Below are 115343 nucleotides of genomic sequence, written 5' to 3' on the forward strand. Positions count from 1 at the left end.
CTGCATAAGTTAATTCTAAAACTTCGTTACTTTTCGTCGGTTTACTCTTCTGATATTTGAACCATCCAAATACAGCCAAACCTAAAAAAACCGAAAAATTAATCAGTAATACAAATAGTAATTCTAAGAAATAATGAATTACTGAGGTATTACTTTGGGCATGACTGTGAAAATTTAATAAATACGTAATAGAAACCCACTGATGACTTGCATTCCAATGGAGCACTGGCAATGCCATTATAAAAATAACTAAGCTTGCCAAATAAAAATGCATACTTTGAAACAATTGTCTGTTTTTTGAAAACAAAACATAGACTAACAGCCCAATAATACTCACAACGGCAGTATATTTCGATAAAATCATTGCTCCTGTAAAAACCGCACTCAGATAAAGATCTAAAATACGTTTTAATGAAACATAACGCGCAAAATAATAAAAAGAAAGAATAGTGAACAAATTTAAGGGAGCATCATATAAAACACGAACAAAAATACTTTCAATCGTAGTGGGTAAAACAATCCAAATCAGTGTACTAATTAATCCTACTCTCTGATCCAGCAAGAGACAGCCTATTTTATATATATAACAAGCACTTACAAATAAACAAAAAAAACCAACAATGTTAACCGAAAAAAAGGTGTTACCAAAAAGTGCATTAGAAATAGAGAACAAATAAGCAATCATAGGTGGCCCATCAAAATAGGACCAAGCTAAATGTTTGCCCCAAGCATAATAATAAAAGCTGGTGATTGTAGGAGTTAAGAAAAAAGTGGCAACAAACAAAAAACTTATATAAAAAATCAGGAATGGTTTTGTTCCTTTTTCATTCCACATAAAAAACTCCCTTTTCCCTACATTTAAATAATGAGCTCCAAGCAATGATTTTTAGCTTTTGCCAATAAAAATAAGTGAAGCAAAATCAGTGTTAACTATGAACCGAGGCCCTTTCACAAATCAAAATAGTATCATAAACATTCATGACATACTTAGAATGGTATGAATATTTTTAGTGATTACTCAATTAATTAGGATGCACCTGCTCTTGCCCTGGATTAGGTAAAATCTCGATAACATGGGCAAGCCATTTTTTGTTATCTGCTCTAATAATGGTATTTGTTCTGCCATAAACAGGATGATTTAGAGGACAAGAAATTAATGTTGCTAGGGCTTTATTACAGCTTACTTTAAAATAATTTCGATCTTGAGTCAGTACTTTTACTTGATACTGAATCAATAACTTACCAAAAGGAATATTAGTATGTAACACATCATTTACAAGTTTCTTTGGTAGCTCATCAAAATTAATTGTAATAAATGCTAATTCAGCAACGATAGCTTCTTTTTTGGTCTGTGCAATATCTGGTTTATTTCGCACTTTATTCCTATCCACCAACATAATAATAGAGCGATGATAAATATTCTTCGATTGCTCCAGGTATGCCCCAATCGTTTTTACAATTGCTGTGCGATCATAATATTTTTCAATTGCTTCAGTCATTAGGGGTTGCGTCAATAAAACGTTATAGGGACTTGGCAACTGAGATAAATTTACCTTTTCCCCAATTTTATCAATTTTTGCAAGTTTATTGACTTCGAGAAGAGTAGTTTCAATTGTAGAAGTACTATTAGCTGTGCTTATTTTGCAAACAAGCAATAAGGTCATTAATGGAAAAATAAAAAAAAGTCTTTTAATCATTTTAAATAACAGCATCCCTTGCTTTGTAATGATATTAGTATAGACATACTCGAGGGAAACTCCACGGTCTAAGCATTAGACCGTGGACTTCATAATTACATGCTCAAAGAATTGCTCTTTTCTTCTTCGTTTTCACTGTCTTCTTCGTTTGCAGCATTCAGAACTTCCATCATTGTTCCTAGCGCAAGCATTGCAAGAATACGCTCATCACCACTTACAATACCCATAACTAATCCATCATCATCTAAACCGATAACATGGAGGTGATCTTTTGCACCTTCTGGGCATGGGAGATAGAGTCTACGACCAAAAAAGCTATTTGCGTTTCTTGCTTGTGTTCTTGGCTGCTCGGTTTGTTCAGAAGCTGTGTTTTTTTCTTCTGTAGATTCTGAGCTTTGAGAGACAGTCTCTTTGGCTTCTTCTGAGCTTTGCTCCACTTTTTGTTCTACAGTTTCTTCAGTACTTTTTTCCAAATTCTCTTCTGAATTAACCTCTATACGCTCGCGCATACAAAATCTCCTTAAAAGTTAAACTAACAAATAAAACAAAATTCAAGATATGAAAAAAGAACATTTAATTAGTAAAATGTTTTTTTCGGGGGCAAGTTTACAATTAACTTACAAAATTTGGTAGAGCAAATAGACAAATTTTGTTTTTTTTATTGCTTTCGAAAATCAAGAAAGTATGATAGTAAGAGAAATAAATAATGTATTTTGCCCAAATAATTCATTATACGAACAATAAAATGAAAAAAAACTCAACTAAACCATCTTATCTTAAAAAAGCATTCCAATTATTTAATGATTATTTTATTCGTTCCGATCAAAAATTAACGGCATGGCTTTTACTGGGAGGCATAATACTCTGCATCCTCGCTCTTGTTGGATTAGCCGCTAGCCTCCCCTGGGGGTTTTTAGGATTTTGGGCCGCGCTTACAGCAAAAGAATTCACTGGATTTCTTTTTTATAGTGGTATAATTGCTTTAACCAGTGCAGCTATTGTTGGAGTAGGTACCTTAATGGATTATTTAACCACAACATTGTCTATTCAATGGCGGTCTTGGTTAACCACAAAGTTTATTAACAAATACCTCTTTGGTAAAAAAAATTATTTAGATTTAGCACGTGTTTCACCTCATATTGATAATCCAGATCAACGTATTCAAGATAATATTGATAACTTTGTGGACCGCACTCTTTCATTAAGTACTGATTTTCTCAGGTCCTCCTTAACCTTAGTCGCTTTTATTGGCACTTTATGGATCCTTGGGAGCTCCCTACCTATAGTAGTATTCGGCGCTACGATTATTATCCCTGGATATTTAGTATGGACGTCGTTGTTTGTTGCATTAATCAATAGTGTCATTACTCACATGTTAGGCAAATCATTAGCAACGATGAATCAAAAAGAAGAGCGTTTAGAAGCAAAATTTAGGAAGGATTTAGAGTTTGTTCAAAACGAATCTGAAAATATTGCTCTTGAAGCTGGAGAGCAATATCACCAAAAAAGATTAGCAAAAGATGTAGAGCAAATCTCTCAAAATGCATTTCAAAAACTGTGGGTTAAACTCAAAGTTTCTGCGTTTCAAACGAGTTATAATTATATTGCCGAAATATTACCCTATTTTTTTACTGCCCCGGCTTACTTCACAGGTGTAATTAATTTTAACCAAATTATGCAAGTTGGGGTTGCTTTTAGTGAAGTCAGCAAAGCCTTAAATTGGTTCGTTGACTCCTATACTTCACTAAAAAAATATCAAACAAGTATCGAGCGAATTATCGAACTTGAAGAGGAACTCGATAATGAAAGCAACAAAGTGAGCCAAAAAGATATTCGCATCCATAAGTCCCACTCAAATGCATTAATCATAAAAAATTTAAATATTGCCTATCCAAGTACTTCCAATCCTGGCTATATTATGCGCGATTTAAATTTAGAGTTTAATCCTGGTGAAAACACCTTAATCAAAGCACCTTCAGGTTTTGGCAAGAGTACCTTTTTCAAAGCAATTCGGAATACATGGGGTCATGGTAAAGGAGAAATTAGTATTCCCCAACAGCAAAAAACGTATTTCCTACCTCAAAGACCATTAATTCCACATGACTCATTAAGGGCCATACTTGCCTACCCTGATCCAGTTAATACCTATACAGAGGAACAATATAAAACAGCTTTACTTGACGTTGGCGGAAAAATGGAACGGTTTATTCCAGAGTTGGATAAAAAAGATACCTGGTCAAAAAGATTATCTCTTGGCCAACAACAACGAATTTCTTTTGCAAGAGCTTTATTAAAGAAACCAGATTGGCTTTTTTTAGACGAAGCTACTGCTTCATTGGATGAGGAAAGCGAAGATCAACTTTATAGTCTTTTAAAAGAAAAACTCCCTAAAACAACTGTAATCAGTATTGCCCATCGCTCTACAGTGATGAAATTTCATCAACGTGTGGTACAGTTTGAAGCACCAATAGAAGAAACACGACAAAATAGCTTAGCGTGTTAATTGTTCCGTTATAGGAAACAAATTATTGGAGGGTTTTAAACATCCAAGGGAGAGAGCCATTAATGAATGCATACCAACAATTAGAACAACATCTTAAAAAATATTATGATTTTGAAAATCTAGCCGCTATCGTTTCTTGGGATGAAGCAGCGATGATGCCGCCCGGTGGAGGACAAGCACGTGCTGAAGCTCTAGCTACTTTAAGTAGAGTGCAACATGGGTGGTTAACCCATAAAAAAGTAGCTGAGTTAATCAAACAAGCAAAAGACATGGACGGGCTGTCATTGTGGCAGCAAAGAAATGTATATTGGATAGAAAAAAAATACCAGCAATCAACCTGCATTCCAGCAAAGTTAATTGAAGAATATACTAATGAATCTTTAACTTGTGCCCAAGCGTGGCGAGAGTTGCGCGCAAAAAATGATTGGCAAACATTTAAACCTTACTTAGAAAAATTATTTAAAAAGGTAAAAACCATTGCTGATATCAAATCACAAATCTTTTATAAATCCTCTTTAGATGTTCTAATTGATGAATATTCGCCTGATTTAGATTGTAAAACGATCACTCCTATTTTTAACACCCTAAAACAAGAAATACCCACGCTTATTTCTAAGATTCTCGAAAAACAAAGTCAGCGCGAAATAAAACCAATCACAGGCCATTTCCCTATTGAACAACAAAAACAACTGGGAATGGAGATCATGACTCGTTTGGGATTTGATTTTAATCATGGTCGATTAGATGTCAGTCATCATCCCTTTTGTGGCGGTATTTCAAGTGATGTGCGCCTCACCACACGGTATAACGAACATGGTTTTTTATCGTCTTTAATGGCAATCACCCATGAAACTGGCCATGCCTTATATGAACAAGGATTGCTACGTGAATGGAGCACTCAACCTGTAGGCCATTCTTTGGGAATGTCAGTCCATGAAAGCCAATCATTGCTTATTGAAATGCAAGTCTGTCGAAGCTTATCATTTATCAATTTTATAACTCCCCTGGCACAAAAATATTTTCCTGAAGCCCAAAATATAACTGCAGAAAATCTGCTCTATCATTATACACAAGTCAAACCCGGATTTATTCGTGTTGATGCAGATGAGGTTACCTATCCTTTGCATGTAATCCTTCGCTATGAAATAGAACAATTACTCTTTACTTCTGAAATTACGATTGATGATTTGCCCTCTGTATGGGATTCCTACATGCAAAAATATTTAGGCTTATCAACTCTAGGTGATGACAAAAATGGAGTCATGCAAGATGTTCATTGGCCCTCAGGAATTTTTGGCTATTTTTCCGCTTATACGTTGGGCGCATTAATCGCTGCGCAGCTGTTTGCTGCCTTAAAAAAATCAATCCCTGATATTAAAGAGCACATACAGGAAGGCAATTTTAAGGCTTTATTAAGTTGGCTCAGAGAAAATCTTCACCAAAAAGGTAGATTATATCCCTATCAAGAGCTCTTGCGTCAGGCAACAGGTGAAGAATTGAACCCACACTATTATTTTGCTCATCTCAAAGAAAGATACTTATAAGTATATTCGAGAAAGCGTGTTACAAGGTGAGATTTTAGAATAAGATTTGTTGCACTTAGACCCTCCGTTTTCGCGGAGGGTGACGAAATCTAAATATTCAAGAACATCCGCTGCATGAATAGTTATGATTGATTAATCCACTAATTTCATGAATTGTTGTAACTCACATACATAACCACCACAAGCAGGAATCAAAACTGGGCTACCATTATAGGTGACTTTTACGGTGTAACCCACGGAATCACTTTCATAGAGTGAGAAATTGAGATTTGAAGCATAAGGTGGTGCTGTCTCTAAAGGAGCCCCCATAAAACTCAAAGCACTTGTAATAGTAGTATCATGAGCAGACAATAAAACATACTTCAAGTTGGATTTTTTCTGACTGCCGCTATAAAGATAATCCGCAATATTTTTCATGAGCTTAGTACTATAAGCATTTGCGACTTGCTTTGGTCTTTCTTGAGCCATAAAAGCCCAGTTACTGGCATTGATAATTGTTTCAACATCATTAGCAGTAAGGCCTTCTGGCAGAGGAATATTATGAGTTTGATGAACATACAACGAATCCCCCAACAATTGCAACTCAGCTAAACTCTGGATTGGGATACCGGTCAGACGACTCCAAAGTGGGTATTTATCTTTTAACTCATCATTCTTTTGTTGCCATTCTTTCGTTGAATAAACATATTGTTCAAAGAGTTTTGTACGCTCTTCAGAACTGACCTGCTGAACAATGACTTCATCATATTTTGCAGGCGCGCTAAAAATGGGGATGGGCTGAAAACCGTGCGGTAAAGCAGGTGAAGAATCTCCGATCTTTGGTCCTGTTCCTAGAGGATATAGCCCCATTAATAATGACTCTGCACTCATCAGAGTCCGATCATATGCAGTAGAACGAACATACATCGTTCCATATTCATAATATTCTGGCAATAAATGGGATTGCTCAATATATTTTTTACGAAACTCCTTACCCATATTATATTCTTGTCGCATACCTTCTGCAGTTAACTGACCAGCTCCTTCTTTCCATTGATAGTGAACAGTAGGTATAGACATGATTGGTGTCCTATCACCATGGCGAATAATATCAATAGCAAAAATTAACGTATCATCAGCAAATAAAAGTGATGGCATACTGATTAAAAATGCGAATCCTAAACTAAATTTGAGGCCCATTACCCTACTCCCTTGAATTAAAAAATTAACTATTTTAAAAACAAGCATACAAAAAATCAAAAAATTATAAGCCAATAAAATGCTTACAATTTACCCATATTTTGAGAATGATAATAATAATCCCGTATTTCTTCTTGAATCGAAGTTGCAGATATCCCTGCCTGGAATTGGGAAATTAATATTTTGGCGCTAATCAGGCGTTGTTGAAGCAAATAGATTAAAGAGTGGGAGTCTTTTCTGGGCTTTATGCTATAAAACTCCGTATTTAAATGAGATTGCAATTCATCTGCTTGTACGGATGAATCTAAAGTGAGCGCAGTATAAGACTCTGTTAATCCTTCCTCCAATAAACAAGGATTTTGAGCCATATTTTTCTCAGCCGTAGTGATTGCCTCACAAAAACCTTTGAGCATCGCTTGGCTAATAGCATCCTTTTCTGACATGTTAAATAAATCAGAAATGATTGTATGAGGTAAAAGAGGAGCGACCACTTGATCAAAAGGTAAAGCATGACCATGCCGGTAATGATCACGATAATATTGTCCAAAAAACTTATAATCGATTTTTTTGGCAGGTGAAAAATTAGGATCATCCATAGCAAGGGTGTCAGCATGTCTCCCTTTATAACTAAGAGTAGCTCCACAACCAAAATCAACGATTGCGGCTTGTTTGATACCTTCTCTGAGGCAATAACCTGAATTAAGCAATTTAGAGTTTAATAGATCCCACAAATTAAAAACCAAAGCCACTGCATATAATTGGCCGATGATCTCAGCTTCTTCTGGAGTAAGAGATAAATCTTCGCGTTTGGGTAAATGTTCTCGATCAAATAGAGATTCTATTTTTATTGCATCCTTTTGCGATAAAAACTCCGAAAAATTATTGATGAATTTGGAGATGACACCAATTGATTTATCTTGATCTACATGCAGGTAGTTTTCAGGAACAATTAAAATTCCTTCAAACATTTTCTTTGCCATACGAGGGATTACTATTTCTAAGAAAGCACCTTCAAGCTGTATTGAGAAAATATGTTTTTGGGGATCAAAATCGGGGTTTTGCAATTGCTCCTCCGAAAGATAGCCTTTAAATACATCATTTACGGTCAATGCATCGGGTTTTTTAATCAAATAATAAGCTCCAAACTGATCCTTTAAGATTCTTTTTTCAGTAATCCCTTTTAATAGAGAAGAAGCAATTTTCTCAGGTAACGTGTTGTTTACTGCTATGAGTTCAACATTATGATGAAGCTTTGGCATGGTTTATCCTCCAGATAAATGAAACATCAAAGACATGAAAATGATTTTAATAACGCGAAACACATGTTATTCCGTAAAGCATGTTACTTGCAAAATCAAAGATGCATCGTATTGATACAGATCAATTCTAAATAAAAGCAAATGCCAAGCAAACCCTGGTGATGCTTCAATAAGACTTAAAATGCAATCAAAGCAAGCAATTTATTGAAAAATAAAGCAAAATTAGATGAGCTGTAGGGAATAAAATACGATTAGTGGCATCAAAGACATTTTTCACCCCTTTGATGCCTATTTCATCTGAATTAATTCAACTTTTGCTTTTGAGATAAATTGTATTCTTGTTCAGGCTCTTTTGAAGAATTAGATTGAGCATTGAATGTGAAAAAATTATACAAACTATACCCTAAACCTGCAATACTTGAAATAACAGTAGTGGCTACTGCCTCTTCTACTAAACTAGGCCCTGGATCATATTGACCTGTTAATATGGCAATTCCCACAAGAGTAACTAATGCAGCCGATGTTCCAACGATTGATGAACCAAGATTTAAAAGGAAGTTATGATTTACGTTCTGGTTTACAGCAGTTGGTTTTTCACTCATTGGCTCCTTATCGTCTACTTTACGTAAATTTTCTAATTCAGAAAGACGTTCAATTAATGCATCAAAAGGCTCATCATCTAAATGTCCTTTAGGACAAGTGGCTCTAACCAATAACGAAGAAACAGGCTTCTTTGACTGGGAAAGAAGTTCACTTCGATCTTTTTTATATTGTGTCTGACTTTGTTCATACTCTTCTAAATCATCTTTTGTCTCATTCGTTTTTAAAAGAAAATAATGACCTACTGAAGCATGAAGCGCTACTTCAAACTTAGGAGAAGTTGTATCTAAGTTACGATATTCATCCACAACGTCAGCAGTGGTACGATCGTAAATGGTCAATGGTTGATTTATAACCTTCATCATTGCCATAATTTCAATATGGGATAATTTCACCTGAGGTTGGGCCATATGTTTACAATAGGATGCATACCCTTCTATATTCCAATAATTTCTAATTGCCTCTTCATCTGAAGATACGTGAGCAAAATATTCTTCAAAAGCTGAATTCTTATCTATCTTTCCTAGTGAGCGATTATAATAATATTCTAAAAATTCTTGATTAGCTTCGTATAAAACACTAAATTCCGACGTATATAACTCTTCCTTGGACATAAATTTTCTGTATTCTTTATAGTTTTTGAAAGCAGTGAATACCCCATGCTCTCCTTCTAACATTTTATTACCTAATTCAGGATGCTTCATTAATTGAGTTGGAAACCACTCTCTAAATAAAAACCCCAAAATCAACGTTTTTTCAAAAAGATAATTTGAAGCATGATCTTTTGATGAGTCTAATAAAGAAATTTGATTCAACGATTTTTGATTAGGAAAATAGCGGGATAATTTTTCTGCCTTGCTCTCTTCCAAAATCGATTTAAAGTTAAATAAATCTTTAGGAAGGGCTTGATGGTTAGTTAATAAATAAAGTGCATAATTATGAAAAAAACAATTATCAAAGCTTCCAGAAACATCAACTGCATTTTTTACTCGAGATTTAATATTTTCATCTTTTTTATTGTACATAAATTCACCAAAACAATTGTAGTTTATATTCAGGCTGGAGGCGAAATTATAAAGAACAATTATTAAGCAAATATTAAAACATCAACAAAGTTTTAATCTGGAACTAAGCTGATTTTTTATAAAATTTCGTTATTGATTATGAAGGTCAGTTAATGTTTCTAATTTTTAAACTATTTTCATCTTGGTAAACTATTTCTCTGCTTATTGATCAGAAACGGTTAACCTAGGACTTTGAAATGCTAAATCTTCGCCAAGCTCTCTTTCTAAACTGGCTTTTGCATTTAAAATTGTTTCAATGGCACTTCGTTCTTGTTGAAGTTGGTCTGTACTGATATTTCCCTGTGCCGTTTTAAATCGTTCACTAATAACTGTAATGCGTTTAATATCAGATTGCCAAATCCCACCAGTGATAAACTCAAGAAATGCGGAACCAAAATCTTTGATAGCGAAGCAAACTTGTCTTAGCAAAGATGCATTGTTCCTATCAATAGCCCCCTGCAATAAAGAAACATGTGCATCTAGAACATTTTTGGGTGTTTTAAGATCGACTGTTTTGACCTGACTCATTGCATCAGCTAAAGCTTTATAGGCACTCGCTAGATATATAAATTTTTCATCATTATCTTGAGAAAAATTTCTCATTCCAACAACATCAGAAATCACACTACGACACACCTCGAGGCGATCCTTATGTTGTCCATCACCTAGAATGTCATTCATTAAGTTTTCAGCTTCTACTTGATGACCTCTATACATTTGCAGTGTAATTTGTTGCATTAATTCAAATACAAACACATCATCTTCTATACTTTCAGATAAAGCTTTACGAATACTGTCTATTTTTTGAGAAATATTTTCTTGAGCAATTAAAGCAGCAACTTGTTGCACTGGTTCATTTAATTGATAGATCTCAATTAATTCTTCGATACTTAACTCTGAATAATCTTCTTCATACCCTTTAGAAACAGAATGCTTTTGAATGGGGCGTTGAGCATAATTAGTGGATTGAATTCCTAGTTCGCCAATAATTTCTCGGACACGTACATTGACCTGGTTAGGAGACAACGACACGCTTACACTGCTAGAACCGTATTCATTATTAAATATCTGCACAATTTCATTAAGATCACGATTATGTTTATGCGCATAATAAAGACAAATATCAAGAACGTTATCATCTGTTGTGACACGCAAAGACTCACCATTTTGAGCACGATCAATAATCCAATCTAACAATATCTCATCAACTGCATTGCATGTAGAACAACTTCTTATTGCTGTTCCTTGAGTCATCATGTTAAGTTGTTGCTCTCGAATGATTTTTCTTCCTGGATTAGCGTCTTGACCTCGATTATCAAGACATCGTGCACCATTGACCAGTGAGTAAGGACCACAAGAAGAACCATCTGGCTGTGTCCAGGTATAAGGATAAACTGCTGATCTCATATTTAACTGACTTGGACCATATGCTTGGCGAAAAAGGCCCTCGATTCTTGCAATTTCTTGTCGCACTAGAGGAGAGTGGTTTGCAAAATTTACATCAGCGTTCAACGAATCGGTATACCCAATATTAACGTTTACTTTATGATTAGCCCCCTGACTTACGTTAATAGCAATTGCTGTCCAATGGTTGCCATTTATATTTAAAGGCAAAAGTATTTTTTTGGGTAAATCATCCCAACGCGGAACATGGTAAGCTTCAAAAGCTGTACTGTCTGAGCCTTCTCCGGAGGAGTATAAAAAAAGTCGTTCTGGACTTTCTCGTTGCCAAGCATTTCCAACATCTACAATTTGGGCAGAGGTATACCAGTAATCTTCTCTTACGCGGCGAGCATCTGTATTAGGCATTGGTTCAATATTTCAAGATATTTAGTCTAATGCAAATCTTACCATATTGCATCATTTATTTCCATAGAGATTATAATAAGAACTTATTGAAAATTAAAATATCATCAAATTATTTGGTTTTTAAATTATAAATTTAAATTAATTAAACTCCAATAATGACTTTTTGTATCTATATAATCAAGAGAAATTAATGGAAAAATGAATTACTTTGAAAAAAATCAACTATAATTATATCAATTAAAGATAAGTTAAGCCTAAAAATGAAAGCAGTTTATCTCTTTGGTCTTTTTATTTTAAGGGGGTTAAAACTCCTAGTATGGTGCTTAATACTCACGATATTTTTGGGGATAGTTGCTCCTTATATCAGCAATTTATCCTCATATTCTTATTTAAAACCTGTAATTCAAACAGACAAAGTACTTAATACTACTATAAAACACTATGTTCCTACTCAAATAGCAAATTGGGATCTTTCCAGACTGATTCCAATAATTGGCTTATTATTTATCTCATCTATTCTTTCTAATTACATACTGTCCCTCCAAAAAATTAAAATGAGAGTCAATTTAAAAGAATTTAAAAATCGCGCAATAACAAAAGAACAACAAACCTTAGTGAAAAAGATGGAAGAAACCATAGACCAACCCGGTAAACTCAAGGAAAAAAGCAGGCAAATGTTATTGAAAGAATTTATCCAACTTAAAAAAGAACTTGAAAAAACAGGAAGAAATCTCTCATTTTTAGCAATCGATGTAGTCGATTCTACTAACATGAAAATTGGCGAAGATCCGGTAATAGTTGAAAATGATTTTAATCAATATCACGATTTCATTGTATGTAAATTTAAGGAGCATGGTTATATTAAAGCAGCCTGGACACCTGATGGAGTAATGAGCTGTTTTAATACAACGGAACAAGCTTTCGAAGCTGCAAAAGATATTCTCTCCAGTCTGCGTGATTTCAATCAGTCAATAAAGATGATGAAACAAGAATTTCATATTCGTTGTGGAATAAATACTGGTTTTGTGTATTATGATTTATCAACTCCGTTAGAGGAATTTAGTGACAGAGTGATTGACATTGCCGGCCACATGCAAAAACATGCTCCCCCTGATACCATTCTTGTAGCTAAAGATCTTGTCAAGCCTATTGAATCTCAAGAGGTATTCATACCCACTAAAAATATAGTTGATGGACTTGAAGCATTTGAATGGAGATCGTCACATTAAAGTTCTTCTTTTAAATTAACGTGGGTATCAGATAAAAAATCTATTGAGAGCCAACCTCCATCTCGAATCGTTCGGGCTAAGGAAGCATTCATGCCGTCTCGAAGCCTTAGTCCAGAACTTGAAAATTCGTATTAAGGCTTCGAGACAGCGCTAGGCGCTTCCTCAGCCCGAACGGCTCAAAGTAAAACCACCTTCTCTTATACGAAACTCACGTTAAATTAATATCAGCTATAGATAAAAGATTGAATTATTACTTCGCTCCGTTCGGGCTTGAGAGAGGCATTATGCCGCTCAAGCCTTAGTATAGAATTTGAAAATTTGTGCCAAAGCTTCGAGAGAGCCCCATGCGCTTCCTCAGCCCGAACGGATCGAAGTAAATCCACGTTCTCTTCTACGAAACGTTGACTTAGAACAAATCACTGAACACGCACATAATGACCATTTTTTAACATATAGCGATGTCCGTTGTGGTAAATAACTTGCTTATTGTGATAGGTACCGACGTTATGATAAGTAGCTGGTTGGCCAGATACAAATCCAACTCCTGTCCCTACTACTTTGCCAACACCATTACCTATAAAGGCACCAGTATCTGCTATATAACCTACCCCAGTACCCACCGCGGTAGCACCATATTTTACACCAGCTCCTACGGTTGAATTGCTATATTGGCTAGCGTCATTCATTGTATTACAACCCATCAAACTTAAGGTCATCAATAAAGCTGACGATGTGATTATATATTTTTTCATCATACTCCTCCTTGAATTCACAAAAATGACTTCTATATGTATATATAGTTCATAAATAGAGCATTTCCAGTAAATCTTTAGAGAAATATATGTTACGGGTGAAATGAGTGCTTACTTTTCCCCTTTATTGATATAATCAATCCTTATGTTTTCAAAATTTGCAATTATTTGTCTTTTTCAAAAATCTTGTTGATAGGGCATTTGGTTATCTTGCTCAAAATTTCTGAAGTTTTGTTCTGCTTCATTTCTTTTTTCAACATTTAAACAATCTTTTCTCTCATCAGGATCTTTTAAATTCTCACAATTATTATTGAAATAAGAATTAGGATTTACTTCATCACTAGCAAACACATTGAATGGAAGTAACACAATAAAGAGAAGAACTAATTTTTTCATAATTGCCCCATTTTTTCTGGTGAGCTAATCATACCTAATTCAGACAATAAAATATATGCAGGCACAGGAATCATCTTCCTGTTTCATAGTATTTGTTATGATACTATAGGCATATATTATTATTTGAACTTATCAATAAGGTTTTAACATGGACATGGAGCAAAAAAAGAGCTCTTCTGAAAGCGAAAAAAACTTTGAGTCTGAAAAAATCTCGTTTCATGAAGAACATCCAACCGATGCCAAAATCAGACGAATAAAAGATTGCCTTCTTTTCTTTATTGTTTTGATCATGATTTTAGGTGTTTTTTGCTATTGTGTTTCCGTATTTTTCGATGTAAGAAGTCTTGATGAAGAGAGGAAATGGGCCACTCTAGTGATTACCGCGATAATCTCTGCCTTACTCGGTTATCTTGTTGGAAAATCGGGCAAATAACTTAGTGAAACTTTTCACATCATCTCCACATATAGCTTACAGCAAAAAAATCAATTTAATTCTATCTTTTACCATGGATACAACATTAAAGGGAGAAAAGAATGATGAATAATGAAAAACAAAAAAAAGAGAAAAAATCAGAAGATGGATGGTTTTATGGGCTTTTTAATGGTCAGACTCATACAGAAACCAATGGACCTTACTGTACCCCAGACCAATGTTTCATGAACAGCCCCCAAACATTTTCCAGTACTAATTTAATACCACCCCCAATATTCCCTCATACTGAGTTTAATAACACGATCAGTGAAGTTGTTAACTCTATTAAGCTATCAGAGCTATTTTCTCCTGAACTCATCCAATTAATTACCGATGCAGCGCGACAAGGCTTTTTGCTATCCGCATTAATCACTTTGGCCAATGAAGGAGTAACTGACTATTTGCAAGGTCTTCATTATCACCCTGATTCTATATATTGGATTAACCAAGCTATTCGAGCGCTTTTACTTATTGCACTCGGTACCTCCCCCATTCCTGCAATTGCAACGCCTATAGCTGGATATGTACTCAATACACATTTGGGTTTCAGTAAAGAAATGTCAAATCATATAACTACAGGGGTTACGCTGGGTATTAATCTGCTAACAACACCAATGAGTTTTATTGAAGCATCGATGAGTATAGGTACTGCTATAGGCACAAGTTTATTAGGAAGTAAGATTACAAAATCGGGTTACAATTTTGTACGCAATACCTTTTTCGAAAGTAAAAAAGTTGCAAGTATTCAAAAAGAGGAATCTCAAAATGTGCTTCAATTATCTTAGCCTATTGATTTTCCTCAATTTTAGTGGGGCAACTACTCCATATAACTAAAAATCAATACGAAAAAATAGTGCACACTTGATCCAGCATCTCGCGTTGCTCTGTTAATTTATCCTTATGAGAGTCCTCAAACATTAATTGTTCCGCTGCTGTCAATGCTGCATAAGGTAATGGTTTAATTACTGCAGCATAAAAAGCATTGTAATTTTCATCACCAAATAAGCTCTCATCTCTTGGGAGTTGCTTTATTTTTTGAACTACTTGGTCCATTTGTTTTTCCAACAGCTTCGTTTGTTCCGTTGCTTGCTCCACAAAATGATAAGCACCATATGCTCCTCCCAATACAAGCCCCAAGCCAATAACAGTAGGGATAAGAGAAAAAATAGAAGCTAAAATCAGCACTGCTCCCGTAGTAACCACCAATAAAGATAATGCGGTATTACAACCACTATCCACTGCGGACAGTAATTGCTGATTAAGCATTGAAACTTGTTGAATAAATGCAATCAAACCTTCTTTTTTTTCTTCAAAATGAATGTGATTGTAAATATTATCGTTATGACTTTGATGCCCCTGTATTGCAACTAGATGGTCGAGCATTTGATCAATAATGTAGGTGAGATCGGAAATTTTCCCTTTACGAATATAAGCCAGAGCAATATTATAAATAGTATTCGACCAATGAGGTTGTGGATTAATAAACTCTCGCGCATAAGCATTGAGTTGCTTGCTAAACTCCACGGGTATTTCCCCAATGTTAAGGCGATTATCTCTCCAAAAGGCCAATCCCCTAGAATACTTAGGTAAGCTATCAGCAAAAGTTTTATTTCTCACTGTCACTGTATTTAACAAAGCAACATACATATAAAATTTACCGAAATGATCAGTATTTTGCTTTTCAATTTGTTCGCATAATAAAGACAATTGATTTGAAGGCATTATATTTCTCTTATTACAAAAATTTGGCAATTATAATATAAAATAATGCAAAAGATAAATTATTCATCATTTGATAAAGGTAATTTCATTAATTGAACCCATAGATAGCAAAAGCACCGTTTCATCTAGAATAAATAGTTTCAATTTTAATTGGGCCAAGAAATGATGAGTATGTAATAATTATAAAATTATCTAAAGCGAGAATGTTCAATGCTCATTAAAAATATTTATGTTTATAACGATGCTGGGGTTAAAGAGTTAAAGCATGTACAGGTTACAGAAAGTGGCTTTAGGATAATTTTCAATCTCGAGGATGACTTATCACATCTTCAAGATAAAAAAATTATTGATTCTAAAGGCTGCTATTTTCTAATGCCCGGAATGTTAGACTCTCATGTACATGGTCAAGGAGGTATTGATTTCTCCGCTTTAGGCGATGAAACAAGTGATGAAAAATTAGAGCACATCGTCAAAACGCTAGGTAAAACAGGGCTTTCTTATGCATTAGCGACCCTGGTCTCTATGCCATTAACAGACTTAAAAAAATCATTAATTAAGATTAATGATTTTATAAAGAAAAAAGAGCAAAACCCTATTCCAGGGTGTACTCAAATCATTGGTGTACATCTAGAAGGTCCATTTATCGCCAAAAAATGTAAAGGTGCTCATGCTGAAGAGGCACTACAAGAACATATTTCAATGGAAAAATTTAGGGATATTATTGATGTCGCCCCTGATATTAAACATTGGAAAATAACAATTGCTCCTGACTTATTAGGTGCAGAAGATTTTATTAAACAGACAAAAGCACTTGAGCAAGAAGGAATCTTTGTCAAAGTATTTATTGGTCACTGTAATCCCGAGGATAAGGAGACCATTAGCCGAGCTATTGCAGCAGGCGCTTGTGGATTTACTCATTTAGGTAATGGTTGTCAAGAGACCTGTAGCAGAGAAACACGACAACTTACTTTAAATGATGCTCAAAGCCATGTAGTACAATGGATACTTGAAAACGCTGAGCAATGTCCCCCTGGTGTAGAACTTATTACTGATGGCGTACACTTATCATCCTCATTTATTTCTCTCATACAAAATACAATTAAAAACAAAATAATTCTTGTAACCGATGCCTTAGGTCCTACAGGTTGTCACGATGGAGTATATAAACTAGGAACTCTGGATATTCGTAAAGAGCAAAATAGTTTCTATTTAACAGATAAAGAAGGCAACTTTTTAATGAAAGAAAGTATATTGCCTTCTGGGGAAAAAGGCTTTGCAAAAACACTTGCAGGAAGTGCAGCATCATTATCTTTTTGTATCCAAAAATATTTTGAATCAATGGAGCAAGAATCTCCAGAAAATCGTATGGATTTTATATATAAGGCAATTATCACTAACCCTAGAATGACCTCTTTATCGATTGACGCGGTACAAAATTTACCGGATGACAAAAATTTTTCTATTTTCAATAATAATGGACAACTTATCTTGAGCTCATGTAATGGCCACGTCATAGAGCATCAGCAATTACAATGGCCTATATCAGGCATGCTTCATTATGGATTTTTATCCAAGCCCCCTACTCTTGAACACAGAGATACTGAGCGCGAAATAAATTACATCTGCAATTAATAACACTGGAAAATTACATCATTGTGACATCAGGTTGTTTTTATTTAACACTGAATATTATATGAATTACGCGCCCCCACTTTCGCCTAGAGAAGATTTTAGCGACATAAAACCTTTTATGTCGCCCTAGGTGCGTTTCAAAATAATGCCGACATTGGATAATAAATCTATAATTAGATCATGTAAAACACGCCCCGATCATTAAAAACAAAAGGATAATTGATTGAGATTTCGAAAAAAGGAATTAAATCATGCCTACAGACAATCATTTGAAAACGTATCAGCAAAAAAGAGACTTTAGTAAAACCAAAGAACCACAAAGCAGATCTACAAAAAAGAAAAAAGAAGATCATATTTTCGTCATTCAAAAACATGATGCCAGTCATTTGCATTATGATTTTCGCTTACAAATGGATGATGTATTGGCTTCTTGGGCTATTCCTAAAGGGCTTTCAACTGCTGCTAATGAGAAAAGACTAGCTATTCGTACTGAAGATCATCCTCTCACTTATGCTAAATTTGAGGGAGTCATTCCTAAAGGAGAGTATGGGGCCGGGGTAGTTATGGTATGGGATTTTGGCCATTATGAACCCATTATTGATGATGAAGAAAATAAAAAATCAATGCAAAAGGCATTAAAAGAAGGCTCTTTAAAATTTCGATTGTATGGAGAAAAAATAAAAGGAGGTTATGCTATGGCTCGTACCAATTTCAAAAAAGATAAGGAGCAATGGGTCATTTTCAAACTTGATGATGATCAAGCTGATGCACGTAAAAACCCAGTCAGCTCCGAACCAAATTCAGTATTAACTGGCCGTTCTTTAGATGAAATTGCTCAAGAAGGGCAAAAAAATGAATAAATTGGGAGTTAATGCTATGAAAATTGCTGGTATTGATATTTCATATGCAGATAAATTACTTTATCCAGATGACAACATTTCAAAAGGAGAGGTCGTAGAATATTTTTATAAAATTTCTGATTACCTTTTACCTTTTGTACAAAAAAGACCCGTAACTCTCAAACGATATCCTGAGGGTATCAACGAAAATGGTTTTTATAACAAGCATCGCCCCAATTATTTTCCTGATTTCATTAAAGAATTTACTGTGCCCACCCTACAAGATAATTCTGAAATGAAAATGGCGGGTATTAGTTCTAAAAAAGCGCTAGTCTATCTGGCAGCACAAGATGTTCTTGAATTACATATTTCATTATCCACAATATCTTCAATTGAAAAACCGGATCAAATTATTTTTGACTTTGATCCTCAAGATGACGACTTTGAAAAAGTTCGTGAAGCAGCATTTACTTTAAAAAAAATATTAGAAGAATATGATCTCACCACTTTTGTCAAAACATCTGGTTCACGTGGTCTTCATGTTCATTTGCCACTAAAAGCGCATTACAAATTTAATAAGATTAAAGCCATATCACGAAAAATAGCAGAAAAACTACATCAAAAATGTCCTAAAATAACTACTTTAGAACAAAGAAAAGATAAACGTGGCAATAAAGTGTTTATTGATTTTCTACGCAATGATTATGCCATGACTGCAATAACACCCTATTCTTTACGAGCTAGAAAAGGGGCACCTATAGCAACACCACTGGAATGGGAAGAATTGAATGATAATTCATTAAATCCTCGCTCTTACCATTTAAAAAATATTTTTCAGCGCTTAGAGAAAACAGAAAATCCCTGGAAAAATTTTAACAAGTATAATCGTAATAGAGACCTACACGATCTATTCGACTGAAGCCTCCCCTTTGGATCTTCAAAAAGTCATTAGATTTTTTGCAAAACGGAAAATTTCACTTCAATTCGTCCATCATCATCACGGATTGATTTCCTCTTAATCTTTAAAAACTCCTTGAGGATTAAGCATTTTATAGATTTCACCAAGGTGCATTTCTTCTTCTTGAATCATTTTTCTTGCAAACTCTTCAACTAGCACTGATTTTTTTTCCGCATGTTGTAATAATTGATGATATAAATTCAAACCCTCTTTTTCATGTTCAAGAGACTCTTCTAAAATATGACCAATATTATGTTCGTGAGTTTCTAATAATTTACCAATTTTAAGTGTTGGGTGATGAGAAAAATGAGTAATAAGCTCACCTATCATATGAGCATGATTAAGACACTCTTGAGCTTGATCACGCATCCATTTACAGATAGGAATACGATTAAAACCAAAGATCATAAAGGAGTAATGGGTATAACGCACTACGCCTGCCATCTCAAGCTCTAATAAGGTATTTAGAATTTTTATAATAGTATCATCAATTGCTTCGCCGCCAGCTCTTCCAGATGTCATATTCATTATCTCCTTTTTACTTATTTTAAAGTATAGAGTAATATTTTTAATTTAATCACTTGAAAAGGAAATTCATATGAAATCATCAAAAAATTTATTCGTAATAGGATTTATGGTAACCTTGGCAAATATTTTTTGGGGTACTAATAGCTTTGCAGCGTCAGCAAATGTCAAAAATGTTGAAAGTACATCCGATGAAATAAACATTTTGGCAGACATTGCTGTTATTGATAAAACTGAAATTATACTGGGAGTTGTTGCATCCAACAAAAAAGTAAGTGCAGATGTAATGGACTTTGCTAAATTTCTCATTGACCATCATGGTAGCAATCTGACTCAAGTCCTTGAAATGGCGCACAATCTTCATCTCAAGTCTCTAAACAGTAATCAGTCAAATAAGCTTGCCACAGAAGGCAATGAAGCAATGATGAAATTGGGAAGCTTACAAGGCAAACAATTTGATAAAGCTTACATTGATGCCATGGTAAAAGGGCATCAGGCTGCTTTAGATTTAATTGATACTCAATTAATGAAACAGGCTAAGACAGAATCCATTAAGAGCTTTCTAAGCAATACTCGTGCGGCAGTAGCACAACATTTAGACATGGCTAAAAAAATACAGCAAAACTTGCAACCTTAATCTTTAAAATATATTGGTGATTTGTAACGACAAAGATAGAAATTTCGTCGCCCTCTGCAAAAGCACTGCCTCTTAGTCACAAGTAAAAATCTTGGGAAAAGTCAGTGCGAAAGCAGAGGGTCTATAAAAAGACATGCTCCAAAGCAAATTTAGGTCAATATTTCACCAAATAGAATAAATAATATACAAATATACAATGCCTCCCCTAGTGTTACACTCTGTTGCAGTATTAGCTTGAGTTTAACACTAAAGAACTTCTTATAGCTTCACCCCGAATTCATATGCCCAGCAATAATCTAAATTAATGAGTATAATTAATTCATATGAACTGCAACAAGGATGTTTTTATGTATGAAGATCTGAGCACCCCCTATCAAGTACCCAAAAGTATTGCTTCCTTACAATTGGGAGGCATTCTTATTGAAGATAAAATATTAAAAAATGCTCCGGTTAATCTCGTACTAAAATCATTTAACCGACATGGCTTAATTGCTGGGGCTACTGGTAGTGGGAAAACAAAAACGATGCAAGTGCTTTCTGAGCAATTGTCTCTGGCTGGAGTCCCTAGTCTGGTGATGGATATTAAAGGAGATATTTCCGGTTTGGCAAAGTCAGGAGTTGCGACTCCAGATATCGAGGCTCGATGCCAATCCCTACAAGTATCATATACTCCACGTGGATACCCCATAGAGTTATTCACTCTAAGTAGTGTTCCAGGAATCCCCTTGCGCGCAACTATTTCTGACTTTGGTGCTCTTTTGTTTTCAAGAATGTTAGGAATTAATGAAACTCAAGCTGGAGTTATCACTATTATTTTTGAATATGCTAAAGACAACTCAATGCCTCTAATTGATCTACAAGATTTTAAAGCCTTATTGCAATACATACAAAGCAAAAAAGGAAATGCAGAAATAGAATCTCAATATGGTAGTGTTGCTACAGCTTCGATAGGTTCTATTATGCGAAAAATAGTCGAATTAGAATCTCAGGGTGGCCAACATTTTTTTGGCGAACCCGCTTTTAAAATTGATGATTTATTACAATATAACGAAAATGGCCAGGGAGTTATCTCCATTGTTCGTTTAATGGACATGCAAGATCGCCCCCAGTTATTCTCAACATTTATGTTAAAATTACTTACCGATATTTATCGCCAATTACCTGAATTAGGCGATCCTGATAAACCAAAATTAGTTTTATTTATTGACGAAGCACACCTAATTTTCAAAAATGCGAGCAAAGCCTTATTAAATACATTAGAAACCATTGTTAAATTAATTCGCTCCAAAGGTGTGGGCTTGATTTTTTGCACTCAAACACCAAACGATATTCCTGAGGCTGTTTTAGGACAGCTCGGATTAAAAATTCAACACGCACTACGCGCATTTACAGCAAAAGATCGACAAGCAATGAAATTAGTAGCTCAAAACTTCCCCCCATCAACCTATTATGATACAGAAAAAATGCTAACTACTTTAAGCATTGGTGAAGCTCTTTTGAGTGCTCTTGACGCTGAAGGAGAACCCACACCATTAATTCATTGTATGATTAGACCGCCAGAATCAAGAATGGGTATATTAACTGATAGTGAAGTACAACAAATGCTTAACGCATCTCATTTGTATCAACGCTATTTTCGTCCGCAAAATCCCTATTCCGCTGCAGAAATGCTTGCTGAAAAAAAGCAAAACACAGCAATGGATACCCCTCAACCCACACATGAGAAAGAGACAACCTCAGAGCCTTCTCTATTGGTAACAATGAGTAAGAATACATTAGTGAGACAACTTGCCCGAGATTTTTTTCATTGGCTATTAAAAAACTTAACGAAGCGTAGACAAAGATAAGCGCCACAATCTATTACATTTATAGCATTTATATACATACTAATTCTGGGCTATACAAATATGTTTATTTTTTATACAAAACCATGTGTCAATAGAGAACAAGCATCATTCTATTAAGAATGATGCGCTAATTGCTCATAGCAAACTGGCATCGACCTCCTCTCTTTCTTCTATTTCGCTTTTTGTCCTTAAGTTATTTCTTTGAGCTGTACTTTGAATTCATTTGTAGTTGTGGAAATAAATGCTTTAGACGCCTATTTATGCTCAAACGTTACCATAGAATAAGTTTCAGCTGTATAGTAGGGCTCTTGATCCACTTTATATTCTTTTGCTAATTCTGCTGCTGTTTTATGATCAACGCATTGAATTCCTAACTCTTTGCATACAGAAACAATCTCGTCCGGCTCAAAAAATGTTTTAAAAGGAGATTTTTTACTGGCAAACTCATCTAAAGTTTTTTCGAGGCATTTTTCTTTGGCGGATGAATCTAATTGCTGTGCCCCTGTTTGCATAAGAGTGTGCATATAATCGAACGTAATAACTAAGTGGCTAAACTGACTTGATAAATCACGTAAAATTCTTAGTACCTCTTCTTTTTCAAGATAAAATGTATTTCCTTCCCATAGAATTAAAGTGGGCTTTGTAAAATCAATATCATTGTTTGTTAATGCGGCAATTAAATTACCTTTCACATAATCGAGAGAGATGTAAGTGGCATTCTTATTAATATATTGTTCTGCATAAATCTGTTCTTTACAGTTTAAAATTTGGGGCTGATCAATTTCAAAAAAACGTACTCCAAATTGTTGCGTATATTTTATTTTGCGTGCGGGCAAAGTATCAAAGCCACTACCTAAAATGATAACCTGCTTTATTTCTTTGTTTTTCACGGCTTCGGATACAGTTTGTCTAAAGAAACGCGTTCTGGTAGCTAATGGCAACCACATTCTTTTATCGAGTCTTTGTTCTGCTTCCTCTTTTATTTGCTCATTAACAAAGTTCTGCATCAGAGGATCTTTAAATAAGTCTTTTTCTCTTGTACCTTGCTTTTGTGTTAGTACAGGCCAATTTTCTTTAGATTTAGCCTCATTCTTCCAATAGTTCGCTAATAATGAAGTCGTAGCAACATTATAATCTTTTAAAATTTTTTCACGCATACAGCAATTCTCTTATTTTAATAATTCATCTACAATCTGCTTGACGCCTGAATAATAGGCAGCATGGTCAGCATCTAAATATATAATATTATCGGTAACTTCTCTACTCATACGCAACTGATCACTTGAAAGTAGAGCCTGATCATAGCGACAAACTAAAGAACGTTTAGGAATACGAGCATATTTTTCACCAATATGAATTGTTTCAGTAAATGGTCGCATAGGCTGCGCCTGTAATTGAGACATCGCTTTTTGAGCATCCTCTCTTCTACAACAGTTAAAAAAAACATTGATTAAATCTGGTGAACACTGAAGGCGAATTTCTTGTAATAGCTCATCGATAATTAAAAAAGGCGTCAGATTATTTGATTCGGATTCTTGGGCTAATGAAAACAAAGACTTCTGATCGTGTGGGACATAGCCTGCGACAAAAATGAGTTCGCGAATGGCATCGGGAATAATTTCTGCAACCTCTGAAATAACTAAACCGGCCATACTATGGCCAACAAGGATCACCTGTTCTTGTTGCTGTTGAATTAATTGAACCACACTGCTCACGTAATCCGCTAAACCTATGGAACTACTACTTCTATGATTTTTTAAGCCATGACCAGGCAAATCAGGCATAAAAACTTTATGCCCTTTTAAGAAAAGCTCTTTTGCAATACGATTCCAGCACCAAGAAGCATGCCAGGCACCATGAATTAAAATAAATGTTTGAGCGTTTTGCATCACACTACACTATACGAATTACAAGAATCAATCATATCCGAATTCAATTTCTTTAGCTTGGTATCTAAGACCTGAAGAGCCAAATTATTTTTCAGCGCTAATTCAGGCCACTAAATAAATATCACTCTTTAGTGATATTTTGATTCTGTTAGACTGTTATAAAAGATAAGAATTATAATTTCATCATTTCAACAGCAAGAATAAGTAATATACATGCTCCAATGATATTGAAAACTGCCGATAATCGTTGTGGAATCTTTTTTGCTATACCCATACCCATTATAGTCGATGCAAATGCCCAACCACCTATAGAAATTAAGTAAGGCCATAATGGTTTATTAGAAACACCCAAACTAACCCCTACGGCAAGAGCATCTAAACTTGTTGCAATTGCAACGCTTAACAATTTGATAAGACCATGAAATTTAACGCCCTGTATCGTACTATTTCTGTTTTTCCATTCAACAAAACCCTCATAAAGCATATGGATAGAAACAGCGAGCAGTAATAAAAATGCAATCCAATGATCGATAGAGCTAAATTGAGAAATCACTTTTTCACCAGTTATAGCACCTATAAATGTAGCAATGAATTCTGCCCCACCCGATAAAAATGCAAATTTAAATGAGTCTCTTAATGTATGGGGTTTAAGTCCCATTGCGATGGCAGCTGAAAATGAATCTGCACTTAACACCAGCCCCAATATTATTGGTTCAAAAAAACTCATTTTTAATACCGATAGAAGTTTTTCAATTGAAAATATATTCTAAACAATCATTCACAAAAATTATATGATTTCAATTAGGTTCATTTGCTATCAAGCATCAAAAAAATATGTATTTCTTTAATCGTCCGATAATTAAAAAAACTAAGGAACGGCCGGTATGATGAAGGCTTTTAGTGAAATAATCCAGAAAATGAGTATCTCCGTATCTCGTTTTTCATTAAGGTTGTTCCCTACGTACTTGTTCACTTTTTAGCTGTTTGCAGAGCTGAAATGATTTGTTTTTTTAGTGTTAAGCTACCGATCGTTCACTAATTGACAAAACATATTCATCATAGCGATTTGCTCTATATTATTGGGTACAGAATCCAACAATGCCGGAGAATACACAATAATAGCCATACATTGTGCTCTTGAGATCGCAACATTAATGCGATTTTTGTCAAAAAGAAAATTTAAACCCCGAGGTGACTCATTAGCACTACTTGCGCACATACTTAAAAATACAATGGGCGCTTCTTGCCCCTGGAATTTGTCAACACTACCTACCCTTGCTTGATCTCCAAGGGCTGCTTTTAGTTTATTAACCTGAAAATTATATGGGGCAACAAAAAGTATATCCTCCCAATCAATTGTTCTTTGTTTACCGTTTTTGTCCCTAAAAGTTCGTCCCAACAATTCATGGGCTAAAGAAAAAATTTGCTCTACTTCTTCATCACTGCCTTGAGTATTACCTTCATGAATCACTGGTACAGCGATTATGCCAGCCTCCTTGTTCAAAATACCCTGATAACCATCTGGGATAGTTATCAATTGCGTATCATTTTCTGGAGCAGTTTCAAGCTTGCCTTCATATATAGCCTCACTAATAAATTGATTGACCGCCGAATGCATACGATAAGTTGTTCCCAAAAATATCCCCATTGAGTCAGGAATAGTCGGAGTTGAATGCAACAGATAATCGAGAATGGACAATCCACTATCTTCTGGATGACTGCCTTGGGAGGGTTGACCCAATTGCATCTGATCCCCCATTAAAATGATGTTAGAGGCAGATCTGCTCATAGCAATCAAGTTTGCAACACTCACTTGTCCTGCCTCATCAATAAAAAGATAATCAAATGCATGCTCCAGATCATCTCTAGCAAAGCCCCAAGCTGTAGTTCCTACGACACATCCTGGTTGCAAAAAGCCAGCGATACTCTTATTTTCCAGCACACTAATCTGCAATTCATCAATGATTGAGTCCGTGTTACGTGTACACGCAAAATGACCAATAACTCCTTCTTTATGACAATACTTGGCTGTATTAATCAATAAATTATTGATGGCTTTATGGCTGTTGGAGGATATCCCTACTTTTTTTCCTTTTTTAATCAGCTCTGCAATCAAATGTTTCCCTGTATATGTCTTGCCAGCACCTGGTGGACCTTGAAGAGTCAGATAACTATTATCCAGATTAATCACTGCCTGAATAATCTCATGCAATCGTTGATCTGGATCATGACTACACGATATTGCTTGACCAGGTATATGCCCCTTAATTCTTGGAATAGATTTACTCAAAAAATCCACGATAGCGGATTGAGCTAACGCTCCTTTTGCAAATGCCTCAGCCTGTTTTGTAATTGCTTGCGGTATTGGATCAGGATTAACATATTCATTTGGAATTAAAGTAACAGGACTATCAGGTTCATTTTTTATTTGCAGTGCAATAATCCCATGCTCCAAATCACTGCCTTCATCATAGCAAGTAGCCTTTATGTTTTTACCATCAGACGTCTCCTTTCCTAACAGATAATATTCTTTTGCATTCGCTTTGAATTCCTGATCCGGATCAAACGAATATTCGTAAACCAAATTTCGTGCTTTTGGAGCAGATTTATAAGGTGGTTTTTCAGTTCGCTGGCAATGGGCTAAGCAATCTATATCCTCAAGTAACTCTTCTTCGCTTAACCCTAATCGATCAAATAACCGCCAAAAGACAGGTTTGGATTCACGTCTATGAAATTCGATTGACCAAGCCATAACAAAATGAATTTTAGATAACTGTTCCTGGCCTTCGCTATGCAATTGTGAGGCTCGTTCAAGCAATCTGTCACGAAGTTTAATACGCTCATTAATTTCTTCTTTAATTTCAGGTTCGATCAATTCTGTTTTGCCAAGAAAACAAATACCACACTCCGCTTGTTTCTCTCTTAACCAAGTAACCAATTCCTGGGTCGAGTTACAATCATCAATATTATAAGAGCGAATATCGTTTAATATTTTTGATGTTTGCCAAGTATCACCATCAGGGTTTTCTCGCCATCGCTCGTAAACAACCACTGAATCGCCACCAGAACCTACTTCTGTATCTCGTTGAGCACGGTACAAATGTTCAACATTTTTGATTGAGTAACGCGGTTCCCCTATTAATAGCGCACCTTTTACGATTTTATATAAATCAACAAATACTTCATTGCGTAACAATTGATCCACTTCATACTCACACACTCCATATTTGCTCATTAACTTCCGGCAAGCAGTAATTTCATAGCTTGCATAATGGTAAATGTGCATAGAAGGATCTTGCTGCCATCTTTTATATACCCATTCAACAAATGATCTAAAACTTTCTTTTTCCTGATCCTTGTTATGGGCCCAAAAATCCATGTATCGACGCTGCTCATTCTCATCAAAATAAGTCACACCCCAAAGATATTCTAATCCTCCATCTTCTAAAGGAAACCCTTCGATATCAAAAAAGATATCATTTTTTGATTTAGGGGGTAGCAGAGCCAATCCCAGTTTTTTTCCATTTTCATGATTAATTAATTGATAAGCAGGAACATCCTTGCCAATGCTCTCTTTTTGAATTTTGGCCTGAGCTTTTAGGTGCTCGAATAATTCAGATTTTATTCCTTTTACAGTTTTATACTCACAATTAGCTAAAGCAGTCATAGTATGGATGCCTGCTTGATTTAATTTTTTGATTTGTCCCGAGGTAATAGTAGCAACCTGAATCAGATGATCTGCTTTTAATAGAAGGTGCTCTGCATGGGTGCTCCATCTTCCCCAACTTTTAGACAAAGCCGGATCTGGGCATTTAAAGGGATCGAATTGTTGATGTACTGACAAAAATTTGTGCTTAAGATTTTGGTAGAAATAAAAATAATCATGAAGCCGGAATCTTTTTTGTTCTTTGTTACCCAGAATGATGGTGATATGCTCTGCTCTTGCTTGTTGCATCTTCTGAAGCATTTCAGCATAACAACATAATTGCATCAAAAAATAGGACTTAACAGACTTAGCTAATTTAGTATCCCAAACTTCATAACAATAATCTCCAAAAATACTTTTACCTTGGACTTTAATCAAAAAATCAGCATATCCTCTAAACGGTAACAATTCCAAATGCGCCTGATAAATTACATCTATTCCATTTTTCATAGCATCTATAGTAGCGTCATATGAATCTGTTCGCTTGCGCAAATTAGTAATCGTTAATCCTCTTGCTTCAAAAGCGGCTAATACTTCTGATTCATGTTGATTTCCCATATCATGCAAGACGCTGAGCAACTCATTATTTTCATCAGCAGGAGGGAGTAACTCAGGATTTGTTATTGCCAGATGATCCATCCACGAAGCAAAAGGGCTATCCATAAACTGAGTCAAATCTGACGGTGAGAATACAATTTGATTGGATTCAAGATACATTAATTTTACCCTCATTTAATTAATGATGAATAGTATTAATAGATTTTTATTGTGAGTAAAGAAATGCGATTCATTAAATCAAATTTGATTTTTCTTAGCTTGATTCATTTTTTCTAAATTTTTCTAGCGCCAGCACTAATATAAAGCTCTGCTTTTTTGTTTATAAGAATGGGAATTTATACTTCTTTGTCGAATGCTCTATTCGTTGGGATACACCTGGCGCAATAAATACTTAAACAAGAGTCAAAGTATTATCTCTTGTCGATAATTCTTGTGTTTCAAATGTTGTACTTCCTTTTGGTTTAGGCAAAGTTGCGTCCTTATCTTTATTAGGAGAATTTTGCATCATTTTTAATTTTTTCTCAACCTCAGGAGGTAAAGCAAGCTCTGGAGGAATTGTTTTGTGGCGAGGAGAGCCTGCATTTAAAGCTCCCATTATCATCCTAGGGGAATTAGAGTGCGGTTGTTCCAAATGAGGATCCAATTTTGCCTCTAACTGTCGAGCTAAAGTTGGATCTAAAATCCACATGGCATCGGCCAGAGCAGGAATACACATATTTGGTTTATTATTTACCCACCAACCTAAATCAATCATAGCTTTGCGTATGTAGTCTGCTTTTTTGTTATTTTTATCCAGTGCAAAGCGTAATATGGTATGCAGCGCTTTAGCAGGTTCTTTATAATTAATAGAAAGTTCTTTATTTGAATTCAAAAATCCAAACCGAGAATTTTCTAATTTTTCATGATATTTTTGTCTGAATTTTTTACACAATTGTTCAGGACTTTGTTCCGCTGGCGCCGAGATTTTATATTTACCTAACGCATTTATATTTTTGTAAAATTCAGACATCAACAAAGCATGCATCGTAGTAGTTGGATGCACATCATCCCAAAACATATGTTTAGAACCTGGAGAGGTTCTCTCCGGAGTCATTGTATAGTCTGCTGAATCTTTATAAGCTTCTTTTAATTTTTTAGGATCAAAATATTGAGCATATTCTGATTGAGGGTTATCTTGAACATCAGTATATATTTTAGTAAAGATAGAATTGATATTGAAAAAATCAATGGAGCAAGAAGGATATTTCTCTTTTAATTTTTTATATTTCTCTTCGAGTTGTGTATTAAAATATTCTGTTACTTCGTGAGCTGTACCTTCTCTTGATGTACCTTGGAAACGTGGAGTTAACGATAAGTCGGGCAAATTACAAAGCACAATATTTTTAAAACCCTGTTGAATTAATTTCTCAATGTTATCTATATTACTTTGTACTGCAAGATTGGCTGCCTCTTTTGTTGGTTCTGAATTAACCGTAATTAAATCATTTGCACCAGAAAATACAGTAACCAATGTCTTTTCTTTATCCTCATAATCCTCTTGTTTCTCAAGATCGGCTAAGAATTGATCCACCTGCTTTGACAAGTTAGATACAATTAAACGGGTAAAAAAAAGCTTTATCGAAGTAAATGGGGCAAGCAGAGAAAGAAAAAGACTCTTCCAGCTGTAATCATAAGATGTTGCGCCACCCTGGCTGTAATTTGCGAAGAAATTTTGCCCATTATATTGAGCAGTACGCCCATCATCGAGCGAATAATATTCTTGAATGTATTTGCTGTAACGAGGATCTGTAATTATCTGATCCGATATGTCATCAGAAGATTCATGAAGAGCGGTACGTTGAGCGTTCGTTTTATGCCGATGTGCGATTGCAGCATCCGCTATATCAGTGCTATCGACTATATGTCTAGGATTTATTAGATCCTCTGGAGTACCTTCTTGCTTTGCTGCAAATAGGTGTCCTTCTTCTCTATCTTCTACGCGTTGCTTACGTTTTACTTCTCTTAATTCAGCTGTAACTTCATCCCAAGTATATCTTTTTCGGAGATAAGGAGACTGATAAAGAACATCATCGCTGATATCCGCATTATTCAGATTATATCTTCCAAAACGATGAGCAGAATCTTTTTTTATTTTGTCGTCATTAAGAAACTTACTGATAAGAGTGGCTCTAAGCGAATCTGCCCATGTATAACCATTGGTAAAGCGCTCATTGGGAGACTTATCTAATCCTAATGCTTTGAGCCATAAACCTTTTACCCATGAACCTAGAAAAGAAAACTTTTCTCCCATGTTTTTACCGTCAGAAAGGCTATCGCCAAATACAACAAAGTGGGTTATATTTTTTTTAGATTCGCGCTTGCTGATTGCCATGCAAAATAAACACTATTTGATCGATTATTGATATTTTATAGGTAAATTATTAAGGATTTATTAATCAAAGTAAGTATGGGGGCAATTTTTTCTTAAGAAATATAAAAAAAGAAAAAGATATCATTTCATTCCCTATATTTGTCATACATTAAAATTACGATCCTCCAGATACTCTATGAGGTAGTATAAATTTCTACATGATCGTTAATTTTTGTATTATAATGTATCAATATCGATCAATTATATCCAATATGGGAAATGCATCATGGCTAAACAACCGAACGCGACTCCAGTGTATAACGCAATATTTCAAGAACACTCTAATCCTGGTAGAGCAATAACCGGGCGAAACAACGGTAATTTTTCATCATATGATAAAGGCATATCCTGCCACGTGTTTGCCATTGCAAGTCCACTCACATGGAAAAAAGCCCAAGAATTAAACTCCGAATACTCGGATATAGGCACCCAAAAAGAGATCGAGCGTGCACAGGCTAGAATCATGCATGAATTCACGGAACAGGATAAAAAAGATGTAGATGAATCTTATGAAATTCAACCGTATCCAGAACCAGAAGAAGAGGTGATCCAGGTAGAACGCTCGGAAAATATGCAAGAAATTCTAGAGCTGAGAAAACAGCAAAAAACCGTATTACCTGTCGAGGATTTATACCTTTGCGGAGGTTTCAGAGAAGGAAAAATGACTCCTGAACATATGTGGATCGAGGACCACACAAACGGCATAACTTATGATACATTCATTAATCGAGGCGGGATTGCTGTTGTAGATGGAGTTGGTAAAGATGGAGAACCGTTTGCACCGGGATGCGAAGGAAGTGATTTCGAAAAAAACGAAATCCATCGAGTTAAAGTGGAGGGGTACACCTGGGGTCAACTTATTGCTATAGCTGCCGGTGCTGAAGATATCGGTTTTCCCAAAGGAATAGAGAACAAGCCACAAGTGTTAGCTGCAAAAATTGCTGTTAACGATGCGAATATTGCCTTGTCAAAAGTTCCAGAAGCAGACCTGACAAAAGAAGAAAGTGAAGTACTAGAAAAAGTCGAGAGAGAACAAAGTCTAAAGACAACACAAAAAGATATAGATAATGTAGTGAAAGGTCTAGGGGAAGAAGAAAAGCTACACTATAACAGTGCACTAACAAAATTAGAACAGGTAGCAAATGAACGAAGAAAAGTTGCACGCGAAGCTGTAGGCACTGGCCCCGAAGCTTTTCTTGAACGAGTAAAGAAACAAACAGCACAAAAAGATAAAGTAGAAGAAGTACAAAAAGATAAAGAAGAAATACAAAATCATAGCCCGCAAAATATTGACAATCCACGTCCAGAACAAACACAATCATCATACGATTCTCTGTGTAGGATAGCCCGTAACTTTGCTATTGGTATTGGTATAACTGCCGTTTTAGCTACCACTGCTTATTTAGCAAGTAGTTCTAAACCATCCAATAATTGAAAAGAATTAGGAGCTTTATAATGAACAATGATGAAGAGAATAAAAAAACTCAAACGCTATTAACTAATCTTGATCCAATAGTAGAAGAAATCAATCGAACGCTTCTTTCTTCAAAGGCTATTCCTAATAAGCGGAAAGAAATCAGTTTGATTTTGATGAAAATAAGTACCTATAAAAATCTAAGGAAAAATCATCAAAACTCAGATAGCGTAGAGGCAGAAATTGAATCTTTAGCATCCATATTTTCAAGTACTGATAATATATTAAAAAATATATCAGAAGAAGAATATATTTCTGAATATCTAGACAATGGTTTATTTCAGAAATTTAATGACATTTCTAGTGAAATTAAAAGACTTGTTGAATAGAGCCAGCTGTTTAAAAAAACAGATGGGTAAAGAGATTTAATCCACATCTGTCAATTTTCAGAAGATTTGTGATTATCTATTTTATATTAAAATTACCCAATTTTTTGCTAGGACTAAAATAAGCTTCTAGTATATTTTAAGTAACTTTTAAATTATGGTTCCAGAATCTAGCGATAGTTTAAAAAGATCCCCATAAGGCCATAAAAGAACGCCAATGATATTTGGATTGGCGTTCCATGCAACAAGCTCAATTAGGGAAAAATGCTGTTCTCAAAAAATTAAAAGATTTTGTATCAAACTTTATTTTCTTTTCCTCTTTCTTAAGTTTTGTACTGCGATCCTTTAAAACGGGAAAAAACAACTAAAAAATGAGTTTTAATTGTTCTTTATTTAAAAATATTAATCAAAATACAATCTCATGTTACTATTTCACTTGTTACTATTTATTCAGGAGAACTTAATGGCAGGCCCTTACAATACGCATCATATAGTTAATGTGTTTCGTTCAATTGTTCAATTAATATCGCAATATCCGGAATTATTAAAGACGCAAGGAATCTTTCGGATCCCTGGATCGAAAGAAGAAATAGAGCGTTTACTCGAACAGCTTATCTGTGATCATTTTAATGTAGAAGCCTTGAGTCACTACATAATGAATGAAAATACAGTTAATAATGAGCACCTCCATAATGTTTTAGGAATGATATCTACAGTGCTTAAAGGGAGCCAACTATTAGCCTCCACAGATGATCTACTTGTATCCTTTTCTAAAAAATTAAAGCCATTATTGGATTCTCCTCAAGAAGAAGATCTTAAAAACACCATAGCAGCTCAATTATTTGATAACTTCATTAATGATCTGCTTCTTTCAAAGAGAATAGATTATCAACGTGCAGGAGAAATTCTTTATCATTATTTTCATTTAATGCATCAAGTAGGTAAATGCCAAGAAATTAATCGCATGACTTATAATAATCTTGCCATTATCATAGCACCTAGCCTTACTCACGAGTTGAGCCTATATACTGGAAATAACTTATTAGATTTGACAAGTTATGTGAGTCAATTAACTCCTGTATTAGAAAATTACATTGCAGACACGAAATGGGGTTTTGATTTTAATAAATACCATGCGGACAAAGTAGAGCATTTAGAAAACACGAGACAATCTTTGCGTGAACAACTAGAGCATATGAAAGAAGCTTCCAGAAAATCAGTTACCATTCCGATGAAAAGCTTCATGTTGCAAGCATCCATGATAAAAGCACAAATTGATGCTATAAAAGAAGAACAACAAGATCATTCCCTTAAAAAGAAAGCGAGGAAAGAGTTAGGTAAGCAACTTGACCCCCTAAAAGAAGAGCAAAGCGATCTTCTTGCGAAAATTTCTGAATTAGCTCCCAAAATTAAGGCAATGAACAGCGGGCAGCAACAAATACAAAAAGAAATCGATATGCTCACTTACTCAGGCCATCGAGTAACACTACGAGAGAATCCATCAAATAATTCTAATCTTGCTCAATTTAGTATTTTTGAGTCAAGTAGTTCTAATGCAAGTACTGTGTTATTTCCTATTCCTGAAGAAAAGGAAGAACTTGAAGACCAAGAAGAGACTATTCATCAAGAACCACAACGTCCACAATAAGCAAGTAGCAACTGTCTTGAAAGCTTATTTCAAGACAGTTGCTACGCTTGCTATTAAGATGGGGTTCTATTTTTTCTCTTATTTAACACTTCATGGTAATTAAAATTTAATTGGCTGAATCATGAAAAATCACTCAAAATTATTGGATGAATAGTCAATAACTTGAAGTTCATGTTCTCGATTTAATAAGCTGTCAGGAATCTTGCCTGTAAATTGATTATGATCAATGCGTAGTACTTGGAGATTAATGATGTTACCAATGTCAACAGGAAGTATGCCAGTTAACGCATTATATTCAACGCGCAATGTTTTCAGAGAATGGAGCTGCGTAATTGTATCTGGAAGGACCCCACTGAATTGATTATGCCCAAGATAAATATGTTGCAACTGTGTTAACTGCCCTATTTTAGTGCTTATGGAACCTGAAATATAGTTATTAAATAAATAAATTTCTTTTAAATTCTTAAGCATATAAAGAGAGTCCGGCAAGACTCCATTCAGTTGATTATCATCAAGCCGTAATATTTCCAGTTGAGGCAAATTTCCAATGGATGAAGGGATAACTCCTGATAATTTATTGACATGTAAATCAAGCCATTTCAAGTGTTCAAGATCACCAATACTATCAGGAATCTCACCGTCTATCTGATTGGATTTAAGCCAAATATTTTCAAGTTTTTTGCATTGACCAATCGTCGTAGGAATACGCCCCCCGATATGATTAAAGCTTAGATATAGGGTTTTTAGTTCTGTTAAATTACATAATGAATCGGGTAATGTTCCTTCTAGCCCATTGTCATAAAGTTGCAGTTCAGTTACATGCCCATTTTTATCACAAATTACTCCGTGCCATTCACAATATGAAATGGAATCAGAAAGCCAATTATCTTGTCTAATCCAATTTGACCCGTTGGTTGCTTTGTAAAAATTCTCAAGCTCTAATCGTTCGTGCGGATAATTTGCGTCTGCAAAAAGAGCGTTTGAAGTTAACGTTGTAACTACTCCCAAAAAGAATACTTGTTTACCAGATGATTTCAGCAATCTATGAATGACATTGAAAAAAGAATGAATCGTTATTGGCATGGAACCCTCTCGCAAATCAGTTGAGACAATATAAATATTAAACAATTTAATGTCAAATAGTAAATCCTGTTTATAAGTGAGTCAGATCTGGGCTTTTTCTCATTTCAGAGTGAGCGAAATTTTGCTTTATCGAGTAGAAGATACCAACCATAAAGATCTTCTTGAGCTTGAGGTATCGAAAACTTTCTTAATTGATCCAAGCGTACCCAATATAAACTTATTTCCAGTCGAATTAAAATTAACTTTTTAAACCTCTTAATAATTCCATAAGAAAATAAATTGTATAATATTTATCCAATTTTGATTACATATATCTTAATGGATTTCAATATTAGGTAATAGGTAGATAAAAAATGTTTAGACGTCATGAAGCGACACTTAAGAATAAGAAAGTACGAGGTGAAAGCGAGGTTTATAGCTTAGAGATAGAAGGTGTTACTCCAAATGATTGTGGAAATGGGCAATATGTAGTTATTCATGGAGACAAAAAACCAATTTATTTAGCTATTGCTTCGAGTAAAAATGGATCTTACCTAAAAATAAGCCAGATTTTAAAAAATGGAGCTAAAAATATTCTTTCTGAAAGTCAGGTTGATTCACATCTTGAAATTGATGTTCCTTGTGGAAATGAATTTAAACCAGTAGGAGAAAAAGTATTGTTGATTTGTGCCGGATCTGCAGAGTCTGTCATGAGAAATCTGTATAATAATTTAACCTCAGAAGGTAAAGATGTTTCAGTTTTTTATTCTGCAAAACGTCTCGAAGATCTTCCCTTTCCCAATTTTGTTGTGAGGCTTAATAACAACAATCAACATTACATAACTCTTACAGAGGAAAAAGCAGATCAATTTAAATCAGGTCGTATCACAGAACATTTAAAAACAAAAGATATTGATCCTAATACATCTGTTTTCGTTTGTGGCCCAGTTGGTTTTGAAAATGACATCGTAAATATATTACTCGATAAATCACATCCAGCACAAAATATTCACATTAGTTATTGGGGCAAAATTCTCCCTGTGGATTCAGATACTCTTGCTGCACGAGGATTTAAAATTAAAGAAAATTCTCTAACAGAAAAGGAGGGTTTCAATGAGTCACCGCAAATAAAATATTGATTGTATCCTGACTTTTCGGAAAGCCTAAGTTTTCAGTGATGATCACATTTTTGACAAACAAAGAAGAACTCTTGATAAATGGTGTATCACCTACGTAGAAAAATTACGTCCTAAATTAATTATAGAGAAATTTTCTACCGATTTGATTGATAAGTTAAAAGAAACAATCCTTCTGAATTCAAGTTTCTTTGGAAAAGTGAAATTGCAAACTCATTATCTAAAACCTGAACTCATCATTAAATACTGAAAGAATGCTATGCTGCTACTATTAAAACTTTAGCAAATAAATAAATTGGATGGTTTATAATATTGAGCGTGCTGTTATGAGTGAGCTCGAACAGAAAACTTTAGGATGGAGTAAGTTCATCAAGTATTAAACACTTTAGCCCAGTTAAAAAATATAATCTCAGAACTAATGATTAACATTTTAGAAAATGACTAGGAGCAGATGATTGGACGCTTCAAATAACTTGAAGAGTTTCTATAATTTTATTATTACGGTGCTTTCACTATGCTAGTAAAACAACCTCTTTCAGATCAATGCATTATTGATTGCCTTCGTGCACATTACAATGTAAAAATTGTTACGCTTACATTGCTTTCCTTGGGTGCAGATATCAATGCATCTGTATATAAAGCAGAGGCACACGATAAATCCTCTTATTTCGTAAAAATAAAACACGGCCACCATCACGATATTGGGGTTATCATCGTGCAACTAGTGCATAAGGTTGGAATTCAGCAGATTATCCCTCCAGTTAAAACCATACATGGCCACCCAACTAAGAGCATTGATGACTTTACACTTATTTTGTATCCATTTATCGAAGGACAGGACGGTTTTACTCATGCTTTAACAGACGAGCAATGGCTAACACTCGGTAAGGCTCTGAGGCAAGTCCATGAAATTAATGTACCCTCATCAATCAAACAGCAAATCAGGCAAGAAACCTATTCATCAAAATGGAGAGAACTTGTTCGGTCTCTTTATACCCATATTGCAGGTAAACCATTCGGTGACAAGATTACCCTGAAACTGTTAGCGTTTATGAAAAAAAAGCTCCTGACTATCCAGCGGCTAGTAGATCGGGCAGAACAGCTAGCCCAAATTATTCAAAAAGAATCGGCCCAATTTGTACTATGTCATTCTGATATTCATGGCGGCAATGTATTGATCGGTAATAATACTATTTACATAGTGGATTGGGATGAGCCTATCATGGCTCCCAAGGAGCGTGACCTTATGTTTATCGGTGGTGGTATTGCGAATGTTTGGAACAAATCACACGAAGAAGCGCTTTTCTATAAAGGCTATGGAAAAACTGAGGTAAATATAACAATGTTAACGTATTACCGGCACGAACGTATTGTGGAAGATATTGCAGAATACGGTCAAAATTTACTTTTAACAACAGCAGGAGGCGAAAACAGGTCAGAAATGTACAAACATTTTACAGACATGTTTCAGCCGAACGGAGTAATAGATATAGCATTCAAAACGGATGAAAGCCTCCGCCAAGCAACTGATTAGAACAGCTAAAACAGCTGCTATGGTTTGTTGGTTAAACAGAGGTGAATCAGGTGCGGATTCAACTTCGTTTAAAAATAATTTAGCGGGCTAATCTTTTGGAACTTTCAGAACAAGCGCAAAGCTCATCCTCTTTAATTGGGTTTGTTGGAGAAAATATGAAAATTAATCGCCTAGACCATTTAGTGCTGACCGTCGCAGATGTTGAAAAAAGTTGTCAGTTTTATGAACGTGCACTTGGAATGACCATTGTGACGTTTGGCGATGATCGTAAGGCCCTTCTTTTCGGACAACAGAAAATTAACCTTCATCAGCTCGGTAAAGAAATTAAACCGAATGCTAAAAATGCTAATACCGGAACAGGTGATTTATGTTTCATTGCAGATACGGATCTTAAAGAGGTGATACAGCATCTGTTGTCGTGCAATGTCCAACTAGAATCCGATATCGTTGAACGTACCGGTGCTATAGGTAAGCTCCGATCAATCTACTTACGTGACCCGGACGATAATCTGATAGAGATTTCAAACTACCTATGAGTAACACTCTTTATCTTTATCATGAGCTAATTAATCGCTGCGGTCTATGAACAATATCGTGATATTCCCAAACTGCTTTGTAAAAAAGTTGGATTTCATCTTCAGTGGGTACATAGGGTAGGTGTTTAAGTGTTAAGTGTTGTGGTGACCTCGATATTAAGATTTTCTCTTACAAATCGGAATACCTCTCGAAGATAATCATAATTAGGATTTTATACCTTAAGCAAACTTGAACCTTTTGTGCCATTTTTTTAGCTGATATTTGCTCTATTGCCCCATATGGCTATAGGGATGGAAGTGGTATTGTTAAGTATAAGGAAGCTAGGATGCAAAAGTATGTAAAAGGCCTCTCACATCCTTTTTTTCAGAAGTCTGAAGGAGAAATAAATGAAAATATTAGTGTCCTTGATAATGCAGCAAAATTGAGAATGTTTACTGATTAGGTAATAGTTATTCAGCGTGTTGGGCGTGTGTAATCTATTAGCCCAGGACCTAAAACTGGACGTTATCGGGGATTTAGACAAAGCATTGTGTATAGTTTCCTACTCTTCGATATTTTTTAGCAAAATATTAATCTACTAGGTGATCATAGAACATCAGCTAATTGTCAAAAGATCGTATAGTCAAAATTGGCTAATTTAATTGATGGAGAGTTTATAGAAATTGGAAGAAGAGCAACCGTTTATAATAAATCAGACCATCCTCTCTTTGAGAAATAACGGGTAATTTTTCATGATTCTTGTCTGTACTTGTAAATAGTAATTTGCGTTCTGATTCGGAGGAATTTTCAATATCGAAGTGTTAATAGGGAGGTCGATTCTAGCTAGAATGCGCCGTATATGGAACATCTCACCAGAATTTTCAAGAGTAAATAAGCAAAATAAAAGCTATACATTTAATTTTTGTATTTGATAATCTCTATCATTTTTTAGCATACTCCAAGTGACTGAAGTTAATTTGAAAATAGAGCATCTAACTCATTGTATTACAGTGGATCATGTTGAAATAAATTGATTTATATGTGCCTAACATAGATTGAGCTATCGCCATGGTGTTATTTAACGCTATAGACTATATTAATTTTATATGGTTAATTTTTTGACAAAAAGCTTAACTATGCCATGGAGGTATGTATGAATAATGATGAAATTTGCTTTTTAAATGCTACAGAGCTCGTGCAATTAATTAAAACCCGCAAAATTTCAGCTTATGAGCTCATGTCCATTTACTTAGAGCAAATTAACCATACTAATCCTCTTGTGAATGCCATTGTTATTTTATTAGATGAAGAACTGTTACTTGAAAAAGCTAAAACTGCAGATAAATTATGGCAAAAAGGAACTTGGTTGGGACCATTGCATGGAATCCCTCTTACTCATAAAGATATGACCCCCACTAAGAATATTCGTACTACTTTTGGCTCACCACTGTTTGCAAATTATATTCCCGATTTTGATGAACTTATTGTTGAACGGACAAATAATGCAGGTGCGATATTAATTGGTAAAACGAATTCGCCTGAATTTGCAGCAGGATCTCATACCTATAACAACGTATTCGGTGTAACGGCAAATCCATGGGATTTAAGTAAAAGTGCAGGCGGGAGCAGTGGCGGGGCAGCTGTTTCACTTGCTTGTGGCATGAATGCCTTGTCTTGCGGAGGCGATATGGGTGGATCTTTACGTAACCCTTCTGCTTGGAATAATGTCGTTGGCTTGCGTCCTTCACCTGGACGAGTGCCTACTGCCCCTACGAAATTACCCTGGTCCACTTTATCTGTTGAAGGACCAATGGCACGCAGTGTTGCCGATATTGCTTTACTGATGAGTGTCATTTCTGGTCATTCTAGTCGCACCGCGATAGCACTTGAGCAATCCGGAAATATTTTTACGCAACCCTTGGCACGCGATTTTAAAGGTACAAAAATCGCTATGTTTAATGATTTATGTAATGAATTACAAGATCCAACGATTAAAAAAATAGTCCAAGCACAAGCGAAAGTTTTTGAAGAGTTAGGGTGTATTGTTGAAGAAGCTGATCCCCTATTTCTTGAGGATTGTGATGATGCATTTCGTTGTGAGCGAGCTTTGATTTATGCCGCCACTTATTATGAGTTTTTACAAGATAAAAGCAAACTTGCTCAGATTAAACCGGAAGTGATTGAAGAATTTGATTTAGCGCAAAGTTACACCTCTACCTATATTGCAAAAATGCAACGCAAAAAAGGGCAAATTTTTGAAAAAATGCGGGAATTTATGCAAAAATATGAATTCTATATTTTACCAACAACAGTAATTTATCCATTTAATATCGAATTAACCTGGCCTAGAGAGATAAATGGTAAAAAATTAACATCTTATCTTGATTGGATGAAAATATGTTGGTGCATTACGATTACTGAACATCCATCATTATCCATCCCATGCGGTTTTGGCACCAATCACATGCCTGTGGGTATGCAGATCGTTGGTAGATGGCATGATGATTTTGGTGTGTTGCAGTTAGGCCATGCTTATGAAGCGCTTACAAATTATGCAAAAAAGCCTCCCACTCTAATCAAAACCTAAGATTAATGGAGAAATCCATTCAAAATGCATTAAGAATGCTTATCTAAATAAGACCTTTATTACAAAGATTGAATATGGCAATTTATCAATTTCTATTGTTCTTTATTAAAACTCATGAATGATAGCTCCTTTATCACCAACAGGAGATGACTGCCATGCAGACTTTTTTATAGCCTTTTGTGCATCGGTATATCCTGAATTCCTATGTGCTTTAATTGCCTGTTCAGAAAAATTATAGTCTTTACTTAATAAATCACTTTTCATTTTTTGATAATGAAAACGAACAATATTGAGTGCTGTAGGATGGCCAGACTGCACAATTCTTTGCATGGCCGTCTCAATATCTTTATCTTTCATTACTTCTTTAGGTAATTCATGGATAGTGTGTTGGAGACAATGTAGCTCCCTAAAATAATCTAAGACTTTATGATGACGGCTTGCGAATACTATCTCCTTTTTGCACGTCAAAACGTCCATAAATGATGAAGGGAGATGTTCAGGATAGGAAAAGAGATTAACAATAAAGCATAATAGTTTTTTAGGCATTTTCTCTTCTAAAAGAATAGCAAATGGAGTATTAGAACTTAGTCCTCCATCCCAATAATACTCATTAGCAATTTTAACTGCAGGAAATCCAGGGGGTAGCGCACAGCTCGCCATAATGTGTTCAGGCCCTATTTCTTGATGAGTATTATCAAAATGAACTAACTTGCCACCCTTTATATTAACCGCCCCTACTGTCAATCGGACTTTTTTTTGATTAATGAACTTAAAATCGATTACTTTTTCTAAAGTTTCACGCAACTGGCTTGTATCATAAATACTAATTTTATCTGGGGTATTTGCTAAAAAAAATATGGGATTTATCAACCATGGCTTAAAAAAATTATCTTGTCCAAAAAAGGCAATCCAATAAGCAGACATATAATTCTGGAACTCTTGGAGTAAAACATTATCATCTACCTCAATAAATATTGGAAATGAAGATGTGATTGAACTCCAAAATTCATTTAATTTTGTAACGCGGTTCTGAGGTTTATTCCCTGCAATAATTGCCGCATTAATCGCTCCAATAGATGTCCCCACTACCCAGTCTGGACTATAATCATGTTCTAGTAACGCCTCACAAACACCTAATTGATATGAGCCTAAAGCACCACCACCTTGTAAAAGATAAACAATTTTATCATATGATTTATTTTTATCGGTCATGATAAATTCCCTTATAGAAAACTTTTATTTATGTTAACTCATAAATATTGTGAATCATTTGTAATAAGCAAAGTATAGACGAGCTACTTTTTAAAAACACTTGGCTAAGCCTGCCATCAATTTGAACAGTTCATTCTTCAACACATATTCGACAGGTGAAATTTTGGTGAGTTAAGAGATCGCATACTTTATTGATTCTACAATGCCGCTAATGTGAATCGAACACACGACCTTTTGATTACGAATTAGTAAATTATGGGTTTTATCCGATTAGACACTTTTTTAAATTCCTTTAATTTCCTTTTATTTACTTGATGTTACAGCACTATTACGTTATAAGTTCTATTAATGAATTTTAAACAATTGTGCGACACAAGTGCGACACAGTTGCGACACAGTTGCGACACATAAAGAACAGAACATAAAAATCGACTATGAAAATAAACAAAACAAACGTAGAAAACCTCCCTCTTCCTCAGGCAACGGAAGAAGGAAAAACGGCACAAAAAAGATATTACGATGACAACCTAAAGGGATTTGGCATACGTGTTACTTCTGGAGGAGCAAAAGCTTTTTTCGTTGAAAAATTCATCAATAAGAAACGCTGTCGAATTACTTTAGGGCATTACCCAGAATTAACCGCTGAAATGGCAAAGAACAAAGCCCTGCATCTTTTAGGGCAAATCGCTATGGGCATTGATCCAGTTGCTGAGAAAAAAGCAGCAGAAATTCAAGATATAACCCTCAATCAAGTCTTTAAAGACTACATTAAAACCAGAAAGAACCTGAGTTTTCGGCAATCGTGCGTGACTAAAGACAGTTCAGTTGTTTAGCTATATCCTCGAAGAATTTAGGAGGCGACTTAATGATAAATGGCACCAATAAACTAGAAACTGTCAAACAAGCATTTAGACACAGGCGAGTTACACGAATAAAACGAGGGCAAATTCCTGATGAGTTATGGGAACAAGTCAAGGGATTATTGGGTGACTATACGCCTTCGAAAATTGGCAGTCATTTAGGGATTTAGTCTAATCCAAATCAGGAAAAAATTATTGCCTGTAGAGAAAACGGACCTGCAGTTTGTTGAGATAAAAGGAAAACCTACGAGGCTTGATTCAGAGTTTCTATCGAATAGCGATGCGCTTTGTAGTGCTGAACTTCATCGTCCCTGTGGCAGTATACTGAAAATCAATGCAGTACCGATGAGTTGGCGAGTCGATTTCGGGGACTGGGACGTCCCGGAATCTTTCACGAGGTAGCGCGACCCTTGCAAAGTAGCAGTTAATTTGTTGAACGCTTACGAATAAATTTGACTAATTCACAATGGTACAGAGTGTAATAAATATTCTGTTTGATTCGCTAAATCTACTTTATCATTGTGTTTTATGTTTGTCTGTTCAATTTTTTCTGGACAACTTAAATATTCATACTCGTCTGCTGTAATGGGAAAGGTGAAATAATCATTATAATTATTGAGTATTACTTTTTCAGCAGTAGTTGGATTATTGTTTGTATCCAATAAAATATTTTCATGCTCTGCTCTGCTTAGTATGGCAAAACCGAGTTTTCTTAAAAGCTCTTGATAATTAGAGTTAGGTATACCTGTGCCAGAGATATCTCCTTTTTCTGTAATCCTATAATTATCATTAACACCAAAGTATTGTTTTAATTTAAGTGTTATATTGCTTGGAATAAGTTGTTGGTTCTTTTTGAAAAAATCAGACAATGCATTAAGAATAGTAGCTTTATCATCATAAAACTCAAAATGTATTTCATCATTTGGATTTGCTAAAGCGATATATTGTAATTGCGCATAAATCAGGGTGATTTTGAGCTCATCGAATAAGTATGATGCATGTGAACCAACCGTTTTATTAGTATATTCATTGGTAGCACATTCAAAAGCAGTTCCCATTTTTAAACCATTGTATATATCAGTCATCCAGAATGGAATAAATTCAGCTCCGATTTCTTTAGCAAAACAAGGAATATTCTCAAAAGCATAACCATTTATATTTTCATCGGCATTATACTGTTCGGTACCAAAAGATTGACGATTGGAACCAATCAAAACGTATGCTTTATCATAATTGCGGTTTTTGTTTATGAGTAATTGCTGCAAATCTTCGTTAATTTGAAGAAAGTCATCCGGATCTATAGCGAAACGGACGGGATTTAAACAGCCATCATAATCGAAGGAATAAACAATTTTAGTCATACTTTTTCCTAATTAATTTATTAATAAAGTTAGTCCAGAGTTTTTAGAGCTATTGCACAACTCTGAGGCGAATATTATTAAATAAAAATTCTTAAGTCTTACTTAATAAGTTATGAAATTTGTAAATAACTCCATATACATTTTGGAATATCATGGTTATAGCGCTAGAGCATAAATGATTTAAATTTGCGCATAAAGATTCATCGCGATATGCAAATTTATAACCATGACGGTTTTGTTTAAATCATATTTATCAAGACGTAACTCCATAGATAACGTGACTTTGCAACAAAAATCATTGATTTTCAGCACAACCTATTGATTTTATTACGACTGCTAGCTAATCTTGCTGCCATTAAGAGGAGCAATGTTGCTAATGACACCAGCAAAAGAATTACCTATTGTCATTGAGAAATCACAGGAAGAAGTTGATCAGATCGTTGCATTAGTGCACTCATCAAACCTACCTGAGTGCACAAAACCGTTTGTCATTGGGTGTATTAACCTGGCTTCTTGGATCCCGAGGGCACTGATCGAGCATAAAATCACTGTATCCAATTTAAAGCGGCTTATCTTTGACAAGACTACTAAACATCACGACAAATCTTTAAAGGTAGAACAAAATAACACTGCCGCAGAAGAACCTGCGCCCAGCCAATCAAATGATGAGAGCAATGAGCCCAAAGAACCCACAGGACATGGACGCCTTCCACATACTGCCTACATCAATGCACAGGAACACACCATTGCCTTAGAGTCCCTAAGTGCTGGACAACTATGCCCACATCACTGTGGTGGCAGGCTTTATTCCATCAATCCTGGCATCCTCATTAATATAAAAGGACAAAATCTAGCATCCGTTAATAAATATTGGATTGAGAAGCTGCGATGTGCTTTATGCAATGAGATATTTTCAGCTAATATTCCGGCTCATGTCCACCAGGAAAAATATCATCCAAGTTTTAAAGCCATGTTAGCCTTACAAAAATACTACATGGCCATGCCTTTTCATCGACAAGAATATTTTCAATCGCTCATTGGCTTTCCCATTCCCTCCTCTACCCAATGGCAACTCATGGAAGAATTAGCTGGATGTGCATTGTTAGTATTCCCTGCTTTAGAGGAACTCGCAGCGAATGGCTCTTTAATTCACAATGACGATACGGTGCTTCGAATTGTAGATACGATTCGGCACAACAGACTAAACCCTGATAAAAAACGAACTGGCATGTACACCACAGGAATATTGGCACAAAACGGCGCCCATAAAATAGCACTCTTTTATAACAGCCAACGTCACTCTGGCGAAAACATGGAGCGCCTTCTTAATAAGCGCCATAAGAATAATGGCAAGGTCATCCAAATGTGTGATGCACTAAGTCATAATATCCCAGTGACCCATGACACCATTGTATGTAACTGCTTGTCTCATGGCTTTCGTAAGTTTGAAGAGTTACAAACATTTTACCCGGAACACTGTTTGCCTATCATGAAATGGCTTTCTATTCCATTTAAGATGGATGAGGAATCAAAACAACTTGGACATGATGAACAACAGCGTCTAGTCTACCACCAGAAGTACAGCAAAACTGCAATGCTTGAAGCCCGAGCGTACATGGAGAAACTGCTGTCATCCAAACAAGTCGAGCCTAATGATTCCTTAGGCAAAGCCATAAAATATATGCTGAAGCATTGGGAGAGACTCACCCGTTTTCTACAAATTCCTGGTGCGCCCATCCACAACAATGACTTGGAGCGAGGGTTAAAAATCCCTATCCGAGGACGTAACACCTGGTTCTTTTATAAAACCGAATACGGCGCTATGGTAGGTGGCGTACTCACCAGCATTATTTATACCTGTGAGTTATCCGGCATTAATCCCTTTGAATACCTGGTTGCACTGCAGGTTTACAAAGACCAAATTGTTAAAGAACCTCAAGCCTGGCTTCCCTGGAATTACGAAAACACGTTGGCTTCATTAGAATCATCACTGGCCGCATAAGCCATAGAACGCCAATCGTCTGGAAGGCTTGCTTTTATGGGATGGCCTTGGGCAAGCAGTATCAATAACTCACTGGAGCGTAATTGAACAGAGGGACCCAATCCACTAGGCCACCAAGCCAGCTTGCCTCGACTGAACCGTTTCTGGCATAGCCAAAAACCACTCGCATCATACACTAATAGTTTCACTGAGGTACGCATGCGATTGGTAAAAACAAATACGGTACCGCTGAATGGGTCATCAAGTAGCTTTTGTCGGCATAAGGCTTTTAAGCCATCGATGCCTTTTCTAAAATCAACGGGTTCAACAGCAAGTAACAACCGATGTTGTGGGGTAATCTGCAGCATCGTTACCCCATAAAATCCAGCATGAGTTTTGATATCCTACTCATCGGTACTGCGTTGATTTTCAGTATACTGCCACAGGGGCGATGAAGTTCAACACTACAAGGCGCATCGCTATTTGATAGAAACTCTGAATCAAGCCTCGTAGGTTTTCCTTTTACCTCAACAAACTGCGGACTAGTATTCTGGACAGGTACTAATTTTTTCCTGATTTGGATTGGACTAATCCCTAAATGACTGCCGATTTTCGAAGGAGTATAATCAACCAATAGTCCCTTGACCTGCTCCCATAACTCATCGGGGATTTGCCCGCGTTTTGTTCTTGTGGATCGCCAGTGTCTAAAGGCTTGTTTGACAGTTTCTAGTTTATTGGTGCCATTTATCATTGAGTCGCCTCCTAAAATCATTGAGGCTATAGGCTAAACAACAACTCTGTCTTTAGTCACGCTCGCTTGCCGAAAACTCAGGAAAGAACTTAAAACCCAGAACGTTAGATAACTACAAACATATATTAGATAAAGCCTTCACCAGCTGGAAAAGCAAACCGATGTTATCCATTACCCGAGATCGCATTGCCAAATATCACGAAAAACTAGGCCAGGAACGTGGTGAAGCCTATGCCAATTTGGCCATGAGAATACTCCGCGCCCTCTTCAATTTTGCTGCGGGACAATATGAAGACAATAGTGGTCATTCTCTTTTCATAGATAATCCAGTAAAACGCCTATCACAAACTCGAGCCTGGTATCGTATTGAACGACGAAAAACTTATATAAAATCTCATGAACTCGCTGCATGGTATGCAGGTCTCCAACAAATCCAAAATGAAACATTACGTGATTATTTGCTGCTCATCTTGCTGACAGGACTACGCCGACAAGAAGCTGCTACCTTAAAATGGTCTGATCTCGACTTAAAAGCGAAAACATTTACTATTAATAAAACCAAAAACAATGAATCCCATACCCTTCCCCTTTCGGATTTTCTTTATGATTTGCTGATCGCTAGAAAGGCAAAAGCAATTAATAACTATGTTTTCCCGGGCCCAGGAGCAGCAGGCCATATTATTGAACCGCGCAAACAAATGGCACATGTGACAAAAAATTCAGGTGTTCATTTCACAGTACATGATTTAAGACGAACTTTTATCACCATTGCAGAAAGTCTGGATATCCCTGCCTATGCTCTAAAGCGTTTAATGAACCATAAGATGAGTAATGATGTGACCGCTGGATACATTATTGTTGATGTTGAGCGGTTAAGAAAACCAATGCAGCTTGTTACTGATTATGTTTTGAAGTGCATGGAAGTGATTAAGTCTGCTGAAGTCATTACGATACAAACTGTAAATAAAGAACAGATATAAATGCCTCTCTAGTTATGGACCGCAATGCGGTCCGAATTGAGAATAAATATTTAATTTGGATCGCAATGAGATCCAAATCATAAGTAAAGTTATAAGATAGATTCGGAACGCACTGCGTTCCATATTTAAATCATATTTAATTTGGACACACCGTGTACCAAATTAAAGAAGCAAAAAAATGATAGATAGTGAAGAAATCTTGGATTTGACAGACAGTGTTTGCCAAATCAAAAAAGCCAAGCATCAGTATGTTCCATTTTGGAACTCACTGCTTAGACTTTCAAAATGAACTCTCCGGGATTTCCGGAAAGTTCAAAATTAAAGAATATAATATTATCCAGCACTATAGTGAATATTAAAATCTAAAGCCTTAACAATCGGTTTAGAATTTTTCCCAATTTTCTTTATTTCAATAATTCCATAGCGTGCCATTGTGCTAAGTGTACGACTCAAATTACCAGGTTCACTTTTACTTAAGTCAGCAAGCTCTTTAATTGACTCAGGCTTTTGTTCTTCAATTATTTTCAATAACCTCATATTGTCTTCATTTAGTACGACACATAGTGATTTTATTGAATTAAACCAAATCTTAGGTTCGTTCTTCTTAGGTTTATAACGTCCAGAAGCAATTTCAATAGTACGACTCTGAAATTTATCTGGTGACATAATTCCTACTTGTAATGTTTTCATTTATTATCTTGTTCCTTTATCATTTATTGATGTTAGGGACTTAGAGTTACCTAATTCAGCAAGCTCCATTTAAACCTTATCAAGATTTAAAAAATAACGAGTCGCTTTAAGCTCGCCAGTTCGTTTGAGAATATTTTTTTTAACCAAGTCATTCAGATCTCTGGTTGTTGTAGCGATTGGTGCACCAGTAATGCTCATATAATTTTTAGCACTTAAACCACCTACAAATCCATCAGGCCCAGCATGAAATAATCTTAATAAAACCTTTTCTTGCCTTGGGTTAATTTTCCCTTCCGCTTCCCTTAAAATAACAGATTTCTTAATAATAAAATCAATATACAAATAAGTGCTTTGTTGCGCTTCTAGAGCGATGTTAGCAAACCAAATCAACCAAGAAGTTAGGTCTAAGGTTTTGCTTGCTAATCCTAATTGTTGATAATATTCCTTTCGCTTTTTTAATAATATTTTTGCCAATACCGTCATCACTGGTTTTGAAAATCCTTGCGATAAGGCTTTTTCTGCTATAGCTCGCCCTATTCTTCCATTTCCATCTTCAAAAGGATGGATACTCTCAAACCACAAATGGGCTATTCCTGCTCGGGTTAATGTGGGTAAAGGAGCGGAACCTGTGAGAGAACTCCGTTCAAACCAATTGAGAAACTGATCCATTTCGTCTGGAACACAGGTTGAGGGAGGCGCTTCAAAATGGATTTTTCGATCATAATCAGGCCCAGAAACAATTTGCATTGCTTCTTCATGCTTACGATATTGACCAATATGTTCCAAATGATGGCTATTACCCATTAAAAATTGATGCCATTCAAATAAAACTTGATGTGTTAGCGGACTAGAAATCGTTTGGTATAAATTAACCATCATTTTAGCGATCCCACGCTCCGCCATGCTCGCTCTAGGAGCTTCTGTAGACAACCCTAGCTCTTTTTTTATAGAAGATTGAACACTATCCCTGTTTAAATGCTCTCCTTCAATTTCAGAACTATCCAAAGCATCAGTACACATTAAATCGATAAATAAATTTTGCTTACCTTCTTGAGAAATATGTTGGGAGGAACCAATAATAATACCTGCGTTCTCAGTAAAAGACTGTTCATACTCAACTAATTTATTAGAGTCCCAAGTAAAATTAGGCCAATTCCCAAGCTGCCAATTCCATTTCATGATTAATAACCTCACATTTTATTAATCAAAATATAGCATAATTATGATTAATAAAATATGATTTTATTAATCAACGTTACTTTAAGTAATAGTAGCTTTCAGTAATATCTAAATGCTAGGATCTAGAATCGAATCCTCTCACAAAGATTTTAAGGGATCCTTTCAATGACAACCAAAGAGACCGAAAGACAAAAACAATCATGCAAAAGAAAAAACTTAAGCCTTATTGTTATGACTAGTTTACCCCTTTCTTTATTTTAAATATTATTTTATAAATATGTTATTTTATTGATTAGATTATTTTTAGCGGCTAATCTTAAGCTATTTCATTGCAAAATTAAGATGTTTATGTTTTCGCACAACACTTTGTTAATTCTAGGCGCAGGTTCAAGTTTAAATTATGGATATCCTACTGGAGCTGAGCTTGTTAAAAAAATAATTGATAATATAGAAACGGACGAAGTATTTTTTCCATTAAAACAAACAGAACCCCCATGTAATTTCAATTTATCTATGTTTGCTGAGAATAATAAATTTTGTCCTAAAATTTCAGATATTCCAGAAAACCAACGAATAAACAATCATCAAATAAATGCGTCACTAAAACGAGAAATGATACAACTTGATAATAAGGGGTATTTCTTTTTAAAAATTAAGCTAAATGAAATAAAAGAGCTTAATGAACTTAAAGAAGCTATTAATCAGTATTCTCCTGTATCGATTGATATCTTTTTACGTGACAACCCAAGCCATGAAAAGGCTGGGAAATTAATGATTGTTTATACTCTTCTTAAATTAGAAAATATAAATGATTTTAATGTTTCATTCTGGGGAAAATCCGAAAAGAACAAATACGATGACCATTGGTATCCCTACCTTTTAAATGACATTTTATATGGCTGTGCCGATAATCCAGCCAATATATTTGATCCAAAATTAAAAATTATTACTTTTAACTATGATATGAGCCTAGATTATTATTTATATAACACATTATCTAACATTGAAATATTAAAAAATACATACCCTGATTTATCATATTTAGAGCAATATAGAATAGAGCACGTGTACGGGAGTCTATATAAAAACATCGAATTTGAGTATGGGAAGTATAATTTTGAAAAGAAAACGGCCAATAAAAATATAAGCAGTACGAAAAGATTCGCCAAGGCTTTTGAATTAAAAGACAATATAGAAACTATGCGTGATAGCACCAGTCATATGCCACATCTTAAATCCCTTATAACAGATGCTAAAGAAATAATCATCATTGGATTTGGTTTTGACCGAACAAACTTAAATATCTTGGGGTTTCCGACTTCTGTTCATTCAAACCCTAGCTATCAGTCATTTTTGGAAGGCAAAATTATTCGTTATCTAAATTATAATGGAGAAATGACTAATATTGATACAGAATTTGAAACTATAGCTAACTTTTCTTTAAGTGCGATAAGGTTAAAGCCTGTAAAGATCATCAAATCGCATGCAACAAAAATTAAGAATGCTTATTTTAGAGATTTTAAACCTTCTTTACTGTTAGATTAAGTTCCTCAAATTTTGCAATGAAAAAATAAAGGGCAAATTGTATTTTAATAATCGCTCTTACCATTCTATATTCTAGAATTTAGAATAACTGATGGGTTAGGTCATTAATTTTGCCAATCTAAGCAAGTAGGAAAAAAAGACTTGCTTACCCAGGCCTCTCTGAGCTAAGTAACGGCTTGCTTTTGTAACTCATCAGCAAAGAGTCACTACAGAAGATCAAGATTCTTACATCGGTTTGGTATTTTACAACTATAAACTCAAATGCTTCCTAATTATTAACTTAAAAATAGGTAAACTTACTCATCAAGATATTTGGTAAATGGACCCCTATTTAAAAATTTAGGAGCAACATCACATTCAGAAAATATGCTTATACAAAAATCAATCATCCGGAAATTCCGGATAGTTCACCAACTGTGACAATCTCGCATGAATAGCTCTTCTTAGTTTTTCTGTTTCACGTCGCGGATCCTCAAACCAATCTGTTGACCAGATACGATAAAGATTCCACCCTAGTCCCTCCAAAACCTCTTGTCTTAAACGATCACGATCTCGGGCGGAGCGAGAAGAGTGATAAGATGCACCATCGCACTCTACTCCCATAATAAAGCCATGAGGCCAATCTGGATGCTTAATACCTATATCAATAGAGTATCCTTTAACACCAACTTGCGGGATTGCCACACAACCAATTGATTTTATTTGTTTAATAACATGCTCTTCAAAATCAGAATCAGGTTCTTTTTCAGTGTATTGCCCAGTCTCCAGAATCCCAGAGCTAGAGTATTCCAACCAACATTTAAGCATATACACACCAGGGTTGGACTCTTCTTCCGCACGAATATCTGCCGCAGTCATAGAGGAAAACGTAACGATTCGCTCTTTAGCTCTAGAAAAAAGAACATTTAACCTTCGTTTTCCAGCTATCCCATTTATCGGTCCAAAACGTTGCATTACGGGAGCCCCTTCTTTTTCTGCTCCATAAACAGTACCAATGAAAATAACATCTCGCTCATCGCCCTGGACATTCTCGAGGTTTTTTATGAAAAATGATTCCAATCCATCATTAGCTACATCCCACCTCTCTATATACTCTCTTGCTTGCGGATGTTGCTCCAAAGCATAGTTCATTTCATCAAGTAATAGATCTCGCTGTTTCTGATTCATAAGAACTACACCTAAAGATTTATCGGTATGTACTCTCATAAAATCGATAATCGCATCTATCATGATCATAGCTTCTTTAGGATTAGTACCCGAGGAATATGTGCCATTAACTTTGATATAAGATATTCCCATATGTGGATGATCTTCCTGCGCGGAAGGGAACACCACTAGATCATTGTTATAAACATGTTTATTAGAAAATGATATTAATCCCGAATGTCTAGACCTATAATGCCAACGAAGCCGTCTTGCAGGTGTAAAAGAAGCGTTGGCCATTTCTAAAATAGATTCCTCAGTTACTTTTTCATCTTCATCTGCACTTTCATCTTCTAGCATCTTGCGGAAAAATCCCGTAGGAGGTAATTGATTAGTATCACCAACGATCATCGCCTGTTTGGCTCGTATCAATGCACCAACTGAATCCTCTGGGGTCATTTGGGATGCTTCATCAATAATTACAAGATCAAATTCAACTCCTCCTCGAGGTAAATATTGAGCTACAGCTAAAGGAGACATCATCCAGCAAGGTTTAATCTCTAACAGCGCTCTCGCTGCTCTTTTTGTAAGATTGCGAATTGGAATATGGCGTTGTTTTTTAGATATTTCATTTTTAAGTAATGCAAGTTCGGTAAATTCACTTTTTCGCCCAAAACCTATTCCAGGTGGTGGACAAGCCTTATTAAAAAGTTCAGCTTGCAAATGTTTGCGAGAAAGCTTTATTACTGCTCTATCAGCTTCCTGCAAACGCTTTCTTAATGTATTCAAATTACTACCATTATATGATGCTAATATTTCACCATGAGATTTATAGATCTCACGAGCCATTTCACGTGTTATTAATGCCTCGATTATTTCGCATAAATTACCATATTTTTCAGACAAGATAATTTCAATATGCTCCATATATCCATCTTGCTTTACATTATTTTTAGCTGAAATAAATCGCGAATATGCAACCAAACCATCTTTATTTTTAGATGCCTGTTCCATCCATTTTGAAAAAGCCAAATAGGTCATATTATCTAGCCATCTTTCTGGCAATGTATTTGTCATGGCAGAAATTTTATCTAAACTAGTTAAGGCCTGAACATCACAATCCATAACGCACGATACTTGTGTTTCCAATTTTTTTATAAAACCTTGCTTTGCACTATACAAAAGTGCCTGTCGCTCATTCTCATTTAACTCTATGAGATTCATAGCCAATATAAAGCATCTTTCTAACTCATGTTCATCAGTGAGTTCAGCTTTGTAAGCTACTCCAAGAATACCTTTGATATCATCATTATGCCTTAAGTGTTCCCTTGTTTTTAATAATTGCTCAAATATTAATGGAAGCTCAATAATTTGCTCTTTTGATATTTTTTCAGGTTCTTTAAATACCTTGATAATTTTTTTAAGCTGTATGAGATCACTCTCACAATCCTTAACTTGATCTTGCAAAACGGTAATTCGTTCGGCTACATTCGCCAAAGTAGTATCTTCTATTTCGTAGAGAGGATGATTTTTTTCGATTATGGGAATTGATTGAATTTTTTCACTTTCCGCAAATTTTAGAAAAATCCTCAAGTCAACATAATCAGATCCTGAAAATTCATGATCAATATTATTAAATAATGATATTACTTCCTCAAAAGGAGAAAAATCTGTCTCTATACCAAAAAAATGCGAGCCAAGAATATTTTTCATGACCACATTTTCACAAAAAACTTTTACGTCTATTTGCCATTGCCCTAATTGGCTAAGTTTTTGAGTAGCATATAATTTATTAAATTTTTTATCTTTAGACACTAATTTATAATATTGCTTTGCTTGCCTATATTTCTTTGAGAAAAAAGAAAAAAAACCTGAGTGACGTAATGTTTCAGCATGATGATTTGTAATCTCACCTTCCTGAAGCATCGATAAAATAAACTCTTCATCAAGTAAAGATCGAGTTTTCTTTAAAGCCTGAGCTTGTGAAGCCTGTTTCTCTATCAATACATGCGTTATCGGATCATCAAAGTCGCTCTTTCTAACTGATAATACCTGCTTTGATATGCCAGAGATAATCTCAAGCATTTTAATAAAATCATGAACTGTTATCTTGGCAAGACTTTCTGAGATATTAATTACCTTATTACAAATTTCCACTGATTGTATGTTGTCTTCAAGAGATTTTTTATATTTTGGGATAATCGAATCTAAAGCCAGTTCGTTGAATGACTCTATTCGGTATTTTAAACATAGTTCTTTGAGAAGATATAATTCTTCTATGACAACCGAATCTAGATCAGTCTTGAATAAATCAATAATGTTGTCTCTTTCATCTCTCCACAGACGGGCTTCATTTAGATAATTTTTTATAAACCCTATAATATCGTTAGAAGTTAGCTTAATGACTATATCAAGATCTTGATTTGAGATCTCTGGAGTATTTTTAATAGAGGTACTAATTTTGCTAAGCCTTTCATTCTCAATTAGAGGGGAAAGTCGAAATTCTATTAATGATTGTCGTTGTTTATCTGCCTCTGCAAAAAGAGCAGAGATATCAAAAGCCAAATCAACTAACTCATCAGCAAGAAAAGGATCAATGTTAGCTATTTGAATAATATTCCAAGAATCTGGATACAGTAATGTAGCTTCCCATGCTTCTTCAACCTGCTTACAACGAGATAAAATATCATTTAATTTATCTGATGTGATAATTTTTGTTTCAGGAATGGTTAGTTTTTTTATTTTTTCGGGTAGATTGTTAATTAAATCTGAAAATTTAATACTTCTCCCTAGAACTTCATAAATAGTAAGATCTGTTTTTCCATAGGTGGAGGATAAAATATCTACATATAATTTTAATTTTTGTCTTGTATCTTTAAATTGTCTAACTGCATGTTCTAACTCTGAAGGATTGGCACATGTCTTCATTTCAAGCCTATTCCTAATTGAGGATATTACTTGTTCTTTTCCGGAACGGTTTGCTTGTAATGGTAATAAAAATTTACCAATTCCATATGCTTCTAATCTTGATCCAACAACTTCGAGTGCCGCTGACTTTTCAGCTACAAAAAGAACTTTCAATCCCAAGGAAAGCGAAGCTGCAATAGTATTTACAATTGTTTGCGATTTTCCTGTTCCTGGTGGTCCCTCAACTGCTAAATTTTTTCCACTAGCTATATCAACTATAGTACTAAATTGCGAAGAATCTACATCAGCAATAATGAAAGGTACTTTGCTTTCAATTTCAGGCTCATCTACATGATACTCCTCTCCAAAAGGCAACGCATCATGTCCCGTGTCTGTACCGCCAAATAAAAGAGAAACAACTTCATTAGACGCGAAATCCCAACCCTCAGGATCAAGATCGTGATACATCGCTAATCTAGCTGAAGGGAAAACACCTATCGTAGCCCATCGCCTAATTCGCCATGTCATATTTTTTGGACGTTGCTCGGCAACCTCTTGAAAGTATTTTTCTAAACCCTGATTTGTATATTCTGGTAGTATAATATTGAACTCTAGGCGCAATTTCTCTGCAAGAATTTTATTCTCATGCACCTCTGTCTCATCACCGATAACCCAAAACTCTTGGCCATTCCTAGTTCGTTTTTTATCGATATAAACAGGAATTAACACTAATGGAGAAAACTGCGTAGAGCTATTATTTCCGTCCTCCCATTCAAGAAACCCAAATGCAACATGTAATACACTAATTCCTGTCTCTTCTTTCCAAGTTTTTTCTTTTGAACACAGTGCATTTAACCGTCTTTCTAATATCTCAGGTAACAGAAGAGTCTGAATATCTTGATCACCGTGCCGTCCATCCTCAGCTTGGTGCCCCTCTAAAAACAATTCGTAATTAGGAGAAACTCCATGATTTTTTGCATGCTGTTGTAAAGATAGATTATTTTTTGTTTGTCTCGTTGGTAAGTTTAATTGCTCTCTAATTCTATCTTTTAATTGACGTTCTGCTTGAGCTAAAAGATTTGGCGCCTCATCACTTTCAGAATCTATTTCATCTAATTTACTTAAGTAAATTTCATCATTGAGCCTAGCATCTGCTAGAGAACTCTGAAATATTGAAGTCTGTTCATCACTAGGATCAGTGCCTAAATCAGGTAATGGCACAATTCGCATTTCACAAGATATAATAGATTTAAGTAATAACTCGGGAACTTCATCTACTATTCTTATCAATGAGTTTGAACGTTCAGAAAATTTCGTAGAAATTAGAGGGTTTCTTCTTGTTAAATCAAGTAATTTTGGCCGTAATGTATTAATACGATCAGCGATCAATTTCGCGCGGTCTTCATTTGCCTCAAGGGTACCAGTCTGATTCATCTCGCTCATTAACTTTTACCCATTTTTTAATTTCTTCCTATCCAAAATATAGATTAATTAAACAACCAGTCAAAATATTATCAGAAGGTCTTTTTTTAATCAATTAAACATATAGAATGGATTATGTTAACGCTTGCAGAAAGAGGCGCTGTTTAATAGAAAAATAAAGCTTTGGTAATTTTTTTGAACAGAACAATCGGACAGCACTACAGATTACTTTATTTACAATACTCTCTAACCTCATCAATAATTAACATACTAGTACCAAACCATCACTAAGAAAAACACTCCATAATTATTATTTTTTCATTCTTTCTCTTTGATATAAATTTTGGCTTAAGTTGTAGAACTCATAGCGTTTTATCCATAGTGTAGTCTACGGTTTAAATTATAAGCTAAAATGATTTTTTGTTCTGCGTCACTGCAAATTCCCAGCAGTGACGCAGCAACATTCACCTTATTTAACTCGCCCACATCAAGCATCAAAACCCCATTTGTCCTGACGCACTAGATAAGATAGGACAAAATATTCTTTTTAATGCTCTTGCTCCCAGATCTGCACTTTGATATTTTTTACATGAAGCATGACTGATGAATCGGTGAAAATCCGATGAAACGCTTAGGCGTCTTATGCTAAGCCACTCTCATTCCCTAACCTTGTGGATGGACGTACAGTCGGGAAACCTTCAGGAACCTTTACTGTTCAGTAAAGGGAGTTCTTTGGAACTCTAAGTCATTTCATTTGACCATGGATTGAGGATAAAGCCCTGCTTTATCGCTTTCATTTACTTTATTTATTGAGGAGAAAAAAACCAGAAAAACCAAGTTGTAATGGCGAGATCGTTTGCCTTATAACGATTGATTTGCCCCCTTCTTCGAGCTTTACGGTTTTTACCGGGTTTCAACAGAGAGTGAACCGCTCGACCAACACTAAACAATACACAGGGCAAATTCTTTTTTTTTACTAATTTTTGCAGATGGGAAGATGCGTACACAATCCTTAAGACAATTCGCTAATCGGTTTATTAAACTGGACAGGCAAGGTAAATACTTGTACCGGAAGCACCGTGCTTATGTCATTCGTAAGATGATTGATGATTTGTTTGTTATCCGACAGGTTCCACCTTCATGGCTGGCTTTGCAGTCTGAGCAGGTTCACAAGCTGGTGCGTTACTGGAAAAAACAAAATGTTAACCCAGTCACCATCATGCGTTATATGACCATCATCCGCCGTTTTTTACAGATGAACGATTGTTCTGTTGCCGATATCGATAATCAATCGCTTGAACTCTCAAGACCTAAAGCAAGAAAAAAGAGGAAGAAAATAATCCCTCCAGATTTTTGGAGGTCACTTAATGACCCTCTAGCAAGGGTCATTATGGGATTACAAACCGAGTTTGGACTCACGTTCAAAGAAGCGATTCTGATTCAACCACGTATCCAAGTCCGTGAGTGTTCTCTCTGGATAACCCGAGACATTGCTTTTAACTCCACCGACCGCACCATACCGATACGAACTGAAAGCCAGAAAGCGGTACTCAATCTTTTTAACTGGCTCACAAAACAATACGGTAATCTGCTCCAATTAAAATCTTATGAAGAAATCCGTATCATCTGGCGCAGTACATTAGCTAAGCACCGTTTATCCAGTAGCAAAAGCTGGCGTTATTTATATGCAAAACAAATGTATGCGTACCTTCTGCCGAAATATGAAAATTACAAGGCGTGTTGGCATATTCGTGATGAGATGGGGATTAAATCGCGTAATACTTTGTGGTTATATCTTAAAAACTAACTGGGACAATTGGGACACGTGGGACAGCGCATAAACACTGAGTTCGAGCCGTCCCAATATGTCCCATAACTTAAAAATAATGGGACAAATTTCTAAAATATTATTCCCCACTCCAGATTTTATCGGTAAACACATAAACCCTGGGTGTTCCTACTCCTTTGACTCTTGGTTTATGGGTTGGCATGCCATCTGTTGCCGGCTTTAACCAACCTTCATTTATTAACACACGAGCAACTGTTCGTGGTTCAAATCCCTGGCATAATTCTTTTTTAAACACTTCCGTTAATACCATATAGACGCGAAAACCCTCATCATCGGTAGAATAAAACCCGGCACGATTTAGAATCCGTTCATTGTTTGGCGTTCTTATATTATCAAACCGACTGGCGCCATGGGACTCAAAAAAGGCTCTAACTTGGGCTAAGATTGCCCTGTCTTCCCGATTACCCTCCATGCCAAAATGTTCCAACCATGCTCGATAACATTTATAGGCTGCGTAAGTAGACTCTCCTTCTTTCCATCCAGTCAATCCATATTGGCTAGCCACTTCACCAGCAACAGCGACCAGTGCAAAACGTCGTGCCACACGGATAATCTGTCCCGTTGAATCCGGTAAAATAACACTATTTACAAATTCTTGTATTCCATCAGTAATGTGTGTTGCAATGCTTTTTTGATTTGAAACCACTTTTTGCAACCATGCCATGCCCACAGCACCATAATATTTGCTGGAATATTCCTTTAAAGATAGAGCCATGCTAGAGGGACTGAGTTGATTATGAATTTTTTCAAAAATCCCTTTGTGCAAACCAGCATCAGCTTCAATATCGGCTAATCTAATTTCCTGTCCTGCATTAGTTTTCTGCCCTGCTCTGGCCATCAGAGACATTAAAGATTCCTCCCCTGCTGAGAGAAAAAATAATGACCATCGAGATGATTGTTTCACTGTTCCATGCCGCGATGCCCGTGTTTTTCCTTGACCATTGGCCAACAAGTAAGCGGCCTCCCCTGCTTCTTTAGGCTCCATCTGACTTAACTCATCCAGAATCAGTAAGCCATCGTTATGTAAAGCCGCGAGCCCCTCAAGGCCATTGGTCGTACTTCGCCACAATCGACAATAAACTTGCGGATTTCCCCAGACCGAAGCCGCTACTTTTAAAGCAGTACTTTTACCGCTTGAAGAAGCACCTCTAAAATGAAACCCACCTGAATCTTCACCAGCAATCTTTGCCAAAGCAGGGGCAAAAGCAGCAGAGATGGCAAAAATTAATCGAGAATTACCCGAGGCAAGACGTCCTATTGATTCTCGCCAATCTTCTACAGTACCCGATATAGACATCGCTGATTCGACCGCATGACTATTTTGAAAAACAATTTTCTCCAATGAATGACCAATGGTTTGTGATGCGGTAACAAAGAGGTTTTCATGCCAACCCAGTTTATCGACACAACGCGCTCGGTCTTCTACTGGAAAGACCTGCAAATAGGTAGTCAGTAAATCTCGGGACATTTTATGGGGTGAGATACTCAAACCAAGACGAGCCAATTCCCTCCTGACTTCAGAAGCATCTCCTTGTAACAAAGCCAGGGGCATTGCCCATTGATGGACAACCCCATCGTCATCCTGCCATTCAAGTAATCGACCCCATTCACCACTTTTGGAATCACGCGTTTTAGCCACCACATACAAAGGAGAACAAATCCAGCGTGGTGCCATTGAGTTACCGTCTTTGTCTTTTCCAAGGAAATACACGCCTTGCTCATTTAATTTAAAACAACCTCCAGAGTATTCACAGATTATAGGCTTATGGTCGTTTTTGTTTTTTAATGTAATAAGTTGATTTTGCAGCATCAATGTTTCTCCAGCAGCATTCAGGGAAGATAGAAACTCTATCCATCCGTGAACAATCTATTTCTATGGTTTATTCGTTAACCAGTGAAAGGAGTTCCCCTTTATCACCAGTAGAGCGATAGATTTTTTGTTGTTGGAGAAAAGACAACACGTCACTTTTGCGATACAAAACCTTACGGCCTATTTTAAGATAGGGAACGCCCTTTCCTTCCCAGCGATTGCGCTCCAAAAGTTGGGTGGAACAGTCTAAAACAGCTGCCAAAGTGTGTTGATTAAACAACGCGGAAGTTGGTGCAGACTCAAATTCATTTAACAGTTGTAAACGAGATGGTTTTTTATTCATATAGATAGAACCTCAAATGATTATTCATTCAGCTTAATGCCGACTGTATGCGTCCTGCTCGATGAATATCAGTTGACTGTCCGGCCGGATAATAGTCGTGATATTTCATTTTTCCATGACTTTTACAGGACCGTGGACCCGTAAAAGTTTACAGCTCGAAAGAAGTATTGCTTGGAATTTAAAAGGGAGTCAAGCGCTTTCAAGGCCTATGATCTCATTGATATTCAATGATATTCTTTGTTACTAAAAAAATTTTCTGGCAGAATTTGCCCCATTTGTCCCAAGTAAATATTTTGTATTGGGACACCTAAAATCCTGTGTTCATACGATTGTCCCCACTGTCCCAATTGTCCCAATTTTTTAGATAAAAATTTACATTTAAATTTCTGCAGACAACTTTGGATATTCAATACATTAAAACTAGAAACCCCAATTTCAGGTATTCTAGGTTTATAGATTAAACTATCTTGTTCGTTTTACTTGTTGTTCATTTTTAATGAACATATTTAAATAATGACCAAGACAGAATGACACCATTATTCTTTACTCCCAAGTGGAAATATAACCAAATATAACTTAAAATAACTATTAAAGAATAATAATAAGGTTTTACGTGTCGTACACATTACTTATTAAGAAACAAGCTAAGAATGCATTACAAAGTGTGCCACAGCCTGATAGAACTAGAGTTACGGAGAAGATTGTATTATTAGGTAAAGATCCAGAAGATCCAATCTTGGATATAAAGAAATTAAAAGGCGAACCTTATTTTCGTCTACGTGTTGGCTCATGGCGAATTATTTTCGACAGAGATGATGAAGTGAGAATTATCTCTATTGAGAAAATTAAACCCCGTGGAGGTGCTTACAAATGAATTTACAAACAATTAAATCTCTTGATGGCAAAGTTGAATATGTTTTATTACCTGTAGCTACTTACAATGCTTTACATCCTCAAATTACCGAGCAATTAAAGCATCAAGACAATGAAGATTACGAGCTCTTCAATCCTGCTGATTATATTGACAATCCAGTAGCACTTACCCGTATTCAGGCAGGATTAACCCAAGAAGAATTAGCCAAGCAAATGGGAGTTACTCAAGCCTACATTAGTAAAATAGAAAATCAGGAGAAAGTTACATTTAAAATGTTGTCGAAAGTAAAGCAAGCATTAGATAATCCTCAAGAGTATCACACTGAATTTTCAGCGATAGGCAAACAATATTCCAAGAGATTGCATTTGGCTAAAAAAGCAATTAAGAAACTAGATCAATTGAATATCTCTATTAAAACCAATGAGTTTGACAAAGAGGATTTACTTTATATTGCTCATTCAAGTCTATGGTCTTCTCTTGAGGGATTTACTAATTTTCTATTAAAAATGCTTGGTTTCAGAAATAATGATTGTGGATTTTATATTTCTAAAGATTTTCCAATTAATATTGCAACTGAATCAACTACAAATGCGGCAATAGTTTTAGATTGCAAATTTAATCTCTATTATTACAATCGAGTTAGTAGCCCTCCTTTGAAAAAGATTATTACTTTAAGTGAAAAACAATATCAACAAATCTCACAGCTATTTTCTTTTGAATTAAATGAAGTTAAAAACACTCAACAAATAAAAGAAAAGCTATCCGATGCTGAATTAAGAAAGATGAAATTAATAACTAATCTGGTACATAAAAGGGTAGAGCGTCAGAATGAAAAATTAGTTTGTATAAAAGAGATTATCAACTCAATTGATGAGAAAAAATTACATAAAAATTTAAACCTAATTCAAACTGAATCTGATGTTGCGGAACATATACCTAGTACATTTTTAAAAGACCGCCATGAGTTAATTAACAGGTTAGAATCTGTTATAAATATAATTTCAGATAAAACAGAACCTCAAGAAAGAAAAATTCGAAATAGCAATACCCATATTAATGTAACCCAAATAGAGGCAAGTGGTAAGTTTAATACACTTAATGAAGCTGAATCTCATGCAAATAATTTTTATTCTTCAGATGAGTTCCAAACATATTATGCTCATGGATTAAATACAGATATCATCAAAAATACCTTTTCAATTTTTGACGGCTTTATCAAACATTGTACGTTGTTTTTTAAAAATCATATAAGCAAGTACGATCTTTTTGTCCAATTTGAAGATAGTGTGTCAATTGATGAGCGCCTTGATCGAATGAGCTTACATAATTTATTAGTGAATACTCCCTATGACCAAGAGCTACTCCTTTCGAGTGGACAAACAAGTTTAATTGATAAACAAAAACGTTAAGCATTGCAAAAATAAAATATCGTTTACGAACAAATATGGGCGAGCCTATGCTTGCTGACATTTCTTGACATGACTGTATTTGATTTATAATATAGCCAAAAATTGACCAACAATAGATCGCAAGCGATTTCTTATCTCATGACTGTACTGTCAATAATAAAATTGTAAACATGGACTTGTTAAAAACAAGGAAATCTCTGTGGGATTAGCATAATTGTTTAATTAAGTGAATAATGTCCATGAAAAAATTTATTGTTACAGTGTTAACACTGCTTTTTTTAGTTAGTTGCAATGAATCTAATACAGTTAAAGAAACGCCAAGATTTCGTGTATATAAAACAGAGAATATCTTTACTACTTTATTACTTGATACTCGGACTGGCCGCTTATGGCAAACCCAATACTCGCTTGATGACAAACATTTCGAAGGGACAACACCTATATCAACTGAATCTCATGCTAGCGCTACAGATCCTAATGGAAGATTTGCCTTAACAAAAACTCATAATATGTGGACTTATATTCTAGCGGATACAAAAACTGGTGCTCTCTGGCATTGTCAATTTTCAATAAAAGATGATGAATCCCGATTTTGTATTCCACTTTCTTCCAGCAAAGAAAGCAGTTTATAAAACATCTTGTTCACTGAGGTTTTCTGTCTTCCCTAGAATTAGAATCTATTAGGAATTCGCAAACAAATAATGATATATCAAGCCATCTCTTGTGAAATTTAAATTGTAAATTTATCCATTAACAATTTTCGATACTTTTTATGATGGGCAGGTGTTAAAGAAGCAAGTGTGATAGAAAACTTTATCTCAGCATGAGCCAAATTATCGATAAGAGGAGAATAATTTAATTCAAAAGCTTGAATCATATTGTCATCATAAATATTCTGTATAGCTATTGATTTACTTTTATAGTCGCAAATGAATTTAAATTTATTTTTTTCTAAGCTACGTATAACTGAAGTACGCGTTTGTTTATCAAGCAGTCTTTCTATAGAAACTGATAATCCATTACCTAGTAGTTTGGCAGTATCAAAGGCAGATGTTTTTACCGTTTTTGAATTATGATCAAAATCCTTACACATAATATGTCGAATAATTACATCACTAGTATTTATATGTGAACTTCGAATTTTGGCTTTAAAATTTCCATAAGACATATAAGATCATCCTTGTTGTATTGCTCCTCATTTTTTAATTTTTCTTGTTCATTTTTATTCATACAGTAATATGAGTAGCCTCCATTTTTAAAACCAATATCTATATAGATCCCTAGCTCTTTATCATCCCAAACAAAATTAATCTCACCACTACTTGAAATCCCAATTATTGGCTCTTGAACATCTTGTTCTTGAATTAATCTGATGAACTTGAAAGCATTATTAATATCTTCCGTGGTTGGGGCACATGCTCCTTCACTATCCCAATCATTTTTAAGTAATGAATAAGATTCTAATGTTGAGGTAAGCGATTGAGCAGAAAAATGATTCATATTACCCGAAATGTTCAAATATTAACCATAACTAGATTATAGTTTATTTTTTGATCTCATAACACAAGTAATTTAGCATTATTAGTTATGCTATATATCTATATTATTAAAATGCGACACAAGTGCGACACAAAAAACTGACTATAACGAGGAAATTACGTAACTTATTGATTTTACTACTGCCGCTGCGCAGAATCGAACTGCGGACCTTCTGATTACGAATCAACTGCTCTACCGACTGAGCTACAGCGGCGTATAGAAAAGTATACTTAAGTTAAGTGGTGATGCAATAGCTTATAATTATTCTTTGTTTTGTCCTTACTTAAACGAATAAGAGTCGTTAAATGATGATTTTTTATTGAAATATAAAATAAAATGAGCATTTTTAATGCGTTCTTGCGAAAACTAATTATGAATGTTCTGACTTTAATTCATAATAATTTTTACCAAATTAGCAAAAAAATATTCAAATAGATAAAAAATGATTTATAATGATGCGTTGAATCATCTTTTGCATTAGTAGAAAAAAAATTTAATGTAATATAAGAAATATTTTTCTGCTTTTTTAATTGAGAATAGTTTTAAATTATTGCAGATGAATATAACATAGCGTCACCTAAAATCATGGCAACCTGTGAGAAATAAACAGCTCGTGAAAAATAGTACAGTGGATACAGAAAAAACCGTTAAAGACAGTGGTTATAGCCGCCGGCTAAAAGACCGCCATGTGCAACTTATTGCATTAGGAGGAATTATTGGCTCAGGCTATTTTTTAGGCACAGGTGAAGTTATAAACCTGGTCGGTCCCTCTGTATTTTTAGCTTATATACTAGGCGGTTTAATCATTTTCTTAACTATGCTGTGTATGGGGGAACTTGCTGTAGCTATTCCAATATCAGGTTCATTTGTTACTTATACCGCTGATTTTATATCTCCATCAGTTGCTTGTGGTGTAGGATGGTCTTATTGGATTAGTTGGGTAGCATATATCCCTGCCGAATGTGTGGCGGGGGGAATAATAATGGAAATGTTTACCGGAGTGAATGGTTATATATGGGCTATTTGTTTTGGTTTATTGATTACTTATATTAACCTTGCAAAAGTAGATACTTTTGGGGAAATTGAGTTTTGGCTTGCTTTAATCAAAATTTTAGCTTTATTAGGCTTTGTTATTTTAGCAATTTTAATTTTCTTTGGCTTAATCCATAGCCCAGAGTCTAATGGCATAATTGGGACTAAATATATCATAGGTGATGGTGGTTTCCTTCCTAATGGAACCATGCCATTGTTAACGGCTATGGTTCTTTTGCTTGTAAATTATCAAGGGTCTGAAATCATTGGCCTTGCTGCTGGAGAATCAGAAAACCCGGCGAGAATGATTCCACATGCCATCAGAAATGTTACTTTAAGAATTCTTTTCATCTACATTATCCCTGTATTTTGCTTGGTGTTAATTTTTCCATGGCAAAAAGCGGGATTATCAAATTCAGTATTTGCTGATGCGCTCAACTTCTACAATCTAAAATGGGCTGGTGCAGTAACCAGCTTTGTGACCCTTAGTGCAACATTATCTTGCGCTAACTCTGGATTTTACGGCACTGTACGCGCCCTGAATGCCTTAGCTCGTGATGGAATGGCACCGCATACCTTTGCAAAATTTAATGAAAACTCCGTACCTCAAAATGCCGTTATTGCTACATTAATAACCATTTGGATCCTTTTAGGCGTAGGTTACTTTTTTGGACAAACAAAACTTTATATAGCCCTACTTCTGGTATCTGGTTTTACTGGCACCCTGGCCTGGATTTCTTTATGTACGTCACAAATTCGCTTTAGAAGTAGATTGTATCAAGCAGGATATACTACAAAAAATCTTCGCTATGTAACTCCTTATTCACCTTATACCGGAATTCTTGCAATTATACTTATGTTTATCGCCTTGTTCTTCCTGGTGCTCAATAAGGATCCTACCTATAAACTCGCTTTTTATATTGGTACGGTGAGCTTTGTGATCCCCATAATAATCTATAAGCTCTTTGATCTCTCGAAGAAAAGGAAAAAAGCATTACATTTAAAAACTAGAGTTAAATTTCAAGATCTATTTCCTCCAGTTTGATGGGTTCTGCTAGAGATACTATAAAGCTCGAAGTAAAAGGGAAATAAGAAAAATATGAAAGGAATTCATAGCAGCAAGATTATGAGGCACAATCGTTTAAAAAATCTTAATAACCGCTGGCCAACCTGGCTTGCTCTTATTATTATTGCTTTGCTTTATGAAGCTTTACCCCAAATATTTTATTGGGGTCCCAGAGGTTTACTCCTTGGCTTGGTAACTTTACTTCTGATCCCATTAATAATCACTCTATGGAATAATAATAATCGTATTAATCACTATCTGATATTGGCAGTTAATATTCTTATCACCCTCTATACAGTCATTTCAGTAAGCCGACTGATTCTTGCTACAATTCATGGACAAATTGGCCCAAACCACTTACTGCTTTCTTCAGTCATCTTATGGACAACTAACATCCTTGTTTTTGCATTATGGTATTGGAGCTTAGATGCTGGGGGCCCGGTGCAACGAGAATTAAAGGAAAGTGCCGGTTCAACTGCATTTTTATTTCCTCAAATACAACTTTCTTTAACACAAACAGCCGGAGTACCCAACTCCCTAAAAAACTGGGCACCCCATTTTGTGGATTATTTATTCCTCGCTTTTAACACTACAACAGCCTTTTCTCCAACAGATACACCTGTATTAACTCGGTGGGCAAAGTGTATGACCATGCTCCAAGCGCTTATCTCATTAACAATTATTTTAATGCTTGCTGCGCGCGCGGTTAATATTCTGAATTCTAGTTCCAGTTATTTCGTATCATAGGATGTAAAGTGTCTCAGAGGCTAATGTAACTTTTGTCCATTAGGTACTTTGGGATCGGCGGTAATCAAGCATATAGCTCCACTCTCATCCGAAAATCCAACTAATAAAAATTGTGAAATAAAGCCTGCGACGTTTTTTTCACCTAAATTAACACATCCTACTACAGAACGTCCTAATAAAGATTCTGGGGTGTAATGTACCGTAACTTGTGCAGAAGTTTGCAATATACCTATGTTTTCACCAAAATCAACCCATATTTTATATGCTGGTTTCTTTGCACGTGGAAACTCTTCAACCTTAACAACAGTACCAGAACGCAACTCTATTTTTGCAAAATCATCATAAGAGACTATCATTCCAAAAACCTCTTTCCCTTAGTATTAAAATTAAGTTACTACTACTTAATAAATAAAATCAATTAAAATACTGTCTCTAGAACAGTTGCATGTAATTCGGGAACTAAACTCTTTAATAAAATAAGTAATTCATCTTCTTGGTTTTCCTTGCAGGCACTATTGAGTAAATGCATTGTTTGCATTAGTTCATTCCAATTCAATTCACGAAATTTTGCTTTGAATAATTTTTCATGCTCTGTTGAATCCAATTGTTCTGATTCATGGAAAAGCTCCTCAAACAATTTTTCTCCTGGACGTAATCCTGTGTATTCAATCATGATATCTTTTCCGGGCTCCTTCCCAGCTAAGCGGATCATTTGCTCGGCCAAGTAGCTAATTTTAACTGGCTCTCCCATGTCCAGCACAAAAATTTCCCCTCCTTGCCCATTAACCATAGCCTGCAAAATTAACTGACATGCTTCGGGTATAGTCATAAAATATCGTTGCATATCAGGATGAGTCACCTTTATTGGACCACCACTTTGTAATTGTTTTTGAAAGAGAGGAACCACACTTCCTGCAGAACCTAAAACATTTCCAAAGCGAACTGTAATGAATTGAGTTTCTACCTTACCATTCAAATTTTGACAAAAAATTTCTGCAACTCTTTTGGTGGTACCCATGATATTAGTTGGATTTACTGCTTTGTCAGTGGAAATCAAAATAAATTTTTCAGTATGGGCCGCCACACTTGCCTTTGCAACTATCTGTGTTCCTAAAATATTATTCAAAACGGCAACGCGTATTTGATTTTCCAGAAGAGGAACATGCTTATAAGCAGCAGCATGAAATACAATTTCAGGAGAATAATCAGTAAATAGATGATTAATCGCTATTTCATCAGTAATACTTACTAATTTAAGTTCTACAGGAATATCAGGAAAACTTTGCTTCAACTCAAGTTCAATTTGATATAAATTAAATTCACTATTTTCAATAATGACCAAACTTTTAGGTTTAAGAGCTAAAATTTGCCGGCATAATTCAGAACCAATTGAGCCCCCTCCTCCAGTTACCAATACTCTTTTTTCAGAAATCTTTGCGATTAATTTATCCCATTGTAAATTAACTTGCTCTCTACCTAACAAATCCTCTATATTTACCGGCCTTAAAGCATTCACTTCAACTCTGCCAGAGGCTAAGTCATTAAGACCCGGCAATGTACTAAAAGGAACTTTGCTGTTTTCGCAATAAGTCACGATACGCCGCATAATTGAAGAGCTTGCTGATGGAATAGCAATAAAAATCAAATCAATCGCATATTCTCGAACTCGCGTGGTAATTTGGCTAGTAGTTCCCAGTACTGGAACTCCGTGTACTTCTAAGCCTTTCTTAGATAGGTTATCATCAATAAAACCAATCGGCTTGTACTGATTGCTCCGTTTTAAATCCCGGACTAATCCCTCCCCGGCCATGCCAGCACCCACTATTAGCACTCGCTTTATTTCAGTCGTCTGATTCCCTCTAGCTCGTCGGTCCCAATAAATTCTCCTCAACAACCTGGCACCGCAAAGAAAAGCAGTTAAGATAACGCAATATAAAGGAAATATTGAACGAGGAAGTGCATGAAGAATCGAAGTTAAATATAAGACAGGAATTGCTATTGTTGTAGCAGTCAAAGATGCTTTTAATATTCGAATTACATCATTTAATGAAAAAAACCGCCATAAGCCTCGATATGTTTTAAAATAGAAATAGCAAGCCACTTGAATGACTGTTAATAAAGCCAAAGCATAAAAAGAATGTGTAGACGTAAGCCGTTCTGGAAAAGGCTGTAGATTGTATCGTAACCAATATGCAGCATACCAAGCTATGGGAATTGCGAGAATATCATTCAGAAGAACAGGTGATTTTAGATACAATCTCTTCAAAAAGATTTTCGCAATTTCGATCATATAATAATCCTTCTGAACTCATTTGTGAGCAAGAGATAGTACATTAGGTTTCTCTTTATAACATCAAAAAATTGCTTTTTATAACGGAAAACTCGAATAAATAATTTATTATTTAATTGGCAAAATATCAGAAGAGTTTGTATATATTTCATAACGATAAATTGAGTCAGGGTTATTGGCCATATAAATTTGACTTAATGTATAATTATTTTGCTTATTTAACAATTTTTTTAAGCAAACATCACTAGGGGTATATATTACTTTCCCTTGCTCAATTAATGAAGTCAAAATAATAACTGCTGGCTTTTTATGCAAAATATTATTGCAAAATAGCTCATACCTGAGTTTTTCAGGGTAATGTGCCATTGATAAGTTATTTAAGCAATATGAATCAATATAATTTAAATGACTCAAATAAGGTATTAAGCCACAATCGGCTAAAACGACTGAAGCCCCCATAGAAATATGACTATTTAACCAATCTACCACCTGTATACGTAATTGCTCTCCTCGAATAGGATTTTGAGAAAAATATCGATAATCTGCCAAGCTCATTTTTGGTATAAAAAAAAGCACTATTGTAAAATAAACTAAATAAAAAAGCGTATTAAAAACGAAGTCTCTTTTTTGCCAAAAGGCATATACTAAAATGCTAATCCCTTGCAATGCTAAAGGAAGGAGTAATCCAAATGCAGGTAAGAAAAGACGATTATCAAAAGCAACTATGGGATCTGAATTTACCAACATTATTAAATAAAAAACACTGGGCACCCATAAAAAATAATGTCGCTTCCCTTCAGACTTATTACAAGCAGGTAAAGCAAGAAGAGCAAATGGCCATATCAATTTTAAGTAATTGCTATCTAAAGTCAAAGTAAAAACATCAGATAATCCTTTACAATATACTGAATTAGGGAAAAGAAATCCAAAATAGGTAAGTCGCCATAAAAAGTAAGGCCCATAAAATAGAACTAAAGTTAAACAAAAAAGAAATACTCCTTGCCCATAATGTTTTATTTCTTTTTGAGGTCTATCCCAGCAAAGCAAGATAAAAAATAAGATCATTAAAGCAGGAGCTTCGGGTCGAGTCATCCCGGCAAGTGCAAGCAATAATCCCGCAAAAACAAAGTATTTGTTTTCTGATTTGCCACGAAAGCCAGGGAATAATTGATATCCCATTCCTCTGAAGCAAAAATATACAGCGCCACAAATAAGTGCTTGGTAAGCCGCTGTTTCCAAACCACTAATTGCCCAGATAATTTGCCCTTTGTAAAATAATAAACCCAAACAAGGTAAGAGTGATTCTCGTTTGGAAAACCAAAATCGACTTATTAAATAGATAAAATAGCAGGTAAAATAAAGTCCTATTAATCCTGCTATTTTTAAGACAATAATGGGATTCCCTTTTAAAAGGATTGTTAAAGCCCCAAGAGCAACAAAAAGAAAATTTGAATAACCTTCTACCGGAGGAGCACCCACATTCCACAATAAACCTGTGCCAGCTGCCCAATGTCTTGCATAACGCAACGAAATGTACATATCATCAATTGTGAATGGCCAAATCGCCTGTATTTGTAAAATCAATAAATAGAGAAATAATAAAATGAAAATACAATCATACCAACGTAATTCAGATTTCATTGTGCTAATGCCATAAAAGTTAACACGATAAAGCACCAAAGATTAATTCGTGATAATTGATCATGTAAAAAAACAATTACAGGATCGTCATTTTCAATATCTTGCATTGCAAGCCAAGCAAAACGCCATAGCGCAATCGCAGCAAAAGGCACAGTCAACATAAAATAAAACGATTGATCTCTTGCATAAATAATATAAAAAACATACGTAAGAAAACTAGCAATACCTATAACAATTATTAACCAATGAAGCATTAAAGGATTATATTTCTTCAATACTTTACGTGTGGTATGTTTTAGACCTAATTGCATTTCCATTCTACGCTTATTTAAAGCAATAAAAAGACTCACTAAGGTTGCTGCAACAGTAAGCCAAACAGAGATACTTAAACCAATACCTGCCGTACCTGCTAAAACTCGCAACATGAATCCCGCAGCGATACAAAGCACATCAATAATAGGAATTAACTTAAAAAGATGGTTATACGCTAGATTTATTACTAAATAAATACAAAGAATAATTGCTAATTTCGTAGAAATTAACCAACCTAAAGCAAGCCCAGCAATTAAAAGCAAAAACAGCATAAAAATTGCCTCAGAAACTGTAATTTTCTCACTTGCCAATGGTCTATGTCGTTTCTGAGGGTGTAAGCTATCTTCCGTTCGATCTTCAATATCATTATAAATATAAACGGCACTAGAAATAAGGCAAAACGCTAAAGTAGCTAGCAATGCGGGAACAAAATATCCCGGGATAGGTGTATAACAAAATCCGAGCATCACAAATGCACCTTTTGTCCAATGCGAGATGCGAAGAAGTTTAAACAAATGTTTAAGCCTTTCCATGAGGCTTACCTTTTGCGTGTTGTTTATCAATTCACTTACCTTCTCTATAAAAAACTTAGTTTGATGAACAATACTATAGTTAATAAATTAAAAGTAACACAATCTAAAAAAAAAGCATCATTTCAATAAGTTAATCTCTAAATAAACTAAAAACCTTCAATTTATTACAACAATTTAGTAAAAAATAATCAAATAACATTGCATTTATACAATTTAGAAGTAAGATAAATAGTTAATGGAACAACACGTACATTACGTACTTTACCACAAGGACGAGGGACATTATGCGCTTTATTCTTGCACCAGGAAATCTTGCCAAATTCGATAACATACGTAAAGCTTATGAAACTGAAAAGCATGTTGATCTCAACGCAAAACCTTCGCTAATCGGCACACCTATTTTTTTTGGCGGAACTGATGTTGTTAGTAGAAACAAACAACTTTTATTTTTAGAAAAAGTGAATGCGATTCTTAAAATTCACTTATTAAGTGAAGAGGAAATTAAAACGCCGCAACAACGTCAAGTTTATCTTATTGCAGCACGATTTTTTCTTGCAGCCTGTCTTTATGTACAATCTCAAATTAGTAGTTCAAAAAGAAACTCTGCCCTATATCGAATCATCGAAGACTATTTAGGAATAACTGCTGAAAATTTCTTAGACGATGAAGATAAAGAAACATGCTGTTTAACAGCAGAGCGACTTATTAAAACTCCTAGTGCTTTTGAGCATTCTAATGCAACATTACAGCAAAAAGGAATAACACCATTTACTGAAAAAGAATGGGAACAATTCTCTACATTTTTAAAAGAAATGTGCCATAAAAAAGAAACCAAAGATCCATCTATAAATTTCCCGATCATCTCACTCACCCAACCTTTATTCGGAGCAGCTTTTTCCTATGTTGGAGCAACTGTTGGTGTCGTATTGGCAGAAGGAGTAAGTAACTCCACTTCAGCAATCAGTCCACGTGTGCAATTAACTGCCCTCGTTGGAAGTACTTTATTAGTTTTCAGTCCCGCAGGAACCACTGGAGTTGCTCTTTTCGCGCCTGTCATTGCGACTAAACTTCTTACCTCTTTTTGTACAATCAGCCTGGCTCATATTATGGGAAAAGCCGCAGGATATTTGGGACAAGGAGTGGGCATAGGAGTGGGACTTCCTTTTGATCTTGCTTATAATCTACTGTGGTCTGTTTGTTCTTTGATTGGTCGTTACTACAGTAAGACACCACAATTTGCAGTTATAGATGGGATACGTATTGTAGATGGTGCTACAATCATTGCTGGAATTCCTATTCAACTTGTTCCTGAAAATGCATTACCCTCTGGTTACACCAAAAAAACTCTTGAAATTACCGAAGAAGGTGAAATACGCATTGAGGGTGAAGAGATACAAAACACGCCCATGCAAATCCCTCCAGAAGTAATCGAGGAACTCAACAAACAAATAGTACTTTATACCTCAAACAAAGGGGGCACGGAAATAAAGCAATCGGGCAGTAAAGAACCCATAATCACTGAACCAGATGAACTTGAAGGCTTATCTCTAATTTAAAATTAAAAAACAGTTAAATCATTATAAACAAAGCGATATAAACAAGACGATGCTCTGAAGATTTAACTGTTTTTAGCCTTAAGTGAATTCCATTACTAAAACCAGGCACTACGTTAAAACGTGCCCAGATTAGACAGTTAAGGTCGATTATCAACTTCTTTACGTTGGCTTGGGAGAAAATCTTTTCTATCGAGACCCATAGCTACCGCCAAAGCCCCTGCCACATAGATGGAAGAATAAGTACCAATAAGAATACCGATTATCAATGCTAAAGAAAATCCATGTATAGCCTCGCCGCCATAAATAAATAAAGCAAGAACGACAAACAGGGTCAACATAGAGGTCATAATAGTTCGTGACAGGGTTTGGTTAATCGAGATATTCATAATTTCAATAGAAGTAGCACGACGAATTTTAACAAAATTTTCACGTACCCTATCAAAAACTACAATCGTATCATTTAATGAATATCCAATTACTGCTAATAATCCAGCTAATGCCTTTAGATCAAATTCGACACCAAAAAGAGCAAAAATTCCCAATATTAAAACAGGATCATGCACAAGTGCAACAGCAGAACTCACCGCAAGCCTATACTCAAACCGCATCGCAATGTATATCATTGTCGCTAATAATGAAACCACAACCGCTAACGCGCCTTTAGTTGCTAGTTCCTGACCTACTTGGGGGCCAACAAATTCAACTCGTTGTTTGCTTGCCCCTGGCAAAGCAGTCATCACTTGATCAACCAAGCGTGCTTGTTCTTTATCTTCTCGTGGCGCAATACTAATTAACACATCTTTAGACGTACCATAACTGACAACCTGTGCTTCTTTAAATCCTGCTTTAGCCAGGTTTTCTCGAATTAAGGGTAAATCAGCAGCAGAAGAATAAGAAACTTCAATTTGAGTTCCACCCGTAAAATCCAGTCCCCATTTCAAACCATGAATGGCCAAAGCACCAATAGAAAGAACAAAAATCAATATAGAGAATGTCGCCGTCCAACGACGAGCTCCCATAAAGTCCACGTTTGAATTTGGATTAAAAAATTCCATCTGCGCCTCGTCTTTAAATACCTATAGATAGTTTTTTTACGGTTCTACCACCATAATACCAATTTACAATGCCACGGGTATAAGTAATCCCTGTGAGCATGGAGGTTAATAATCCTAATGAAAGGGTTACCGCAAATCCACGCACAGGCCCCGTACCTACTGCAAAAAGAATAATTGCCACAATTAAGGTAGTTATGTTCGCGTCAAGAATGGTTGCAAAAGCACGTTCATATCCAGCATAAATTGCTGCTTGCGGTGACAAACCATGTCGCAATTCCTCACGGATACGTTCATAAATCAACACATTCGCATCTACAGCCATACCTACCGTCAATACAATTCCAGCAATACCTGGAAGAGTAAGGGTTGCATCAATTACAGATAATAAGGCACACAGCAACACCAGATTAAGTAATAAAGCAACATCCGCAATGAACCCAAAAAACCGGTAATAGAACAACATCAAAATTAAAATTAAGCCCATGCCTACTTCCAGAGAAATGATGCCTCTGCGAATATTTTCTTTTCCTAAAGTTGGGCCCACAGTACGCTCTTCTATAGGATAAATTGCTGCTGGTAAAGCTCCCGCTCTTAACAGTAAAGCCAAATTGCTTGCTTCTTTAGAATCAGCAAGTCCTGTAATTTGAAAATTATTACCTAAAGCATTTTGAATTACTGGAGCGCTAATGACACGCTCTTCACGATGGGTGATTCTTTTTTCAACTCCATTTACGCTTTGTATGCTGTTTTTAGTTTCAACATACACAATGGCCATACGTTTACCAATATTCTCACGAGTAACTTTAGTAAACAAACTTTCACCACCCCCGCCAAGTTGTATTTGTACTGCTGGAGTTGCCGTTTGTTGATCATAGCTAGAAACCGCAGAAGTGATTGAATCACCACTTAAAACTACTTGTCTCTTTAATAAGATAGGATATCCATCCATCATCAACAATTTATCATTGACCGGAACAACTCCAGTTTGTTTGGCAATTTGGGGATCATTATCTTGATCTACTAAATAAAATTGTAGGGTTGCAGTACCTCCAAGAATTTGCTTCGCACGCGCTGCATCCTGAATTCCCGGTAAATCCACAGCAACACGAGTCGCCCCTTGTTGTTGGACTACGGCTTCACCAACTCCTAGTTCATTCACTCTATTACGTAAGATACTCATTGTTTGTTCAATAGTATTTTGTCGCATAGTATTTAATTCAGTAGGAGAAACTGATGCCATAATTCCATTATTTGTCTTATTTTTTACAAAGATAAGATCAGGTATTTTTTCTTTCAAACCTACAAAAGCATTACTCGTAGATTCAGCATCACGGAAACGTAAATCAACACCTTTATCAGGTACAAAACGTATGCCTGTATAACGAATACCAAGCTCACGTAACTCCTGACTGATATTTTTCATGATTCCTTCATAACGGCGACTAATCACACTTTCCACATCAACTTCGAGTAAAAAGTGCACTCCTCCTCTAAGATCCAGACCTTGTTTCATTGGTGCAGCATGAATTGCATCCAACCATCCTGGAGTAGAAGGTGCTAAATTTAAAGCCACTGTGTACTGGGATCCTAAAGCATTTTTAATAGTGTCACGAGCTAATAATTGAGCATCAGTAGAGGAAAAAACCACTTCAACACCTTCGTTTTGAACAACAAGGGAGGTATAGTGCAGCTTATCCTTATTTAAGATATTTTCTACCTGATTTTTTAATTCATCATAATCTACTGGTGTTTCAGATGATATTTGCACCACAGGATTTTCTGTATACAAATTAGGTATGGCGTAAACTAACCCAACGACTGCAATAACGATGAGCATCAGGTTTTTCCATAAAGGATATTTATTTTGCATTTTCCGTGTACCTATGACTTTTTAAAGAGATTTTAAAGTACCTTTTGGCAATACAGCACTCACCGCGCCTCTTTGTAAATTAATCTCCACACCTTCTACAAGACTGATTTTAATGTATTGCTCATCTAAACTAACTACTTTAGCTAGTATTCCCCCTGAAGTGATGATTTCATCACCTTTTTTTAACTTACCTATTAAATCACGATGCTCTTTTGCTCTTTTGTTTTGTGGTCTAATGAGCATAAAGTAAAACAACACAAAAATAGCGGCGATCATGATGAGTGAAAAAGTTCCATCTGCTTGAGGTGCTGATGTAGTCCCCGCGGCAGCCATAGCATCGCTAATAAAAAAACTCATACTATCTCCTTTAATCTACGATTGATAATCGCGTGACATCATATAGCGAATTGCTCTTAAGGTAAATGAATCAAAGTGGAAATTAAAACAGTTTTTCATAATATTGCCTCCCATTTTCTAAGCTATAATTTCCAATAACAGTTTAAAAAGGGATATAAATGAACAATCTGATGCTTGTTCTTCTGTTATCTATAATGAGCTACCCTATATCTGGGTATACATTAGCCGAAAAAAATCTTGAACTTTCAAAGCACCCCACTCTTCTTATCATAAAAAAAATTCCTCTAGTTATTCATGGAAAAAAAACTGAAGTATTTAAAATTGAACAACCAGATGGAACTTGGGGTTATAAAGGAATAAAAGGCCAATACTTTGATGCAATAGTTAAAAATACGACCAATCATCCCACAGTCGTTCATTGGCATGGATTAATTCTACCTAACGCGGAAGATGGTGTGCCTTATGTAACACAGCTACCAATCCCACCTCAGGGAGAGTATCACTATCGTTTTAAATTAAATCAGTCAGGAACTTATTGGATGCATTCTCATTTTGACTTACAAGTCCAGCGCTTTCTTTCTGCTCCATTTATCATCTATGAACCACATGAAAAAAATAATAAAAATGATGTGATTTTATTTCTCAGTGACTTTAGCTATAAAAAACCAGAAGCTATCTTATATGAATTAAAACATAAAGGAACTGCATCTTTAAAAAAGAGAGGGGATCAAAAATCAGAAATGGATGCAATGACGATGAAAAAAAAGATGTCCAAAACGTCAAAGCCTGATTTAAATGATGTAACTTATGATGCTTTTTTAACAAATTATCATAGTCTTTCCAATCCAGAAATACTCCCAGTCCATAGTGGGGAAGTGGTTCGTCTGCGTATTATTGACGGTGCAGCAATGACTAATTTTTTTATCAACCTGGGAAAACTTAAAGGCAAAGCAATCGCTGTTGATGGACAACCTATTAAAGAAATATTTGGAAATCAATTTCAGCTTGCTATAGGACAGCGTATTGATATCCTCATTAAAATTCCTAAAGGCGAAGGAGCATACCCTATTTTGGCTCAAGGAGCAGGAACCCAAATGCAAACGGGTTTAATCTTGGCTACTCCAAATGCCCCCAAAATATCAGTGTCCGAAAAAGCAGCCACAATTGCTGGTGGACTTAATAACGAGCAAGAATTCAAAAGCCACGCCTTGTCCCCTCTCCCTGTAAAACAACCCATGCAAACACTGACTGTCACTTTAGAAGGTGATATGATGAATTATGTTTGGAAAATGAACAATCAAGCTTGGCCTAATATTACTCCATTAAGTGTTGATAAAAATAAAAGAACAGAAATAGTTTTAATCAATAAAACGGGAATGCCCCACCCAATGCATCTACATGGTCATTTTTTCGAAGTTACAGAAATTGATGGTAAAGTACTTAAAAACGGGCCCATGCGAGATACTGTTTTAGTTTTGCCTCATTCTACAATTAAAATACAATTTGATACCAATAACCCCGGAAATTGGATGTTTCACTGCCATATGCTCTATCATGAAGCGACTGGAATGATGACTTTTATTAATTATAAGGGTGTAAAAATACCAGACTTTAAGAAAGATGCTTTTCATCGATGAAAGCCTTCGAATAATATAACTTCATCTTTTACATCCCTCTCATCTCGATAATGAATTGACTCCATGAGCTAAATGATAAACGGTACGAAACCCAGCCTCTTTTAATAAGATTACAGCTCGCTGGCTTCTGCGACCAGACTGGCAATAAATAAGGATAGGCTCTAAAGGATTAAGTTCATGCAGACGCATAGGCAACTGAGCCAAAGGAATTAATTTCCCTCCTAAATTTTTATCGCTGTGTTCCTCTGCTGTTCGAACATCCAGCAATAATATCCCTGGATTTGCTTCTAAAAAATCGGATAAAGCTTCTCCTGAGACTGTATATTCATGATTCGACTCAGTACACAATCCAAAATCACGTTCATTTAGAGTCTGCCCATAGACACAAAACGGACACTCTTCATTTTTAGTGAGTTGAATATTTTTTATATCCATGGTTAGAAAATCGATACATAATAATCGATTTAATAGTGAAACCCCGCTAGCAGTAATCCACTTAATTATTTCTGTTGCTTGCAAAATACCTAATAGCCCAGGAAGAGTACCTAAAACACCACCATTCTGACAATTTGTACCCGTATCAGGAATAACTGGAAATAAACAATGTAAACATGGATTTTGTTTTCCATAAAATAAAGAACAATGCCCCTGGAACTGATAAGCACTCGCATAAACATAAGGTTTTACAAGATGATAGCAAGTATCGTGGACTAGATAGCGCGTATAAAAATTATCGGAACAGTCAGCGACAAGATCGTATTGAGCAATAATTTCTTCGGCATTATCTGCAGTTAAACGAAATGTATAAGAATGTATCTTAATATTTGAATTTAACGCTTGTAATTTCATTTTTGCAACAACAGCTTTTGCCTTGCAAATATCCTTTTCTTGATAAAGAATTTGGCGATGCAGATTACTTTCCTCAATAAGATCATCATCGATAATCCCTATAGTCCCAACCCCTGCACCAGCAAGATAAGTCAGTAAAGTAACTCCTATTCCTCCAGCACCTACACACAATACTCTTGCATTTTGCAGGTTTTCTTGCCCAAGAATACCTATTTCTTCTAATTTAATTTGCTGAGTATATCGTTTTAGCTCAGGTAAAAAAGACATTTTAGTTCCTCTTAACGTAGGATAAATAGTTTAACAACAGTGAGAAAATCATAAAACAGAATAAAAGATCAATTTTTAAATTTAAGAAAGGCCGTACTAATAGGTTTATACTAACTATAATAAACAACATAAATTTATTTACAGATCCGTTGGAGAGCTTTAACATTTTAGTTTTTCCAATACTGATTGGAAACGGGGAGAAATGAGAGTATTAGTCACAGGAGCTCGTGCTCCAGCAAGTATGGATATCATCCGAACTCTGATTCGAGAAGGTCATGAAGTATACAGTGCAGACAGTATGAACTTTCCCTTGGGTCGTTTTGTCACAGGTATTAAGAAACATCTGACTTTCCCAAAACCTAATCGAGGCTTAGATGCTTTTTTAAAAACACTCAAGAGTTTATTGATTGAGTATCAAATTGATTGGTTGATCCCCACATGCGAAGAAATTTTCTTTATTAGCCAAGGCCATGAAGAATTATCCAAACATGCTCAATTATTTTGTGAACCCTTTCACAGACTCAATCCATTGCATAACAAATACGACTTCAATCAACTTGCATTACAATATGGACTTAACGCACCAGAAAGCTGGTTATTACGTACTGAAGAAGATAAAAAACACATTCCATCAAATACGAATATTGTTTTAAAACCTATATTCTCACGTTTTGGGGAACATGTGATTCTTAAACCCAATCAACAAGTGATTGATGCATTAGTTTTGGATGTGCCTTATTTAGCCCAACGCTTCATTACAGGCAAAGAATATTGTGCCTATGCTATAGCGCATGAAGGAAAGGTATTAATCCACTCGTGTTACCATCCCAAATATACCGCAGGCCCCGCTGCTGGAATTTATTTTGAACCTGCGGATCCGGAGCCTATTCAACAATTCATTGAGATATTTTGTAAGCAATATCAATTCAGTGGGCAAATTGCCTTCGATTTTATCTTGGATGAAAATAAAGCCTTTGTTTTGGAATGTAATCCAAGAACAACGAGTGGCTTTCATTTGGTTGCTCCCTACCTCAATTGGTTACAAATTTGGGATAGAAAAAAGCAAAATTACCAAGTAACCGAACAAGCATTAATGCTTGGACTTGGAATGATGATGCATGGATTGCCTTATTTACGTGAAGATCCCAAACGATTTATTGCTGACTATCGTGCAGCAAAAGATATACTAAATGATCCGGCCTATCCTTGGTTAGAACTTAAAAGCATGATGACCTTGTTTAATATTGTTTTTCGTATGGTGAAAGAAAGAAAAAGCTTTCACGGTGCCTCTACAGATGACATTGAATTTAATGGGTATTTATGAACTTTAATGAAAAAAGTCAAAAATACAGTGAACCTTTTATCCAAGGTCCCACCCAAAAATGGATGCTCAACGTAGAGTCCCACATGTCTTCTTTAAACATCGGTGGCTTTATCTTTCCTGTGACCGTCAATAATCAGGAATATCATTCTTCATACGTCTGCTCTCCATACAATGCCCTAGTCACTTATGGACAAGATGAGCTGTTTAAAATTAAAAATTATCCTTTACGATTGGTTTTAAACGGACTCATGAAAGCTCTAGGTGGTTTTTTGAGAGCAGTGCATATTAATCAAAATGTATGCATCAATAATTTTTACTTGTCGACCAATCCCTACCCTGATTGGAAAGGTGAAGGGGCAGAGGATGCCTTAAAGAGCTTATCTGTGCGTTACCCACATCATGCGATCATGTATCGTTCGCTCAATGAACATACGAATAAAGAACTTATTGAACATTTGCGTCAGTTGAATTTCTTTTTTGTAGCCTCACGTCAAGTTTATATTTTTGATAATAAACTCTGCCTGTTCAAACAACGCAACAACACGCAAAACGATCGTAGAGCTTTAGCTAAGGGAGAGTTTACGCTCGTGACGCACGAACAGATTTCAGAACAGGATTATCCTGTCATTGTGCATCTGTATAATCTTTTGTATTTGAAAAAATACTCTCAACATAATCCTCAATTTAGCGAACGTTTAATTGCCTATTGGCATAAAAACAAGTTGCTGACTTTTTTTGGTCTCAGGGATAAAAAAGGTGTGCTCCAAGGAATTATGGGAATATTTGATAGTGAAACAGTAATCACAGCACCGCTGGTTGGATACAACACTCATCTTCCTAATCAATGTGCCCTATACCGCATGCTGATATACTTAGTTTTGGATTATACCGATAAAAAAAGCATTTGCCTGAATTTAAGCTCCGGGGCTTCGGGTTTTAAGCGTTTACGTGGAGGTCAGCCTTTTATTGAATATTCTGCAGTGTACACCAAACATTTGCCTCTTTATCGACGTATCGCATGGAGAATAATTCAAAGTTTACTCAATAACTTGTTGATCTCCATTTTGAAAAGGTATCAATTATGAATTTAAAGAACCAATGGTTGCCTGTAGCTTGGGTTAACGAGATTAAAACACGTCCAAAGCGTTTTTTATTGTGCAACATGCCTTTGGTGCTTTTCAAGTTAAAAGAAGAGGTGATCGTGCTGCAAGATCGCTGTCCCCATCGAGGAGTTCCTTTGTCAGAAGGCACCGTAACCAAGAATAGTATCCAATGTTGTTACCATGGTTGGCGTTTTAATGCACAAGGACTTTGTGTTGCAATTCCTGGTCTTAATAAGCCCATTGATACCCAGCATTATTGTGTACCTGCTTATGCCGCCCAAGTGCATCTAGGCATGATTTTTGTTTGTTTGGAGCCTGATGAACATACCCTGCCTTTGTATTCAGTACCCGCGCTTCAAGGTCAGGATTATTTATCACATTGCATCCAATTTCCATTAAAAGGTGATTTGCTTAATGTCTTGGAAAATGTTTTAGATGCGACACACACCCATTTTGTTCATGCAGGCTTATTAAGACATCATGAGAAAAGGCAGTTGGTAACAGCAACTTTAACGGTGGAAAAATTTCATGCAGAAATACGTTATGACAATGAAGACAAACAATCTGGATGGGTTAGTTCTTTTTTTGAACAAGATCGCCAATTTTCTATAGGACGATTTCATTCACCACTGATTGCTGAGTTAGAGTATCATGGTAGTCAACATCTTACCGCTGGCTTTGCTTTTTTCTTAAGCCCGGTAAATGATGGGAATGAATATCGAGTATTCTTATTAATCATTTATAGAAACCATTGGTTCAATCGATGGGTGAAAAAATTTCTTTTATTACCTTTTATCCATTTAGCATTCAAGCAAGATAAAACAATTTTGAACAAACAAAGAATGAATGGAGTATATTTTCCAAAGAGTCACTTTAAATCAACAGAACTGGATATTTTACGTCCTCATATTGAACGAATTTTATCGGGAAAAAGCATACCAACACAGAAAGTGTTAAAACTGCTTTTGTAGCATTCAATCTTAACTTGAACCTGTAAGCAAAGATACAGATCCTAATAATAGATAAGCGATGACTACTTACATTTTAATAAAACTTAAAAGTTGTTCCGTAGCTCTGCGTGGATCTTGGGCTTTTGTAATTGCAGAAATAAGAGCCACCCCCTGAACACCTGTTGTAACCACATCGGACATGCGCTCAATGTTGATACCCCCAATTGCGACCAAAGGATAATTTAAAGTACGTTGCCAGCGCTTTAAACGATCAATTCCTTGTGCCAAGAAAGGCATTTCTTTACTAGTAGTTGGATAAATGGGGCCAATCGCAATGTAAGAAGGGTTAATTGCATGTGCTTTTGCCACTTCATAATAGCAATGGGTACTTACTCCCAGTAATAATCCTCTCTTTCTAATTGCAGCGATATCAGCAGTATCTAAATCAGATTGTCCTAAATGTACTCCATCGGCTTCGAATTTTAATGCCAACTCCCAATAATCATTAATATATAAAGTAGCATTATGTTTTTTTGCCAAAGCAATACTACGTTGAATTTCTTTTTCTAAAGTCTCTGTTTGTTCTTTTATCCGCAATTGAATGGTTTTCACGCCCACATTCAATAACAACTCAACCCACGCGAAACTATCCACAACAGGATAAAGACCCAAACGATGACAAAGTTTAAAGGGTTGTGGTGCTTCATATAATGGTATTGACGCAAGATAAGGTAAATCGATTTCATCCTCAGGAAAGCCCCCGAAATCAAAACCTGTTTGTGCCCGGCGAATAGCCTGATGGGTATACATTTTTGCGATAATGATTGCATCTTCTAACGCATAACCAAGAGCCAAAGATGCAGTAACAGCCGCTGAAAGAATTGAACGACTTTCGGAGTATTTTGTATGAGGAATACGGCTTTGAGTCAACCAAAATGAAACAACTCCATTAGTCCAATAATCATGGCACCAAGCTTCAGGTAAATGTTCACCTAAGAGAAGAATACTTTGGTTGCCCAACCGTAATAATTCGTGAGCTGCTTGTTGCATGGCTTGATGAGAAGCAATCTTATAACCTAAAATGAGCTCCGCTTCATGGGTATCCAATACTAAAAGATCAGCCAAAGAGAACCAGTAAGTTAAGTCACTTTTTTTGTAATACATTTTTTGTAACCCAAAAAACGCATCTAAAACAATAGGAATCGAATAACACTGGGTCAAATAAATCTCTTCTAAAGAGATTTGAAAACCTACTTTTATCGCTGCAGGCATACTTTCAATATAAAATTGGGGTCGTTGCACTTCAACCCCAAAGTCTCGAAAAGTGTATAAGACTACTTCTATTTCTGTATCTGCCCATACCATTTGCATTATTACAACTCCCGATGCCAAAATGGTGTATCAATCAAAGGAGTACAAGATTGGGCTGCAACTCGTTCAGCCATAATCCCTGCTTCAAATGCATTACGACCGGCAATAACCGCATGGGCAAAAGCTTCTGCCATAATCACTGGATGAATTGCCAAAGCGACTGCACTGTTGAGTAAAACTGCGTCAAAACCTAACTCTAAAATATGAGTTGCATGCGAAGGTTTCCCAATTCCGGCATCAACGATAAGCGTAATATCAGGTAATCGTTGCCGTAAAGTTTCCAATGCATAGGGATTCAATAGGCCTTTCCCAGAACCAATAGGAGCAGCCCATGGCATCAAAATACGACAACCACAATCAATTAACCGCTGACACAATATCAAATCATCAGTACAATAAGGAAATACTTCAAATCCCCGTTTTACTAATTCTGCGGCAGCATGCACTAATTCAAACGGATCAGGCTGTAAACTGTAATCATCCCCAATTACCTCTAATTTAATCCACGAAGTTTGAAAGAGCTCGCGCGCCATTTCAGCAGTAGTAATCGCGGTTTGTGCGTCACGGCAACCCGCTGTGTTAGGAAGTAAATGACAAGGTAACGATTGAAGGGTTTTCCAAAATAAATCACTTCCTTGACCATATGGCATTTGGCGTTTCATAGAAACAGTGATTACATTTGTTTTAGAAGCGCGGATTGCGTGAGTCATCACTTCAAGTGATGGATAAGCAGCCGTCCCTAAAAGCAGGCGACTTGTCATTGTTTGATCCGCTAAATTCCACATGAGCTATCCCCCTTGCATGGGTGTAATCAAATCAATACGATCACCTTCTTGCAAAATCGTCCTGGCAAACATAGACTTAGGAATAAATTGATTATTTATAGCAATCGCAATATGTGCCGCACTCTTATTTTTTTGCTCAAGTATCTCTTGTAGCGTACACGAAGAGTCTAAAGATAAGGGTTGATCATTAATATATATAATCATGCATAAGCCTCCCACAGTTCTGGATAATAAACCTGTTCCTGATTACTTTTGAGTCCGCGTAGGACCTCTTCTACCAATGCTGGGGCGATTAAATAGCCATGACGATAAAGTCCATTAACCGCAATAAACTGTTTTGCATATTTAATACGGGGTTGGTGATGTGTTAAGGTCGGACGACAATGGGTTACCGTTTTAATGATTCGTGCCTCAGCAAAACCTCGATGCACATAATAAGCAGCAGTTAATAATTCAAGGCTGGTGTGTACTGAAATGGGGCTTAAATCTTCTGTTTCTAATTCACTTGCGCCAAGAAGATAATAAGAATCAGGACGTGGCGCAATATAAATGCTATATCGCGGATGTAAAAGCCTTATAGGTCGTTGCAAGTTGACTTCAGGTGCATGTAACCAAATAAGTTCTCCGCGTAGTCCACGTAAATCAGAAAAGGTTTTTTTCGCACCTAATCCGCGACAATCAAAGACAAAATCGAAAACAAAGCTTTGCCTCTCTATTTCTATTCTCCCTGGAGATATTGATGAAACAAAAACCCCTGCTCGCCATAAGACACCGATGTGGCAAAGATGTTTTTTCAATACGGATAATAAATTCTGATTATCAAGCTGCCCTTCTTGTGGGAAGTAATAGGCCGTTTGAAATTGGTGCAATTCAGGTTCAATCTGCTTTAAGGCATGATGATTCAGCAATTCATAACATGAGTGACTCAACTGATTGACAATCCGTGTACTGAATTGCTGCCATTCAGACTTGTCTTGGGGATGATGAAGAATAAGAGAGCCTTGGCGACGAAAATAAATGGGCTCGCTTAATTGACTAAGAATGGGCGTCCATAATTTTTCAACAGACTCCATTCCTAAATTAAAGATCACTTGCTCTGCCTTGTCGAGCTCTGACATAGGAGCTAAAAGTCCTGCTGCCGCATTACTGCAATTATTAAATGAGGTTTCTGATTCAAATACAGTTACCTGCCTGCCCTCATTATGTAAACGTAGGGCGAGCAGACATCCCATAATTCCAGCACCTATAACCGCTACATTTTTCATTTTGATCTTATTCACTCGCACAACAAGCAATAGGCTCTATATCAGAATGAGGCATTTTAGGTAACCATTCATTAGTATAACAAGAATAGATATTAAAGGATTCATCAATAATTCCTAAGTGTTTACCAAACCGCCCTACTTTATTCCAATCACGATCCACATTTAAAAGCGTTCGCGAGAAAAAGGGTAAACTACGGATAAAAATAGTATGATACATTGGGGTTCTTAATTGGGGTTTTGCCCGACATAAAAGCTCATAAGCTTCATCAGGATTTTCTGTAGTAAACGCAGCGCCTCGTTGGGTAGCGTTGAGAAACCCTTGAATCAAATTAGGTTGAGCTAACATACGTTCTGGTACAATAAACTGAATGGAACAAAAGCAACAGCAACCTAATCCAGCAAGTTGATCCAAACGTAAAAATACAGTTTCACCACGTAAATGCTCTAATTCAACCCGCTGAAAATTAATAAAACCAATACCGGTATCAATAAGATCGCGACAAATCGCATCAGTTACATTCATTCCAATACGTACTGTTTCGTAACTCGAAGAATTAATACCCGCTAAGTTTGCTAAATTATCAATAATAATTTTGCCAAATTCACCAATATAACCCACTCTTTTACCAACAATATCTTGAAACGAATTAATGCCACTGGATTTAAGTGCAATCAATCCCGTAGGTGGTTCATCCAGCAAGGTACCAATTGAAGTTACAGAATAACCTTTAGCACGAGCAGCCAAAGTATGGATCATCGCCTTAACGCCAAAATCCACATGACCTGTGCCCACAATCTCAGTGACATCACTAGGATCACTAGGTTCTAAAATAGCAAGCTTGATGCCTTCTTGTTGGTAGTATCCTAAAGCCTGTGCAATGAAAATTGGACTGTGGTAAGGGTTTGCATACCAATTAAGTAGCAAAGTTGTTCGTGTAGATAATGCATTCATACCTTGGCTCCTTGTGTTCAATAATGAGAATTACAGGATGGCAAGGAATATTTGCGGTAAGAAAAAACTAAACCATTTTAGTCTGAAGCAAATACATCTTTGAGCAAAACAAACTAACACTTCGTTAGTGTCAAAATGCTTTTCAGACATCAACTCAGATTTAAGGCGTTCTTACGCTGGTATGAACCAGATCAAGTTCAACGGGTATTTCTCAGCCGCTTTTACGACACCCCGCGCCATCTATTGGTAGTTATGCTATCGTGGATAAAAAAAACTGTCAAATATAATAATCAGATAAAATTGATTCCTTCCTAGTGCATATATTAAAATCTCTGATTTTATAGGGAATTACTATGATATCTTTGGCACAATTGTTAGGATTTAGGCGCTCTAATAGAGTCAAAATCTCTCATGAAAGTCCTGGTTCTATTGATTTAGAAATAATTCCTGACAACTCCGATTTCATACGCGAAGGTAGTGGATTAACAACCGTCACTGGAGCTGTAGGACAAAATACCAACTTAACTATTCGTGGAAATAGCAGTCTGAGAATAATAGGGAATGTAGGCAGTGATTGCAAAATTCTTAAAGAGGGCACTGGAACTCTGACTTTTGAAGGAACTGTAGCAACCGATTTAGAGTTAACACTCTATGGCGTAGGAGATGTAACTTTTACCCAACAACCTAGTAATGAAGTCATTAAATCCATAAAAAATCGAGGTAGTACAGCACGAATCATCTGTGCTGGCACGATTTTACCACAATCCAGAGGAGGATATAGACATCACAATTTAGGCATAGCTAGACAACCCGTGCCTGAGCTCCAGGAGCCAACACCCAGGGTTTTAAGTCGGTTGTCACAGGACAGGCCCCCTGCTCCTCCCTCTCAATCAGAAAATATAGTGGATCAATATATGCCACTCACTCAAGAATATATTGACCGCTGCCATATGAGCAAACTTGAAACCATAGCTGCTCGTATGAGTAAACTGAACTTAACCCCCGAAGAAGAACCGTTATTTGAGGGCTTTAAAGATTGCATCATGAAGGATTATTTCGATGATATTCCTGTAATGTATGACGAAAGATATTATAATTTAAGTACGCTATTAGAGTTGTATAAGAACAATAAACCAGATCCTTATACACGCAAGCCACTGAAACTAGCAAGCATTTACTCTGCACGCACCCTATTAAACAACTTCGATGACGCCGTTCTTGAGCTCAATAAAAAACGTGAAGCAACAAAACAAAATGCTTCTGATCACCTTGATGAAGAAGTACAATCGAGTGAGCTTTTGTTCAGGAAATAGCCTTAAATGATGAAAGGATGGATTTAAGTTGATTGCCTGAAATAACAGGATAGTTTATCCATCCACTTATCGCTCTGGTAACTCGCTTTAAGGGCGCTTTAGTTCGTGGTATACGTTTTCCCTCAAATAGCAACCTAAGTCTTTTAGTTTTTCATTAAATCAATGCGATCTAATATTGTTAATACTGTCTTAATTTTAATCCATTATAATGTTCCTGTTTTTAAAACAACATACAAATACTTTTTTACTTATGTAAGTATATTTATGCAAGCCTTAACATTTTAAAAAGAGAAAAACCTTATGAAATTTGGAATTAAAGATTTAATTAACGCAACCGATATTTGTGATTCTGTAACAAATACCATAGACCTTACATATACTAACATCCCTATGTATAAAGCAACAATTCAATATGCTGAGCATGTTCTTAAAGGTTTGCCACAAGATATCGAAGAAGAGCAAGTCTCCAAACTTAAAAATGCAATTAGACAATTAAAATCAGATCTATATCTGTATTTTCGATCTGAACTTAAAAACGCTCCTAGAGAAGTAAAATCCGATCTAGATAAGTTTTTTCAAAGTGAATCTCAACAACATTTAAAGAATTATGTAAAAGAGCATGCAAAAGAGATTATTAAAAATGAACAAGAAATTCAGCAAAAATCTGTTCTTAGCACTCTAGGAATTTTTACGAAATTCAACAAGAATGACATTAATACTGACATTACTGAAACTCAGAGCTTATCTAATTAAAAACAATTCGACATAGAAAATCACATTTTTGAGTAAACTTTTCTCGACATCCTGCGGCTTGGCCGCGGGATCCAGAAATTAGATCTTTGGCTCCCGTGGACAAGCCACGGGAAGTAGGCACGGGCCTTAAATAAACGTGAGTTTCGTATAAGAAAACGTGGTTTTACTTTGATCCATTCGGGATGAGTAAACTCTTCTCGACATCCCGTGGCTTGTCCGCAAGATCCAGAAATCTCGCCCTAAGATTAGATCTTTGGATCCCGTGGACAAGCCACGAAAAGTAGGCACGGGCCTTAAATGAATGTGAGTTTCCTATAAGAGAACGTGGTTTTACTTTGATCCGTTCGGGCTGAGGAAGCGCATAGCGCTGTCTCGAAGCCTTAGTACGAATTTGCAAGTTCTGGACTAAGGCTTCGAGATGGCATGAATGCCTCCTCAGCCCAAACGATTCAAGATGAAGGCTGGATCTAAATAGACTCTTTATCCGCTACCCAGGTTAATTTAGTGCCATTAGAGCATATCAGTATGTGATACTTCCAACGTGTTATTTTCGCGCAAGATATGGCAAATGCACTCTTTCCGTGCATGAGGCGCAAGCGCTTAGAAGTTAATTTCTAAAGCCTTTCAATACAACATCAATGGGTCTCACAAAATCAGTATCTGGGATTTTTTCTCTAACACGACCCAAAGCATGCTGCATTGTAATGGAATGCTTACAAAGTGCGATGATGGGTACCTCTTTAGCTTTCTGCTCACCTGTTGTAGTTATTGTATTGCTGTTTTGACAAATCACTCGCAATAATTTTTGCATTCCGGTACCACGAATATAGTCTTTATCAGGTTGTGATGCTTCCAACATATGTAAAATATGTTGGCAACGCCATGCAGCTTGATCATAAGATTGAGCCTGCTCGATTTGTTGAACGAGCAAAGCGCGTACTCCATGCTTATAATTCATGAGATGCTTTAACCATGTCACTACAGCCTGCGAGTCACTTAAAGGGTTCATTAATTGCCTCTCATTGCTCCATGTAATCTCATCTAAGAGTTGATTCACTAATACATTCATAGTTACATTTACCCATTCGTGTAGAGGGCTTTCTACACTATAATCCCTTTGTATTTTCATAGCAGTGTCATAAAATGCATCAAATACCTGCGTACTTTTGGGAGCTTGTAATACTGCTTCATATAATTGGGATAGTTCATCAATAACAGAATGCTCAGAGAGTTTTATCTGTTTTTTGATCTCATTAATAATGGACTGCGCACTTTCCATAGGTAAGAGATGATGATGCCATTCACGTTGTACAAATTGAGTTAATTTTAAATGTTCACGCGCTTTAATACTTAATGACGAATCAGAGAGTTCATGAATACGAGCCCGTTCTAAAATGCTATCTCTCACTTCTTTGGACACAATTGACTGATAACAAAGCGCACATTGTAAAAGGAATGCTTTGTGTGATTCACTCAATTCATATTGGTTGAGAATCTGTTTTTCTCTTCCAGGTTTGGAAAAGAGTTCCTGGAGCACCTCTCTCATACTATCAGGTAGTTCTGCAACAATATCACCTAATGTGAATTGATTCAGCAGAATTTTATATTGATCCATAAAACTAGAAAACAGAGTTTCTAATCCCCATTGAATATCCAGTGCGTTATTTATCCACGTTTGTATCTGATGCAATCCTTGCTCTTTTTCTTTTAGTTTTGTAAGTGCTGAGCCATTAAAGCGGTACTGAGCAATATCTTTTCTTTTAGCATCAGGATTGTTAGCGTAGTAAACAGCTAAGGCTGTTAATGCTTTATCTTGTGGATCTTTCAATTTGTGCTTGTCAATTATTGTTTTAATTTTTTCGCGCGTGCCTTTCTCAAAATTGGGTGTGGTTAAGCATTCATAAAGTGCATAAATTAAGATGCTATCAATTTGCAAGACATGCTTATTGATAATGCGCTCCAAGACTTTATTACTCCCAGTATCAATCACTGAATCGAATAATTGTTGCCATTCGGAAGCCTCTAATGGAAATGCATTTAATAAAATTTGTTTATAGCGAATTTCTTTTGTGACTCGTCCAGAAAATAATGACGGATGTATTTTTTTCACATGAGTCAGTAACCGACTAATTAACTTTTCCTTTGATGGACTATGACCATTCACTGTTGCCATAAGCTGCAATAAATGATCACGAATATCCATAATCGCTTGAACACGCAACCCAGGCTCATTGCTCGGTGCAGAAGAAATAGCCAAACTATGATCTGCTTTTTGTTGCTGTATTGCCGAGGCAAATAAACTATTATAGAGAGTTCTGGGTATTGAACTTAATGCATGACTTGCACCTAAACCCGTACCATAAACAAAACCGCCAATGCCAGAACCGATCGCCTTTAATAATTTGTAGCGCACTTGAGTACTGTATTTTTGATAACCTGCAATATAAGCTTGGGCGAAAGGTTGGGTGAGCAAACTAAAGAAAGTCTTATCGCGACGGATTAGAGGCAATAAAGCACCCCCGGTTTTGATCATTATATCTAACCAAGCTTCAAGAGTTGACGGTTTAACAATTTGATTTCCATCCAAATTACGATAACCTGAATGAAAATTAGTTGCATGCCGTCGGCTATAAAAATCTTGGCTTATTGCTGGAGATGGAGCTTGATATTTTAAAGCATCATACATTAACCCCGGTGACACTTTAGGTGAAATATTCGCTGCTGGATTCTTACTTAGATCCGCAAAATATTCTTTGACCGCTGGTAATGCCAATAGGGGTTTAACATGTAATCGAGCCTGTTGCGCTATGGCTTTTGCCGTTTCATCACTCGGAGTAGGATAGAAGAAGTCAGTTAATTGACTCAGATAACCCAAAGTATTTTCATAATGTTGCAATCCCATTACATTTTGTAACGGTTTCAGCGTGGTAAGCTCGCGAATCAAACGATCACAAGTAGCACGATTTTGAGGAACAAATGCATCGGGTGAGCTTGTCAACTCAACAAAATAATAATGCAAATCTGCATCCTCTTGAGTCAAGGGATATAAACTGTAAATGAGTTCTTTAAATAAGGAAAAAAACGCTTTATGACAAACTTCTGCTGTTCGTTGTGGATCATGTAAGATCTTATCAAGCTTTTGCCATTTACGATTTATTTCGATATTAGTATGACTGGGTAATGGCGGAGTCGCTCTATCGATAGGTGGTAAAAATCGTGCTGCAATCGCAAAATAATAAGCACTAAATGCAGGACAATAGGTCATTATACGCGAGGATTGTAACATGCGAATAACAAATGAGGCGCAAAGTTCCACTTGTTTAAAATGTTTGTCAAAGTTTTTGGGGATAACTCCGATAAATGGTACAAAGAAATCTTCAGTTTCACGTATTACCTGGCCATAAAAAGCATCCGGTATAAATTCATCTGGCCCGATGGGATTATAAACCAGGTGTCCGCGCATTCCTGTAGAAGAAGATTGTGCATACTGCAATTGCAATGGCCATAATGGATTGGCCACAGAAAGTGATTGCGAGCACTCGCCAGACCCTGTATCTCTGGGAAATGCCTCTACGACCAATGAGCCTGCTTGTCGGAACATGGGCGTTTGTTTGTAGTTGCCTTTATTCGTTTTAAAATAGGTACCTTGGGGATCTGGCTGATAAAAGGAATCAATTTGCTGCATTCCTTCGTCTGTATCATTCACTGCATAATGACGACGATACTTGGTATAAGCCAAATTTTCAAAATAAGGTGGTTCAGGGAAAAGCCCCGTGATCAGATTATCTACCAAAGCATTGTAAAGTGTATTAGGGTACTCTGAAGGTTGCAATTGAGTCATGTATTCAAAGCTTGATAGAAGTGCTTGAAGCTCGTATTTAATTCCAATCGCTGCATTCATTTGAGCTTCTGAGGGGCCTTGTCTATGGAGACTTAAATTTCTGAAATGGGCAGCCCACTCAGGATCATTAAATCGAAATGCATCAACTCCAGCTTCGTTAGAGTCACTCACAACTCCACCCCAATTGGCACCAATTCCTAAAGCCTCTCCTCGATTAAATTGAAATCGCTGTAAGAATCGCATTAAATAACGCCCGATTATGGGCAAGTGCTCTGCCTCAATTCTTATGTCTGCTTGCTCACACTGTTCTTGTAAAATACGAAGTACCATTTCTTCATTTAATGAATTTAATACGGTCTTATGATTGAGAAAAGGACTGACATAACACTCATAAGAAGAGGATTTTAAGGTGATAAACTCTACCCCCAAACGTTGTAATACAGTTTGTAGCCAGTCAAAAAATTCATCATTAAGAGGTAGATTAATGAGTTGAGATAATTGACGTCGAATGTTGGATTGCCACTGTACCCACGGCAAGAAATCAGGAATTTTCTTAGCCAATGCATCTGCATGACCGCCTGGCTTTAAAGCAAATCCATGAAGGGACAAATAAATGCTTTTATCCGCGATACGCCCAGCTTCATTAATCTGATAATCAAAAGTTGAAGTAAAAGGTTGTGTCTCTGCTTTCTTATTTATGGAAAAAGGTTGACCTATCAGATCAACCGGTTTTTTTGAAAGCGATATTGATTCCACTTGAGCTGAATTATCTATATGATCCACGGGTGATAGCAGGCAAGGGTAGTTCAGCAAAAACGTTTCTATAGGCGCTGTTGACCATGCGCTCATGGCTTTTAGCAATTGCCATAAGCTATTAATATTACACCCAATATAATGATCTTTTAAAGCAAGTAAAACATCTTGATAGGCTTTATCTAATGCAGATGCATCTAACTCTTTGGCAAGATCATCAGCATGATATGCCTCAATAAGTTGGTTAAATTGTTTAATCTTCCTGTTAATTTCTCTACTGTGAATAGGATACTCACCTAAGAAATTGGGCAAGCGATACTTGAAAGGCGCCAAGTGATTGCATGGGCTTTCTTGTAATTGGGTGATTAATGACAAAGCTTGCTCTAATGAAGTTGTAGAAGAAGGCGGAGCTTTGTATTGTTCTTGCAATTGCTCGCGAAGTCGATGAACACAGTCATCATCGCTTAACATAGCTAATAAAAAGTAAGCGCGAGTTTGTGTTTGTAGATTTAACTGCTCCCTCATTACGCGCGGCAGTTTTGCTCTTAGCGTCCTGAGTAAGGCAACACTGTCATCCTGATCATCGCCAATATCTAAAGTGTGATAGTTATACATGGGTTCACTCTGTTTTTGATCCATTCTCAGATGCACTAGTCTCGTCAGCCCGAACCCGCCGGGATAATGATTCGCTTTCTTATCTCGAATTGACGTTAATTTAAAGAATCTATCCTTATCTCTACGTCCCACGACCAGAAATCCCTCACCACTATTGAATCCCGCAGGACGTCGATTGAGACGAATGTCTCTTAAGTCAAATATCTGTGCGCCTTAGGCTGAACGGTTCTAAGTAGCCACCAAATCCTCAATGTCTTAATTTTATAACCATTTTTCAGAAACAAGTCGCATGGAACGTAGGGAATAAGAAATAAACTCTCCCTAGTCTACTTATCTTTTACATCCTTAGGGGACTTGGTTGATGAGTCTCTTCTAATTGGGGCTGCACCAGACCTATATCAACTTGGAACTCCTCTCGTGTAGGGAGTTTTCTTTTAGTAGAACTATGTCGTGCGACATCACTCATTTTCATTTGTTTATAATGTTGAAATAACTCTTCAAAAACATATTCATACAATATCTGAGCTTTTCCACTTCTTTGGTCTTGCGGTAATGCATCATGTAATGCTTTCATTAAAGACAAATCATCTTTAGACTTATCTATAAATTGACGCAGTATACCTTGTGCATCATCTTCATTTGCAAATTGAGCCACAAACCTTAAATCAGATACAGGTTCATCGCTGTAAGCACCAAATTTTGAGTGGTAGCTTGATAAAGAAATACCGCCAAAATCGAGTCGCTTAATCAAACTATCAAGATCTGCCTCCTGCACATGGGGTGCCAATAATCGAATAATGATTTTATAAAATTCTTTCAAGCCTTTTTTATGATCGGACTGCTCTTCATCATCTTTCAGTACTGCAAGTCCAGAAATCTGCTGATCAATCACATCTTGCAGTCTATTTTGAGCATTTAAAGTAGACTGAGTACCACTACATTGATCAAGCGTTTTAAAAGCTTCAAGAATGTTCATTAAAATAGCACTCATTCCGGCACTAGAACCGACGCTAGGCTGGCTTAAGGTATTTATTAATACCCCATTAGGATTGGAGGAGTCATTAGTTTCCAATTGCAACGCAATATGCGAGTCTCGATGCAAACTAATAATTTCCAATATTTTAATAAGCCTTAATGTAGTATCAAGACCAATTAAACCTCCTTGAGCCAAAACTTTAAGTATGTTGGTGACTGTTCCGGCAACAAGATCAGTACTAAACCCTATGGATTGGGACGAGTCACTGCTTCCTTTACTACAATTTTCACTCTCATGGGTTTGTGCGGGATGTAAATGCGCATCAGTGGTGTGAACTTTTTTATGTGTCCAGTTTACCGAACCATTTAAGCTTGCGGGAGATGCAGAAACAGCGCCAGTTGCTAATAATGAGCCCTCTGCAAGATAAAGCGCAGCATAAGCACTGGAAGTCAGTAGGCTTTGCTGTAAGGTATGCATTTTAAGATCTCGTTGTACCGTATCCATGTTATCTTTCAAGGCATGATGTAAATCCAGTGCGATTCTCATCAAAGCAATACCCATATGCGATAAAGTTAAGCGTAGTGCTGTTACTGCATGAATAGTGCTATAGTCTTGGCCTAGATGACTATCCCACCCGATCTGATCTGTGGATTGAGCAGACTCCTCTTTGCTAGGAACCTGGCTGGCTTTTTGTGATATGGCTTGTAGACGATTTTGATCAATTAAAGTCAGTGAACGGCAAAGACTTAACATTTCATCACATAATAGAGCTATAGTGCTTGCTGCCCAATATACAGTTGCAGTGTTACTGGCAACCGATTGATGCGTTGATAATAAAGAGCCTTGCTTTTCTGATTTCCCCGACTTCACCTCTTTTTCAATTTCTGCGATAAAGTTTCGCGTCGATGCTTGAATACCATTGAGCATCTGCGTCATCCCAGGAAGCGTTTCCATCAAAGCTTCATTTTTTTGGGCTTCGTTTATTTTGGCTACTGCTTCTTTAGAAGCTTTGGTAGCCAGCGTAATAGGATTGCTAAATATGCTATGTGTCGCTACCAGAGAAGAAACAGCACCATGGGCAACAGAACTTAGTTGACTTGCCATATCTTGATTAAGGCCTGGAATAATATGTTGTTGATTCTCTTGTTCAATTCGATCAAGCACTCCTTTGATAATCACTTCAGATCGATCCAAAACCTCCGGATTAGCAAGATCAACCGAGCTATTAACTATTCTTGAAGCATGATTTGCCTCATCTTTTTGCTGCGGGCTAACGAGTTGACGTAACGCTTCAGCCAACTCACTCACATGACTTATCAATACACTCATGGAACGGCTTGAGATTACCTCACTACCTCGTTCTGCTGTCATGAGTGCTGGTGATCCACCCAGATTTTCAGCACAAAGACGCATAATATTTGAAAGAAAACTAAGATTAGAGTGTAAACTGTTAATACGATCTACACCACCAGAAGGGCCTTGAGCTGTTGCCTCAGCAAGGGCTTTTTGCACACGCCCATCGGTTGTTACAATGGCTGTTTTGTTGATGCCTCGTGACGATTCAACAAAAAAAGATAAAACAATTAAACGAAGCAGGGCTGTGGTCAATGGACTAGTAACGCTTTGATCAGACATTAAATCAGCTGCAGGTGTAGTATGAGATAAGGCGGCCTCAAGATCGCGTAACTGCTGCTTTGAGGCACGACTATCCCCATTTTGTGTTGCTTTAGATACTCCGCTGCTGGCATGGTACACATTTTTTTCATCATCTTTACTTGCTGATTCATTGCCAGAAAAATGACTTATCGCACTCCCTTCTCTAAAAATTTGGCCAATCATATCGGTTAACAATGCTGTAGCTGTGGGGAGGATTGCAGTCGTTGCCACACTGGCGCCTGCGCCTGTAGAAGCTGCAACACGAGCATGGGTTTCTGCATGAGAGTTACCGTCTATGTTAATCGCTTTAGCAACCTCATCAATAATGTGAGCCCCTTGATCACCAATAACTCCAGATACATTGTTAACGCTAAGAGATCCCCCTTTACCTTTAGCATCAAATTTGAATGCTTGTTTCATTGCATCTTGCATTTTGTCAGTAGGAATTTGTACCTGTGATAAGCCATGTCCGGTTTCTTTCACGACTGTTGCGACATCACTAGGGACCTGTACCAGGTGACCTACACCACTTAGTAAACCCAATAAGACATTTCTGACAACAAAAGCTACGGAGTCATTGGTTGCAATCACTCCTTCTCTTATTTCTTCTATATAAGTTTCTAAAGCGCTGTGATCCAGCTTAGGAGGATTCTCAAATAAGACATGCAATGCTCGGAGAATAGAATCACGCTGGCCACTTTTTTCTGACAATAGCGCAGAAGCATTTTTTGCAGCCAATGCAGCTTGAGACACACCACTACCTATCCCTAACACCGAAGCACTCGGTATGCCTGTGATTGCAGCACCAGTTACAGTAAAACTACGAAAGAAATTATCGCGCATGATCCACATCCCTGCTTTTATTAAAGTGGCGCAATTTATATAATTGTTTTTTAATTGTCAATGTGTTTCAGATAATCTGACAATCTCATCAATTACAAGAAGCATTCTGCAGGTAAAATACATTATGCTGAATTAAAAATCGTTGGCATAATAAGGGTGTATGTTGTAATAAGTGATGCAAATAAGCTCTACTAAACTGTTGACTACAGGTAGGACAAATGCATTTAGCATCTATTGGCTCAAACTGCATTTGTATGTTTAAATCCGTTAAATCTATAGTTCCAGATTGAGTGTATACCTTTCCTTGTAGCGCGGCTTTTGCAGGCTCATCGGTCTCGATGAACGCAACTCCTTGATGACGCAACTCTTGAATTAACCTTGGTTCAAAATTTCCTATTACATAACGCGGTATGTTAGACCAGTGAGCTAATTGCTGCCAATCCAATTTACTGGCCTCGACATTAAAATAAACGCCATAGGATTGGTTTGTATTTTGTTTTTCTACATCATTTTCATGAAAAAAAGGAAAAATAGAACAATTCCAATGATCCCAAAACTGTGGAAAATCGTTCATGATGTTTTTAGGTAACATAATCGCTGTAGGATTTAAATGTTGGATTAATTCAAGTAAATCAACAAGGGTAAACTTTATTTTGGAACCATCATAAGGAGATTTAAGCACAAAAAGACCTTCCTTATTTACTACAAGCGACATCCCATTGAATATAATATAACCAGGCCAAGCTAAATAACGTCCAATATCTGTTATTTTCTTTAAAACATCCATACCTGGTTTATACAATAAACTTTCCAAAGAATAAGAGGCTGCACTTACATTGACTTCCTGCCAATTTTTCGCAGTAAGGCATAAACCTGCTTCTGAAGTTAAAATGGGTATAAAATTTTGAGTGACGGCAAACATTCCTACTCTCCTGATTTACAGTAATAAACTGGTGTCGCCATAACTAAAAAATCGATATCTTTTCTCAATCGCTTCCTGATAAAGTTTCATTGCTTGTTTATGGCCTATAAAAGCTGAAACCAACATGAGTAAAGTAGATTCAGGTAAATGAAAATTAGTCATCAAACCATCACAAATTTTAAACTCATATCCTGGATAAATAAAAATATCTGTATCTCTGCTACATGGAGTTAAAACTCCATTTTGTGCCGCACTTTCAAGACTGCGTAAAGCGGTAGTACCTACAGCAATCACTCGGTTTCCCGCAGCTTTTGTAGCATGGATAGCAGCGCATAATTCTGCACTAATGGTAAAATGCTCATGATGCATTTTATGATCTTTAATATTATCACAGCGAACAGGCCTAAATGTTCCCGCCCCTACGTGTAATGTGAGATATGCTACAGAAATACCCCTTGAACGTATATTGGATAACACCGCTTCATCAAAATGTAATCCGGCAGTAGGTGCTGCAACTGATCCTTCATATTTAGCGTAAATTGTTTGATAACGATCTTTATCTAAAGTTTCATCATTTCGTGCAATATATGGGGGTAGAGGAATATGCCCTACTCCGTTGAGTAATTCCAATACATCCATATCTGCCTTACAAACAAATAAATCATCTTGCCTATCAAGAATTTCAAGGTGTTTATTCTGCTCTAATTGAATAATGGAACCCGCTTTTAACGCTTTACTTGCTTTAATATGAGCAAGAAAAGTCAATTCTCCGGTAATACGTTCAACCAATAGCTCAACCTTTCCCCCCGTAGTTTTATGGCCATATAATCGTGCCGGGATTACTTTAGAGTTATTCATGACCAGCAAATCACCAGGTTTCAAAAAATCAGCAATTTTTTGAAACTGATGATGACCATATTCACCTATCTTACGATCATAAACCAAAAGCCTTGAATCGCTCCGATTCGCTAGAGGATATTGGGCAATAAGTTCCGGGGGTAAATCAAAATAAAAGTCCTCTTTATTCATAAGGCAACCTGCAAACAAATTATCGTCATTATACACTAAAGAAAGGATTCAGCACTTAAATAGTGTAGGGCATTCAAGGTACCATTCCTCTTAATCCTTTATTTAGTTACATCTAAGTTGTATATGAGTTGGTATAGGATTTACTCCATCAAGCCGCTCTTCTGTTGATGGATCATAAAATAATGAGGTTTTTTGCACCGGATTTTGACCTAAGCCTGTATTCTGTGTATTTTTTAGACCAAGATCTTTCATTTGAGAATAAGATGTTTTTATCTCCTCCAACTCTATATCATTATCTTCTTTTGATTGAGAAAATCTAGAATGATAAGTCTGCACAACAGCTTTAGCGCCCATGCCTGCTAATCCTCCAATCAGCAAAAAGGGTGACCATAGAATGGCACCTATAGATTTTACTGCGCCTGTAAAACTCAAACCATCTTCATTAACAACCTGTGATTTAAACATAGGGAACACATTTTTATTGTTGCTATAGCATTCTTTAGCACTAAAATATAAATAGAGCATTCCAATAGAACCGTAAACAAAGAGAGCGCCTATTCCCAAAGCAGTACTAAAAGCGAGCGTACTACCCATCCCAAGTCCTACTCCACTAGTACTTATTCCAGCGCTTATCCCCATTTTTGCTCCAACTAAACCAGTAGCTGCCATGGATGTCGTTGCAAAGTGAAAAGCACTCACAGTCAATTTAAGTATCAACGCAATAAGGATAATAGGAATAACAATCATTGAGCCGATTAATAATGAACCAAAGCCCCAGCCAGAAGTATTATAATAATGTCGATGATAGCGACCGTGGTGACTATGATGATGCGTATGAACGTTAACCTGGGCTCCTTTATTTCTTGGCTCATAATGCACTCTATCGAACAATTTAATCTCCTTTTATTGCTTTCAAATGATTTGAAACTTGGAGTATATGAAAGAAAACTTAAGGTTTTATTAAAAAAATTTCAGTTCTGTTGAGTTCGCTTTGTACCGGATAACTAGGCTTACTAACGTTAATTTAGTGTCAGTTATGGATAATAACTCGAGCTATTATTTCGAACCGTTCGGGCTGAGGAGGCGCACCAGCGCCGCTTCGAAGCCTTCGCAGGTACTTCAAACCCGATGCCAAGGCTTCGAGACGGCGTAAACGCCGCCTCTGCCCGAACGGATCGTGATAGAGACTCGTTATAATTACATCCTTATCCATATATGACGTTAATTTAGTATTATTAAATTATAATCAGCAAAACAACACATAAAATCCAAATAATCCAACTAGTAACATAGGGATATTTATACTTCTTAAAATTTTTTCTTCGTGATTGGATATCAAGAATAAGTACTGGAACTACAGAAACCGTTGTGAGCAAAATAATTAGTGCAACTGAGTCTGCGCCTTTTTGAAAAGGCATGATACTTGTTAAAAAGAACATAATATAAAGTAAGGTTTCACGTAAATAAAAAACTGCCCATAAGAACCAAAAATCAAAAGTATAAATGAGCCAGGAAGCGAGAAATAAAGGTATAAATAACTTGGCCCCTTTTATCGCAAATAACTTCTTAAACATTTTAATGAATTCTTCTGAAAAAAAGACCAATATGGAACCCAAAAAAACAAGCAATGCTAAAGTTACTAACATTTAGGTGTTCCTTTTCTCAACAGCTTCCAGGGTTTCCCAGCGTGCATAGAGTTGTGCTAATAAATCTTCATTTTCCGCGAGGCTTTGATTTATCTGTGTAATTGTCTGAGCATCTTGTTGATAAAATTTAGGATCAGACATTTGAAGTTGTAAATCAGCTATTTTTTCTTCTAATTGCTCAATTTTCTGTGGTAATTGGGCTAATTCGCGCTGCTCATTAAAACTTAACTTATTTGCAATTGTATTCCGCTTCACAATAGGAGCTTTTGTCACGACCTCACGCTGCTGTCGCTTTTTATGCATTTTATATTCATCATAGCCACCAACAAACTCATTGAACCTTCCCGCTTCCTCATAGACGAGAACGCTTGTTACAACTTGATTAATAAATGCTCTATCATGACTGATTAATATTAAGGTTCCAGGATAGTTAATCAACATGTCTTCAAGAAGTTCTAACGTTTCGATATCTAAATCGTTAGTTGGCTCATCCATCACCAGTAAATTTACTGGCTTTGCAAAAAGTTTGGCTAATAATAATCTATTTCTTTCTCCACCTGATAAAACAGAAACAGGTTGATTAAATCGTTCCGGTGAAAATAAAAACTCACGTAAATAACTCGCAACATGTTTTTGTTTGCCATTAATAGTTACATAATCAGCACCCTCGCCAACATTAGCCATAACTGTTTGATCTTCGTGTAATTGTCGACGTAATTGATCAAAGTAGGCAACACTTAAAGAAGTTCCAAGTTTTATCTGTCCAGAGTCTGGCTGTAATTCTCCGAGTAATAATCGTACCAATGTGGTCTTACCACAACCATTCGGGCCTATAATTCCAAGTTTATCGCCACGTGTTAGAAGTAACGAGAAATCACGTAAAATGGTCCTTTCCCCCAAGGTATAATTGATATGACTTGCCTCTATGACTACTGAGCCCGAACGTGTCACATCTAAAGAAAATGCTTTTACCTGACCTAACTGATTACGGCGAGCCTTATATTCTTCACGCATTGCTTTTAAGGCACGAACCCTGCCCTCATTACGGGTGCGTCGTGCTTTAATTCCAGTACGAATCCATACTTCTTCTTCAGCCAGTTTTTTATCAAATAATTCATTTTGTTTTTGTTCGCTAAAACGAATAGATTCGCGCCTGTCTAAATAAGTTTCATAATTACAATCATGTTGGTACAATTTTCCACGATCGATTTCAACAATACGATTGCTGACCTGATCTAAAAACTCTCTATCATGAGTCACCAATAAAACCGTGCCCTTAAACTCTTTTAAGTAAGATTCTAACCACTCAATTGCTTCAATATCTAAATGGTTTGTAGGTTCATCCAAAAGTAATAGATCAGGAGTAGCAATCAGAGCTGCGCCAAGCAGGACACGGCGTTTCATCCCTCCTGATAAATTGCTCATACGTTCATTTGTAATTATACCCAACCGGCTTGCCATCGTTTCTATTAGTGGCAATTTATCCCAAGCATGTAAATTATCCATTTGTTGTTGGCATGCCACTAATTTATCCATATCCCCTTGTTGAGACAATTGATGAAACCGGGACAAAACTTCACCTACCTCACCAAGACTTTTCACCAAAAAATGATAAACCGTGTCGTCCTCAGTAATAGGAACCTCCTGAGTTAACCCTGCAACACGTAATCCAGAAAGCCGATTAATTTGGCCACTATCGGGAATTAAGTCACCCTGTAATAATTTAAGAAGAGTCGATTTCCCAGCACCATTTCTCCCTACTAACGCGATGCGATCTTGGGGATGTATCTGCCAGTCCGCTTTATCTAATAATTGATTACCCGCAATATTAAGGGACACACCATGAAGAGAAATAATACTCATAAAATGAACTCTAACTTTTTAATGTATAGTCTAGTTTCAATAAATCATAGAATGAAGTATCACATATATAAGTTATGCTTTTATTTTTATCCAGACTACTTTTACTGAATTACTTTGAAGACAAAACCATAATTCCATCCATTTCAACCAATGCACCGCGTGGCAGTGCTGCAACACCGATGGCAGCTCTTGCTGGAAAAGGAGCGGCAAAATATCGACTCATCGCTTCATTAATTAAAGGAAAATGATGTAAATCGGTAAGATAAACATTCAATTTCACTATATGAGCTAAGCTACCGCCAGCAGCCTCACATACTGCAGATAAATTTTCTAAAACCTGTGTAATTTGAAGCTTAATGTCTTCACTACACATTTGCATGGTTGTTGGATCAAGCGGTATTTGTCCAGAAAGATAAACTGTATCACCACATTGAATCGCTTGTGAGTAAGTTCCAATAGCCTCCGGAGCCAATTTTGTATTTATTGGTCGCATTAATTCTCCCCTTGTTTTTTTCTATAAAGACGCATGACTACTTTATTTGCCCGCAACCTACGCATAACACGAGCTAAATGCGTCCTATCAATCACGCTAATTGAAAATGTAACCGCATTATGCCGTCCATCACGCGGATCTACATTAATATTTCCTATGTTTGAACCTGATTCAGAAATCGCTGTTGCTAAAGCAGCTAATACCCCTCTTTCATTAACAACTTCGACAGTGATATCAACCCAATATTCACCCTCAACTTTTTCATCCCAACGTAGGGCAACAAACTGTTCAGGATTGGTACAGGAATTTTTTAAGGTGACACAATCACTGCTATGTACAATGATTCCTCGCCCTTGCTGAAATTTTCCAACAATATTATCACCCGGAATTGGTTGGCAACATTCACCAAAATGAATAACCATTCCTTCGGTACCTTTAATAGCCAGAGGATGTGCTTTTGTTCCTTTATCTAACTCATTAGAATCTTGAGCCACAATTAATCTTTTAGCAATAACCATTGCCATTTGATTACCCACTCCAATAGCATATAACAAATCATCCATAATTTTATAATGTAAATCACTTAATAATGCTTGCAGCGACTCGGGAGGAATTTTCGCATAATCACTGGATAATTCATTTAAGGACTGCTCCAATAAGCGTTTTCCTAAACTAATTGATTCAGTATTTTGTTGGCTTTTCAAAAAATGACGGATATTAGAGCGAGCTTTTCCAGTAACAACAAAATTTAACCAGGATGGATTAGGATGTGCACCTGGTGCAGTAATAATCTCTACCGTTTGACCATTCGATAAAGGAATACTGAGTGGAACTAATTTTCGATTTACTTTAGCAGCGACACAACTGTTTCCTACTCCCGAATGAACTGAATATGCAAAATCAACAGGAGTAGCTCCTTTAGGTAATTCCATAATGTGTCCTTTTGGCGTAAAAACATATACTTCATCTGGGAATAAATCAATTTTCACATTTTCAATAAATTCTAACGAATTACCCGTACTGCGCTGCATTTCTAATAAGCTTTGTACCCATTCTCTTGCCCGCAACTGAGCTTCATTCACTTCAAGACCAGATGACTTATAAATCCAATGCGCTGCTACTCCATTATCAGCAACTTTATCCATATCACGAGTACGAATTTGCACCTCTAGCGGCACGCCAAAAGGACCAAACAAAGTCGTATGCAAAGATTGGTATCCATTTGCCTTGGGAATACCAATATAATCTTTAAACCGTTGTGGGACTGGTTTATAAGTACAATGTAAGGCACCTAAAATGCGGTAACAGGAGTCAATGTCTTCAGTAATCACACGAAACGCAAATACATCGGTAATCTCCGTAAATGAAGCCTTTTTTTGACGCATCTTTCGATAAATACTGTATAAGTGTTTCTGCCTACCAAATACTTGTTCGTAAGGAATGTTTAACTGGGCCAGTGCAAGTTGCAAATCTCTTTCTATAGTCTGGGTTAACTCACGACGGTTACCACGAGACTTTTCTACAGCTGATTTAATTGCTCTGTAACGCATAGGATAGAGTGCTTGAAATCCTAAATCTTCAAGTCCTACATAAATTGAATGCATGCCTAAACGGTTTGCAATAGGTGCATAAATTTCTAGAGTTTCTATAGCAATACGTCTGCGTTTCGCATAAGGCATTGCACCAAGGGTCCTCATATTGTGTAAGCGATCGGCTAACTTCACAATAATAACACGAATATCTTTAACCATAGCCAAAACCATCTTACGAAAATTTTCCGCTTGGGCTTCTGCTTTTGATTCAAATTTAATTTTAGTCAGCTTCGTTACGCCATCAACAAGAGAAGTAACTTCCTCACCAAATTGGCGCGTTAAATCCTCTTTACTCACCGCAGTATCTTCCACTACATCATGGAGCAAAGTGGCCATAATAGTTTGATAATCGAGACGCATTCGTGCAAGAATTAAAGCAGCAGCTACAGGGTGAGTAATATATGGCTCGCCTGAACGACGGGTTTGACCTTGATGCGCTTTTTCAGCGACTAAATAGGCCTGGTAGCATTTTTCTATTTGTGACTGCTCAAGATAGCATTTTAGCTCTTCATCGAGCTCTTTAAAGTAGCTCACGCAGTACTCCCTAGTATCTAACATGACCTCACCTCTCATTTACAGTATAGGGTATCCCCCCCTTTACTGCATTGCACAAAGAAATAGATTTCTTAATAATTCGCTACCTTAAGTCAAGGTGACTTGATTTTCGAACATCATAACACAACATATACGCAGTATATGAGTATTCAATGCAGAAAAACAAGGCACGCTGGCCAAGAAAATAAAATTGGAAACAGTCCTACTCTTTATCTAAAATTTCAGGGGTAATTAAACCTTCTGCTATTTCGCGCAAAGCCACTACAGTAGGTTTATCGTTTTCCCATTCAACCATTGGTTGATCACCTCGAACAGCAATTTGTCGCGCACGTTTGGTAGCCACCATAACCAATTCAAATCGATTTGCAACGTGCTCTAAGCAATCTTCAACTGTAACTCGTGCCATAATTCTCATTCTCCAGTAGCAAAACTTCTTATTTTACTGTGATGACATTAGGAAAGAAAGCAATTTTGATTGTTTATTTATCTGCCGCTTGATACGCAAGCGGTTTGCAAGCACAATTGCACCTAATTCCATCGCAGCTCTTTCAAAATTATCGTTAACGATTAAATAATCAAACTCAGGATAATGGCTGAGCTCATCCTGTGCTTTTTTCATCCGATCGCTAATTACTTCATCTTTATCTTGACGTCGATTCAGCAATCTTTGTTTCAACTCTTCTAGGGATGGCGGCACAATAAAAATACTCACCGCATCTGGAAAAGAATGTCTGATTTGCTGCGCTCCTTGCCAATCAATATCTAAAACCACATCGATTCCTTCCTGCAGGCGTTTGGTAATTTGCACCATCGAAGTTCCATATAGATGATTAAAAACTTGAGCGTACTCTAAAAATGCACAATCATTAATCATACAGGTAAATTCTTTTTCATCAACAAAAAAGTAATCTTTTCCTTGTTGTTCTCCTGGTCGCATTGATCGTGTCGTATGGGAAATAGAGATCTCGATACTATCAAGAGTTTCAACTAATTTTCTTACCAAACTTGTTTTGCCCCCTCCTGAAGGTGCAGCTACTATAAACAAATTACCTAAATAATCACCCACAATAATACTCACTCAATATTTTGAATTTGCTCACGCATTTGCTCAATCAAGACTTTCATCTCAACCGCAATCTGAGTTAAAGCTACAGAATCAGATTTTGAGCTGAGCGTATTCGCCTCCCTATTTAATTCCTGCATTAAAAAATCAAGTCGTCTTCCAACTATTTTATCGCAATTTAACGCCCGCTTCACTTCATTAAGGTGAGTTTGTAATCTGTCTAATTCCTCACTGACATCAATACGAGTTAAAATCAAAGCTATTTCTTGTTCCAGGCGCGAATCTTGTACTTCAATTTGCAGTGTTTGCAAACGTGTTAACAATTTATTTTTGGCCCGTTCCACTTGTTCAGATGCTATAGATTTCGCTCGCTCAACTTCTCTACCTAAATCATTGAGGCGTCCTTCCACATGCTCTTTTAATGCATTGCCTTCAGCAATTCGCATCTGCATTAATTGTTCAATAGTCTTTTTAAATAAAGCAATCGCCTGCTCGCCTAAAGACTCAGCATCAGGCGTGCTGGCTTGAACCACACCAGGCCAAGATAAAACCCGACTTACACTCAAATCATTGGTTAAACGATGTGATATGGATAGCTTCTCGCCCAAATCTACTAATGCATCAATCATGCCTCTATTTATAAGCATAGCCTGATTATTAAAACCGGTGTCTTGGTATTTAAGCTGACATTCTAATTTCCCACGATTTATTTTATCGCGCAATAGGTTGCGCAAATGGAGCTCTATAAATCGAAAAGACTCCGGCAGACGAAATGAAACATCCAAATACCGATGATTAACTGACTTAATTTCCCAACAAAAATGGCCTTCTTCGATCTGTTTTTGCACTCGAGCAAAAGCTGTCATACTTTGTAGCATATTGATACCAATAAATAAACCTTGCGCGAATATACCTCAATTCAGAAGAATTGGACAGAGATAGACTACTTGAAATTAACAATAAGTTTAAGATGCAACTCAAAGAGTAACACGTTATAATCTAGGATTTTAGCGAGGATTATTTCATGCGCCCCAGTAATCGTGAAGCAAACCAATTACGCCCTATTCAATTAACTCGAAACTATACAAAGCACGCTGAAGGCTCTGTCCTTGTTGAGTTTGGACAAACCAAAGTGTTATGTAATGCTTCCGTTACTGACGGAGTTCCACGTTTTATTAAAGGAAAAAATCAAGGTTGGGTTACTGCGGAATATGGGATGTTGCCACGAGCAACACATAGCCGTACCGAACGTGAAGCAAGCAAGGGAAAACAAGGCGGTAGGACCATGGAAATTCAACGTCTAATAGGTCGATCTTTAAGAGCTTGCGTTGATTTAAAATTTTTAGGCGAAAATACAATTACCCTAGATTGCGATGTAATTCAGGCTGATGGCGGAACAAGAACAGCAGCAATTACTGGCTCCTGTGTGGCTATGAGAGACGCAATTAGTTGGATGGTAGAGCGAGAAAAAATACGTAAAATGCCTACTTTTAACTATATAGCAGCCGTCTCTGTTGGACTCTATCGAGGTCAGGCTGTACTTGATTTAGATTACGCGGAAGATGTACTTGCTGAAACCGATATGAATGTAATCATGAATGAAGCAGGGCATTTTATCGAAATCCAAGGTACAGCAGAAGACCGACATTTTAATCGAGATGAGTTAAACAACATGCTTGCATTAGCTGAAATAGGTATTCCACAATTAATCGAAATTCAGAAAAAAGCCTAAAACTCTTAATGAAGCGACGTAGATTACTGAAACAGCGATGAAAATTCAGTTCTACTTCGCTTCGGTTCTGATAGCCCTCATAAGCAATGATATGGACTCATCCTATTTTTATAATCGGGAAAGCGGTATTTTTCCTAAACTTCTGTTCGCAAGGAGTCATTGTCAACAGACTAGGGTTTAAAATAAAGATTTATCAAGAGCAACATCATAAGCCGTATTACACGAAATAATATTTTTATTAACCAACTCTGTTAAATGTTGATCTAAAGTTTGCATTCCCCTAGCTTGCCCTGTTTGGATAAAAGAATACATTTGTGCAACCTTATCTTCTCGAATTAAGTTACGAATTGCTCCAGTACAGATCATTATTTCTAAAGCAGCTACTCGCCCACCGCCATTTTTTTTCAACAAAGTCTGAGCGATTACAGCTTGTAAAGATTCCGACAGCATCGAACGAACCATAGCTTTTTCCTCTCCTGGAAATACGTCAATAATTCGGTTAATCGTTTTTGTCGCAGAGTTAGTATGCAAAGTACCAAATACTAAATGTCCTGTCTCAGCAGCAGTCATTGCGAGACGAATCGTCTCCAAATCACGTAACTCTCCTACCAAAATAACATCAGGATCTTCACGTAATGCAGAACGCAAAGCTGCATTAAAGCTAAGCGTATCTCGATGAACTTCACGCTGATTCAATAAACATTTTTTACTTTGGTGAAGAAACTCTATAGGATCTTCAACAGTTAAAATATGATCATAACGAGTTGAGTTAATGTAATCGATCATGGCAGCTAAAGTTGTACTTTTTCCAGATCCTGTGGGTCCGGTCACCAGTACTAATCCTTTAGGATAGGTTGCCATTTCCTCGACAATAGAAGGCAGCCCTAACTCATTTATACCTAAAATCAGAGAAGGGATGGTACGAAAAACTGCCGCAGCACCTCGTGCTTGGTTAAATACATTTACTCTAAAACGAGAAAGATTTGCTATTTCAAAAGAAAAATCAGTTTCTAAAAACTCTTCAAACTCTTTTCTCTGTCGCTCGTTCATTACATCATAAATAATTTTTACCACCTCTTTGTGCTCCAGAGGAGGTACATTGATTTTGCGTAAATCTCCGTCCACACGAATCATTGGCGGTAATCCAGCAGATAAATGTAGATCGGAAGATTTATTCTTGACTGAAAATGCCAATAATTCTGCTATATCCATTGCTTAATCCATCCTGATTCTTCATGATTATCATTTTAGATTAACTTACTAACCAGTACTCGGCAAATGTCGTTTCTTTTGCTATTGTTAGAATTTTTTCATTTACTTTATTAATCATGAGCCTTCATCAAGATCTACATCGAATACAACAACTAATCACCCAAACTGCTTCGGCATGTGGTCGAAAACCAGAAAGTGTTTTATTACTCGCTGTCAGCAAACAACAAGATATTGATAAAATTCAAGAGGCTTTTCATCTGGGAGTCAAAGACTTTGGAGAAAGTTATTTCCAAGAAGCACAAAAAAAAATAACTGCATTAAAAAATTTACCTCTCAATTGGCATTTTATTGGACCAATTCAGAGCAATAAAACAAAGGGAATTGCTACTCTTTTTAGCTGGATTCATAGTATAAGTCGCTTTAAAATTGCCTCTCAACTTAATGAACATCGCACAAAAGATTTAAATCCACTCAATGTTTGCATTCAAATTAATTTAATTGATGAAAAATCTAAGTCAGGGATACCTCCAGAAAATGCCACTGAGCTAGCTTTAGCTATCAGTCAATTACCGAATCTGAAACTAAGAGGGTTAATGACTATTCCTCCACCACTCAAGGATCCACATCTTCAATATGAGGTATTTATTCGTCTTAATCAACTCATGCAGCAACTCAACCAAACCCTTAATTTAAATATGGATACTTTATCCATGGGAATGAGTGATGATTTAATTCCTGCAATCAAAGCAGGTGCTACAATAGTTCGTGTTGGCCGAGGTATTTTTGGTGAGCGACAAAAACCAAGCAACGCGGTATAATCCCAAAAATAAAGATCTGTTTACTATTCTGCGAGCAATCAAGCGCTGTATGCACAAAGCCTAGCGCTGCCCCCAAGAAAATAGAATTACAAACAGAACAAGTATAAAATTAGGATAGGGGAAAATATGTCAGGTTTTAGCGCTGTAGCACTGTTTCTTGTTTCTTTGGTTTTTTCGCTCCTTATTTTCAGTTTATGGCTCCGTATTGCTTTACGCTACCTACGGGTAAGCGTACTCCACCCAGTAAGCCAACTTATTTATAAAATTTCAGATCCAATAGTAAATCCAATTCAACAAATAACACAGCAGAAATACCAGCCAGGACAAAAATACGATGTCCCCACTTTAATTACTTTGGTTTTTGTCGAACTATTAAAAATGATTTGCATCAGTTTACTGGCGTTACATGGAATAATGCCTTTCTTATATTTACTCATTTATATTATTGCTGATTTAATCATTCAACCGTGTGATATCCTATTTTTTGCTATTCTCATACGAGTCATCATGAGCTTTGTCAATCCAGGATGGCAAGGACCAATTGCAGATTTTTTACGTTTATTGACAGAACCGTTATTAAAACTCGGCAGAAAGCTCATTTCTAACGTTGCAGGATTCGATTTTTCTCCTTTTATCATTATGATAGTACTAAAAATTATTACTTTATTTATAAGTGCTAGCCTACCCTGGAGATTGTTATAAAAGCAACTATACTTTATTTAAACGCTGAGGATTAGTGGAGAAAATTATGAAATTGACTCTTCACAGCTGCATTGGTTTAGGGTTATTTATTTTATCTTTTAACCTATTTGCTGACACACAGTCTTATTATTGTCCCCAAAATCATGGTTACGTTAACCTAGGAATGACACCTGATCAAGTTATTGCAGCATGTGGCCAACCCATAAGTCAACAGGACTCAAATCAACCTGTCTTACAGAAAATTCCTATGCAACAACTGATTTATAATAATGCGGGAGCAAGTACTGCTTATTCAGGAGTATGGCAAGTTCCGGGAACAACACCCGCGGGTTCAGGCTCTGCTTATTATAACGTCTGGAATATTCCTCAAGCAAATAGTGGTGCCCAACTGGAAGTAGATGTGGTAAATCAAAAAGTTAAATACATCAAATTAAATGGTTCTAATAGCAATGCAGTTTCTATTTGTAGTGGCGCTAATATTCAACCTGGTGATTCTGTCCAAAAAGTATATTATTCTTGTGGAAGCCCCTCGGTGACAAATAACACCTATATCAATGAAGTAGTACCAACAGCGGAAAAACCCCAGGTTTGGATCTATCAACCGGGGCAGTATCAATCTTCTGTTACAATGACTTTTGTAAATGGGAAACTCTATTCCATTCAACAGTAATGTAGAAAGTTTAAATTTAACCTAAAAAAACGCAATTGAATTATTGCAACTTGAATTGTATTTTTTAGGTTTAAAGCCCAATTCAAATTTAATCTTCTTAATCGTAGAGAAGAATCGCTTTGGTGTGCGAAAAAAATAAGATAAACTCTCAAAATTTTAGCGCAAACAACATTTATAAATAATGTTATTTGTTTTTTTAATTTAGAGAGGTAAAGCTCCAAATGACCGCAAGCATTGATGAAATCACTATAGCATTTAACGAAGATGGTACAGAAACTACCAAAGAACTTGATAAAAAAGTATTAAGTAAAGGAGCCTGGACTACAATTATGTTTAAGTACCAAGAATGGGATAATGCCCAAAATGATTATGGCCCAGTCAAATACTCAATCCGACGGTATCAAAAACGAAATAATCAATACTGGCTAAAATCCAAATTTAACATTTCCAGTGCTGAGCAAGCCCAAAAAATTATTGAAATTCTTAGTGATTGGTTAAAATAATTTTAATGCGACAAAAAAGTATAGAATGCTTTTTTATAACACTAATCGAGTTTATCTCATAAAGCTTATCCCTAGCGAAGATAAGGGTGTGTAACATTTATCCCTAAAGAAACGCTGTTCGATATAAAAATTCTTATTTTTATATCGAACAGAAACATTAAAATAGTTTTCCTTTTTCTTTAAAAACGTACTATAAATTAATAGGCAAATACACTAAAAAAACCACATAGAATGTCATCTATTTTTATAATAGATTTCTATGGTTAAACAGTGTACTCTTTTTTTAAAACATGGTAATTTAGATTTCACATTAACTTTTTTATAAACTTTTTAAGGAATAAATATGCTGCGTTTTATAGGATTTTTCGCTCAACCGACCAAAATAGCAATTCAATCAGGGACTGCTGCAATGGCTACCGCAGCTATTGCTTCAGGGGTATATCAAGTGGGTACTACAGTGCATAGTAAAGTAAAAGAAAAGTATGAACAGCTTCAATATGATAGTTCACAACTAAATGACTGCTATTCCCCCAAAATAAATTATACATCATCCTAAGGTTCTGCAAGCATAACTTAAAAGTAAAATCTAGAACGGTGTTTCATGCACAACACCGTCCAAATCATTTAAAGAAAATGAGATCTGTTACACCCATTCTAAAGCAGAATGTGAACGTTCAAAGTAAGCTTGGACTATATCTTCTGTTACCAAATCAAGACGAGCAGGACTCCATTTAGGATTCTTATCTTTATCAATTAACAAAGCCCTTACTCCTTCATAAAAATCATTCCCATGCATAAAATGACTCACGATGTCATAATCCATTTGCAAGCATTGCGCTAAAGTTAATCCCTTTGCTTTTTGCAATTGAGCTAAAGTGACTTTCAAACTTAAAGGAGACTTCTTTGCTAAAGTAGCATCAACATCTTTAGCCCATTCCCCTTCTGCATTTTGTAAAGACTCACGAATCATTTCAACGGTCGGATGTGCAAAACAAACATTAATTAAAGGCTGACTTACTTCTTCTGCAGAAGAAACCCTAGCAAAATCCTGCAAACATCGATCCACACGTTCAAATGCATCCTTTGATAAGTCTTCATTCATTAATGCATCAAACAAAACAGGCATTTGTTCTGAAGATACTATTTTTTTGACTAAACCGGCCTTCATCGCATCCAACGCACCTAGTCGATTACCCGTCAAACCTAAATAAATACCTAAAGATCCAGGGCATCGTGTCAATAAATAGCTTGCCCCAATATCAGGAAAAAAACCAATGCTTGTCTCAGGCATAGCAAATACCAAACGCTCACTGGCTATGGGATGACTACCGTGCATGGAAATTCCTACTCCTCCTCCCATGACAATACCATCAATTAAAGAAATATAAGGTTTACTAAGATGATGAATAAAATGATTTAACCGATACTCATGCCAAAAGAATTGCATTTGTTCTGCATCATTTACT

At 36.3% G+C, this 115343-nt stretch carries 95 protein-coding genes, 1 tRNA gene, 4 pseudogenes and 1 riboswitch (2 of these 101 cut by a window edge); of the genes and pseudogenes, 42 read left to right on the forward strand and 58 right to left on the reverse strand.

Annotated features, from left to right (window positions below; genetic code table 11):
* The 3 genes from DYH34_RS12635 to DYH34_RS12645 all read right to left on the reverse strand — a co-directional run.
* A protein-coding gene (locus DYH34_RS12635) for a glycosyltransferase family 39 protein (RefSeq protein WP_058465582.1) crosses the window boundary here: on the reverse strand, positions 1-835 show its 5' portion. It extends 614 nt beyond the left edge of the window; only the first 835 of its 1449 coding nucleotides appear in the window; it begins with the start codon at positions 833-835; the stop codon falls past the left edge of the window.
* A gap of 187 nt (positions 836-1022) precedes the next feature.
* The gene (locus DYH34_RS12640; RefSeq protein ID WP_238589535.1) at positions 1023-1697 is read right to left on the reverse strand and encodes a hypothetical protein; all 675 of its coding nucleotides are present in this window, start codon (positions 1695-1697) and stop codon (positions 1023-1025) included.
* Positions 1698-1792: 95 nt separating this feature from the next.
* Complete coding sequence (locus DYH34_RS12645) at positions 1793-2206, reverse strand: hypothetical protein (protein ID WP_058465580.1); 414 nt, start codon at positions 2204-2206, stop codon at positions 1793-1795.
* 236 nt (positions 2207-2442) lie between these two features.
* Here DYH34_RS12645 and DYH34_RS12650 point away from each other — a divergent pair, with 236 nt between their 5' ends.
* Positions 2443-4200, forward strand: a complete 1758-nt coding sequence (locus DYH34_RS12650; protein ID WP_058465856.1) for an ABC transporter ATP-binding protein/permease — start codon at positions 2443-2445, stop codon at positions 4198-4200.
* Between the two features lie 62 nt (positions 4201-4262).
* Entirely contained in the window at positions 4263-5744 is a 1482-nt protein-coding gene (locus DYH34_RS12655) for a carboxypeptidase M32 (protein WP_058465579.1), read from the forward strand.
* A gap of 132 nt (positions 5745-5876) precedes the next feature.
* Here the strand turns inward: DYH34_RS12655 and DYH34_RS12660 are convergent, their stop codons facing one another.
* The 4 genes from DYH34_RS12660 to DYH34_RS12675 all read right to left on the reverse strand — a co-directional run bounded on the left by DYH34_RS12660 (position 5877) and on the right by DYH34_RS12675 (position 11655).
* Positions 5877-6923 carry a histidine phosphatase family protein gene (locus DYH34_RS12660; RefSeq protein ID WP_058465855.1) on the reverse strand — a complete coding sequence of 349 codons (1047 nt, stop codon included), beginning with the start codon at positions 6921-6923 and terminating at the stop codon, positions 5877-5879.
* Positions 6924-7006: 83 nt separating this feature from the next.
* Positions 7007-8182 (reverse strand): hypothetical protein, encoded by a 1176-nt coding sequence (locus DYH34_RS12665; RefSeq protein WP_058465578.1) that lies wholly within the window; start codon positions 8180-8182, stop codon positions 7007-7009.
* Between the two features lie 302 nt (positions 8183-8484).
* Complete coding sequence (ceg23, locus tag DYH34_RS12670; protein WP_058465577.1) at positions 8485-9807, reverse strand: Dot/Icm T4SS effector Ceg23; 1323 nt, start codon at positions 9805-9807, stop codon at positions 8485-8487.
* Between the two features lie 201 nt (positions 9808-10008).
* On the reverse strand, positions 10009-11655 hold the full coding sequence (locus tag DYH34_RS12675) for a Ulp1 family isopeptidase (protein WP_058465576.1): 1647 nt from the start codon (positions 11653-11655) through the stop codon (positions 10009-10011).
* Positions 11656-11915: 260 nt separating this feature from the next.
* Between DYH34_RS12675 and DYH34_RS12680 the strand changes: the two genes are divergently transcribed.
* The gene (locus DYH34_RS12680; protein ID WP_058465575.1) at positions 11916-12884 is read left to right on the forward strand and encodes a hypothetical protein; all 969 of its coding nucleotides are present in this window, start codon (positions 11916-11918) and stop codon (positions 12882-12884) included.
* A 416-nt stretch (positions 12885-13300) separates the two neighbouring features.
* Here the strand turns inward: DYH34_RS12680 and DYH34_RS12685 are convergent, their stop codons facing one another.
* Together DYH34_RS12685 and DYH34_RS12690 are read right to left on the reverse strand one after the other, a co-directional pair.
* Positions 13301-13570 carry a hypothetical protein gene (locus DYH34_RS12685; RefSeq protein WP_238589534.1) on the reverse strand — a complete coding sequence of 90 codons (270 nt, stop codon included), beginning with the start codon at positions 13568-13570 and terminating at the stop codon, positions 13301-13303.
* A 243-nt stretch (positions 13571-13813) separates the two neighbouring features.
* Positions 13814-14032, reverse strand: coding sequence for a hypothetical protein (locus DYH34_RS12690; RefSeq protein ID WP_058465573.1), 219 nt, complete (start codon positions 14030-14032; stop codon positions 13814-13816).
* 148 nt (positions 14033-14180) lie between these two features.
* On the opposite strand from DYH34_RS12690, the gene DYH34_RS12695 reads away from it, so the two are divergent.
* Complete coding sequence (locus DYH34_RS12695) at positions 14181-14465, forward strand: hypothetical protein (RefSeq protein ID WP_058465572.1); 285 nt, start codon at positions 14181-14183, stop codon at positions 14463-14465.
* 101 nt (positions 14466-14566) lie between these two features.
* Positions 14567-15289 carry a hypothetical protein gene (locus tag DYH34_RS12700; RefSeq protein ID WP_058465571.1) on the forward strand — a complete coding sequence of 241 codons (723 nt, stop codon included), beginning with the start codon at positions 14567-14569 and terminating at the stop codon, positions 15287-15289.
* A 52-nt stretch (positions 15290-15341) separates the two neighbouring features.
* Here the strand turns inward: DYH34_RS12700 and DYH34_RS12705 are convergent, their stop codons facing one another.
* Positions 15342-16226, reverse strand: a complete 885-nt coding sequence (locus tag DYH34_RS12705; RefSeq protein WP_058465570.1) for a hypothetical protein — start codon at positions 16224-16226, stop codon at positions 15342-15344.
* Positions 16227-16436: 210 nt separating this feature from the next.
* Here DYH34_RS12705 and DYH34_RS12710 point away from each other — a divergent pair, with 210 nt between their 5' ends.
* From DYH34_RS12710 to ligD, 3 genes are all read left to right on the forward strand, one after another.
* The gene (locus tag DYH34_RS12710; protein WP_058465569.1) at positions 16437-17858 is read left to right on the forward strand and encodes an N-acetylglucosamine-6-phosphate deacetylase; all 1422 of its coding nucleotides are present in this window, start codon (positions 16437-16439) and stop codon (positions 17856-17858) included.
* Between the two features lie 251 nt (positions 17859-18109).
* Positions 18110-18718: a DNA polymerase ligase N-terminal domain-containing protein gene (locus tag DYH34_RS12715; RefSeq protein ID WP_058465568.1), complete on the forward strand. Its 609-nt coding sequence runs from the start codon at positions 18110-18112 to the stop codon at positions 18716-18718.
* On the forward strand, positions 18711-19616 hold the full coding sequence (gene ligD, locus DYH34_RS12720; RefSeq protein ID WP_238589533.1) for a non-homologous end-joining DNA ligase: 906 nt from the start codon (positions 18711-18713) through the stop codon (positions 19614-19616). Before DYH34_RS12715 ends, ligD begins: the two co-directional genes overlap by 8 nt.
* A gap of 96 nt (positions 19617-19712) precedes the next feature.
* On the opposite strand, the gene DYH34_RS12725 is transcribed toward ligD, so the two are convergent.
* Positions 19713-20177: a ferritin-like domain-containing protein gene (locus DYH34_RS12725; protein ID WP_058465567.1), complete on the reverse strand. Its 465-nt coding sequence runs from the start codon at positions 20175-20177 to the stop codon at positions 19713-19715.
* Between the two features lie 76 nt (positions 20178-20253).
* Between DYH34_RS12725 and DYH34_RS12730 the strand changes: the two genes are divergently transcribed.
* A complete protein-coding gene (locus DYH34_RS12730) occupies positions 20254-20817 on the forward strand; it encodes a DUF4142 domain-containing protein (protein ID WP_238589532.1) in 564 nt (187 codons plus the stop codon).
* Between the two features lie 347 nt (positions 20818-21164).
* Complete coding sequence (locus tag DYH34_RS12735) at positions 21165-22664, forward strand: helicase HerA-like domain-containing protein (RefSeq protein ID WP_058465566.1); 1500 nt, start codon at positions 21165-21167, stop codon at positions 22662-22664.
* A 254-nt stretch (positions 22665-22918) separates the two neighbouring features.
* Here DYH34_RS12735 and DYH34_RS12740 read toward each other — a convergent pair whose 3' ends face one another.
* The 5 genes from DYH34_RS12740 to DYH34_RS12760 all read right to left on the reverse strand — a co-directional run bounded on the left by DYH34_RS12740 (position 22919) and on the right by DYH34_RS12760 (position 31188).
* Complete coding sequence (locus DYH34_RS12740) at positions 22919-23821, reverse strand: class I SAM-dependent methyltransferase (RefSeq protein WP_058465565.1); 903 nt, start codon at positions 23819-23821, stop codon at positions 22919-22921.
* A gap of 12 nt (positions 23822-23833) precedes the next feature.
* Complete coding sequence (locus DYH34_RS12745; RefSeq protein WP_058465564.1) at positions 23834-24553, reverse strand: alpha/beta hydrolase; 720 nt, start codon at positions 24551-24553, stop codon at positions 23834-23836.
* 172 nt (positions 24554-24725) lie between these two features.
* Complete coding sequence (locus tag DYH34_RS12750; protein ID WP_058465563.1) at positions 24726-25280, reverse strand: manganese efflux pump MntP; 555 nt, start codon at positions 25278-25280, stop codon at positions 24726-24728.
* Between the two features lie 294 nt (positions 25281-25574).
* Positions 25575-28976 (reverse strand): TM0106 family RecB-like putative nuclease, encoded by a 3402-nt coding sequence (locus tag DYH34_RS12755; RefSeq protein WP_058465562.1) that lies wholly within the window; start codon positions 28974-28976, stop codon positions 25575-25577.
* Positions 28977-29208: 232 nt separating this feature from the next.
* Positions 29209-31188, reverse strand: coding sequence for an SGNH/GDSL hydrolase family protein (locus DYH34_RS12760; protein ID WP_058465561.1), 1980 nt, complete (start codon positions 31186-31188; stop codon positions 29209-29211).
* A gap of 265 nt (positions 31189-31453) precedes the next feature.
* On the opposite strand from DYH34_RS12760, the gene DYH34_RS12765 reads away from it, so the two are divergent.
* The 3 genes from DYH34_RS12765 to DYH34_RS12775 all read left to right on the forward strand — a co-directional run bounded on the left by DYH34_RS12765 (position 31454) and on the right by DYH34_RS12775 (position 34675).
* Positions 31454-32662, forward strand: a complete 1209-nt coding sequence (locus tag DYH34_RS12765; protein WP_058465560.1) for a hypothetical protein — start codon at positions 31454-31456, stop codon at positions 32660-32662.
* Positions 32663-32682: 20 nt separating this feature from the next.
* Positions 32683-33030, forward strand: coding sequence for a hypothetical protein (locus DYH34_RS12770; RefSeq protein WP_058465559.1), 348 nt, complete (start codon positions 32683-32685; stop codon positions 33028-33030).
* Between the two features lie 460 nt (positions 33031-33490).
* Positions 33491-34675, forward strand: a complete 1185-nt coding sequence (locus tag DYH34_RS12775) for a Rho GTPase-activating protein (RefSeq protein ID WP_058465558.1) — start codon at positions 33491-33493, stop codon at positions 34673-34675.
* Between the two features lie 129 nt (positions 34676-34804).
* Here the strand turns inward: DYH34_RS12775 and DYH34_RS12780 are convergent, their stop codons facing one another.
* The gene (locus DYH34_RS12780; protein ID WP_083502785.1) at positions 34805-35758 is read right to left on the reverse strand and encodes a leucine-rich repeat domain-containing protein; all 954 of its coding nucleotides are present in this window, start codon (positions 35756-35758) and stop codon (positions 34805-34807) included.
* A gap of 353 nt (positions 35759-36111) precedes the next feature.
* Here DYH34_RS12780 and DYH34_RS12785 point away from each other — a divergent pair, with 353 nt between their 5' ends.
* Together DYH34_RS12785 and DYH34_RS12790 are read left to right on the forward strand one after the other, a co-directional pair.
* The gene (locus tag DYH34_RS12785) at positions 36112-36876 is read left to right on the forward strand and encodes an FAD-dependent oxidoreductase (protein ID WP_058465557.1); all 765 of its coding nucleotides are present in this window, start codon (positions 36112-36114) and stop codon (positions 36874-36876) included.
* Positions 36877-37387: 511 nt separating this feature from the next.
* Positions 37388-38407, forward strand: coding sequence for an aminoglycoside phosphotransferase family protein (locus tag DYH34_RS12790; RefSeq protein WP_058465556.1), 1020 nt, complete (start codon positions 37388-37390; stop codon positions 38405-38407).
* On the opposite strand, the pseudogene DYH34_RS18755 reads toward DYH34_RS12790, so the two are convergent.
* A pseudogene (locus tag DYH34_RS18755) lies at positions 38385-38494 on the reverse strand (DNA-binding protein); the annotation flags it as partial. The gene DYH34_RS12790 and the pseudogene DYH34_RS18755 sit on opposite strands and share 23 nt — an antisense overlap.
* A gap of 8 nt (positions 38495-38502) precedes the next feature.
* On the opposite strand from DYH34_RS18755, the gene DYH34_RS12795 reads away from it, so the two are divergent.
* Together DYH34_RS12795 and DYH34_RS12800 are read left to right on the forward strand one after the other, a co-directional pair.
* The gene (locus DYH34_RS12795; RefSeq protein ID WP_202972250.1) at positions 38503-38943 is read left to right on the forward strand and encodes a VOC family protein; all 441 of its coding nucleotides are present in this window, start codon (positions 38503-38505) and stop codon (positions 38941-38943) included.
* Positions 38944-40076: 1133 nt separating this feature from the next.
* A complete protein-coding gene (locus tag DYH34_RS12800) occupies positions 40077-41510 on the forward strand; it encodes an amidase (RefSeq protein ID WP_065240114.1) in 1434 nt (477 codons plus the stop codon).
* Positions 41511-41615: 105 nt separating this feature from the next.
* Here the strand turns inward: DYH34_RS12800 and DYH34_RS12805 are convergent, their stop codons facing one another.
* On the reverse strand, positions 41616-42722 hold the full coding sequence (locus DYH34_RS12805; RefSeq protein WP_058465553.1) for a patatin-like phospholipase family protein: 1107 nt from the start codon (positions 42720-42722) through the stop codon (positions 41616-41618).
* A gap of 434 nt (positions 42723-43156) precedes the next feature.
* Here DYH34_RS12805 and DYH34_RS12810 point away from each other — a divergent pair.
* Positions 43157-43519: pseudogene (locus tag DYH34_RS12810) on the forward strand (Arm DNA-binding domain-containing protein); the annotation flags it as partial.
* Between the two features lie 68 nt (positions 43520-43587).
* Positions 43588-43752, forward strand: coding sequence for a hypothetical protein (locus DYH34_RS12815; protein WP_238589531.1), 165 nt, complete (start codon positions 43588-43590; stop codon positions 43750-43752).
* A gap of 291 nt (positions 43753-44043) precedes the next feature.
* Here the strand turns inward: DYH34_RS12815 and DYH34_RS12820 are convergent, their stop codons facing one another.
* Positions 44044-44943 carry a hypothetical protein gene (locus DYH34_RS12820; RefSeq protein ID WP_058465551.1) on the reverse strand — a complete coding sequence of 300 codons (900 nt, stop codon included), beginning with the start codon at positions 44941-44943 and terminating at the stop codon, positions 44044-44046.
* Between the two features lie 376 nt (positions 44944-45319).
* On the opposite strand from DYH34_RS12820, the gene DYH34_RS12825 reads away from it, so the two are divergent.
* The gene (locus DYH34_RS12825; RefSeq protein WP_083502784.1) at positions 45320-46945 is read left to right on the forward strand and encodes an IS66 family transposase; all 1626 of its coding nucleotides are present in this window, start codon (positions 45320-45322) and stop codon (positions 46943-46945) included.
* On the opposite strand, the gene tnpB is transcribed toward DYH34_RS12825, so the two are convergent.
* On the reverse strand, positions 46900-47292 hold the full coding sequence (tnpB, locus tag DYH34_RS12830) for an IS66 family insertion sequence element accessory protein TnpB (RefSeq protein WP_058465550.1): 393 nt from the start codon (positions 47290-47292) through the stop codon (positions 46900-46902). The genes DYH34_RS12825 and tnpB overlap by 46 nt on opposite strands.
* A 2-nt stretch (positions 47293-47294) precedes the next feature.
* Entirely contained in the window at positions 47295-47675 is a 381-nt protein-coding gene (locus DYH34_RS12835; RefSeq protein WP_115342600.1) for a hypothetical protein, read from the reverse strand.
* A gap of 83 nt (positions 47676-47758) precedes the next feature.
* Between DYH34_RS12835 and DYH34_RS12840 the strand changes: the two are divergent.
* A pseudogene (locus DYH34_RS12840) lies at positions 47759-48655 on the forward strand (tyrosine-type recombinase/integrase); the annotation flags it as partial.
* A 333-nt stretch (positions 48656-48988) separates the two neighbouring features.
* Here the strand turns inward: DYH34_RS12840 and DYH34_RS12845 are convergent.
* Both DYH34_RS12845 and DYH34_RS12850 read right to left on the reverse strand, forming a co-directional pair.
* Positions 48989-49345, reverse strand: coding sequence for an HVO_A0114 family putative DNA-binding protein (locus tag DYH34_RS12845; RefSeq protein WP_058464655.1), 357 nt, complete (start codon positions 49343-49345; stop codon positions 48989-48991).
* A gap of 69 nt (positions 49346-49414) precedes the next feature.
* Positions 49415-50524 (reverse strand): Fic family protein, encoded by a 1110-nt coding sequence (locus DYH34_RS12850; RefSeq protein ID WP_058464654.1) that lies wholly within the window; start codon positions 50522-50524, stop codon positions 49415-49417.
* A gap of 348 nt (positions 50525-50872) precedes the next feature.
* On the opposite strand from DYH34_RS12850, the gene DYH34_RS12855 reads away from it, so the two are divergent.
* Positions 50873-52069, forward strand: a complete 1197-nt coding sequence (locus DYH34_RS12855) for a hypothetical protein (RefSeq protein ID WP_058464653.1) — start codon at positions 50873-50875, stop codon at positions 52067-52069.
* Positions 52070-52256: 187 nt separating this feature from the next.
* Positions 52257-52388, forward strand: a pseudogene (locus DYH34_RS18425) (PDDEXK nuclease domain-containing protein); the annotation flags it as partial.
* 62 nt (positions 52389-52450) lie between these two features.
* Here the strand turns inward: DYH34_RS18425 and DYH34_RS12865 are convergent.
* Both DYH34_RS12865 and DYH34_RS18565 read right to left on the reverse strand, forming a co-directional pair.
* Positions 52451-57553 carry a DUF4011 domain-containing protein gene (locus DYH34_RS12865; RefSeq protein ID WP_162263053.1) on the reverse strand — a complete coding sequence of 1701 codons (5103 nt, stop codon included), beginning with the start codon at positions 57551-57553 and terminating at the stop codon, positions 52451-52453.
* A gap of 360 nt (positions 57554-57913) precedes the next feature.
* Entirely contained in the window at positions 57914-58036 is a 123-nt protein-coding gene (locus DYH34_RS18565) for a hypothetical protein (RefSeq protein WP_274519440.1), read from the reverse strand.
* Positions 58037-58538: 502 nt separating this feature from the next.
* Between DYH34_RS18565 and DYH34_RS12870 the strand changes: the two genes are divergently transcribed.
* Positions 58539-59348, forward strand: a complete 810-nt coding sequence (locus DYH34_RS12870) for a hypothetical protein (RefSeq protein WP_058464651.1) — start codon at positions 58539-58541, stop codon at positions 59346-59348.
* A 100-nt stretch (positions 59349-59448) separates the two neighbouring features.
* On the opposite strand, the gene DYH34_RS12875 is transcribed toward DYH34_RS12870, so the two are convergent.
* On the reverse strand, positions 59449-61200 hold the full coding sequence (locus DYH34_RS12875) for a DUF927 domain-containing protein (protein ID WP_058464650.1): 1752 nt from the start codon (positions 61198-61200) through the stop codon (positions 59449-59451).
* 70 nt (positions 61201-61270) lie between these two features.
* Positions 61271-61543 (reverse strand): MerR family transcriptional regulator, encoded by a 273-nt coding sequence (locus tag DYH34_RS12880; RefSeq protein WP_058464649.1) that lies wholly within the window; start codon positions 61541-61543, stop codon positions 61271-61273.
* Between the two features lie 613 nt (positions 61544-62156).
* Here DYH34_RS12880 and DYH34_RS12885 point away from each other — a divergent pair.
* The 3 genes from DYH34_RS12885 (at position 62157) to DYH34_RS12895 (ending at position 64458) form a co-directional block, all read left to right on the forward strand.
* Complete coding sequence (locus DYH34_RS12885) at positions 62157-62417, forward strand: type II toxin-antitoxin system RelE family toxin (RefSeq protein ID WP_058464648.1); 261 nt, start codon at positions 62157-62159, stop codon at positions 62415-62417.
* A complete protein-coding gene (locus DYH34_RS18430) occupies positions 62414-63826 on the forward strand; it encodes a helix-turn-helix domain-containing protein (RefSeq protein ID WP_238589481.1) in 1413 nt (470 codons plus the stop codon). Before DYH34_RS12885 ends, DYH34_RS18430 begins: the two co-directional genes overlap by 4 nt.
* A 239-nt stretch (positions 63827-64065) precedes the next feature.
* Complete coding sequence (locus DYH34_RS12895) at positions 64066-64458, forward strand: hypothetical protein (RefSeq protein WP_058464647.1); 393 nt, start codon at positions 64066-64068, stop codon at positions 64456-64458.
* Between the two features lie 98 nt (positions 64459-64556).
* On the opposite strand, the gene DYH34_RS12900 is transcribed toward DYH34_RS12895, so the two are convergent.
* The 3 genes from DYH34_RS12900 to DYH34_RS12910 form a co-directional block, all read right to left on the reverse strand.
* Positions 64557-64994, reverse strand: a complete 438-nt coding sequence (locus DYH34_RS12900) for a hypothetical protein (protein WP_058464646.1) — start codon at positions 64992-64994, stop codon at positions 64557-64559.
* Positions 64949-65326, reverse strand: coding sequence for a hypothetical protein (locus DYH34_RS12905; protein ID WP_058464645.1), 378 nt, complete (start codon positions 65324-65326; stop codon positions 64949-64951). Before DYH34_RS12905 ends, DYH34_RS12900 begins: the two co-directional genes overlap by 46 nt.
* Positions 65327-65506: 180 nt before the next feature.
* A tRNA-Thr gene (locus tag DYH34_RS12910) sits at positions 65507-65579 on the reverse strand.
* Between the two features lie 399 nt (positions 65580-65978).
* Here DYH34_RS12910 and DYH34_RS12915 point away from each other — a divergent pair.
* Complete coding sequence (locus tag DYH34_RS12915; RefSeq protein ID WP_115342666.1) at positions 65979-67442, forward strand: amino acid permease; 1464 nt, start codon at positions 65979-65981, stop codon at positions 67440-67442.
* Positions 67443-67496: 54 nt separating this feature from the next.
* Positions 67497-68210 (forward strand): hypothetical protein, encoded by a 714-nt coding sequence (locus DYH34_RS12920; RefSeq protein ID WP_058464643.1) that lies wholly within the window; start codon positions 67497-67499, stop codon positions 68208-68210.
* A gap of 20 nt (positions 68211-68230) precedes the next feature.
* Here DYH34_RS12920 and DYH34_RS12925 read toward each other — a convergent pair whose 3' ends face one another.
* The 4 genes from DYH34_RS12925 to DYH34_RS12940 all read right to left on the reverse strand — a co-directional run bounded on the left by DYH34_RS12925 (position 68231) and on the right by DYH34_RS12940 (position 72986).
* Positions 68231-68566, reverse strand: a complete 336-nt coding sequence (locus tag DYH34_RS12925; RefSeq protein WP_058464642.1) for a tRNA-binding protein — start codon at positions 68564-68566, stop codon at positions 68231-68233.
* 62 nt (positions 68567-68628) lie between these two features.
* Positions 68629-70500, reverse strand: a complete 1872-nt coding sequence (locus DYH34_RS12930) for a polysaccharide biosynthesis protein (protein ID WP_058464641.1) — start codon at positions 70498-70500, stop codon at positions 68629-68631.
* A gap of 108 nt (positions 70501-70608) precedes the next feature.
* A complete protein-coding gene (locus DYH34_RS12935) occupies positions 70609-72141 on the reverse strand; it encodes a protein LphB (RefSeq protein ID WP_058464640.1) in 1533 nt (510 codons plus the stop codon).
* Entirely contained in the window at positions 72138-72986 is an 849-nt protein-coding gene (locus DYH34_RS12940) for a decaprenyl-phosphate phosphoribosyltransferase (RefSeq protein WP_058464639.1), read from the reverse strand. Before DYH34_RS12940 ends, DYH34_RS12935 begins: the two co-directional genes overlap by 4 nt.
* 284 nt (positions 72987-73270) lie before the next feature.
* Between DYH34_RS12940 and DYH34_RS12945 the strand changes: the two genes are divergently transcribed.
* Positions 73271-74542 (forward strand): hypothetical protein, encoded by a 1272-nt coding sequence (locus DYH34_RS12945; RefSeq protein ID WP_058464638.1) that lies wholly within the window; start codon positions 73271-73273, stop codon positions 74540-74542.
* A 137-nt stretch (positions 74543-74679) separates the two neighbouring features.
* Here the strand turns inward: DYH34_RS12945 and secF are convergent, their stop codons facing one another.
* The 3 genes from secF to yajC are packed head-to-tail and all read right to left on the reverse strand — an operon-like array spanning position 74680 to position 77824.
* Positions 74680-75597 carry a protein translocase subunit SecF gene (gene secF / locus DYH34_RS12950; protein WP_058464637.1) on the reverse strand — a complete coding sequence of 306 codons (918 nt, stop codon included), beginning with the start codon at positions 75595-75597 and terminating at the stop codon, positions 74680-74682.
* A 13-nt stretch (positions 75598-75610) separates the two neighbouring features.
* The gene (gene secD, locus DYH34_RS12955) at positions 75611-77467 is read right to left on the reverse strand and encodes a protein translocase subunit SecD (protein WP_058464636.1); all 1857 of its coding nucleotides are present in this window, start codon (positions 77465-77467) and stop codon (positions 75611-75613) included.
* A gap of 21 nt (positions 77468-77488) precedes the next feature.
* Positions 77489-77824: a preprotein translocase subunit YajC gene (yajC, locus tag DYH34_RS12960; protein ID WP_058464635.1), complete on the reverse strand. Its 336-nt coding sequence runs from the start codon at positions 77822-77824 to the stop codon at positions 77489-77491.
* Positions 77825-77982: 158 nt separating this feature from the next.
* Between yajC and DYH34_RS12965 the strand changes: the two genes are divergently transcribed.
* The gene (locus tag DYH34_RS12965) at positions 77983-79461 is read left to right on the forward strand and encodes a multicopper oxidase family protein (RefSeq protein WP_058464634.1); all 1479 of its coding nucleotides are present in this window, start codon (positions 77983-77985) and stop codon (positions 79459-79461) included.
* Between the two features lie 39 nt (positions 79462-79500).
* Here the strand turns inward: DYH34_RS12965 and DYH34_RS12970 are convergent, their stop codons facing one another.
* On the reverse strand, positions 79501-80577 hold the full coding sequence (locus DYH34_RS12970; protein ID WP_058464633.1) for a HesA/MoeB/ThiF family protein: 1077 nt from the start codon (positions 80575-80577) through the stop codon (positions 79501-79503).
* A gap of 202 nt (positions 80578-80779) precedes the next feature.
* Between DYH34_RS12970 and DYH34_RS12975 the strand changes: the two genes are divergently transcribed.
* From DYH34_RS12975 to DYH34_RS12985, 3 genes are read left to right on the forward strand one after another with little or no spacing between them, the layout of a single operon-like run.
* The gene (locus DYH34_RS12975) at positions 80780-81901 is read left to right on the forward strand and encodes an ATP-grasp domain-containing protein (protein WP_058464632.1); all 1122 of its coding nucleotides are present in this window, start codon (positions 80780-80782) and stop codon (positions 81899-81901) included.
* Positions 81898-82986 (forward strand): hypothetical protein, encoded by a 1089-nt coding sequence (locus DYH34_RS12980; RefSeq protein ID WP_058464631.1) that lies wholly within the window; start codon positions 81898-81900, stop codon positions 82984-82986. The genes DYH34_RS12975 and DYH34_RS12980 overlap by 4 nt, the downstream gene beginning before the upstream one ends.
* Complete coding sequence (locus tag DYH34_RS12985) at positions 82983-83975, forward strand: Rieske 2Fe-2S domain-containing protein (RefSeq protein ID WP_058464630.1); 993 nt, start codon at positions 82983-82985, stop codon at positions 83973-83975. The genes DYH34_RS12980 and DYH34_RS12985 overlap by 4 nt, the downstream gene beginning before the upstream one ends.
* A 66-nt stretch (positions 83976-84041) precedes the next feature.
* Here DYH34_RS12985 and thiE read toward each other — a convergent pair whose 3' ends face one another.
* The 5 genes from thiE to DYH34_RS13010 are packed head-to-tail and all read right to left on the reverse strand — an operon-like array spanning position 84042 to position 88327.
* A complete protein-coding gene (gene thiE, locus DYH34_RS12990; RefSeq protein ID WP_058464629.1) occupies positions 84042-85325 on the reverse strand; it encodes a thiamine phosphate synthase in 1284 nt (427 codons plus the stop codon).
* A gap of 2 nt (positions 85326-85327) precedes the next feature.
* On the reverse strand, positions 85328-86110 hold the full coding sequence (locus DYH34_RS12995; protein WP_058464628.1) for a thiazole synthase: 783 nt from the start codon (positions 86108-86110) through the stop codon (positions 85328-85330).
* A 3-nt stretch (positions 86111-86113) separates the two neighbouring features.
* Positions 86114-86314 (reverse strand): sulfur carrier protein ThiS, encoded by a 201-nt coding sequence (thiS, locus tag DYH34_RS13000; protein ID WP_058464627.1) that lies wholly within the window; start codon positions 86312-86314, stop codon positions 86114-86116.
* A complete protein-coding gene (locus DYH34_RS13005) occupies positions 86311-87375 on the reverse strand; it encodes an FAD-dependent oxidoreductase (RefSeq protein ID WP_058464626.1) in 1065 nt (354 codons plus the stop codon). The genes thiS and DYH34_RS13005 overlap by 4 nt, the downstream gene beginning before the upstream one ends.
* 7 nt (positions 87376-87382) lie before the next feature.
* Positions 87383-88327 (reverse strand): ABC transporter substrate-binding protein, encoded by a 945-nt coding sequence (locus DYH34_RS13010; protein WP_058464625.1) that lies wholly within the window; start codon positions 88325-88327, stop codon positions 87383-87385.
* Between the two features lie 151 nt (positions 88328-88478).
* A riboswitch (TPP riboswitch) is annotated at positions 88479-88571 on the reverse strand.
* A gap of 109 nt (positions 88572-88680) precedes the next feature.
* Here DYH34_RS13010 and DYH34_RS18210 point away from each other — a divergent pair.
* A complete protein-coding gene (locus DYH34_RS18210; RefSeq protein WP_174905304.1) occupies positions 88681-89640 on the forward strand; it encodes an RING finger protein in 960 nt (319 codons plus the stop codon).
* Positions 89641-89940: 300 nt separating this feature from the next.
* Entirely contained in the window at positions 89941-90393 is a 453-nt protein-coding gene (locus DYH34_RS13020; protein ID WP_058464624.1) for a hypothetical protein, read from the forward strand.
* A 607-nt stretch (positions 90394-91000) separates the two neighbouring features.
* On the opposite strand, the gene DYH34_RS13025 is transcribed toward DYH34_RS13020, so the two are convergent.
* From DYH34_RS13025 to DYH34_RS13085, 12 genes are all read right to left on the reverse strand, one after another.
* Positions 91001-95626 (reverse strand): hypothetical protein, encoded by a 4626-nt coding sequence (locus DYH34_RS13025; RefSeq protein ID WP_238589480.1) that lies wholly within the window; start codon positions 95624-95626, stop codon positions 91001-91003.
* A gap of 313 nt (positions 95627-95939) precedes the next feature.
* Positions 95940-99077: a hypothetical protein gene (locus DYH34_RS18435; protein WP_238589479.1), complete on the reverse strand. Its 3138-nt coding sequence runs from the start codon at positions 99075-99077 to the stop codon at positions 95940-95942.
* An 88-nt stretch (positions 99078-99165) separates the two neighbouring features.
* Positions 99166-99999, reverse strand: a complete 834-nt coding sequence (locus DYH34_RS13040) for a tRNA-guanine transglycosylase (RefSeq protein WP_058464623.1) — start codon at positions 99997-99999, stop codon at positions 99166-99168.
* Between the two features lie 15 nt (positions 100000-100014).
* A complete protein-coding gene (gene queA / locus DYH34_RS13045; RefSeq protein ID WP_058464622.1) occupies positions 100015-101028 on the reverse strand; it encodes a tRNA preQ1(34) S-adenosylmethionine ribosyltransferase-isomerase QueA in 1014 nt (337 codons plus the stop codon).
* Positions 101029-101130: 102 nt separating this feature from the next.
* Positions 101131-101919: a hypothetical protein gene (locus DYH34_RS13050; RefSeq protein ID WP_058464621.1), complete on the reverse strand. Its 789-nt coding sequence runs from the start codon at positions 101917-101919 to the stop codon at positions 101131-101133.
* A 344-nt stretch (positions 101920-102263) separates the two neighbouring features.
* The gene (locus tag DYH34_RS13055) at positions 102264-102674 is read right to left on the reverse strand and encodes a hypothetical protein (RefSeq protein WP_058464620.1); all 411 of its coding nucleotides are present in this window, start codon (positions 102672-102674) and stop codon (positions 102264-102266) included.
* Positions 102675-104537, reverse strand: a complete 1863-nt coding sequence (locus tag DYH34_RS13060) for an ATP-binding cassette domain-containing protein (RefSeq protein WP_058464619.1) — start codon at positions 104535-104537, stop codon at positions 102675-102677.
* A gap of 109 nt (positions 104538-104646) precedes the next feature.
* Entirely contained in the window at positions 104647-105030 is a 384-nt protein-coding gene (locus tag DYH34_RS13065) for a Rid family detoxifying hydrolase (RefSeq protein ID WP_058464618.1), read from the reverse strand.
* Positions 105030-107156, reverse strand: coding sequence for a bifunctional GTP diphosphokinase/guanosine-3',5'-bis pyrophosphate 3'-pyrophosphohydrolase (gene spoT, locus DYH34_RS13070; protein WP_058464662.1), 2127 nt, complete (start codon positions 107154-107156; stop codon positions 105030-105032). The genes DYH34_RS13065 and spoT overlap by 1 nt, the downstream gene beginning before the upstream one ends.
* Before the next feature lie 223 nt (positions 107157-107379).
* The gene (gene rpoZ, locus DYH34_RS13075) at positions 107380-107583 is read right to left on the reverse strand and encodes a DNA-directed RNA polymerase subunit omega (RefSeq protein WP_003632439.1); all 204 of its coding nucleotides are present in this window, start codon (positions 107581-107583) and stop codon (positions 107380-107382) included.
* 33 nt (positions 107584-107616) lie between these two features.
* Positions 107617-108246, reverse strand: coding sequence for a guanylate kinase (gene gmk / locus DYH34_RS13080; protein ID WP_172465443.1), 630 nt, complete (start codon positions 108244-108246; stop codon positions 107617-107619).
* Positions 108247-108251: 5 nt separating this feature from the next.
* Positions 108252-109118 (reverse strand): YicC/YloC family endoribonuclease, encoded by an 867-nt coding sequence (locus tag DYH34_RS13085; RefSeq protein WP_058464616.1) that lies wholly within the window; start codon positions 109116-109118, stop codon positions 108252-108254.
* A 146-nt stretch (positions 109119-109264) separates the two neighbouring features.
* On the opposite strand from DYH34_RS13085, the gene rph reads away from it, so the two are divergent.
* Positions 109265-109972, forward strand: a complete 708-nt coding sequence (rph, locus tag DYH34_RS13090; protein WP_058464615.1) for a ribonuclease PH — start codon at positions 109265-109267, stop codon at positions 109970-109972.
* Positions 109973-110149: 177 nt separating this feature from the next.
* Here rph and DYH34_RS13095 read toward each other — a convergent pair whose 3' ends face one another.
* Positions 110150-111184: a type IV pilus twitching motility protein PilT gene (locus DYH34_RS13095; protein ID WP_058464614.1), complete on the reverse strand. Its 1035-nt coding sequence runs from the start codon at positions 111182-111184 to the stop codon at positions 110150-110152.
* Between the two features lie 116 nt (positions 111185-111300).
* Between DYH34_RS13095 and DYH34_RS13100 the strand changes: the two genes are divergently transcribed.
* The 5 genes from DYH34_RS13100 to DYH34_RS13120 all read left to right on the forward strand — a co-directional run bounded on the left by DYH34_RS13100 (position 111301) and on the right by DYH34_RS13120 (position 114433).
* A complete protein-coding gene (locus tag DYH34_RS13100) occupies positions 111301-112002 on the forward strand; it encodes a YggS family pyridoxal phosphate-dependent enzyme (protein WP_058464613.1) in 702 nt (233 codons plus the stop codon).
* Positions 112003-112128: 126 nt separating this feature from the next.
* Positions 112129-112704 (forward strand): YggT family protein, encoded by a 576-nt coding sequence (locus DYH34_RS13105; protein WP_058464612.1) that lies wholly within the window; start codon positions 112129-112131, stop codon positions 112702-112704.
* A gap of 46 nt (positions 112705-112750) precedes the next feature.
* Entirely contained in the window at positions 112751-113374 is a 624-nt protein-coding gene (locus tag DYH34_RS13110) for a DUF2845 domain-containing protein (protein ID WP_058464611.1), read from the forward strand.
* Positions 113375-113595: 221 nt separating this feature from the next.
* Positions 113596-113877, forward strand: a complete 282-nt coding sequence (locus tag DYH34_RS13115) for a hypothetical protein (protein WP_058464610.1) — start codon at positions 113596-113598, stop codon at positions 113875-113877.
* Between the two features lie 343 nt (positions 113878-114220).
* Complete coding sequence (locus DYH34_RS13120) at positions 114221-114433, forward strand: hypothetical protein (protein ID WP_058464609.1); 213 nt, start codon at positions 114221-114223, stop codon at positions 114431-114433.
* A gap of 87 nt (positions 114434-114520) precedes the next feature.
* Here the strand turns inward: DYH34_RS13120 and DYH34_RS13125 are convergent, their stop codons facing one another.
* Positions 114521-115343, reverse strand: partial view of an enoyl-CoA hydratase/isomerase family protein gene (locus DYH34_RS13125; RefSeq protein ID WP_058464608.1) — the 3' portion only. The gene runs 224 nt beyond the window's last position; the window shows 823 of its 1047 coding nt (coding positions 225-1047); its start codon lies beyond the right edge, outside the window; it ends in the stop codon at positions 114521-114523.

Source organism: Legionella cincinnatiensis, from assembly GCF_900452415.1.
Classification (GTDB): Bacteria; Pseudomonadota; Gammaproteobacteria; order Legionellales; family Legionellaceae; genus Legionella; species Legionella cincinnatiensis.

Coding starts and splice junctions, on each gene's coding strand:
- DYH34_RS12640 (WP_238589535.1), bottom strand. CDS start 1,697: ATGATTAAAAGACTTTTTTTTATTTTTCCATTAATGACCTTATTGCTT.
- DYH34_RS12645 (WP_058465580.1), bottom strand. CDS start 2,206: ATGCGCGAGCGTATAGAGGTTAATTCAGAAGAGAATTTGGAAAAAAGT.
- DYH34_RS12650 (WP_058465856.1), top strand. CDS start 2,443: ATGAAAAAAAACTCAACTAAACCATCTTATCTTAAAAAAGCATTCCAA.
- DYH34_RS12655 (WP_058465579.1), top strand. CDS start 4,263: ATGAATGCATACCAACAATTAGAACAACATCTTAAAAAATATTATGAT.
- DYH34_RS12660 (WP_058465855.1), bottom strand. CDS start 6,923: ATGGGCCTCAAATTTAGTTTAGGATTCGCATTTTTAATCAGTATGCCA.
- DYH34_RS12665 (WP_058465578.1), bottom strand. CDS start 8,182: ATGCCAAAGCTTCATCATAATGTTGAACTCATAGCAGTAAACAACACG.
- ceg23 (WP_058465577.1), bottom strand. CDS start 9,807: ATGTACAATAAAAAAGATGAAAATATTAAATCTCGAGTAAAAAATGCA.
- DYH34_RS12675 (WP_058465576.1), bottom strand. CDS start 11,655: ATGCCTAATACAGATGCTCGCCGCGTAAGAGAAGATTACTGGTATACC.
- DYH34_RS12680 (WP_058465575.1), top strand. CDS start 11,916: ATGAAAGCAGTTTATCTCTTTGGTCTTTTTATTTTAAGGGGGTTAAAA.
- DYH34_RS12685 (WP_238589534.1), bottom strand. CDS start 13,570: ATGAATGACGCTAGCCAATATAGCAATTCAACCGTAGGAGCTGGTGTA.
- DYH34_RS12690 (WP_058465573.1), bottom strand. CDS start 14,032: ATGAAAAAATTAGTTCTTCTCTTTATTGTGTTACTTCCATTCAATGTG.
- DYH34_RS12695 (WP_058465572.1), top strand. CDS start 14,181: ATGGACATGGAGCAAAAAAAGAGCTCTTCTGAAAGCGAAAAAAACTTT.
- DYH34_RS12700 (WP_058465571.1), top strand. CDS start 14,567: ATGATGAATAATGAAAAACAAAAAAAAGAGAAAAAATCAGAAGATGGA.
- DYH34_RS12705 (WP_058465570.1), bottom strand. CDS start 16,226: ATGCCTTCAAATCAATTGTCTTTATTATGCGAACAAATTGAAAAGCAA.
- DYH34_RS12710 (WP_058465569.1), top strand. CDS start 16,437: ATGCTCATTAAAAATATTTATGTTTATAACGATGCTGGGGTTAAAGAG.
- DYH34_RS12715 (WP_058465568.1), top strand. CDS start 18,110: ATGCCTACAGACAATCATTTGAAAACGTATCAGCAAAAAAGAGACTTT.
- ligD (WP_238589533.1), top strand. CDS start 18,711: ATGAATAAATTGGGAGTTAATGCTATGAAAATTGCTGGTATTGATATT.
- DYH34_RS12725 (WP_058465567.1), bottom strand. CDS start 20,177: ATGACATCTGGAAGAGCTGGCGGCGAAGCAATTGATGATACTATTATA.
- DYH34_RS12730 (WP_238589532.1), top strand. CDS start 20,254: ATGAAATCATCAAAAAATTTATTCGTAATAGGATTTATGGTAACCTTG.
- DYH34_RS12735 (WP_058465566.1), top strand. CDS start 21,165: ATGTATGAAGATCTGAGCACCCCCTATCAAGTACCCAAAAGTATTGCT.
- DYH34_RS12740 (WP_058465565.1), bottom strand. CDS start 23,821: ATGCGTGAAAAAATTTTAAAAGATTATAATGTTGCTACGACTTCATTA.
- DYH34_RS12745 (WP_058465564.1), bottom strand. CDS start 24,553: ATGCAAAACGCTCAAACATTTATTTTAATTCATGGTGCCTGGCATGCT.
- DYH34_RS12750 (WP_058465563.1), bottom strand. CDS start 25,280: ATGAGTTTTTTTGAACCAATAATATTGGGGCTGGTGTTAAGTGCAGAT.
- DYH34_RS12755 (WP_058465562.1), bottom strand. CDS start 28,976: ATGTATCTTGAATCCAATCAAATTGTATTCTCACCGTCAGATTTGACT.
- DYH34_RS12760 (WP_058465561.1), bottom strand. CDS start 31,188: ATGGCAATCAGCAAGCGCGAATCTAAAAAAAATATAACCCACTTTGTT.
- DYH34_RS12765 (WP_058465560.1), top strand. CDS start 31,454: ATGGCTAAACAACCGAACGCGACTCCAGTGTATAACGCAATATTTCAA.
- DYH34_RS12770 (WP_058465559.1), top strand. CDS start 32,683: ATGAACAATGATGAAGAGAATAAAAAAACTCAAACGCTATTAACTAAT.
- DYH34_RS12775 (WP_058465558.1), top strand. CDS start 33,491: ATGGCAGGCCCTTACAATACGCATCATATAGTTAATGTGTTTCGTTCA.
- DYH34_RS12780 (WP_083502785.1), bottom strand. CDS start 35,758: ATGCCAATAACGATTCATTCTTTTTTCAATGTCATTCATAGATTGCTG.
- DYH34_RS12785 (WP_058465557.1), top strand. CDS start 36,112: ATGTTTAGACGTCATGAAGCGACACTTAAGAATAAGAAAGTACGAGGT.
- DYH34_RS12790 (WP_058465556.1), top strand. CDS start 37,388: ATGCTAGTAAAACAACCTCTTTCAGATCAATGCATTATTGATTGCCTT.
- DYH34_RS12800 (WP_065240114.1), top strand. CDS start 40,077: ATGAATAATGATGAAATTTGCTTTTTAAATGCTACAGAGCTCGTGCAA.
- DYH34_RS12805 (WP_058465553.1), bottom strand. CDS start 42,722: ATGACCGATAAAAATAAATCATATGATAAAATTGTTTATCTTTTACAA.
- DYH34_RS12815 (WP_238589531.1), top strand. CDS start 43,588: ATGATAAATGGCACCAATAAACTAGAAACTGTCAAACAAGCATTTAGA.
- DYH34_RS12820 (WP_058465551.1), bottom strand. CDS start 44,943: ATGACTAAAATTGTTTATTCCTTCGATTATGATGGCTGTTTAAATCCC.
- DYH34_RS12825 (WP_083502784.1), top strand. CDS start 45,320: ATGACACCAGCAAAAGAATTACCTATTGTCATTGAGAAATCACAGGAA.
- tnpB (WP_058465550.1), bottom strand. CDS start 47,292: ATGCTGCAGATTACCCCACAACATCGGTTGTTACTTGCTGTTGAACCC.
- DYH34_RS12835 (WP_115342600.1), bottom strand. CDS start 47,675: ATGATAAATGGCACCAATAAACTAGAAACTGTCAAACAAGCCTTTAGA.
- DYH34_RS12845 (WP_058464655.1), bottom strand. CDS start 49,345: ATGAAAACATTACAAGTAGGAATTATGTCACCAGATAAATTTCAGAGT.
- DYH34_RS12850 (WP_058464654.1), bottom strand. CDS start 50,524: ATGAAATGGAATTGGCAGCTTGGGAATTGGCCTAATTTTACTTGGGAC.
- DYH34_RS12855 (WP_058464653.1), top strand. CDS start 50,873: ATGTTTTCGCACAACACTTTGTTAATTCTAGGCGCAGGTTCAAGTTTA.
- DYH34_RS12865 (WP_162263053.1), bottom strand. CDS start 57,553: ATGAATCAGACTGGTACCCTTGAGGCAAATGAAGACCGCGCGAAATTG.
- DYH34_RS18565 (WP_274519440.1), bottom strand. CDS start 58,036: ATGCTTGATGTGGGCGAGTTAAATAAGGTGAATGTTGCTGCGTCACTG.
- DYH34_RS12870 (WP_058464651.1), top strand. CDS start 58,539: ATGCGTACACAATCCTTAAGACAATTCGCTAATCGGTTTATTAAACTG.
- DYH34_RS12875 (WP_058464650.1), bottom strand. CDS start 61,200: ATGCTGCAAAATCAACTTATTACATTAAAAAACAAAAACGACCATAAG.
- DYH34_RS12880 (WP_058464649.1), bottom strand. CDS start 61,543: ATGAATAAAAAACCATCTCGTTTACAACTGTTAAATGAATTTGAGTCT.
- DYH34_RS18430 (WP_238589481.1), top strand. CDS start 62,414: ATGAATTTACAAACAATTAAATCTCTTGATGGCAAAGTTGAATATGTT.
- DYH34_RS12895 (WP_058464647.1), top strand. CDS start 64,066: ATGAAAAAATTTATTGTTACAGTGTTAACACTGCTTTTTTTAGTTAGT.
- DYH34_RS12900 (WP_058464646.1), bottom strand. CDS start 64,994: ATGTCTTATGGAAATTTTAAAGCCAAAATTCGAAGTTCACATATAAAT.
- DYH34_RS12905 (WP_058464645.1), bottom strand. CDS start 65,326: ATGAATCATTTTTCTGCTCAATCGCTTACCTCAACATTAGAATCTTAT.
- DYH34_RS12920 (WP_058464643.1), top strand. CDS start 67,497: ATGAAAGGAATTCATAGCAGCAAGATTATGAGGCACAATCGTTTAAAA.
- DYH34_RS12925 (WP_058464642.1), bottom strand. CDS start 68,566: ATGATAGTCTCTTATGATGATTTTGCAAAAATAGAGTTGCGTTCTGGT.
- DYH34_RS12930 (WP_058464641.1), bottom strand. CDS start 70,500: ATGATCGAAATTGCGAAAATCTTTTTGAAGAGATTGTATCTAAAATCA.
- DYH34_RS12935 (WP_058464640.1), bottom strand. CDS start 72,141: ATGAAATCTGAATTACGTTGGTATGATTGTATTTTCATTTTATTATTT.
- DYH34_RS12940 (WP_058464639.1), bottom strand. CDS start 72,986: ATGGAAAGGCTTAAACATTTGTTTAAACTTCTTCGCATCTCGCATTGG.
- DYH34_RS12945 (WP_058464638.1), top strand. CDS start 73,271: ATGCGCTTTATTCTTGCACCAGGAAATCTTGCCAAATTCGATAACATA.
- secF (WP_058464637.1), bottom strand. CDS start 75,597: ATGGAATTTTTTAATCCAAATTCAAACGTGGACTTTATGGGAGCTCGT.
- secD (WP_058464636.1), bottom strand. CDS start 77,467: ATGCAAAATAAATATCCTTTATGGAAAAACCTGATGCTCATCGTTATT.
- yajC (WP_058464635.1), bottom strand. CDS start 77,824: ATGAGTTTTTTTATTAGCGATGCTATGGCTGCCGCGGGGACTACATCA.
- DYH34_RS12965 (WP_058464634.1), top strand. CDS start 77,983: ATGAACAATCTGATGCTTGTTCTTCTGTTATCTATAATGAGCTACCCT.
- DYH34_RS12970 (WP_058464633.1), bottom strand. CDS start 80,577: ATGTCTTTTTTACCTGAGCTAAAACGATATACTCAGCAAATTAAATTA.
- DYH34_RS12975 (WP_058464632.1), top strand. CDS start 80,780: ATGAGAGTATTAGTCACAGGAGCTCGTGCTCCAGCAAGTATGGATATC.
- DYH34_RS12980 (WP_058464631.1), top strand. CDS start 81,898: ATGAACTTTAATGAAAAAAGTCAAAAATACAGTGAACCTTTTATCCAA.
- DYH34_RS12985 (WP_058464630.1), top strand. CDS start 82,983: ATGAATTTAAAGAACCAATGGTTGCCTGTAGCTTGGGTTAACGAGATT.
- thiE (WP_058464629.1), bottom strand. CDS start 85,325: ATGCAAATGGTATGGGCAGATACAGAAATAGAAGTAGTCTTATACACT.
- DYH34_RS12995 (WP_058464628.1), bottom strand. CDS start 86,110: ATGTGGAATTTAGCGGATCAAACAATGACAAGTCGCCTGCTTTTAGGG.
- thiS (WP_058464627.1), bottom strand. CDS start 86,314: ATGATTATATATATTAATGATCAACCCTTATCTTTAGACTCTTCGTGT.
- DYH34_RS13005 (WP_058464626.1), bottom strand. CDS start 87,375: ATGAAAAATGTAGCGGTTATAGGTGCTGGAATTATGGGATGTCTGCTC.
- DYH34_RS13010 (WP_058464625.1), bottom strand. CDS start 88,327: ATGAATGCATTATCTACACGAACAACTTTGCTACTTAATTGGTATGCA.
- DYH34_RS18210 (WP_174905304.1), top strand. CDS start 88,681: ATGATATCTTTGGCACAATTGTTAGGATTTAGGCGCTCTAATAGAGTC.
- DYH34_RS13020 (WP_058464624.1), top strand. CDS start 89,941: ATGAAATTTGGAATTAAAGATTTAATTAACGCAACCGATATTTGTGAT.
- DYH34_RS13025 (WP_238589480.1), bottom strand. CDS start 95,626: ATGGATCAAAAACAGAGTGAACCCATGTATAACTATCACACTTTAGAT.
- DYH34_RS18435 (WP_238589479.1), bottom strand. CDS start 99,077: ATGCGCGATAATTTCTTTCGTAGTTTTACTGTAACTGGTGCTGCAATC.
- DYH34_RS13040 (WP_058464623.1), bottom strand. CDS start 99,999: ATGTTTGCCGTCACTCAAAATTTTATACCCATTTTAACTTCAGAAGCA.
- queA (WP_058464622.1), bottom strand. CDS start 101,028: ATGAATAAAGAGGACTTTTATTTTGATTTACCCCCGGAACTTATTGCC.
- DYH34_RS13055 (WP_058464620.1), bottom strand. CDS start 102,674: ATGTTAGTAACTTTAGCATTGCTTGTTTTTTTGGGTTCCATATTGGTC.
- DYH34_RS13060 (WP_058464619.1), bottom strand. CDS start 104,537: ATGAGTATTATTTCTCTTCATGGTGTGTCCCTTAATATTGCGGGTAAT.
- DYH34_RS13065 (WP_058464618.1), bottom strand. CDS start 105,030: ATGCGACCAATAAATACAAAATTGGCTCCGGAGGCTATTGGAACTTAC.
- rpoZ (WP_003632439.1), bottom strand. CDS start 107,583: ATGGCACGAGTTACAGTTGAAGATTGCTTAGAGCACGTTGCAAATCGA.
- DYH34_RS13085 (WP_058464616.1), bottom strand. CDS start 109,118: ATGCTACAAAGTATGACAGCTTTTGCTCGAGTGCAAAAACAGATCGAA.
- rph (WP_058464615.1), top strand. CDS start 109,265: ATGCGCCCCAGTAATCGTGAAGCAAACCAATTACGCCCTATTCAATTA.
- DYH34_RS13095 (WP_058464614.1), bottom strand. CDS start 111,184: ATGGATATAGCAGAATTATTGGCATTTTCAGTCAAGAATAAATCTTCC.
- DYH34_RS13100 (WP_058464613.1), top strand. CDS start 111,301: ATGAGCCTTCATCAAGATCTACATCGAATACAACAACTAATCACCCAA.
- DYH34_RS13105 (WP_058464612.1), top strand. CDS start 112,129: ATGTCAGGTTTTAGCGCTGTAGCACTGTTTCTTGTTTCTTTGGTTTTT.
- DYH34_RS13110 (WP_058464611.1), top strand. CDS start 112,751: ATGAAATTGACTCTTCACAGCTGCATTGGTTTAGGGTTATTTATTTTA.
- DYH34_RS13115 (WP_058464610.1), top strand. CDS start 113,596: ATGACCGCAAGCATTGATGAAATCACTATAGCATTTAACGAAGATGGT.
- DYH34_RS13120 (WP_058464609.1), top strand. CDS start 114,221: ATGCTGCGTTTTATAGGATTTTTCGCTCAACCGACCAAAATAGCAATT.